Source organism: Hungatella sp. SL.1.14, from assembly GCF_024460495.1.
GTDB classification, from domain to species: Bacteria; Bacillota; Clostridia; order Lachnospirales; family Lachnospiraceae; genus Hungatella; species Hungatella hathewayi.
Map to the genome: position 1 here is coordinate 1 of NZ_JANFYJ010000021.1, position 115,343 is coordinate 115,343.

Sequence of the window (115,343 nt, forward strand, 5' to 3'; positions counted from 1 at the left end):
TCGTGTGCGGCGCAACTGATATGCGCAAGTCCATCGATGGTCTCTGCAGCATTATCCGGGATAAACTTTCTATGGACCCAGACCAGTCCTCCCTGTTCCTGTTCTGTGGGAAACGATGTGACCGGATCAAGATCCTGCTCCACGAACCAGATGGATATGTTCTCCTTTATAAAGGCTGAGCGTCACACAGGGCTGGTACCGCTGGCCACGGAAAAGTTCCGAAGCCCAGGCAATCACCTGGCGTCAGTTGAACTGGTTACTCAGCGGACTGGACATCGAGCAGCCCAAAGCAATCCGGACCAGTTAAAAAAACATCGTGAAACTGCCGAAATTTTTCGGCGGCATTTCGACTGGACGTGTGGATAACCGCTTTGTTTTTTCGCCAGATCGGGATAACCTCTGCGTGATAACTGTTTCATCGGAACTCATGGTATTTCGAGGGATCCATGGCGGTAAATATCCTGGTTTATCCAGCTTTTATCTGATATCCGGATCGTTTATCCGCCGTCATTATGACGAAAGCGCAGCCAGGACTGATTCGCTTTTTTCTTCGTTTTCTGGTAAAATACCAGTAATAAAACAAAGGAGCGGACACTCATGGCATCCGGTGCAAAGGATATCCAGTTCAGGGAACTGAAGGATACAATCTCACAATTAAATATGACGATCCGTACCCAGAATGACCTGATCATATCTTTGCAGAAGATGCTCGAAGAGCGTAATGCAAAGGACGATGAAAAAGACCGGATCATTTCAAACCTGCAGGCGCAGCTTGAATACTTCAAGCAGAAGTTATTTGGCAGTTCCAGTGAACGGCGCAGTGATCTGCCCGGCCAGTTAAGCCTTTTCTCCGGATCCGGTTCCGGGGAGGAACCATTGCCGGAGCTCATTGAGCCGGAGTTCATCGAAGTAAAGACCAGCAAACAGGAACGTAAGCCCAAAGCGGACTATGATGAGATGTTCGCAAATCTTCCAATCCACTATGAAGAAGTAAATACGTTGTCCGAAGAAGAGAAGCAGTGCCCTGAGTGCGGAGCCGGCATGATCCCGATCGGCCATGAAGAGATGCGGACAGAACTCCGTTATACCAGGGCAAAACTGGAGCGTATCGTGTACATTGCCGCCACTTATGGGTGTCTGGCCGGTAAAGACACGGAGGATCCGCGGTTCATGAAAGACGAAGGGAGCCCGGCACTTATCCCAGGCGGATATGCTTCTGCATCCCTGGTATCACATATCATGTATGAAAAAGTATGCAGATGCGCTTCCTCTGTACCGGCAGGAGAAGGGATTTGAACTTCCTGGAGTCAGTATCAACAGAACGACCATGGCGAATTGGATCATCACCTGCTCCCAGAACTATCTGAAGCCCATATATGATTACTTTCACCGGGAACTGTTAAAGAGACACTTCCTGATGGCTGATGAAACACCGATCCAGGTCCTGAAAGAACCTGTCCGGCGGCCACAGAACAAGTCTTATATCTGGCTGATGCGTTCCGGAGAGGAACGGCTCCCTCCCATTATTCTGTATCATTATACAGAAACCAGAGCCGGGGGAAATGCAGCGGACTTTCTGGATGGGATCGATGAAGGTTCCTATGTCATGGTGGATGGTTACAGTGGTTATAACCGGTTGAAGAAGATACGCCGCTGCTGTTACGCACACATACGGAGATATCTGATGGAAGCCATCCCGAGCGGCCAAGAGAAAGACTATAGTCATCCGGCAGTACAGGGAGTTCTTTACTGTAACAAGCTGTTTGAATACGAACGAAGCTATAAGGCAAAAGGACTGTCCTATGCACAGGTATACAAACGCCTCCAGAAGGATGCAAAGCCGGTTGTGGAAGGTTTCATGCGCTGGCTCGATGGGCAGCATCCAGAAAAGGGGAGCCGCATGGATCGGGCAGTAACCTATATCCAAAATCGAAAGGACACTTTGATGACTTATCTCGAAGACGGACGCTGCAGCCTGAGTAACAACGCCAGTGAGAATTCCCTCCGCCCGGTGACATTGGGCCGTAAGAACTGGCTGTTCAGTGACAGCCAGGATGGTGCAAATGCGAGTATGATAGTTTATACCATGGTAGAGATGGCAAAAGCCCACGGGCTTCACCCATACAACTATCTAAAATACCTGCTCGACAGCCGCCCTGGAACGAATACCACCGATGCAGAACTCAAAGATCTTGCGCCGTGGAGTGAGAAGGCGAGGATAGAATGTAACAAAAAATCAGAGTAAAACGCTCACTACCCTGACATCAAGTATTGATGCCAGGGCGGTCGTGTTGGGATACCTTAACACTTGGCGCTTACCTTTCTTCCTTACTTTCCGGCATTTCCTGCTCATTGCTTTACAAAGCGACTCAAAATCCACAAAATCGGCAGTAAAGGCCAGCCAATTTTTCGTCGGCTGACCTTAAATTTTTCCCATATATCACTGAAATACCTTCCTGCATCTGTGAAAGGGGCTAAAATCCACTATATCTTGTGGTTTAAACCTCTATTTTTTCTTAAAACTACAATTCTGCATCATTATCACCGACTCCACATGTCTGGAGTGTGTGATTCTGATTTACAAAAGGCGCAAAAAGGCCTTGGCGTAAACCCCATAATCCACTCCAAATAACGAATCAACCTTTCTATTTGCAGACCGGTTGATGTGATGATCCTCTACAAAATTATAACATGATTTTACAGAACTGGCGACTCCCGTTTCATTCAAGCATCGCTTTTTTAGATATGGCCTTTATAGTTTTTTCACTGCCAACAATAAAGCCCTTGAGTCAGCAAACTCAAGAGCTCTATTCTTGACAATTATTCATAGATAACTACTTCTTCCTAGCATAACTTCATCTATTCCTAGTTTTTTCGAAAATCATTAGATTGTACATATCTGATGCTACTAATTGCCTACTCAATCTATTTCTACAGTTAAAATTATTTTAGCAAAGATCTCTTTACTATTAATCAACATTGATTGTTATAAGATTGTTCTATAATAGCCATAACATCATCAATCTGGGCAAGACTTTCAAAGAATAATTCAACATCGCCATTTCCCCATCTGCCAACATCTGCTACATCTTTACACAATCCTTTAGGATCATATACTTCGCTAAACTTCATATTAATGGCCAAGCGAAGCCGTGATTTTTGAATTACAATATCTACGAAATTGGTATCCACTTTATAGGCGATATATAATTTTTTAAATTCCCTTTTTACATCTGGCGAAATATTGATGATTCTCTTATCCAGTTGCTCATACAGCATCTCTGTAAAAGGGTTCAAAAAATCATAATCATTAAGCGTGTAAATTCTTGAAACTTTTGACTCTGGTCTATATTGAATCAGAACAGCTTCTGGTAGTTCAGGATACGGCCAAATTTGTTTGCATAGTTCAATTAATAAAGCTGTACGCTCTTGAATTAATTGTTCATTCCATGTTGCTTTGTCAATGAGAAAACTATTAATTCTCAAACCACTTTCTTTAAAACCGCCCTCCATATTCAGCTTTTCAATAAAAGGTCGATCACTCATCTCTGCGTTATAAGCTGTTAATGTTAAATTACCAAGTGTATGAAGATATTTCTTTTGCACCTCTTGCCAATTAGCGCCTAAATCATCTTTCCATTCATTCGAAAGCTTGGGGTTTTGAGGCATAATGTGTTCAATGGTGTAATTGGACACGATGAGCGGCGATTTATTCTGGTAGCTTTCAATTTTTCCTAAGATGTAATTGCGTAACCGCATATTATAAATATCTTTTATGGACAAAGCATTGGAAAACTCAATGTCTGTTGGAAATGCCTTATACGATTCCATCAAGATAAGTGCAGCCTTGAAGGAATTATCGTAGTCCTCAGCTTTGATAAAATTTTTCAGCGTCGCGAAAGTCTTATTCAATGAATTTGTAGGGATACCACAAATGGCTCGCCGCAAGACATAACTGATACACAGTTCTCCAATTTCAGAGAATGACTGTAGTGATATAACAGCTTGATTATAATCAGCGTATACTTTAAGCAAGAAAGGATATACAACTTCCATCTGCAACCCTTTTATTTCATTAAAAACTTTATCCAAACAGGCCTGACCAGATTTAGCAAACGTCATATTTGTATAGCATACAGCATTATCAAAGATATCCTTACAAAACTCCGCTATGCTTGAAAAGCCACAGTTTACATGGTAAGCCTTAAATTCATCATAAATCTTATTTAGATTCGGGATTCTTCCGTTCTTATAGGTTAGATAATCACGGAAGAACTTGTCCATAGAATCGCTTTGTTTTTCATATCCAAATAGCTTTTCCATTGGATACCAGATGGTTTCATAAATATGTGCCTGTTCGTCCGGTTCAAGCCCCATTAATATATAATTGCGGATTAAATCAGACTGTGATAAATCCATCCCAGTTGAATTTAAGCTTTCAAAAATAAGCTGCGGATCATCCACCGCCCGATCCAATGTAATATTAACAATCTGTAATTTTCCAATGGCTTCATAGATGTCTTTCGGCAAGATTTCCTGCCCTTTAATCTTTTCCACAAAATAATTGCAATTGTTGACCAAACGCCTTGAAGATGTTTCATCGGTTTGAATGCCCTCAATCAGTTGGAGTAGCGTCTGCCGGTCAGATTGTGTTAAAAGCAATTTATACCGGTCATCGCCCTGTTGATAGGTATTTTTCAAACACATATCTGTAATCATTGGCGCATTAATCGTAGTATCTTCGGGATGCTCTACAGCGTAATTTCGTAGAGCAATCAGCAATAAAGTTAAAGTAGTCATACGCTGCTGCCCGTCAATAATCATAAATTTCTGCACACCTGTGGGCATCACCTGTTCCGCCACATTGACGACGGAGCCTACAAAGTGGCTGTTACGTTTTCCCTTTTGCATATTGACAATGTCTTTCCAGAGCTTCTCACAGTGAGATAATTCCCAGCTATAGGTTCTCTGGTAGACCGGAATAATAAATTGCCGGTATCCGTTGAGTATTTCAAAAATATTGCCCTTTTTTGCATCCATCTCTATGTACTCCTTGGAATTTATTGTCCATTATCAACCCATTGCTCACACTGGCGAATAATAGTGTCCATTGCATCTTCTACACCCTCCGGTGGATATTTATAGCGTTTTAAGAGACGCTTCACCATTTTACGCATTCCGGCGCGAGCGCTTTCTTTCTTCTGCCAGTCAATCGTCCGGCTTTTCCGCAGTTCTTCCGTCAGCTCACGTGTCATTTGAAGAAGTTCGTCGTTGCGGTAAAAATCCTTTACTGCTTGAGGCTTGGTGAGTGCATCATAAAATGCTAATTCCTCATCAGACAAGCCAAGGGAATTCCCCTGCGCATTCGCCCGTGCCATTTCTTCAGCCAATTTCTTTAATTCTTCAATAACTTCCTCGTTGCTAATTAACCCGTTAATATATGCATTCATAAGGCGTTGAAGCTTTTCAGAGAATTTTTCCGATTTTACCAGGTTCGTTTTGCTGTAAAGCCGCACCTGCTCACTCAGAAGTTTTTTCAATATTTCAATGGCCAAATTCTTTTGCTTCATTGCGCCGATTTCCTCAAGAAATTTTGGATCAAACAGTGAAAATTCTTCTTTGATATCGGCAAATAGATTAATAACACCTTCACTCTTTACACTTTGCTGCAGCAGATGATTGATGGTACTATTCATTTCTTTCAGTGAGATCGCATGGCCGTCGCCTTGAGATAGCCTTACAACCATAGTTCGTACCGCTTCAAAAAAAGCTGCTTCCAGTCTTTGTTCCGTCGATGTCAAACTGGCGCACAAGGAAAGGGATTGCCTTAAAAGCAAAGCCTCTTTAATAAACATCTTTTGTGTTTCTGTTTTGTCGGGGGCTATTATAAAGTTAATGGCATCCGTTAATTGGGTTGCTCGCTGCAAATCAGTTCCGCTGACAAAGGCAGAGTAATCGAAGCCATGAAAAAGCTGTTTACACACAGATAGCTTTTCCAAAAACTTGGGGAAAGCGAGATTTTTAATATCAGTATCGCCATAATTTGACTTATCACGGTTTGTATAGTCATTCATCGCCTGCTTCAAAGCGGAAGCGATGCCGACGTAATCCACTACCAAACCGCCTTCTTTATCTTGGAATACACGATTGACACGGGCAATCGCCTGCATCAAATTATGTCCGGCCATTGGCTTATAAACATACATGGTGGCAAGACTGGGGACATCAAATCCAGTCAGCCACATATCTACAACAATTGCAATCTTCATCGGATCGCTATTGTCTTTAAATTTCCTCGCCAGTTCCTCTTTGTATTTTTTATTGCCGATAATAGGACGCCACTCTTCCGGGTCTTTATTTGTCTCAGTAATAACCACCCGCACTTTTTCATTCCATGTAGGACGCAATTTTAATATTTCCTGATAGATGTGCATTGCAATTTCACGGGAATAGGCAACAATCATCGCTTTACCAGTCAATAAGTTTTCACGGTAATTCTCATAATGCTCAACAATATCGACGGCCAGAGAGTGAATAGTCTGATCCGCGCCAAGCACCGCATCCATTTTAGCAAGGTCTTTTTTGCTCTGCTCAATCGTGAAATCATCGGTGAGCTGTGCAAATTCTTCGTACTTATCATCCAACTGGCGCAGTACCTTTTCGTCCATCTTCAGTTTGATAACACGGCTTTCATAGTACACTGGACGAGTTGCCCCATCCTCTACAGCCTGTGTCATATCGTACACATCGATGTAATCCCCAAATACCTCTCGCGTGCTGCGATCTTTTGAAGCAATCGGAGTTCCCGTGAAACCGATATAGGTAGCTCCCGGCAGACTGTTTCTTATTTTACGGGCAGTGCCGATTTTAATTTCGCCTTTTTCTGTAATCTTTTCCTTAAGACCATACTGCCCACGATGGGCTTCATCTGCCATGACAATAATATTGCGCCGCTCGGATAGTGGCTCATCGGATTCCTCAAACTTTTGCATGGTAGTAAAAATGATTCCATTTGCCTGCCTGCCAGCGAGATAATCCATAAGGCCAATATCTTTTGCTGTGCTATGCTCAGTGATTTTGCGGCAGGTTGCCTGTACCGGAGTCTGGCGCAGGAAATCTTTACACTTAGAGAACTGGCTGTAGAGCTGGTCATCCAGATCGTTGCGGTCAGTGAGGACAACAAGCGTAGGGCTATTTAATTGTGCCTGCAACAAATGAGCGTAGAACACCATAGAAAGGCTTTTTCCGCTACCTTGGGTATGCCAAAACACACCACCTTTGCCGTCTGTATCAACGGCGGAGAGGGTGTGTTCCACAGCCTTTTTTACTGCGAAATATTGATGATAGCCCGCCAGTATTTTGATTTGTTCTGCTCCGTCATTGGAAAAGCAGATAAAATTTTTTAGGATGTCTACAAAACGTGCTTTGTCAAACAAGCCCTCAAAGAATGTGTCAAACTGAGCATAGCGGGTGTTTTCATAGCTTCCATCCTTGGTTTTCCACTCCATATAGCGGTTTTCTCCGCTGGTAATGGTTCCTGCCTTGCTGATCAGCTGGTCGCTCATCACACAGATCATGTTGTAGTGGAAGATGGAGGGAATTTCGTGCATGTAATTGCGTATTTGTAAGTATGCCTCTGAAGCGTCTGTTTCCTCGCGGGAAGGGGATTTTAGCTCCACCAAGACCAGAGGAAGGCCATTTACAAACAGAATAACATCGGGCCGCTTCAGGCTGTTTTCTTCAAAAGACCATTGATTAATAACATAAAAGCTGTTGCGGCTCAGGTTCTGGTGGTCGAGGATGTAACAGAGATTGCTCTGTTCCTCATCCTTTACGAAATACTTGACCGGGATTCCATTTTGCAGTAAGGAGGTAAATGCCGCGTTTTTTTGAACGATGGAATTTCCCTCAAGATTTTGCAGCTTATATAGGGCATCTGCTAGAGCATCTTGTGGAAGCGTGGGGTTGAGTCGGGAAAGGCTCGCCTTTAGCTCGTCCAGAAACAAAGGGCAGCGATAATCCCTTGTTATGTCAGGTCCGTACAGATGGGTATAGCCCATGTTTTGAAATAGTTCAATGACTGCATTTTCGTAGTTTGCTTCGGCAAACGGCATGATTTACACCTCCTGCGGGATTTGGATTTCTCCGCTCATGAGTTTGGGAAGCAGGGTGTCGCGGAGAATGGAGAGGGTTTTGTTTTGTTTTTTTAAGGTTTCCATTTGTTCAAATAATGGTTTTTGAAGATCATCATACTGCCTAATGATTGTATCTGGCGCAATAACCATAGGTATATTGTTAAGTATATCTGTGGTCATGCTTGGTACGGCAGTTCCTGCGTTCATAGAAGCCAAGTCTTTACTTTTTAAAAAGAAATAGACCATTTTAGCAGCACCTGAAACTTTCATCTTTGTATAAAACATGGTATCAACAGTCCAAAACGGAGTATTAATATAAATTACATTATTTAATGTACCCTTTCTAGGGACTAATACAGATTCACTTTCATAAAGTGCCCTATCCGCATATCTCATAATACCACCAGAACCGTAAACCGGTATCATTCCATCTGCCAACTTCTTGTGATCTTTTCCATATTTTATTTCTATTACTTCACTTAAAACACCTGCTCTCCACCCTTTGGGGATTTCTCCGAGATCACTATCTATAAACGCCCCATCTTGAAACGGTTCAAAATCCACAAACCAGCTTTTAAAAATCGCCTGTGCCTGCGCTTCAAGATTTTTGTTGATGCGGTTGTTTAGCTCAATTTTATCATCGAGACTGGATAATGTATTAGCTATAGCTTCTTGTTCTGGGAAAGATGGGAAACAAATTGGTAGTTTGCATTGTTCAGTAATACCTAAATAAGCGCGCGTACTACCTGAACCAGCCCAGCTAAAAAATAACCGTTGAAAATATTCTGTATCAAAATAGTATTTTAGAAATTTGTTATACAATCCATTTCTTACCCTATAATATGTCACTTGCGGTGTCAATATAATAGTATTAAAACTGTCATCTACAAGTGCGGTTCTCCCAATGGTGGCTTTATGTGTAAGAAGGACATCGCCAGGTCTTGCAATTCCTTTACGTAAACCAGCTGCCTGTTCAGATGTAATATATTTGCAGTTTGAATAGTCGATCCTTCCATTAATTAAGTCAGCGGCCATAACAAAAGGTACTCCGGAAGAAACATAATCAGAGGATTTGGGATGTATTGCACCATGATTTCCATCAAGCGGTCTTTCTAGCATTCCTTCATTAATAAGTTCTTGAACGGTAACTGTTTTCCACTCAGATCTCATACCCAATCGCCCCCATTTTCTCCTTAATGGTCTTTTCCAGCTCATGGCTTTGGGCGAACAGACCGGACAACTCCATCGTCAATCGCTCCATCTTTTCCTCAAACACCTCACCATCGTCCTCCTGCTCTGCAATGCCAACATAACGACCAGGGGTAAGAATATAATCTTGCTTTTTAATTTCAGACAAATCCGCAACAGCACAAAAACCTTTTTCTTCAACCAATGTTCCAGCCTCAAACGCATCATGCGTCTTGGAGATTGTAGCGATATCCTCATCCGTCAGCTCCCGCTGCTTGCGGCTGATCATTGTGCCTAAATTGCGGGCATCAATAAATAATGTTTTTCCCTTCTGCTTTTTACTTTTACTCAAAAACCAAAGACAAACGGGAATTTGTGTTGTCATAAATAATTGAGGCGGCATAGCAATAATACAGTCCACTAAATCTGCCTCAATGATGTTCTTCCGGATTTCTCCCTCGCCGCCACTTTGTGAGGAAAGAGAACCGTTTGCCAGCACTAGCCCCATCTTTCCTCCTGCATCCGACAGATGATGAATCATGTGCTGCATCCAAGCAAAGTTGGCATTCCCCGCAGGAGGAACACCATATACCCAACGACCATCGCCCTTGAGGCGGTCTGCGCCCCAATCAGATAGGTTAAAGGGCGGATTTGCCATAATATAATCTGCCCGTAGGGTAGGGTGGCAATCTTTAAAGAACGTGTCCGCGTTATACTCTCCAAGATCGGCCTCAATACCACGAATTGCAAGATTCATCATGGCCAGCTTCCATGTTGTCGGGTTAGAATCCTGGCCATAGATAGACAGATCGTTGATGTTGCCGCTGTGGTTCTCCACAAACTTTGCGCTTTGAACAAACATACCGCCGCTACCGCAACAGGGATCATACACACGACCATTAAATGGCTCCAAAACCTCAACCAATGTCTTAACCACGCATTCTGGAGTAAAGAATTCCCCGGCCAGCTTTCCTTCCTGCTCCGCAAACTTTTTAAGGCAATATTGATACACAGTCCCCAGTACATCCTTGCTGGAGCCGTCATCTGTCATTTTTAAGTTAGTGAATAAATCCACCACATCACCCAACCGTCTCTTATCCAGCTCTGGACGGGCAAAGTTTTTTGGTAAAATACCCTTGAGCCGCTTGTTCTCCCTTTCAATCGCCCGCATCGCAGTGTCAATGGCAATACCGATTTCTTCAGTATGGGCCTGTAACTTAAGGTTATTCCATCGTGCATCTGCTGGGACAAAAAAGATATTTTCGCTGGTATACTCATCCTTATCTTCCTCGAAGCCGTCCCCCTCTGCAACCAAAGCATTATACTTTTCTTCAAAGCGATCAGAGATATATTTCAGGAAAATTAGTCCCAAAACAACTTGTTTATATTCAGATGCATCAATATTGCCTCGTAAAATACAGGCAGCATCCCATATCTTCTTTTCAAACCCGTCATTAGCAGTTGTATTTTCAGCCACTTATTTTTCCTCCGAATCTTATATTTGTAAATTTATCATTGGTCTGTTTTACACCATTTTGTCCTACAGCCTGATCCGACTGTCTTAATTGTATTTTCCCGTCGCATTTCTCCTAAAACTTTTTCCACTGTAGTTGGTGAGATACCGGAGCAGGAATTAATAATATCCGTTTTTGCAAATAAGCCAATAGCGTCTGTTACAAATTTGGCATATGTAATCATTATTTTACCATTTATTATTCTATAAATCTATACATTTAATCTCATCTTTCTATTGCACCTTATCCACCATGATTTATTTTACCCCGGCCTTCTGCGCCTGGCTCATCTGATCCTTCCGTTCTATCAGATACACCTTATTTCCCTTCTTGAACCTTGCCCCTGTCTGCTTAAATCAGAAAGATACATCATATTCCACACACTGTTCCATGGAATCAAGTATCCAAGCGAAGTCGCAGATTCTTGCCAAATACTTCCGAATATCAATCTGCTCAAACATCGGCTCATGAATCACGGTCCGATGTTTGATCGGCAATATCTTAACATCAATTATTTAATAAATACACACATTTTTGATATATTTCTATTTTAAATTTTTCATCTGTAATAGCACTTGAATGTAATATTCAGAATCTATAATTTACTCCTGCCTTCTGCGCCTGACTCATCTGATCCTTCCGGTCTATCAGATACACCTTATTCCCCTTCTTGAACCTTGCCCCAGTCTGCTTAAACCAGAAAGGTACATCATATTCCACACACTGTTCCATGGAATCAAGTATCCAGGTGAAGTCACAGACTCTTGCGTCCGGCCCGGACTCTCCTCCACAGGTAACCCCTTCTATCTTCCCCGTGGCCAAATACTTCCGGATATCAATCTGCTCCAGCATCGGTTCGTGAATCACATTCCGATGTTTGATCGGCAATTCCAGAAAAACAGGAAGACGGTAGTCGGCCCTGTTCTGGTTCTCACAGGTACAGCAGATTGTCACATTCTCATATCCGCTTCCCCAGTCCCCCGGTAATTCCACCTCAAACCGGTGTATGCGTTTGGTAATAATAACAAAGTGCAGATCGCTGCGCCTGCGAATGATATCCCATGCTTCCTCACGCCATTCATCTGCCTCATCCAGAAAGAAATCAGAGGTCATGCAGGTATACACACTATCACCATCCGGCTGCAGCTTGTATTCCCCCTTGCGGTTACGTCTGATTGGCATATCAAAGCTGGAGGTACGGGTCACAATACTGCTATCCTTACCAAATTCAGCGTCCCTCCGATAAACATAACAATTTGCACAGCCCGGGCTGATTTTTTTACATCCGTGCCATGGATTCCAGATTGCCATATCACCACCTCCGGTTTCCTCCATCAAATAAGCCGGGAGCGCCTTTTCTCTTTCATCAAGCCCTTATTGTCCGTCCTCATAGACCATCAGGCATTCCCTCTCTCCGGTTTCTTTTTCTGTCATTCTCTCCCGGACTTTGAATCCCTCTGCCAGATAAAAGGCCATTGCCCCGGTGTTCTTTTCAAACACGTGCAGGGTCAGCCTCTTCTTCTTTTTCACCGCTTCAATCAGCTGATGGCCGATTCCCTGTCCCTTATGTCCTGCCGCTACAAAAATCCCGGCAATGTATTCCGCATCCATTCCGATGAATCCCAGAATTTCTCCAGCCTCCTCGTATACATATACCTCCGCATTGGGCAATACTGATTTTACGGAATCGAAATTCTTCTTCCAATACTCTGCATCTATAAATGAATGAGCTTCCAGATTTCCCTCCAGCCATATGTTCATAATCTTGTCTAAATCCCGAAATTCAAATAGTCGAATCATCTCTCTGCCTCCTTACCTCTTCACTCTATTATACCGGATTAGCCTCTATCACGCAAGCCTAAAGGAACATTTGTTCGAATTTTATGTCAGATACCTTTTCCCGGCCGAAACCCTGCCTCCTTCTTTTTTTCTCCTGCAAGAGAAAAAGGATACCGGTTTCAAACAGTATCCCCTTGGGCAGCCACCTGCTTTATTGTATCGTTGTTCTTAAATAAATCTTTTTCTTGAGTTTCTCTATATTTTCACTAATGCACTGTATCACATATACAAATTCATCATCGTCTTTCCCTGTCGGGTCCTCTACCCCCTCATCTTCTGAAGTATTTTTTTAACTTCCTCAGTTTTAAGGACCTTTCCCATCGATACCACTTTCCCATCCACTACCAAAGCAGGTGTTGTCATGACACCATAGGCTGCTATCTGTGAAAAATCAGTCACATGATCGACGGCGGTATCCATACCTAACTGTTCAAGCGCTGCCCTCGTCGCTTCTTCCAACTGATTGCATTTTGCACAGCCGGATCCCAGTATCTTAACAGAAGCTCCTTCGTTTTTAGCATTCTCAGCCTGTGCCATCGTTTCAGGCGTACAGTTTCCGCCACAGCAGCAGCCTGCCGTTTCTTCTTTCTTTTTCTTCCCAAACAAATTCATAATTCTGATCTCCTTTTATATTATATTTGACAATTGAGCACCGAATAATTGTTACCTAAGTTTTCTATATGATGAACGCCTGTATCGCATTAAAAAAATAACCCACGAGAATAATCCCGCCTGCACAAATTCCAATGAACAGGCCAAGGAGCCTCGGTTTCACTGCCTTGCGCAGCATAATGATAGAAGGCAGGCTCAACGTTGTAACCGCCATCATAAAAGAGAGAATCGTTCCCAGCTGCGCTCCCTTAAAGAGCAGCGCTTCAGCGACGGGAATGGTTCCAAAGATATCAGCATACATCGGAATACCGACCAATGTAGCCAGGATAACACCGATTGGATTATTACTTCCCAGGACAGCCTCCACCCAGCTCTCCGGAATCCAATTGTGGATCATTGCGCCAATGCCCACGCCGATCAGAATATACGGGAAGACCTTTGTAAAGGTGGCCGCAACCTGTTCTTTTGCAAAAGTCAGGCGTTCCTTTTTCGTCAGAGACGGTGATTCAATATCTACACTGCCTGCAGTCTTAATAAATTCTTCCACATAAGGTTCCATATGCATTTTTTCAATCAGCGAGCCGCCGACTACTGCAATAACAAGCCCCACAACAACATAGATAATGGCTACCCTGGTTCCAAAAATACTCATAAGAAGAATCAAACTACCAAGGTCCACCATGGGAGAGGAGATTAAAAAGGAGAATGTAACCCCCAGCGGCAATCCTGCGCTTGTAAAACCAATAAACAGCGGGATGGAGGAACAGGAACAAAATGGTGTCACAGTCCCCAGCAGCGCTGAAATAACATTAGCTCCAATTCCATGAAAACGGCCCAGAATCCGTTTACTCCGCTCAGGAGGGAAATAACTCTGGATATAGGAAATCATAAAAATCAGGAAACAAAGCAGCACCGTTATTTTTACTACATCGTAAATAAAAAATTGAACGCTGCCCCCAACGCGCCCACTTATGTCCAGTCCCAAAGAAGAAAGCATGCTTCCAATCATTTTGTTCAGCCACTTCATTCCCAGAACCTGGTCTTGTATAAACTCCCAAATGCTCATAAAAAATCCTCACTTTCATTTTTGCGGAGCACACATATCAACTTTTTTTGATGTGTTCTTGTTTTATAAACGCCATCCAATAAAGATGGCGTTTAATTTCCCTGACAAATGCATTCGCTCTTCTGCTCTGTATCTGGCGTGGTCAGCTTCTTCAGCAAATCTACTGCATAATCTCTGCCTGCCGCGCTTAACCGATAGTGGGTCCATTTTCCCTCCTGCCGGCTGGATACAATCCCAGATTCACAGAGAATTTTCATATGATAGGAAAGTCCTGACTGTGTTAAATCCAATTGTTCCAGTAATATACATGCACATTTTTCTCCACTGCGCAGTTGTTCCAGGATAGCAAGTCGTTTTTCATCACATAGCGCCTTAAATACCTTGGCATTTTTCTGATATGTTGTCTCCACGTTTTACCTCACATCAAAATTATTTGATATGATTAGTATATGCAAAAGTGTGGATTTTGTCAACACCGTTTCGTATGCTGATTGTCTTTTTCATATAAGGCTCTGGCCTTTCTGTAATGTTTTCATCAGATAGGCCATATTTCGACCAAGATTACCTGCGTTATCCAACCCTTCCTGATCTTTCAAGACATCGCCAGGCATCTGCCCGTATGCCATATTCCAATAAACCGAGCCGACCACAAACATTTCATGATTCAGGAAAAAGTGGTTCATGCTGTCAATGGCCTGCAATGCGCCGCCTCTGCGTGCCGCTGTCACGGCTGCTCCTGTCTTATGGGTGAGCAATCCGGGATTCAGATCGCATACCACAGCCGCCCTTTCCAGAAATGCCTGCATATTAGCAGAGACATTGGCGGTATAAACCGGAGAGCCCAGCAGAATCCCGTCTGCCTGCACCATTTTTTCAAAAATATTGCGGAATGTGTCCTTCTTATGCACACAGTTCTTCTTTCCTTGGCAGGCCCAGCAAGCTTTACAGGGCTCTATGATCTGACCTGCCAGCTGCACCAGTTCTGTTTCAATATCGGCTTTGTTTAGTTCCTGAAATACATGGTCAATAAGGATTGCTGTATTCCCATCTTTTCTTGCACTGCTGTTAATTGCTAAAACTTTCATGGTCATCTCCTGTTATTCATTCGCACCGTCTTCCGGGATTCCAGTTGTACTGCTTCCGGATTGAATCGCTCCGGTATGATCCGTAACTACTGTGTAAATGCGTTGTTAAAAAATGTTTCCAATTTATCAAATGGAATGATTTCCATCTGATCGTATAAATCTGTATGGGAGGCGCCAGGGATAAGCATCAGCTCTTTATTATCTCCCTGTAACAGTTTGTATGCCTCCTGGCTGTACATAAGAGAATGTGCTTCTTCCCCGTGTACAAGCAGAACCGCGCTGCGGATTTCAGGAGCATATTCAAACAGACGCATATTCATCAGAGAACCGCCGGCAGTGGCCGCCCATCCGTTATTTGCATTGACGGAACGGGGATGATAACCGCGCTCTGTCTTGTAATATGCAACATAGTCTTTCACATATTGAGGTGCCTCTTCCGGCACTTCTTCGGGAAGTCCTCCTCCCATTGTATAAGATCCGTTTTTATAGTCCTCTGTTCTTTGACGATTGTAAGCTATCCGGGCCTCATATCTGCCTTCTTCATCCACAGAATCAAAATATCCCAGCGCAGTATTTCTGCTCATATCATACATCGTCATTGCTGCCGTTGCCTTTATCCTTGTATCAAGTGCAGCTGTCTGCACCGCCATACCTCCCCAGCCGCAGATACCGATAATTCCAATTTTTTCAGGATCGACATTTTCCTGTATGGAAAGAAAATCAATAGCCGCCTGGTAATCTTCGATATTAATATCCGGAGAGTTAAAATCTCTCGGGTAGCCGGCACTTTCTCCTGTAAAAGACGGATCAAAAGCGATAGCCAGAAATCCTCTTTTTGCCAGTTCCTGTGCATAAAGTCCGGAACTCTGCTCCTTCACCGCGCCAAAAGGGCCACAGACCGCAATAGCCGGAAGCTTGCCCGTATACTCCATCGGTTCATAAAGATCCGCAGCCAGAGTAATACCGAAATGGTTAGCAAATGTTACTTTTCTATGATTTACTTCATCACTGAGCTGAAAAACCTTGTCCCATTCTTCCGTGAGTTCAATAGGTTCAATTTTTATGCTGACATCCTTCATGTTCCCGTAATTCACTGCCATCGCGTCCCCCTCCTTTACTGCCTGTCCTTCTGTTTCCGCCGTTGCTTCTGTCTGCATTGTTGCCTCTGTCTGCCTTGTTGCCTCTGGCTGTGTCTCCGGCTTCGCACCGCATGCAGTCATAGAAGCCATCATGGCTACACAACCTGTAATCGCTAACGTTTTCTTTAATAATTTTCGCATTTTTTCCTCCTGTTATTTAGCTTTATTTTATGATTGGCATTCGCCAAAATATCATTTATATATCCTCTATCCGGCAAGCCTTTATTTTCCCTTTTCCTCCTTCACTATTTTTATTGTCTCACCTTGTTAAGCTCAAGCCATGTACTTACATAGAAGACAAAGATTCACCGCCTGAGTAGCTAATTGCCAGTCCCTCGCCAATCATCGCATCTGGCGCCAGCTTTGCAATAAATGCCAGGCTCTGCCCGAATCTTCCACCGCCCTGACTACAAAACGGTATGATTGTCTCTCCATGCCTCACGCTCCGGACTTCCCATTAAAAATGTCCCGCCAGGAATCAAGACATATCCATCATTTACTTCTGTTGCCACAGAAGGTGTGGTTTCCCACGAATCGGCTGGAGATGCACGGTTTCCTGTCATCATCCAGCAAATAGTCCCTATACAAACCAGAATTGGAATTAAAAAAGCGAGATATTTTTCCGTTTTATGTTTCATTCCTTTTAACCCTTTCATTTGTTTCTGTCCATAATAACCGATTGTTATAAACAATCCCATAATAGAAAGCGTTTCTGTTAAAAATGAAGCAGCTGTCTTCGTTTCATCCCAAAATACGAAGGCCGTTTTTAAGAACAGGTAGTCTGACATGTTCTGCTGTATAAAAGCGTAAACACCAAATATAGAAATTGCAGCTGCAAGACCTCTGGCCAGCCAGGCCAATTCATCTTCTGATTCTGATTTTTCCAAAAACTTTGTTCCCAATCTAACAACCCTGCTCCAATGCACTCCCGTATGCAGTGCCATCAGAATTAGCCCCCAATGGGAAGCAAACAGGTGAAGTCTACGAGAGAGAACCATACCTCCTGAAATGGGCAGCCACTCGAATACAAATCCACTCATCACGATACCGCTGATCATAAGAATAGACATATCTGCAAAAAGGAGTAAATTAATAATGGTAATGAGGCTGCGCAGGAGCGTATAATTCCCTTTCCCGATATGTTTCAGCCAGTTTATGTTTAAGAGATGATGGAGGATTAGCACGACAGCCATTGCCGTCCCAAGCCATTCATGAAATTCCTGCCCAGTCAATATTTCTGCCATAAGAACAGGAAGCATTACAAGCAGACTCATATCCACCATCATTTTTATTTTTACCGCCGCCTTCACTGGGCCATCACATTCAGTGAAAGTCCATCAATCCAGCTCACCATTTCACCATGAGAAATATCACTGCTAAGCCGTTTCCCATCCAGCCAAATTACATCAGAGCCAGCAAGGTTGTGCAGGTTTCGTGCGCTGGATCCAATCCCGCTGCCTCCGGAAGTGCAAAATGGAACAATCGTTTTTCCACTGAAATCGTAAGCTTCCATAAAGGTATCGATGATACGCGGCGCTTCTCCCCACCAGATAGGATAGCCCAGAAAAATCGTGTCGTACTGATCCATATTCTCCAAACTGCCTGAGATTACAGGCCGAACACTTTCATCATTCTGTTCCCTGGTGCTTCGGCTGTTATTGTCACTATAGTTCAAGTCCTCCGATGAATACGGGATTTCCGGTACGATTTCATATAAATCTCCCCCTGTAACTTCGGAGATATACCCTGCCAGGGTCCTGGTTGTTCCCGTTGCGGAAAAATATGCAACCAGAATATCAGATCCGGCTTCCTCAGTTCCTGTATCATCCGTTTCTTCGCCGGCTTTCTTTGTAACAGAGGCGTTCTCACTGTCGTTCTGCAAAAGATCCGTTTGCTGTGCCGCTTTGCCGGTTTCTTGTGAAGAAGCTGGTACAGACATGCCCGTATCAGACGCACTGCCCTGGCTGCTGCAGGCGGTCGTAACAAACACCGTGGAACAAACACAGATAAACGATAATATTTTTTTCATTCTAAAGTCCTCCTCTTTGAAGTATTTGTTTGAGTATGGCTGCCGAATTTACTTATGTGTTTTTTGAATTTTGTACCGTAAATAATCCACACGGTCTAACTGTTTCTGTTTAAAATGAAGTTCATCGAGGGTCACTCCACGTTTTTTGTTTAGCATATCGAGGCGTTCTTCTTCTGTGGAATCACCTTCCAAAAGAAGACGCATATATGCCTCAACCTCGTTGTTGTCAAAGCCAATATCATGGAGGGTCATAATCATACTAAGCCTTTGTATATCCCGGTCATCATACTGCCATACCCCCATCACCCTTCTCACTTCATCACACAGGCCCCAGCTTTCATATTCCTTTAAAACTTCAATCGGAATATTGTACCGTTCACTTGCTTCATTAATTGTCATAGTCTCACCTCGCTGATTATTCATACCAAAAGGTCACACCGCAGCTTAATGCTCCCCATAGGCGTGCTTCGCACGATAATGTAAATAAATAAGGATGTCCCTTCCGGAACACCCTCATTGTAAGCCTATATTCATTCTATGTCTAATGCCTATAATTTATTGTCAGATATTACTTTTTCGTATTGTCTTGCGAATTCAATAAAACTGCTCGTGGCAGAGGAGAAAATCTGTTCTTTCTTCCATACCAGAACTGTGCTCATTTCAAGTATTGGATAAAGAGGAACAAAGCACAAATTATCGTATGTATAGTTCAGCTTAATACCAAGTACAATTCCCAAATGATTCTCCGCAAGCATTGCTTCATTGTACAACAAATTACCTGTAGCAATAATTTTCACCTGCGTATTATAATCATCAAGCCATTTACCAATACTGCTCTTTGGGAATTCGCCTGTGGCAGTGATTAGTTGTTTTCCAACTAAATCTTCCGGCTGCACCCATTCTTTTTGAGCCAAAGCGGAATCCGTGTTTACCCATACTCCCCAGCGTTCCTTTACCGGCATAGAAATAAAATCATACTTACGAATATCAATCGGTTCTGCCATCAACCCTATATCCAGAAGACCTCTCTCTACATAATCGTGAATGTTATCCGCATCCCCGCTGTAAATCTCATATTGCACATTGGGATGTTTCTCCGAGAAGGAGGCAATCATCTGCGACAGAAATCTGGTAGATTGAAATTCTCCGCTGCCAATAGCAATTTTTCCGGTGAGTTCCTCATCTCTGTGCCTTAAATCCTGCCTGGTTTTCTCAGCCAGAGCCAGCAACTCCTGTGCGCGGCGTTTCAAAATCATACCATCTTCCGTTAGTATAATATTATGATTGCTTCTGGTAAAAAGTTTTACACCGAGGTCTTCCTCTAATTGTGCAATCTGTCGCGATAAGGTAGGCTGGGTGACGTGAAGCATTTGTGCTGCCCGCGTAAAGTTTTCCTCCCTGGCCACTGCCAGAAAATAGTTTAGCACGCGAAGATCCATATAATCCCCCCTTTTTTTAGATTATACTGAAGATTTATAGTATTTTCAACATGGCTATCCATGAGTTATTAAGTTCGTAAAATAATGTATGCACCTTTATCCTTTGCTCTGCATTACTACCTTCTTCGTCTTGGAATGTTCTCTTCATATGCCATCATGACACATGCCATAAGACACCACTTGGGCAGATCTTCTTCCAGGAGTCAAATTCAATCGCAAGTTCTCTTTCTTCCTTACTTTCCGGCATTTTCTGCTCGTTGCTTTACAAAGCGACTCAAAATCCACAAAACCGGCAGTAAAGGACAGCCAATTTTTCGTCGGCTGACCTTGAATTTTTCCCATATATCACTGAAATACCTTCCTGCATCTGTGGAAGGGGCTAAAAATCGGGGCTAAAAACGGCCATTTTTTGCCCTGTTTTTTGCTCGATTTTTGCTCAAAAACCACTATATCTTGTGGTTTGAACCTCTATTTTTTCTTAAAACCACAATTCTGCATCATTATCACCGACTCCACATGCTCCGTCCCCGGAAACATATCCACCCCCCACGCCACTTTCGCCTCATACCCCATCTTCCTGAACACTCCCAAATCTCTGGCCAGCGTCTCCGGGCCACAGGATACGTACACCACTTTCTCCGGTTTTATCTTCGCAACCGACTGTATAAACTCCTCCGTACTTCCGCTCCTCGGCGGGTCCATAAAGACAACATCAACATGTTCGCCGTTATCAGCCATTTTACTCATAAATGCCCCTGCGTCATTACAATAGAACTGCGCATTCTTAATCCCGTTAATCTTAGCATTTTGGGCTGCATCCCGTACCGCATCGCGGTTTAATTCCACGCCGATGACCCGGTCCGCCTCCTGGCTCGCCACGATCCCAATCGTTCCGATACCACAGTATGCATCAATCACCGTTTCCTTCCCGGTAAGGCCGGCCAGTTCTATCGCTTTCCGATAAAGCACCTCTGTCTGTACCGGATTCACCTGATAAAACGATTTAGAAGAGATCCTGAAACGAAATCCACATAAAATATCCTCAATATAGCCTTTTCCGTACAGCACGTTCTCCCTGTCTCCAAGCACCATGCTGGTATCCCTGCCGTTAATATTCTGAACAATGGTTGTGATTTCCGGATGCTTTTCTCTCAATGCGCGGACAAAATTATTTTTGGAAGGAAATACAGGAGATGCTGTAACCAGAACGACCATGATATCACCCGTTGCAAAACCGCGTCTGATCAGCACATGGCGCAGAAGGCCGTACCCTGTATCCTCATCAAACGTTTTGATCTTAAATGATTTTAACATTCCTCTGATGGTACCAATGATCTCATCCGCCTTCTGATCCTCAATGAGACAGCTTTCAATCGGAACGACACGATGTGTATTTGCCTCATAGACGCCGGAAACAGGATTTCCTTTTTTATCATGGTCAAACACAGCATGTACCTTATTTCTGTAATGGAACGGATCCTTCATCCCGATAATTGGCTGTACCCTGCAGTACGGTTTCAGTAATTCCTCCAACTTTTTCTGCTTCAGACTCAGCTGTTTATCATATGGCATATCCAGAAGCTGACAGCCGCCGCAGCGCAAAAATACAGGACATGGCGTAGTATTTTTCCTAACCGGATGCCCCTCTTCCTTCGCGCTTATTCCACGCTTGAAAGCAGATGTACCGCTTCTTAAATCTCTGTTATTTCCTGTTTTTTGATTACTTCCCTTCTGCAGCGGCCTTTTCCCCGTCTCCGGCTTCTGCCCTGCTTTCCCGGCTGTATTGTTTCCACGCTTACCGGAAACGCCTCCTGCCGTATTTACTGCTTTATCTTCTCGTCTCTTCCCCTCTCCGTACCTTGCAGATTTATCATCACGCTTCGAACTCATCGTCTTTTCTGTCAATACTCTCGATCTTTCATTTTTCAGTCGGTTTTCAATCATTTGAGTTGACCTTCCTTTTCTTCTTTTATTTTCATTTACTATATGTTTTAAATGCACCCATTCTGCTGATTCCATCTGTCAGCCTTGTCGGAAATAATCCAGCAAATGATTACACAATCTTAAGCCCCGTTCATAACCGGTTACTCCTGTAAAAATCATTATAATACAAGACACCGCATAAAGCCATTGAAAAAAGAATTGTTCTTACCTGGTTTTCCCGTATTGATAACAGCATACCCCATTTTCCATCATACAGCCGGTCCCATTTTACCTTCTTCCGTCAACCATTTTTGCTTTCCTCTTGCAATTATTCCATTCTCTTGTATAATAACACTCATATTCCTATTACCAGTTTGACCGAATCCAAACAGAAAGAGGCATTTCATATGGCAAACACAGCAGCAGAAAGTATCACTCCCGCCCATGTTTTTCACATAGACCGGACTTTATATACCGGACGGCCCGCAGATTTCACCGGGCGTCCTGAAAAAGAGAAGGTCACTTACGATCTTTTGGATAAACTTGGTATCGCCTATCAGCGCCTGGATCATGATCCGACCGCTACAATAGAGGCATGTCACGATATCGATGCACTCCTGGAAACAGAGATCTGTAAAAATTTATTTCTGCGCAATGCCCAGAAAAACAGCTTTTATCTTCTCATGATTCCCGGCTGCAAAAAATTCCGGACGGCAGTTCTGTCAAAACAGATCGGCTCGGCCAGACTCTCTTTTGCAGAACCTGAATTTATGGAACAGTATTTAAATATCACCCCCGGTTCAGTATCAGTTCTGGGACTGATGAATGATAAAAAAAACCGCGTCCGGCTGCTGATTGACAGAGATATTCTTGAGCAGGAATTTCTTGGCTGCCATCCCTGCATCAACACCTCCAGTTTAAAAATCCGGACCTCAGACATCGTAAATATTTTTCTTCCTTATATCGGTCATTCCTATACCCTGGTGGATCTCCCCTGTGACTCTGACTAGTTTAGCATCGCCTGATTTATTCCTTCCGTCACAAAAATGGCTGCGTCTTAAACGCAGCCATCCCATTTCTTATTCATTTCCCCTGCTACCGCCACTCATTACCACTTCTCTTCTATAGTTTGCCTCTACATTTTGCTTCTATATTTTGCTTCCACAATTCGCTTTTCCCCGCTTCCCTACTCCTCATACCAGGCAATCCGATTTTTCCCCTCCTGCTTTGCCCGGTACATGGCCTGATCGGCTCTGGAAAACAGTTCCTGGTACTCTTCGCCCGGGTCCCCGGTGCTGCTGGCTATTCCGATGCTCACAGAAATCCGTAATTCGCCTTCTTTTGTAAAATCTGCGGTTCCGTTCAGAAGCCTCAATGCCTTCATTTTGGTATCTCCGCTTTCCGAATAAACTACGAACTCATCACCGCCAACTCTGCCGATCAAGTCGGAATCACGGAAGATTTCGCGCAGAAGTTCGCCTGTCTTAACCAGAATCTTATCGCCGGCCGGGTGCCCGTACTGGTCGTTCACATCCTTGAAATTATCGATATCGATCATATATAAACTGCCGCGGCTTCCCCTTTTCAAGGTCTCTTCCATCATATATTCAAAGGCCGTCTTATTATAGATACCGGTCAGGCCATCTCTGGTAGACTGAAACAGAAGCTGCTCCTCCCGCTCCTTCTGTTTGCTGATATCGTCCAGTTTTCCAATCAGGCAGACCGGCCTCTCTGTTTCCGCATACTTATCTCCAGACTCCTTTCCCCCGTCATATTCTGCCCTGATATGACAGATGCACCAGCGATAGTCTTCCGTATCCGCTTTCATGCGAAATTCAAAGCATCTGCTTTCTCCCTGCAGTGGCGGACACTTCACGTATTTCTCAAGAGCGCTTTTCAGAACAGAAGTCTCCATCTGGTTTGACGCATTGGGGGTAAACAGAATGCTTCCGTCACGGTATCTGTATTCAAACAGGACTGTATCCGTAAATTTACCAAGCCTGCGGTACAACGCTTCCCGCCTGTCTTCCTTTTGCTCGTTTTGATTATCTTGTTTGTTTTGCTTATCTTGTTCGTTTTGTTTATTTTGCTCCTTTTGTTCGTTTTGTTTCTCCATCTTCCCCTCTTCCAGCCGTTCTCCCTCTCCCCTGTCTTTTCCCCATATCAGCGGATACGAAATCACTCCCATCGCCGCCAGGGATACAATAAATACAGCCCACGCCATACGATCAGCCATCCCTTTGGACTGCATCCGTAAACTTCCAATCATACCCACCATAATAAGGATATAAACCAATATGCATAAAATGGCCCGGGTTTTCCCGGTCCCTTTATCCCTCCATTTTTTTAAATATTCTGTCATCGGACATCCTCTCGCCCTATAGGCACGCACTTTCTTTTGTCTTTCTCTTTCGTTTTTCTAACTTATATAATAACGCTTTTTATCCGTATATGCAACCAATTTTTCAGCCATTATTACGCATATAAAACGGAATGTTGGGAAAGATTATCCTTTATGATTAACCATAGAGGTGATAAGAATGAATGAACAGTTTGTCAGAAACAGAATTACAGAGCTCCGTTTAAAAAAAGATGTCTCTGAATACCAGATGAGTCTGGATCTCGGTAAAAATAAGAGTTACATTCAGGGTATTTCCTCTGGCCGATCCATGCCTTCCATGAAACAATTCTTCGAAATTTGCGATTACCTGGAAATTACTCCGCTGGAATTTTTTGATACCGAAATGGCAGAACCGCCACAGTTCCGCAGGGCTGTGGAGTTGTTGAAAGAACTGGACAATGAAGATTGGGAAGCGATTATCCCGCTTCTGATGCGGCTTCGTAAAGAAATAACCCAAAAACAAGCGGAACCATAGCAAATGTTCCCTGTCTGGAAGACGATTGAAGTCAAATCCCCAGCGTTCTCCGGCGCAGCAGTAAATCTGCGGTACCGGAAAACGCTGGGGATTTGACCCTTGCGGCAGTTTTCAAATGAACCCGCAGCGCGCCATCCGGCCCGTTTCCTGCGGATATTCTGTTTTTAAGACCTTGCCATCATCAGGGCATATGCGCATGCTCCGCCTGATATCATGAGATCGCTCTCGTATTCTCTTTCAGCCATTCGGCCTCTTCCTCAGTCAGATACGGAGAGATTTTCTCATACACTTGTCTGTGATAGTTGTTTAAGAGTTCCACGTCCCGCTCATTCATCAGCGATTGATCCAGCGCATCTAAATCGATCGGAACAAAGGTCAGAAATTCAAATTCCATGAACTGACCGTATTCATTCTTCTCCGCCTTTTTGCAGACAATCAGATTTTCCGTCCGCACGCCATGGCTGCCTTCAATATATACGCCTGGCTCGTCGGAAGTCACCATTCCTTCTTCCAGAACGCAGTTGTCCTGCCGCTCCGGCACCATGCGCCAGCGGATTCCGTTAGGACGCTCATGAACATTTAACAGGTAGCCAACCCCGTGGCCGGTTCCATGGTCAAAGTTCAGCCCTCTGCTCCAAAGCGGTTCTCTCGCCACATAATCCAGCGTAAGCCCTCTGCAGCCATATAAGAACTTCACTGCAGCCAGCCGCAGCATGCTGATGACACTCAGTGTAAAATGTTCCCGCTCTGCCTGCGTCGTCTCTCCCAGGGAAATCGTCCTCGTCACATCGGTAGTCCCCTCATAATACTGTCCGCCGGAATCTACCAGGTAGAGTCCCTTCGGTTCCAGAACCGCGTTGCTCTCCGGCGTCGCCGAATAGTGGCACATAGCCGCATTAGCCCCGTAGGCAGAGATCGTATGGAAGGATAGTCCCAGATTCCCCTCCTGCTCTGCGCGCAGCTGATCCAGATAATGTTCCGCATCGAGCTCGGTAATCGTCTGCTTTCCGATATTCTTTTTCAGCCAGAAGATAAACTTCGCCATGGCCACACCGTCTTTGATATGAGCCTTCTTCATATTTTCAATTTCAACCGGATTCTTGACCGCCTTGGCCGGAGCGGTCGGATTCATGCAGTCTACAATGGTATTCGTCTCATCTAAATTGCTGATAATCGCATAGTTGGTCTTCGCAGTCTCCAGAAGCACCTTCTGGCCCTTTAACTGGCCCACCGCATCGTAAATATCATTGTATGGCCGAATCGTAACGCCCAGTTCTTTTAAATAAGATTTTACTTCACTGTCCAGAACCGCCTCATTGATAAATAAATAGAAGCGTTCCAAGGTCACCAGTGCGTAGGAAAGGACTACCGGGTTGCAGACAACGTCATTTCCACGGATATTTAACAGCCACACAATATCGTCAAGCGTTGTGAGGACATGAACCGTAGTCTTCTCCTTCCTCATTGCTTCTCTTAAATCAGCAATCTTATCCGCAGCAGATTTGCCTGCATAATTTTCTTTCAAAATCCAGACCGGCTCTGCGGATAACTCCGGGCGGTCTTCCCAGATGAAATCCACTAAGTCTTCCTGCCAGGAAAACTTCACGTGCTTATCTTCCAGAAGTTCTTTCAGCTTCTGTCCCATCTGGCTGTTGACAACACGGCCGTCAAAACCGAGTGTTCCATTGTCAGGCATCATCTCGGTCAGATACTCTTCCTCGGTCGGTACTCCCTCCTGACCAGATTTCATAAGGATCACGCCGGTTCCCTCCAGCTGCTTTGCCGCCTGCACGAAATACCGCCCGTCTGTCCAGAGCCTCGCCTCTGTCTGCGTGATAACAGCAGTACCCGCCGACCCTGTAAAACCGGTTATAAATTTCCGGCATTTAAAATAATCCCCAACATACTCCGACTCGTGAAAATCAGAGGTAGGAATCATATAAGCGTCGATATGGCGCTCCGCCATCAGGCTTCGTAATGCTGCAATTCTCTCTTGAATCATAACCTTTCGTCTCCTTTTGCTTCATAATAATTCTCGATTGCCGCCGTAATGCCCTCGCTGTACGTCGGATGGGCCCTCATGGCAAGCATGAGCTGATCCGCTGTCAGGCCATTTGCGATAGCAGTCGCCATTTCACTGATCATATCGGTGGCCCGCGGACAGACAATCTGAGCGCCGACAATCGTTCCGGAATATTCTTCGAAAATCAGATGAATGAATCCGCTCTGTTCTCTGGTAATGATGGATTTGCCATTACCGCTCATGGAGTAGCGCCCGCAGCGCACCTTCATCTTATGGGCCTTCGCTTCTTCCACCGTAATTCCAACAGAAGCAATCTCCGGCTCAGTATAAATGCATCCAGGCACTACCGGGAGCTCCACAAACATTCCGTTAGGTACCACGGAAAGCCGTATGGTATGATGTACCCCCGCAATTTTCTCCACCACATAAGTCCCCTGGGCTGCCGCTACATGCGCCAGCATCTTGCCAGCCGTCACATCACCGATGGCATAGATCCCCGGTTCACTGGTCTGGAATTCCGAATCTGTCTTAAGGCAGCCCCCTTCCATGGCAAGGCTGACATCCTGTCCAAAGAGTCCGTCCAGATTCGGTTGTCTGCCTGCTGCCAGGAGAATCTGCCCGGAACGAATCGTCCGCACCTCTCCTCCGGCCTCGTAAACGCAGACAAGTCCCTGTTCCTCGCCGCGAATTTCCAGGACCCTGGCTTCACACTGGACAGAGATTCCCTTCCGCCTCAGTTCCCCTTCCAGTACCTCGGAGACCTCATTGTCCATGGGGCCCAGTAAGTGCTCCCGGCTCTCGATGATCGTCACATGGGAGCACAGTGCCTGGAAAATCGTCGCGAACTCCACGCCGATCACTCCGCCTCCGATAATCGTAAGGCGGTCGTAATTCCAGGTATCGGAAGCCAGCAGCCGGTCGCTCGTCAAAACCCCCGGCAGCATCGCTCCGGGAATATCCGGTATGACAGGCTTCGCCCCTGTCGCAATGATAATGTGGTCTGCCTCGTAATAGTCTTTTCCTGACGGACTGTTCACCTCCACAGTCCGCCCACGCCGGATCGTAGCCGTTCCCTCGATATAATCGATTCCGGCACTCTCGACTGCTTCCTTTACTTCCTTGCGGTACTCTTTTACAGAACGTTTCTTATAGTCCTGCATTTTCTTAAAATCAAAAGAAATGAAATCAGCCGACACTCCAAATACATCGCAGTTCTGAAATGCCGCAAACATACTGGAGGCATGAAGCAGAGCCTTCGTCGGAATACAGCCCTTATTGACGCAGGTCCCGCCCAGTTTTTCTTTCTCTGCAATCGCAGTCTTAAGCCCCAGTCCCGCCGCCTTAAGTGCAGCCGTATAACCGCCGGGACCGCCGCCTATGATAAAGAGATCATAATGTTTTGCCATGCTACTTATTTCCTTCCCTGTATAGTTTCATGAAAGCAATGCCAGGCATCCGGACCGGTTATAACCGGATCAGACCGAAATGCACACAGGCGTTTCGGATTCCATCCGCGTCCACGGCATCGGTCACGTAATCCGCCGCCTCCTTAAGTTCTTCCATCGCATTTCCCATGGCAATTCCGATTCCCGCCGTCTTCACGATATCGTAATCGTTCATACTGTCCCCAAATGCCACCGTGTCGGACAGAGGCGTCTGAAAATAGTCGCAGAGGCGGATCAGTCCCATAGCCTTGCTGGCCGTCTTCTCCACCACATCCGCGCCCCGCTTTTCCGCGAACATGTGCACATTGATCTCAGGGAACCGGTCTCCCATAGCCTTAGCGCCCCTTTCATCACCGATGTAAGCCATGGTCCTGACATCTAACTCAGGGAGCTTCCACGGATCCGCAAACCGGCGTCCGCATTCTCCCCACAGATCCGTGTCGTGGCGGTTCACCACTTCCGGATGGACGTAGTAATCATATCCGCCCACACTGGCTCCCACACTGTATGGTGTGTCCTGTGCATAGGCGAGAATCCGCTTCATCAGTTCCTTATCAAACAGATGCTCGTATATAATCGTGTCCCCCACCGTAATCTTCGTCCCATTCAAATGAATGATGGCATCCGGCCTGATCTGTTCCTTTAATACGACGCTGAAGCTGGAATCCATGTCGCGGCCGGTGGCCAGCACAATGGTGTAATTCTCCCGAAGCTTTTGAAGAGTCTCCATGGCACTGTCCGGTATCGTCCAGTCCTTATGGTCCAGCAGGGTCATATCTACATCAAAACTTACGATTGGTTTCATATTCTTTCTCACCTGTCTTTTCTGCATGAATCATATCGTCTTTACCATCATATCTTAAAATATAAAATTTTTCAACAAATATACTTTTCAAATCGCAAACTTTCTGCTATAATACCATAGTGACCAGAAACGGAGTATGGCGTAGCTTGGTAGCGCGCTCGGCTGGGGGCCGAGAGGTCGCAGGTTCAAATCCTGTTACTCCGATTCGGTAAAAGTGCCGGAATGCCTTATTTAAAAGGCTTCCGGCACTTTTTTGCTGCTGAAAAGCGAAAATCTCTCCTGTACCATTTAATCTCTGTGCTCTCCGCTGATCAGTTCATTTAAAGTACAGCCCCGGCCGCTTTCATCTTCCAGGGAATACTTCTCCTGATTTGCTCTTTTGGAAAAAAACTTAATCAGATCCTCAAGGCTGTTAAGCAGAGCGCCTTCCGTCTCACACTTATGCCAGAATACGCCGGCATGATTTACCGTAAGAAATGGCTCCTTATATAAGCTGTCACTCAGCGGCGAACGGGAAAAAGCGCTGAAGCTGTCTCTCATCAAACGCTCTGCCAGTTCATCATTTACAATCTCTCCATTCGCTTCGGCACAAAATTGATGCAGCTTATCTGTAACCATGGGAAACCATTCCTCTTCCCAGAATTTTTCAAACTCCCTGCACTCTTTTTTTCGTTTTCTGTTTACTATATAATATGTAGTTGACATTGTATTCCTCCCACATCTCACTTCCCTGCATACGACGGCACCTGGTATTCCGAGGCGAGGCGCGCCCCGGCTCGGGCCGGGTTGCTTTCCCACTCAAGTTTACCTTAAATTCAAGGCCAGTCTGACCATCCTTTCCGCTCATACACTAACTCCTGTTTTTATACGGCTCCTCATGGCCGCCTTCCTGGCTCAGCGGAAAAAGGTCCTGTTCTATCATCTCTTTAAACGCAATATAATACGCCTCAAAACATTCAAAGCACGCCGCTTCCTTCGTACAGTTAAGACATTCAAATGATTTCAGCGTTCCGTATTTCTTTTTTATAAAACAGCACAGCTGGTGGTATGCGCCTCCTAACAGCCAGGTATTGACCCGCAGCAGATCACGCAGAATTTCCTCTTTTGCCTCGATATCCGCAGACGTATAGAGGGGGACAAAAATGCTCGGATGAATATAACTGTTGGACCCGCTCTCTGCCTGGTCGATTTCCGCCATTGTCTCATCATCCGTTATTCTGCCTAATCCGTTATCCTTTGCAATATCCCTCTTGCTGACTATTGTAAAATCACCTTTAAACGCATACTTCTTATAGCGATCATCGTACCGGTTATTCTTTTTATCATGCATATACAACAGAACCGATATATAATTCTCCGCATTTATTAAATTAAACATGTCAAAAAATGCTTCCACCGAATTCCTGGTATTCCTCCTGACCGGCAGAAAACCGAAGCAATCCACATCCACATTATTTTCTCTCAGGTATTTCATATTTGCCTGAAAATTATCTTTGATTAAGTAGAAAAGCAGATAGATCTCCTCCCGCAGAACCTCCGGATAAAGCTTTGCTATCTTCGCCACAGCAAAATCCAGATAATTCATCAGGTTATATTCTTGGTAAAATACCGGATTAAAAACGTGCATGAAGACCTCCTGCTGTGGACGCTACAGTTAATTATACCATAGATATCCATTTTATTGTTACAAATCTGAATAACAGCGTATTAAATCATTTTAAACTGTAATTCTGACTTCCCGATTCTGTACTCTCAGTCTATAGTATTGGCTGTGTTCATGAAAATATAGCAACAAATTATGTAAATTATAAATCGGCAATTCCTGGATTTCTGCATATATTATACGAATAACCTTTTTGAGGTGCCGCCATGCCAGGAGGATGGTCTTATCAGTCATATCTTACTCCATACGATTCATTCATATTTTATAATGCGATCGGAAAACATAATGATTATTTCTATACGCCCATAGCCGTAGCGACACAGGTCGTCAACGGAACCAATTACAAGTTTATGACAATTGCAGAGCCGCAGACGGAGGATTTAAACCCGCAGTTCGCTGTCGTTGATATTTATCAGCCAATCAACGGTAAACCGTATCTGACCAGTATCGCCATGCTCTAGTATTTCCAGTATTTGTTACATTCCTGTTCCCGCAAATTCTCTGTGATCATCCGTATATCATCACCTCTTGCTGCACATCCTAACCAGGAGGTGATGAACATGTCCTATATTGCTCCCGCCGTCCAGGCCAAATTCGAGACGCTTTCCATCGATTTGAAAAATGAAATCCTGGAACGGAACGTGCAGATTAACACGATTTACGATCTTATCAACGTTCTGCAGGAGATCGTGAACGAAGGTCAGTAATCATGTAATCCGCACCCCGGATCCGGATCGGAACCCGATAGATCGTTATCGGTTCCGATCCGGATTTTTTCGTCCATTCTTCCGTGGTGAGCTGAGTCTCCCGCCCTGTTTCGCTCCTGACTCCTATCTCAAATTAATACAAACTGACACTAACCACTATTAGCAACGGGGCGGTTAAAATCCGCTTGACATTACATAATATGTAACGTTATAATAATGATAATATCAAACATTCCAAAACTACTCAAAAACGGCCTGCAGCAAAAGGAGGATCTTATGTCAGAACAGAACATGATTACGCTCGTTACCCGGAAACAGATGGACATCTATATGAACCCGCAGCGCCAGCGGCTTTTAAAAGCCATGGAGGTCAGCGGTGTTCCCATGACCCCCAAGCAGCTGTCCAATATATTAAAGATATCAGCCTCCTCCGTCTCTCTTCACATCAGGAAGCTGGAGGAGCTGGGACTGGTGAAGCTGGATCACACGGAAGCCATTCACGGAATCCAGGCAAAATACTATAAAAAACTCCCGGTCTCGGTATCCCTTGGCGGAAATTTAGATGATGATTTAAAGGAGGAACGTTCCTGTCTGTCGGACTATATTATGACGGAACTCTGGAATGGATTTAAAGACCGCTTAAAGCGGGCGAAAGATCAGTCAGATGTGATGACGACCGGCGATTTCACCAGCGGAGTCGTTCATTTGAGCAGAAAAGATGCGGAGGAGCTGTATCATTTGATTCTGGATTTTACCGATGCACATACAGTGCCTGGGGACGAAACGGTCCCCTGGGAATTCGGCCTGGTGGCATATCCCCACAGCCCCCTTCCGGAAGAAAAGGAGGAATGACCATGAAACGAAGCCATATTCTGTTATTTGGGGCCAATGCCTTCGGCACCGGCCTTCTCGCCCCGGTACTCTCCCTTGTACTGCTGAGCCACGGAGCCACCATGGAAAATTTATCCCTGTGCATCGGAATATTTGCCGTCATAGTCGTTGTACTGGAACTCCCCAGCGGAATTTTAGCGGATTTGATCGGCAGGAAACGGATCTTCTTGATATCTGCCTGTTTTATGATGGCAAACTATGCACTTCTTCTGTTCAGCCGCCATTTTCTCATGCTGGCCGCGGCATGTGCGATGCAGGGCATCGGCCGTGCATTCAGCTCCGGTTCCATCGAGGCGCTGGAGATCGAGACGTATCTCTGTGAGCATGAGGGCCGCAATCTGGAAAAAATCAACAGCACCATGGCCGTCATTGAAAGCGTCGGCCTTGCCTCCGGGTCCATTGCAGGCGGTATCCTGGGCTATCTGGATGTCTCCTACAGCCTTCTCTTAATCCTGGCATTCATCCTGCAGATACTCATTCTGGGTCTGGCCGCCTGGTTTGTAAAGGAACCGCCGCGGAAAAAAAGCCCGCTTTCTCCTGTCCTTCAGCTGAAGGAACAGGTTCGGGGGCTGTATCATTCTCTTCTGCACAGTCTTCCGGTCACTACCATTGTCCTGATGTCGGCTGCCTGCGGAATGCTTCTTTGCACCGTCGAAGTCTACTGGCAGCCAACGCTTCAGGCCTTCCTCCCCGGGCAGATGGGATGGATTTTTGGCGTGATCACCTGTCTGGGCTATCTTGGCGTCACCATCGGCAGCAAGGCAGCCGAAGCCGTCATGCAGTCTAAACGGACGGTCTTCACACCGGAAAAGAGCTGGCATACGTACTGGATCCTTCGTTTTCTGCTCATCCTCAACGTCGCTGTCCTGGGATTTACCCGCCGGGTCTGGCTGTTTCCGGTTCTCTTCGTCCTGGTCTATGTAGTGCTGGGCGCCGGGAATCTGATTGAAAATACCATTTTTCACGGGACCGTTGCAAGCAGCCAGCGCGCAGGCATGATGTCGCTGCTCTCCCTGTCTCTGCGCGCAGGCGGGCTTGGTACCTCCCTATTGGGAAGTCTGATTATAAGCGGCCTTTCTCTGTCATATGTCTGGCTTCTGCTTCCGCTGTTTTCAGCCCTCCTTATTGGCGTCATCATGATATTCCACCACCGGTCTGCAGCAAACTGCCGCACCGCAAAAGCTGGCTGCTGAACCTACATCACCCCGGTTTCCTCCAGCTTTCGCTCAAAGAAATCATTCATTTTCATCACCTGTTTTCGCAGTACTACGCCCACAAACAGGGATACCGGCAGATATAACAGGATCTTTCCCATATCCTCAAAATACGCGTTCCCGTAGATTCCTCCGACGCACTCCCTCATGGCGTTAATGGCGTGTGTAAACGGCAGCATCGGATTGACCATACGGAAGAAATGGGGCGTCACCTCAATGGGGAAGGTCCCGCCCGCCCCGGCCACCTGTATGACGAGCAGAACGACCGCCAGAGCCTTCCCCACATCACCGAAGGAGATAGTGAGCGTATAGATGATATTGACAAATACCACGCTTGCCGTGACTGCCGCCAATACGAATTTAGCCGGCTCCAGACACTGGATCTTCAGCAGATACAGATCTCCCAGCGCCACGATCAGCGCCTGTGCCACACCGAAGAGCATGAAGATTAAGTATCTGCCAAAGTATTTTTCACAGGGCTTACCACCATGGATGTTCTCATCCTCCAGGACGCGGCACTTCAAGACTGCCACCAGCACAAGGCCGCCCACCCATATGGCAAGAATCGTATAAAACGGAGTCATGGCCGAACCGTAGTTCTCTATGGGATAGATCTGATTTTCTTCCAGATTCACCGGCGACGAGAGAAAATTTCCCATGGTCTCCGGATCGTTTTTCATAATCTCCACAATTTTAGCGAGCCGCTCGCTCTCCTCCACTGATTCCACCTCACCGATGATGCGGTCCAGTTTTTCCTCACCGGCTGTAATCATGACTGCCGTCTGGTCCAGCGTCTGGATCAGACTGTCAAAGGAGTCTGTGGTCTGAGTCAACGTACCGTCAATCTGCGGCAGAAGCCCGTTGATCCCCACTGCATAATCCGAAGCTGCTGAGAGGCTGTCATAGAGACTGTCCAGACCAGCCGTCATGGCCGGTTTTACCTGGCTGTGGTACTGATCCGTGATCTGAGCCCCCTGATCCATCATCTCCTCAAGCGACTTCTTAATCTCCTGTCTCGCATCCGCCGGAAGCTTTCCCGTCTTTAATACCGCATCTTCCGCCGTATCAATGATATGTATCATATTTTTCTGCCGTTCGATCTGACTGCCTATCATATCAGACATCGCTCCCAAAACCTTTCCCGGCCCCGGAAGATTCTCCTTTAGGCGGTTCACCAGGTCAAAAAGCTTCTGATTCACAGTCAGCAGTTTATCTAAAATTCCGGAAGCCCTGTTTAACGCCCCTGCCGCCGCATTCGTATCGCGGTCCCACATGTCAATGGCGTCCCGGATCGATCCGTCAACCGAGTCCATCAGCCCGTCTGTTATATCCAGAACATTCCCCACGCTGTCCGTCATGGTATCCGATAAATCCTCTGAGGAACGGATTAGACGGCTGATATCCGCCCCCGTATCCTGCCCCGACTCTAAAAGCTCCCTGGAATCCGGCAGCATTGCCTGGACACTGCTCAAGAGTCCTTTTCCCGCAGTCAAAGCGGATTTTAACGCATTGACCGAGCTCCCCATCAGGACGAGATCATTTCTGGCATCCTTCATGGAAGCCACCATCTCATCCGCCAAATCTTCCTTCTTCCCTTCCACGGTATCATAGGTGACATGAAATGCCTTTCCCAGTGCTTCGGATGAGGCGCTGATCAGGGATTCGTTTACCTGCTGCTGGATGGTGCTGACGCCCTTATCCGTGATCTTCGTGGCAATGGCATTTTTCTTTTCATTCACATAGTACTGGAGCGTCGGCTTCCTGACGTTTGAAGTAAAGATACTGGCCGTCTTCTCGCTGAAATCCTCGGGAATGACGACGCAGGCATAGTAGCGCCCCGCCTTCACACCTTCCACAGCCTGCTCCTCATCCACAAACTGCCACCCGATCTGATCATTTTCATGAAGGTTGGAAATAATCATGTCTCCGATGTTCACAGTGGTATCAAGCTGCTCGATCCGCGTCCCTTTATCGAGGCTGGCGACGGCCACCCGGAGCCCCTTCGTATTGCCGTAGGGATCCCAGTTCGCCGCAATGTTGAACCAGGCATACAGCGACGGCAGTATCATGATTCCCAGCGCCACGATAACCGCCACCGGATTTTTTCCTATGTTCTTGATATCTCTGAGAAATATGGCCCAAATCTGCTTCATCCTTCCAAGCCTCCCTGTTTTGCCCTGAAATGTGTTTATGTGTTTATATTTTTAAACGTATTGGATTATAGCGGTGTGGAAATTAAAAGTCAATAGGCAGATTGGGGGATGTGTCGTACTCTGCTTTGAAGGAATTGCCAGACAGAAAGAAAAAATCTCCGCAATGCATTCCGATCTGCACTGCGGAGATTCTCAATATCTGCTTTTTATCTGCTTTTTATTTCTGTGTTATGTATCATCTTTCTTTTTAATCGTTTCGTTCTAACGCATCATCAGAAAAGGGATTCCCTGTCCGTTCATGCCCATGTTCTGATTTCCGCCGCAGTTCTGGTTACCGGAACAGCTCTGACCGAAGCCGCAGGACCCGTTGTCTCCACAGTTCTGACCAAAGCCGCAGGATCCGTTATCCCCACAGCCCTGACCAAAGCCGCAGGATCCGTTGTCTCCACAGTCCTGACCAAAGCCGCAGAACCCGTTGTCTCCACAGCCCTGACCGTAACCGCAGGACCCGTTGCCCGTATAGTTCTGGCCAAGCCCGCAGCCTAATCCGCCTCTGCCGTTAGCAGTTGCACCCAGCTGATTGAATATGCCTGCCAAATTGCCGGTCTGCCCGCTGCAGTTTGTCATATAACCACTCATGCCATTTCCGCCTCCGGTTACCTGAAAGGCCGCTGCGTGAGCCGTCATTGGTACACTTGCGATACTCATTGCAGCTGCGGCTGCCAGAACAAATAATGGATACTTCCTCATGATAAAGTCCTCCTTATGTATTACAAAATTGTTACATTTCTGTTACAAAATGTATCATAACATACTGAGGTTCCTTTATCACTAGGAGAAAATTGGCAATTTTACCACTTATTCTGCCAGCTCCAGTTCATCCATGGCAAGCTTTAACGCTCCCATAATTCCCTGATTGTCATTCAGACTTGGAAGAACGATGTAGCTGTCTAAATCCTCCAGTTCCTTCGTCTGGATATAGCCGTTTAACTGGCGCTTTACTTCTTCTCTTACTAACGGCATCATATGTTCCTGATGCATCACGCCTCCGCCGAGAATAATTCTCTGCGGTGACAGGATCACGATGTAGTCTACGATCGCCTGACCGATGTAAAAGGCCTCCATCTCCCATACTTCTTTCCTGTCTGCAAGCTCTATGCCCTTCTTACCCCAGCGCTCTTCAATAGCCGGTCCCGCAGCAAGGCCTTCCAGACAGTTTCTGTGGTACGGGCATTTTCCCGCATAGGTGTCTTCCGGATGCTTTGCCAGCAGCACGTGGCCGCCTTCCGGATGAAGCATGCCGTGAAGCAGCCTGCCGTTGGATATGATTCCTGCTCCGACTCCGGTTCCTATGGTAAAGTACACACTGTTCTCCAGCCCCTTTGTGATGCCCCAGGTAGCCTCTCCCAGTGCGGAACCATTCACATCCGTATCAAATCCAACCGGAACCCCAAGCGCCTCTTTAAATGCGCCGACGATATTATAATTGGCCCATCTAAGCTTCGGTGTCGTGGTGATATATCCGTAAGTCTCCGACTTTCTGTTTAAATCGATCGGGCCGAAGCAGCCGATCCCCAGTGCTTCGATCTCCTTATCCTTAAAATAATCAATCAGCTTCGGCATCGTAATCTCCGGTGTTTCAGTCGGAATCGAAACCCGTTCAAAAATCTCACCATGTTCATTGCCAATGGCGCAAACCATCTTTGTTCCGCCTGCCTCTAATGCTCCAAGTCTCATCTCATTACTCCTCCTGTCTATATTCTTCCTCAGTCAAAAGCCCCGCCGCAAGCAGCGAATCGTCAAATTTAAAGGTCTGCAGCGTTCTGCCGGATCTCTGTTTCCGGGTTGGAACAGATCACCGTCATCTTTCCTTCAAATCTCAATTCGCCCGCTCCTGCCGGCACGATAAAATGCTGTCCCGTCTCCAGCGGAATTCCGTTTACACAGCCCTTGCCGCTGATTACGCTGACATTGGCAAAATATCGGCTGAATTCCCTGGTAAACACGCCGTCGATCTCATACTTGTCCACAGAATAGAATGGACACGTAATAAGGTGTGTATGAACCGCGCCCGGTATCTTTTCCGTAAAGGTATCGCAGGAAGCTTCCTGAAATGGTGCCTCAATGGTCGCTATGCTCTGTTCCACATGCAGCTGTCTCGGCTTCCCGTCAGACAGCCTGTCGTAGTCGTAAACACGATATGTAATATCACTGCTCTGCTGGGTTTCGAGAATCAGAGTTCCTCCCTTGATGGCATGGACGCATCCCGGATTGATCTGGAAGAAGTCGCCCTTTTTCACCGGAACTCTGCGGATAAATGCATCCCACTGATGTCCGCGTATCATCGCCTCCATCTCTTCATGGCTTCCCGCATGGTGGCCGATGACAATCTCCGTTCCCGGGTCACAGTCCAGAATATACCAGCACTCCGTCTTCCCCAGCGATCCGTCCTCATGGATCTTCGCATACTCATCATCCGGATGCACCTGAATGCTCAAATCCGCCTTTGCGTCAATGATCTTGACGAGAAGCGGAAACTGATCTCCCGGATAATTCCCGAAAAGCTCCGGCTTCTCCTTCCACAGACTGCTGAGCAGCCGTCCGTCGTACATCCCGCCGGCAATGCGGCAGTCTCCATTCTTGTGGGCGCTCACGGCCCAGCATTCACCTGTCGTATCTCCCGGAATCTCATAGCCGAACACGTCGCGAAGCTTCGTGCCCCCCCATATTGCTTCCTTGAACACAGGCTCCATAAACAACAGTTCCATATGTTGTCCTCCTTATTATGACTCATTATACCACCCCTCAATGGTGTCTGTCATAGTACCATTTTACCCGAATAAGGAGAAAAGGGAAAGAGGAAATTTCAAATATCGTGAAGAAATTGACAAATAAGGTATGCAGGCCCCGTCAGGGTATGCATACCTTATTATGTGTGCCGCTTATTGGCATCGCCTGTTATGCTCCATAAACCTCGATCTGAGTCAGAGCCGGGAACGGGGATGGATCATCTGCCTTAATCAAATTGCTGAGTTTCAGCCAGGTGATTCCCTTTTTCTCAATTCTAAATTCATGGGGCTTTACGCTCTTTTCCATATCGACGACCTCAGTCGTACCGTCGGAAAAGGTAAATGTCGCCTTTACCCACCAGTTATCATGAGGAAAATCGGCTCTCGTAACGAGAACAATTTTATCAAAATCCACGGGGCGGCCGAACTCCAGGGTCATCTTCGCATCGTCCTGACGGTTAATCCCCCATGATTCATACGGCCATTCGCCGTGGGATTCGTTGGAAACCACGCCGTCAATGGCATTGCGTGCAGCAAATACAGCCTCTCCTCTGGTCTCCACATTCGCATATACATGAGGATAACAGCCCGGATCCCCATGCTGGTCCATCACATTCTTTGCGAGATTGCGGTAAGCCCCGGTCTCATACGCCTCTGCAGTTCTTATGGTCAGATAATGCTTTCCTCCGGTAAATGATTTCGGATTGTAGGAAACCTTCTTCTCCTCAAATGGAATCACATAAACCACTTCCGGTTTCGTAATATAGACCAGAGCCTCGTCCATGGTATCATCCACACGAACCACATAGTGGCAATTCACCGCATCCGTGGCAAAGGTTATGGTATCTCCCTGGCAGTACTCTCCCTCATAAACGAGAACAGCCCTCTCCTCGCCGCATCCGGAGCATTTTACCACGCCATTTTCATCTTTTATGGTAATCGATACGTTCGCCATCGTCTATTCCTCCTGTTCAAAGTAATCTTTATATTCTACATCGATCTGATATTTCATACGCTTCATGCTGTAGTAGAGATGTTCCTTCAGGGAACGCTCCAGGCCGGCAATATCCTTTTTTTCCAACAGTTCAAAGAGCTCCGTATGTTCCCGGATGATTCTGGTAAAATCCGTTTCCGTGACGAAATCCAGCATGCGGAACCGGGTATAGTGAAGCTGCTGCGCCTGAATCATGTCCCAGAGCTTCATCTTATCCGTGGCACGGAACCATATGGCGTGCATCTCCGCGTCCATGCGGTAGAACTGTTCCGGCTCAAAGCCCTTCTCCTGGATGAGCGCCTGCTGCTTTCTGATCATGTAGCGCACCTCTTCCATCCACAGCGGGGTCGCAATGTCCACGAAATCCCGCATAACCATAGTCTCCACCGCCACACGCATGTAGATCATCTGCTTGATATTGCTTAAGTTTAAAAGCGTTACCTGAGTGCCGGAATAGGGCACGGAAATGACGAACCCCTGCTCCTGCAGTCTCCTGACCGCTTCCCTCACAGGCGTCCTTGAAACGCCGAAACGCTCGCAGATCTCATTCTCACTGATCATCTGCCCCGGCTTCAGCTCCAGGTCCAATATCTCCCGCTTTAACGTCTCAAAAACGAGCTCCCCGCGGTTTTTATAGGCTTTCGTCTTCTCTTCCATGGCACCTCTCCGTTATCATTTCTAAAAAACATGCCATGAGCTCTGCCGAAAACAGAATCATGGCATGAATATACATTCTTTTTTTACCAGGTGCAGCACACCGGATGCTCATAGTATAGCATAACCTTTCTTTGCGGTCAATCTCCGGCTGCCACCGCTCCAGTGAATCTTACTGCGGCTGCTTGCCGATATAAGCCAGGATACCGCCGTCTACATAGAGAACATGGCCGTTGATAAAATCAGATGCATCGGAAGCTAAGAATACTGCCGGTGCAGCAAGATCTTCCGCTTCTCCCCAGCGTCCTGCCGGTGTCTTGGAAATGATAAACTGATCGAATGGATGTCTGGAGCCATCCGGCTGGGTCTCACGCAACGGTGCAGTCTGAGGAGTCGCTATGTAGCCAGGTCCAATGCCGTTGCACTGAATGTTGAACTCGCCGTATTCAGACGCAATATTCTTGGTCAGCATCTTTAAGCCGCCCTTTGCAGCCGCATATGCGGATACGGTCTCACGGCCAAGTTCAGACATCATAGAACAGATGTTGATAATCTTGCCGTGACCCTTCTTGATCATAGACGGAATAACTGCCTTGGACACAATAAACGGAGCGTTTAAATCAACGTCAATCACCTGTCTGAACTGCTCTGCGGTCATGTCACACATCGGGATACGCTTGATGATACCGGCATTGTTCACGAGAATATCAATCACGCCTACTTCACTCTCGATACGGGCTACCATCTCATTCACAGCCGCCTCATCGGTTACGTCACATACGTAGCCGTGTGCATCGATTCCCTCTTCTTTATAGGAAGCAATTCCCTTATCCACTAATTCCTGCTTGATATCGTTAAACACGATCGTTGCGCCGGCTGCCGCCATACCTTTGGCGATTGCAAAACCGATTCCGTAGGAAGCACCTGTGATCAGTGCTACTTTACCGTTCAGCGAAAACTTGTCTGTTAAGTAATCCATGTTCATGATTCGTTTCTCCTTTACTTATTTCTTTTTGGTCTGGTCAGTTATTTCGTCATCCCGGTCTGTTTTTAAAATGTATTCAAGCTTTTAAATTTGTATACAACCTCAATGACTTGTATATAGACTATCATATTGTATTCAATTATTCAATGTGCAATATGACCAAACTCTCTTCTCTTTTTTTGTCATTATTTTCTTTACCGGATCGGCCGCTGTCGGAGCACGGCTGCTTCAGCGGGGAATACTTTTCTATAATATTAATAATATAAAAAAGCTTTTATGAAACGCCTCATTCACACGTTTCATAAAAGCTTTTTATTTTTTGTTTCCGCCGGCACTGATAACGTGCCGGCAGATCTTATCTCAGGAGCAAATATCCGTTTTTACAGCTGATTAACGGCAGCCACAGCCGCAGCCGCTGTCAGCAGCCGTACCGGGAGCCGAAATCGGCATTACATTGTTATTATTGCCGGTCCAGAAGCCATCTCTGAAGCCAGTCTCATAGCCTGCATTAAAGCCTGCTGCATAGCCGCGGCGATAGTTGCTGTTTGCCCAGTCATTTCTGCAGCATCCACAGGAAGAATTGTTATTTCCGCATCCACATCCGCAGGAAGAATTACTATTTCCGCATCCGCAGCCCCAGGAACCACCGCATCCACTATTACATCCACAACTTACATTACATCTATTATTACAACAACACATATGATTGATCTCCTTTAATTTATCAGGTTTGTACTATATCATATGCGATCAGTTCCTGAATGTGCATAATGGAGAACTTTGTGCCGGAAGACAGAATCACATCCGGTACATGATCCTGTTTTTAAACTCCTGTGCTTTCCCCTCGTTCCAGTCATGAACCGGCCTGTAATAACCGGCTATCCTGCTGTAAACATCAGCGCGGCCGCCGCATTTGGGGCACACGTTCTGCCTGCCCGGCAGATATCCGCAGGACTGGCAGATAGAATAAACCGGCGACAGCGTATAATAAGGAATATCATGGCCGGTGGTTATGCTGTGCAGCAGATCACGCGCCTTTTTCCAGTCGTCAAATTCACGTTCCATATAAACGTGGAATACAGTTCCTGCCGTATAAAGCGGCTGCAGCCTGTCCTGATGCTCCAGCGCCTTTTCCAGTGTGCCGTCGTAGTCCGCAGGCAGCTTCGTGCTGTTCGTGTAATACGGCACATCCCCCTCATGGCCTGCGGTTCTGATTCCGGGATATTTTTCCTTATCCAGCATGGCAAAACGGTAGGTAGCTGACTCTGCCGGCGTCGCTTCCAGTCCGTAAAGATCTCCATATTCCAGCTGGTATCCCACAATCCGTTCCCTCATGTGATTCAGCATCGCAACGGCAAACTCCCTCGTTTTCTCCGATTCCATGCCCTCTCCCAGCCACGGTGCATTCAGGCCGGCCTCGTTCATCCCGATCACGCCGATGGACGAAAGGTGATTGCTGAAATCAGACAGATAACAGGCCGTGTAAGGATAGAGGCCATTGGTCAGCAGATTGGAAATCACTTCCCGTTTGATTCGCAGGGACCGCGCCGCCAGATCCATCATCTCATCCAGTCTCTTGTAGAATTCCGTCTCGTCCTTTGACTGATACGCAATTCTCGGTAAATTAATGGTAACCACGCCGATCGATCCCGTGTGCTCCCCAAATCCGAAAAAGCCGCCCGCTTTGCTGCGCAGCTTATGGAAATCCGGAGTGACCCCCTCATAGGAAATCCTCACGTCACCAGGTGTCAGACCACTGCGGACGTAATTTGTAAAATACGGCGTACCGTAGTGGGAAGCCAGGGAAAACAAGAGCCGGTTTCGTTCATTATCGGACCAGTCAAAATCCGGAGTCAGTCCATAGGATGGGATAGGGTACTGAAAACCCAGTCCGCTGGCGTCGCCCTCCAGCATGGTCTCCAGAAATGCCCGGTCCACCATATCCAGTTCCTTCTGGCATTCCCCATAGGTGAACTCCATCTCCTTTCCGCCCACAATGGCCTTTTGCTCCGCCATGTCCTCCGGAATCATCAAATCCAGAGAAATATGGGAAAATGGTGCCTGCGTTCCCCATCTGCTCGGCGTATTGACGCCGAAAACAAATGCCTCCATGCATTTTTTCACCCGGTCATAGGAAAGGTTGTCCGCCTTGACAAAGGGCGCCAGATACGTATCAAAAGAAGAAAATGACTGGGATGCCGCCCATTCATTCTGCATAATCCCCAGAAAATTGACCATCTGATTGCAGAGCGTAGCCAGATGCTTTGCCGGAGACGCCGTAATCTTTCCGGTGATTCCGCCGAGTCCATCCATTAAAAGCCGTTTTAACGACCAGCCGCAGCTGTAGCCGGTCAGCATGGACAGATCGTGAATATGGATATCGCCGTTTACATAGGCCTCGGCGATTTCCTTATCATAGATTTCCGTCAGCCAGTAATTGGTCGTAACCGCTCCCGAGTTGTTTAAAATCAGGCCTCCCACAGAATATGTAACTGTGGAGTTTTCCTTCACCCGCCAGTCCTCCACCTTCACGTAGTTATCCACTACATCTTTATAATCCAGCGTTGTCCTGCCGAGATTTCTGATTTTCTCCCGCTGCTTTCTATATAATATGTACGCCTTCGCCACATCCGTATAGCCGGATTCTTCCAGCACCTTCTCCACACTGTCCTGAATGTCCTCCACCGCAATCCGGTCTCCCTGCATCTTCCCCTGAAAATCAGACGTCACTCTGATTGACAACAGCTCCACAATATCTTCCGTATAAAATTTTCCCGTAGCCTTAAATGCCTTCCTTATGGCTTCGGAAATCTTTTCCAGATGAAACTCTACGATTTCTCCATCACGTTTTACTACTAAAATCATGCCTGTCCCCTCTTTCCTCACGTTTCAATTACCCTTACAAATATACCAGATTTCCCGTAAAGTCACAACATATAACAGGCTGAAATACTGTATACACAACATCTTGATCCTTTGTCCCAAATGAAATGTACACATTTTTTTCATACTTTCATCAAAATTTCTTCACATATCCCATGTATAGTAATACATGTAACAAGGAAAAACCAAACAAAACTTTTTTTCATACTCTGGCCGGCAAGAATCCCCCTCTTGCCGGCCCCTCCCTTTTTATCAGCAATTACTCTTTACATCAAAGCTGGGATTAAAAGCATAAAAATTCTTACTGTCCAGATTATCCTGGGTAATCCGCAGCGCCTCTCCAAATCTCTGGAAATGCACCACTTCCCTTTCCCTTAAGTAACGGATCGGGTCACAGACCTCCGGATCAGTCACAACGCGCAGAATATTGTCGTAGGTACTCCGGGCCTTCTGTTCTGCCGCCATATCCTCCACCAGATCGGTAATCGGATCGCCCTTCGATTGGAACTCGCAGGCATTAAACGGAATTCCGCCAGCAGCCTGCGGCCAGATTCCTGTGGTATGATCAATGTAATAAGGCCCAAAGCCAGATTCCACAATCTGCTCCGGTGTTAAGTTTCTGGTGAGCTGATGAACAATGGCAGCCACAATCTCAAGGTGTGCGAGTTCCTCTGTTCCGATATCCGTAAGAAGGCCCTTACACTCCTTGTATGGCATGGCATAACGCTGGGACAGGTAACGCATGGAGGCGCCCATTTCTCCATCTGGGCCGCCATACTGACTCATAATAAACGTCGCCAGCTTAGGATTCGGTGTTGTAATATTTACCGGATACTGTAATCTCTTTTCATATCTCCACATCAGCCGCACTCTCCTTCCCATGGCCACGGATTGTTTACCCAGGTCCAGTAATTGTCGGACCGTACTTCGTCAATCATCAGCGGGCCGCACTGAGCCTCATAGGCATCCATTGCCTGTTTCCGCAACTCTGATACATACTGGTAATAATTCAGTGCATCCTGATCATCGGGATGAGTATCCAGATAGAGAATCACATCATCCACAGCGAAGCTCGCCTCATAAACCTTGCGAAGCAGAGCGCTGCAGTTTCTATCGATATTTGCCATTATCTGCACCTCCCCATGGAAAACGGTTTATCCAGATCGGGGAAAATCGTCCCTCTGTTTATTGCTTTGTCAACAGGATAGACCTGCTGCCAGCGCTGCCACGGAACATAAGCCATAGCTACCGGAAACTGATCCATATTGCACGGGGAATTCATAAATCCCTGATTCATCGGCATTTCCGGCGGCATATTTGGCGGCATCACCGGCCCGGGGCCCATCGGCATATTCGAAGGCATTGCACCTCCGCGCCCCATCGGCATTTCCGGCTGCATATTCGGCGGCATCACCGGCCCGGGGCCCATCGGCATATTCGAAGGCATTGCACCTCCACGCCCCATCGGCATTTCCGGCTGCATATTCGGCGGCATCACCGGTCCGGGGCCCATCGGCATATTCGGCGGCATTGCCCCTACACGCCCCATCGGCATTTCCGGCCGCGCTGGCTGATCACGGCGAACAGCAGGGCCGGATCCCAGAGGAAGATCAGGGCGGATCACCGGACCAGGCCCCATTGGAACATCCTGGCGGCATTTAGCGCCCTGAGGTACTGGCTGGCAGCCAGGACATCTTTGTTTCGTATAACAATCCATAGGATGAAATACTCCTTTCAATAATGAGTTTCTAATATCAATTTATGAAAGGAAGGCTTTCTTGTGCAGGGCCAGAGCAAATTTTTCCATTTTGTTCAAATTGTGATCCATGGCAGGGGCACTCGTAGCGCCCGTCCATCCGATTGTATACAAGCCTGCAGCCCATATGAGGACACCGGGGTACCTTGGGCACCGCCCCTTTCATAAGCCCGGCGGCAGAATGACCCGCATGGGAGAGAAACGTGACGGCCGCCGCCTTTGGTCTGAAGCGCTGCGGTGTAAATACCTCCTCGTACGGCGTTTTTCTTCCCATAATCTGTGCCGCAACGATCTTCGCCGCAGCCATCGACGTCGTCATGCCCCATTTCCCAAATCCCGTTGCTACGTACCAGTCCGCAAGCACGCCTGAAAAATGGCCGATGTATGGCACACTGTCCACACTCATACAGTCCTCGGCCGACCATCTTCCGAATTCCTCCGTCCCCGGATAAAAATGTTCCTTTAACCGTCTCATCTCCTCGTAAGGATTCTTCTCCGGACATTTGCCTGTCCGATGGCTTCCATGGCCTAAAAGAAGCGTATCTCCTGCACTTCGGAAGGAGTATGAATTTTTATCAATCCCCAGATACATTCCCTCAAGCTCCTTAACCGGCCCCAGCGCCATCACGTAACTCTTTTCCTGATACAGACGCAGAAAATAGAAGCCCGGAATATTCACAAACGGATAATGACAGGCAAATACTATGTGATCCGCTCTCACCACACCTCTGTCCGTCATAATTTCATGCCCCTTCACCTCCCGGACCTTCGTCCGCTCATAGACCGTTAAATCCCCGGAGAGCGCCTCGATAAACTCCAGTGGATGAAACTGTGCCTGACCCGTAAAGCGGACTGCCCCGTGAACAGGAAATGGAAGCTCCGTCTCCCTGACAAATGTGGCAGGCAATCCGCATCGCGCAGCGCAGTCCGCTTCCCGCCTCAGAATTTCCGACTCATTGACCGAAAATAAATAAGCGTCCTTCTCCTCAAAATGACAGGCAATACGGCGTTTTTTAATTAACTTTTTATAATCCTCAATGGCCTGCTGATTCGCCATGGCATAGGAGGAGGCGTACTTCTCCCCCATGGTGTTGACCAGCTTTTCGTAAATCAGGTTATGCTGGGAGGTAATCTTCGCGGTCGTATATCCCGACTGACCGCTTCCGATCCGGTCAGCCTCCAGCACAATCACTTCTTTTCCCTGCTCTTTCAGATAACAGGCTGCCAGAATGCCAAAGAGTCCGGCTCCAATTACTGCGACTTCTGTTTTCTTATTTCCGGGAAGAGGATTTCTTCCGGGTATTTTCGTTGTCTCTGTCCAGATTGATTTCATATTTTCACCTCACGGTTATCATTCCCCAATCTCCTGTAAATTACTTCTTCCCCCGTATTTCTATTGACAAAATCGAAGCCTTTTGATATAGTTCTAAAAAGAACTGTTCATTTTAAAACTATTCATTGCAGTCCCATTTACACAGGACTGTTCATATGGAAGAAAGGGGGGAAATGATATGGTGATAAGTGATCTTTTATCCGGAGCAAAATCCTTTCATAAAATTTATAATCAAAGCATTCAGACGGCTGCCTCCAGACACGGGTTATCGCTGATGGATGGAGATGTGATTCTGTTTCTATACAATAATCCGGATTACGACACGGCAAAGGATATCTCAACCTTCCGTATGCTGGCAAAATCGGGGGTATCCGCTTCCGTGGAGTCACTGACCGGCCTGGGATACTTAGAAGGCCGTGAGGACACTGCCGACCGCAGAAAAATCCATTTGAAGCTGACAGAAGCAGCCCTTCCTGCTGCCCGGGATTTAAAGCAGACGCAGCAGGATTTCTTCGATCGGCTGAACCGCGGAATATCAGAGGAAGAGCGGCAGATTTTCACAGATCTGCTAAAACGGATGATGGATAATCTCAAACAAACAGATTAAAACAGAAACTATAGAAAAAGAAGGTCTTACCATGTTGGAAAAAATAATTGTATGTCTTTTCGCCGGCCTCGGCGCCGGTTTTGGCACAGGCTTTGCCGGAATGAGCGCGGCAGCCGTCATCAGCCCCATGCTCATCACATTTTTAGGAGTCCCTGCCTATCAGGCCATCGGCATTGCGCTGGCCAGCGACGTCCTCGCCAGCGCTGTATCGGCCTATACCTACGGGAAACACAAAAATCTCGATATCAGAAACGGACTTGTCATGATGGCCGCCGTTCTGCTTTTTACCCTGGTGGGCAGCTATATCTCCTCCCTGGTCCCCAACCATGCCATGGGAAATGCCTCCGTCTTCCTGACCATGCTCCTGGGCATTAAATTCATTGTGAGGCCGGTTCTCACGACCAAAGACGCGCAGGCGTCCAAAACCGTACGGCAAAAACTGATCCAGTCCATCGTAAGTGGCATTGTGGTCGGTTTTATCTGCGGTTTTATCGGCGCAGGCGGCGGTATGATGATGCTGCTTCTCCTGACGAGCGTGCTGGGATACGAATTAAAAACTGCCGTGGGAACCAGCGTATTCATCATGACGTTTACGGCGCTGACCGGCTCCCTCTCCCATTTCGCCATCGGAGGCATGCCGGATCTGTTCCTGCTTGTGCTCTGTATCCTGTTTACCTTCCTGTTTGCGCGTATTGCCGCCGTTTTCGCAAACAAAGCAGATCCGAAGCTTCTGAACCGGTTAACCGGAATTATTCTGTTTCTGCTTGGAGCTGTCATGCTTCTCGTAAAGTAGCTTCGATATTTACCGAATTCTTCCTTGATTTCAGGCCTGTTTTATACTACAATAAGGATAGCCGGATTCCCACAGTCAGAAGCTGGGAATCCAACCCACGCGGCAGTCCCCGGCAAACCGGGGGCATGCTGTCGCCAGATGGTCCCGTAAGTGCACCATCTGGTTCATTGCCCGCGGGAATAATTACAAATACAGGAGGCAGACCACATGAGTTGGTTTCAAAAGAAGTCAATCCCCACTCCATCACCGGCGGAATCCGAACCAGTGATCACAGAGCGGCTGGAAGAAAGCAAGCTGGAACGTGACGCATGCTACCGTCATCTGTCGGAAGTCATGGATACACCGTCAGACCGCGGAGTTGTATTAAAGGTATACATAGAGAATTTCAAACGCCTGAACCAGGTATTCGGTTACGATTACTGTGAGAATCTCTTAAGCCAGATTCTCTCCTATTTGAAGGAAAAGACCGGAAAACCTGTTTATCACTATATTGGTGTGGAATATATTATAATCCTGGACCAGTACTCACAGGGGCAGGCCTCCGATCTGGCAGAAGAGATCGCGGAACAGTTTGATCACGCCTGGAAAGTGAACGGCACTGACTGCCTCTGTTCTGTACAGATGGGCATGTGCTCCTATCCCGGCCACGCAGCGACCCCGGACGAGCTATTAAAATGTCTCGATCTGGCAGTCTTAAAAGCGGAGGAAGGCGGCCCCAACCAGGCCATCATGTTCGACAGCACGCTCCAGAAGCAGCTGCTTCGCCGCCACACCATCGCATTATATTTGAAGACCGCCATAGAAAAAGAGGAGATCGAGGTTCGTTACCGCCCGACCCTTAATATGGAGACCGGAAAGTTCAGCCGCGCAGAGTTTTATATGCGCATCTTCATCAAGGGGCTGGGGCTCATCGGAGCCAGTGAAGTTCTGCCCATCGCCGAGGACTCCGGCCAGATCCGTTCCCTCGAGTACTTTGCACTGGACAAGGTGGGCCAGTGTATCGCAAAACTCACCGAAGCCGGCAAGGAATTCGATTCCATTGCGCTTCCGATATCTTCTATCCTCTTTTTACAGGAGGATTTTCTGGACGAGGTCAGACGTGTCATCGATACCTACCAGATTCCGAAGGGCAAGCTTGCCATCGAGATCCAGGAAAGCGCCTTAACCACAGCATACTTAAACATCAACGTCATGCTTCAGGAACTGTCCGATATGGGTGTGGAGCTGGTATTAAACGAGTTCGGTTCCGGGTACTCCGGCGTAGCCACCATCCTGGAGCTTCCGGTCAACACGCTGAAGCTGGAGCGTCTGTTCGTATGGCAGCTGGAGACAAACCCGAGATCCCACTGCGTGATCGAAGGGCTGATCCACATCGCAAGAGACTTAAATTTAAACATCATTGCAGAAGGCGTGGAAACTGAAAATCAGGTCAATATCCTGACAAAGGCAGGCTGCGACTACCAGCAGGGCTTTTATTACTCCCCGACTCTGGAGCAGGACACGCTGCTTAAAGTGATCGACAACACCTTTGCCGACTCTATCCCTCTGTTAAATGAAGAGAAAGAAAAAATGTCAAAAGCATAAACCGTGATAAAATGAAAAAGCCTGCCGGCGGAAACGGTTACTTCTGTAACTGTCGTTTCCGCCGGCAGGCTTTTCACATTTCACCTTCGCCGCCGCTCCACTCAGAGTGCCTGATCTCCGTCATACTTATCCAAGCACCAGACGCGCCTTATCTCCAGTGTTCCGGCCTGTCTGCGCCGCCTGACTGCATTCCTGGGACTTATCATAGTAATAACGAATGATGTCCTTTCTGGTAATGATTCCAATAAAATTCTTCTGGTCGTCCACCACGGGAACAAAGTTCTGGTTCAGCGCCTTATCGATTAAATCTTCCATATTGGAATTGGCATATACCGGACGGTTGTCCAGTCTCCGGTCGATCGCCGCCACGGTTACACGCTCGGCCTCCTTTAAGCTTAAATTAAACTTATTCTTGATTCCCCAGAGCATATCGCCCTCCGTGATAGTACCGATGTATCGTCCGGTTCTGCTGATAATGGGTACCGCAGAGTACTTGTGATACTCCATCTTCTCAAGAGCCTGCCGCAGCGTCTCGTCCTCATAAATATATGCCACTTCGCACTTTGGTGTCAAAAAAAACAATATGTTCATAGCCGCACTCCCGTCACATTATTTTCGTATTTATTATAGCATATTACTAAACTTCACATATGAACAAATTATTATTTTTTTATAACATTTTAGTGGTCCGGAGAGACGCGCGGAGAACGCCTTCTGCCCGGCGGGCTTTTTTGTAACAGGAGTGCTTTCCCATTACAAAAAGACAGAACAGAAAACTTAAATAAGTCTTCTGCCCTGTCTTCTTTTCTTCCCCGTATGGAACAGTACGGTCCGCTCGTTTTCACTGCATGAAGTCCAGCGGATCGACGGGTTGATTCTCGTGTTCCAGCTCGAAGTATAAGTTCGCGCCTTCGATGGAATAATATTTCGTAGGTTCTGCTACATAGCCCAGCACATCGCCCTGTGCCACGTACTCATTTTCCACCACCTGCAGTTCCTTTAACTGGCCGCAGACAGCGGTATAGTCATTTCCCATGTTGAGAACGACGTAATTGCCCAGTTCTTCATTGGAACCGATCTCCTGAATTTTTGCGTTTGCAGGTGCTATAACCGGTGTGCTCACGGCGCCCTGGATGACGATGCCCGGATTACATTTATACTGATCCAGAGTCGGGAAATAGATGGTGGACTCCATGCTGTAATCCAGAATGACATTTCCTGATACCGGCCATGCCATCTTTGTTGCGTCATTAAAATTGAGGACCAGCGCTGCGGCCGCCTCTTTTTCTGTTCCGGCCTTTACCGCCGGCACTTCTGCTTCTGTCTCTGCTTTCGCTGTAGCCCTGGCGGAGTCGGCGACCTGTGTATCTGCGTCCGTATTCTGCTCCGCGTTGGAATCACCGGCAACTGCTACCTGGTTCTCCTGTGGAATCGTCTCTTCTGCAATGACGCCCTTCTGGTCCGGTACTTCAAGATATGGACTCTGACCGCCATCGTTTCCTCTTTGAATGGTAATGACTCCTGCCGCAGCTACTATAGTCAGCAGGCCTAAAACCAACAGGACAAGGAATACTTTATCCTTGAACAATTGACTCATTTTCTCTTTCACGTTTATCACCTCGGTAATATTCTTACCAAAGGAGAAAGAGTTATTCAGAAATCAGAACAATATTTTTATAAAAATAATCAAGAATCTCTTCCGCTGTTTTTCCCTCCTCCGCCATGCACTTAGCACCGTACTGGCTGAGCCCGTAACCGTGGCCGACCCCCTGGCACACCGCCCGGATTCCGCCGTCGTACTCCTCCAGAGTGTAGGACGGAGACGGCAGTCCCAGCGCATACTGGACTTCCTCTCCGGTATACACCTTCGTACCGATCTGAATCTGCCCCACATAACCGCCGTCGTCACGGACAATCATCTGAATGGACTGGGGAAGCTGGCCCGCATCCACCGGTACACTGCCGGCAATCTGGTTAATCCTTCCGGCAAACTCCTCCTTGCTCCATACCATCATGGTCAGATAGCCTTCCGCCTCCACATCGCGTTTGCTGGCCACCGCCTGCAGGTACGGATGGCTCTCATCCCCGCTTCTCGTCATTCCGGTGCTGGCACGGTGAAACAGCGGCTCGATGAGCCTGCCGTCACAGGTGATTACCCTGCCCGCTGTCGAGCGCACCGCCTCTTCCACCGCCTGAAAATACGTTACAAAGGATTCACTTCCCCACATGGCCTCCATCTGCTTCTCTTCCAGATATTCCATATGAAGCTCCGACTCCTTCACCTCGTTCTCACCGTTCATCTTCTGGTAAATAAACGTCCTGGCTATGATGGCCTGTGCCCGCAGCGCTTCCTTCCCATACTCGGCAGGCATCTGCTTTGCCACCACTCCCGGCAGATACTCTTCCACATCCATATAGGATTCCCCGTTTTTCCGGTCCAGAATCACTTTTTTTCCGCTGGTAATAAGCGGTACTTCCTTCTTTTCCTCGATTCTGCCTGTCCATGCAAGGGTTATTATATAGGGAAGCAGCAATGCCATGACGCATACCATGACTATTTTTTTTGCCACCGAAAACCTCCGCAAGTTCCTTTAAAAAATTCTATGCGGACAATTCTCATTTATGCAGAAACGTTCCTTTTCCTTCCCATTCCATGTAATCCCCACAAATACGGTGCATGGCTTCTCCAGACACCTTACAGCTTCTTCCAGCGGCTGCCCGGTCAGACAAACGTCTCTCGCACCTGCCTGGTAAAAGGCATCCATAAATGCCTTCTCCTCCACCTCAGTCAACTCCTCCGGCACGCACACCGCCACCCGCGGCTTCTTCACGGTGGCACCGGTCAGGCGCTTTACCATGGAATGATCATATCCCAAAGCCCGACGCAGATAAGAACAGAACATCCTTTCCGCCAGCATATAGGAGGCAATAATCCCTCTCCGCAGCGGATTCACGGCAGTTACAGGCGTCACAGCCTGATCGATGGCCTCTTCCGCCGCATTCCCCATGGCAATAATCAGGCCGGTATCCCTGTTTACAAGGGCCATGGAGGATTCCTCCAGCACGATCCCTCTGTCTTTCACATAAATTGTAATTCTGGCCGGTTCATACCCCGGTTTTCCAATCGTACTCTCTATCATATTCTCCCCCCTTTTACTCCCGCTGACGCGAACCGTTCAGACAGGAAGACACGTCCAGCCGGCGGCCGCCGCGAAGTATAAAATCCCGCTTCCTATGATGTTTTCTGACTCTTCCGAATCAAAAAAAGCACGGCAGGAAAACACCGCCGGGGCTCCGCCATGGCGACGGTATTTCCCGCTGCATTTTCCCACCGTACTTCTCTTTCAAGACTTATTCCCAACGGCCTTAACTGATCTCCTAAATCTCTACCTTCACCTTTTCCAGATGCCAGATATCACGGACATATTCTTCAATCGTCCGGTCTGAGGTGAATTTGCCGCTGCAGGCTACATTTAAGATAGCCGCCTTTGCCCACCACGTTTCGTTTCTGTAGGCCTGATCAATCCTCTTCTGTGCTTCCGCGTAGGATGGTAAATCCTTTAAAATAAAATACGTATCCGCGCGGTCGCTGCTCTGCGTATTCAGCAGAGAATTATAGATATCACGGAACAGTTCCGGGTCCTGAGGTGCAAAGTATCCGTTGATCAGCTGCATCAGAACACGGCGGATCTGATAGTTGTTGTTGAAGATCTCCATCGGATTATAGCCGCCTCTGTTCTCATAACCGATGACCTCGTCAGAGGACATGCCAAAGATAAAGGCGTTCTCCTCACCAACCTCTTCCACGATCTCCACGTTGGCGCCGTCCATGGTTCCCAGCGTCAGCGCACCATTTAACATAAACTTCATGTTTCCGGTGCCGGAGGCTTCCTTGCTGGCTGTGGAAATCTGCTCGCTGACATCGGCTGCCGCGAAAATGATCTCCGCGTTAGAAACCTTATAGTCCTCAATAAACACAACCTTGATCTTTCCGTCGATGGTTTTGTCGTTATTGATCACATCGGCTACCGAGTTGATCAGCTTGATGGTCAGCTTCGCCCGCTTATATCCGGCCGCCGCCTTAGCTCCGAAGATAAAGGTTCTCGGAACCATATCCATGTTTGGATTATCCTTCAGTTCATTATATAAATAGATCACATGAAGAATATTCATCAGCTGGCGCTTGTACTCGTGAAGACGCTTTACCTGAACGTCGAAGATGGAACGCGGGTCCACATCGATTCCGTTGTGTTCCTTAATGTATTTTGCCAGGCGAACCTTGTTCTGGTACTTGATGTCCATAAACTCCTGCTGGCACTTCGGATCATCCGCATAGACCGCAAGGCGGTGAATATGCGGCAGATCGGTAATCCACTCATTCCCGATCTTTCCCGTCACCCACTGAGCCAGCAGCGGATTGCCGTGAAGCAGGAAACGTCTCTGGGTAATGCCGTTCGTCTTATTGTTGAATTTCTGCGGCATCATCTCATAGAAATCGCGCAGCTCCTGTTTCTTCAAAATCTCCGTGTGCAGTCTTGCAACGCCGTTGACAGAAAATCCGCCTACGATCGCTAAGTTTGCCATGCGCACCTGTCCGTCGTAAATGATGGCCATCTTGCGGATCTTATCCTGGTTGCCCGGATACATCTGCTGAATCTGCTCTACGAAACGGCGGTTGATCTCCTCCACGATCTGATAGATTCTCGGAAGCAGCCTGGAGAACAATTCGATCGGCCATTTTTCCAGCGCCTCGGACATGATGGTGTGGTTTGTATAGGCGCAGGTCTTTGTGGTCACGGCCCATGCCTCATCCCATGTCAGATTATATTCGTCCAGAAGGATACGCATTAACTCCGGCACAGCCACAGTCGGATGGGTATCATTTAACTGGAACACGGTCTTCTCGAAGAATTTATGGATATCGTCATGCTTTTCCATATACTTCTTAACCGCCCGCTGAACGCTGGCGGAAATAAAGAAGTACTGCTGTTTTAAACGAAGCTCCTTACCGGCGTAGTGATTGTCGTTGGGATAGAGAACCTCTACAATCGTCTTTGCCAGGTTTTCCTGCTCTACAGCCTTCTGGTAGTCGCCCTTGTCAAAGGAATCCAGGCTGAAGGTATTGATCGCTTCCGCATCCCAGATTCGCAGCGTATTCACCACATTGTTGCCGTAGCCAACGATAGGCATATCATAAGGCACGGCACGGACGGACTGGTATCCCTCCTGAACGAAATGCTCTCTGCCGTTATCCCAGACCGTTCTGACGTAACCGCCGAACTTCACCTCCGTCGCATACTCCGCACGGCGGACCTCAAACGGATAACCGTTCTTTAACCAGTCATCCGGAACTTCCATCTGATAGCCGTTTTCAATCTTCTGTTTGAACATACCGTAGCGGTAGCGGATGCCGCAGCCGTAAGCCGGATAGCCCAGCGTCGCCAGGGAATCTAAAAAGCAGGCGGCAAGACGGCCGAGGCCGCCGTTGCCGAGAGCCGGATCCGGCTCCTGATCCTCGATGGCGTTTAAGTCGAAGCCCAGCTCATCCAGCACTTCCTTCACTTCCGGCAGCGCCATGATATTGATAATATTATTTCCAAGGGCACGGCCCATCAAAAACTCCATGGAGAGATAATACAGGGTTTTTACATCCTTCTTCTCATACTCCTTGTGAGTTGCAATCCACTCATCAATGATCACATCCTTAACAGCATAGGCAACCGCCTGGAACGCCTGCTCCGGAGTCGCTTCATCGATCGTCTTGCGGAATACATTTTTAACGTTGTAAATAACGCTTTTCTTAAAGGTTTCTTTATCAAATCCCATACTCATTGTGAATGACCTCCTATTGGTTCACTGTTTCAATCCGCTGAACTTTTTCTACGCCCAGCGTGACATTCTCACCATTGATGTTCCATTCCTTCGTATAGCCTGCTGCCTTACCCAGTGTGATGTCTTCTGCGAGAACCTCGCTCTTTATTACTTCGCCATGTGCTTCCAGAATACCGGCAATCTTCTCATTGCCTTCGCTGGTGATGAGAATATGATCCATCACCTCAAAACCTGCTTCCTTACGCATGGTCTGAATCTTGCTGATCAGTTCGCGGACGAAACCTTCCTCGATCAGCTCAGGTGTCAGGTTCGTGTCAAGCACAACCGTAACGGTATTATCTCCTTCCGATACGTAGCCCTCCATCTGAGCCGTATCGATCAGTAAATCTTCCTTCGTCAGAACCACCTCACTGCCGTCAAATTCGAACGTGAGAGCGCCCTTTTCATTCAGAGTATCCATGGCGGTATTTCCGTCCACCTCGGAAAGGGCTTTTCTGATGTTGTTTAACTGTTTTCCGTATTTCGGGCCGACCGTCTTTAACTGCGGCTTAAAGCTGTAGCTGGTGAAATCGCGGACATCATCTGTAAATACAACGGTCTTGACATTCAGCTCCTCCTCGATGATCTCCTGATAGAATACAGAGAGCTCATGAGGCGCTTTTACAAACATCCGGCCGATCGGCTGGCGGTTCTTGATATTCGCCGTATTTCTGGCCGCACGGCCCATCACTACGATCTTTAAGACCTCATCCATGTTGTCTTCCAGCTTCTCATCGATGCAGGATTCATCCGCCACCGGATAATCGCATAGATGGATGCTCTCCGGCGCATTCTTATCGATGTTACATACCAGGTTCTGGTAGATCTCCTCCGTCATGAACGGGATCATCGGCGCTGCCACCTTGCTGACGGTCACCAGTGCGGTATACAGGGTCATATAGGCATTGATCTTATCCTGTTCCATGCCTTTGGCCCAGAAACGCTCACGGCTTCTTCTGACGTACCAGTTGCTCATGTCATCCACAAACTCCTGAAGCGCTCTTGCCGCCTCCGGAATCTGATAATTCCCCAGATTACCGTCCACGGTCTTGATTAAGGTATTTAACTTCGACAGAAGCCATTTATCCATAACCGGAAGCTTGTCGTATTCCAGTTTGTATTTAGTTGCATCAAATTCATCAATATTTGCATAGAGAACAAAGAAAGCGTACGTATTCCATAAAGTGCCCATAAACTTGCGCTGGCCTTCCATTACGGCCTTGCCATGGAACCGGTTCGGAAGCCACGGCGCGCTGTTGATATAGAAATACCAGCGGATGGCATCGGCGCCAAACTCTTCGAGAGCCTGGAACGGATCAACCGCGTTGCCCTTGGACTTCGACATCTTCTGTCCGTTCTCATCCTGTACATGGCCCAGAACGATGACGTTCTTATACGGCGCCTTGTTAAAGATCAGGGTGGAGATAGCCAAAAGGGAATAGAACCATCCTCTCGTCTGATCCACCGCCTCGGAGATGAAGTCCGCCGGGAACTGCTGCTCAAACAGCTCCTTATTCTCAAACGGATAATGGTGCTGTGCAAACGGCATGGAACCGGAATCGAACCAGCAGTCGATTACCTCCGGAACTCTCTTCATCTGCTTTCCGCACTTCGGGCAGGTGATGGTCACCGCGTCGATATATGGCCGGTGAAGTTCTATGTCATCCGGACAGTTCGGCGACATGGACTTTAATTCCTCGATGCTTCCGATGGCATGCTGATGGCCGCACTCACACTCCCATACATTTAAAGGAGTGCCCCAGTAACGGTTCCGGCTGATGCCCCAGTCCTGAACGTTCTCCAGCCAGTCACCGAAACGGCCCTTGCCGATACTCTCAGGGATCCAGTTGATGGTATTGTTGTTGCGGATTAAGTCCTCCTTCACATCGGTCATCTTGATAAACCAGGACTCTCTCGCATAATAAATCAGGGGAGTGTCACATCTCCAGCAGTGCGGATAGCTGTGCTCGAATACCGGTGCAGAGAACAGGAGTCCCCTCTCTTCCAGATCCTTTAAAACCAGCGGATCGGCCTTCTTACAGAAGGTGCCCGCCCATTTCGTCTCCTTCGTCATCTCACCCTTGGAATCAACCAGCTGGACGAACGGCAGGTCGTATTTTCTGCCCACCTTGGAGTCGTCTTCACCGAAGGCCGGTGCGATATGAACGACGCCGGTACCGTCTGTCAGTGTTACGTATGTGTCACAGGTTACATAGTACGCCTTCTTCGCCGGATGCACGAAATCAAACAGCGGCTCATACTCCTTAAACTCCAGATCTTTGCCGGTAAAACGCTCCAGTACAGTGTATTCACTGTTCAGAACCGTATCACACAAAGCTTCCGCAAGATAGTACGTATAATCTCCGTTTTTCACCTTTACGTAGGACTCGTTCGGATTCACACAGAGCGCCACGTTGGAGGGAAGCGTCCACGGTGTTGTCGTCCATGCCAGAATGTAAGCATCCTCGCCCTTTACCTTGAATCTGGCGATGGCCGAGCGTTCTTTCACGTCCTTATATCCCTGGGCCACCTCGTGGCTGGAAAGCGGCGTTCCGCATCGCGGACAGTAAGGAACGATCTTAAATCCCTTGTAGAGAAGCCCCTTTTCCCAGATCTGCTTGAGAGCCCACCACTCGGACTCGATATAGTAATTCTCATAGGTAACGTACGGATCATCCATATCCGCCCAGAAGCCGACAGTCTTGGAGAAATCTTCCCACATGCCCTTGTACTTCCATACGCTTTCCTTACAGTGCTTGATAAACGGCTCAAGACCGTATTCCTCGATCTGCTCCTTGCCGTCCAGTCCCAGCATCTTCTCCACTTCCAGCTCAACAGGGAGTCCATGGGTATCCCAGCCGGCCTTTCGCGGCACGTCGCACCCCTTCATGGTGCGGTATCTCGGAATCATATCCTTGATCACACGGGTAAGGACATGGCCGATATGAGGTTTTCCGTTGGCGGTAGGCGGACCGTCATAAAATGTGTAGGTTTCAGCCTTTTTTCTGTTATCAATGCTCTTCTGGAAAATATCGTGATCTTCCCAGAATTTTTCAACTTCTTTTTCTCTCGCTACAAAATTCAAGTCTGTAGGAACTTTGTTATACATCTCTTTTGACCTCCTTTATGAATAGTAAAAAAAGAAGGCCCTCGTCCCGTAATCAGGACGAAGGCCGTGCTTCGCTAAACCACCTATTACAGCATACTGACATATGCGTTCCCTGTAACGTAGGATTCACGTCCTGGCTTACTGCTTACACAGCTTTCAGCCGGAGACTCCAGAGTGATATTCGTTCCCATGACTACTCTCACCAGGCTTTCACCATCCCCGGCTCGCTTTGGATTTCCCACGGTCCTACTGTCTCTTTCATCGTCTTTTTTCCTATAATATAATGGCAGGTTATGCCTTATATGTCTTCTCATTATAGGTTTTATGGGAGGAAATGTCAAGTAAAAGACGAAATTTCGGGTATCTGCCGCTTATTTTCGTCATTATGCCCCGTATCAGACCTCATCAAACTGCCCGTATCAGACCGCGAATAAGTCGTTAAGCGCCTCACTCATAGTCGGATGCGTATAAATCTGATCTCTCAATACCGTGTAGTCTGCATTCAGATCCATCGCCAGCTTCACGATATTAATCATCTCGTAGGATTCCTCACAGAACAGCATGGCGCCTAAAATCTGATTCGTCTTTGCATCAATTACCGCCTTTAAAACGCCTTTTGTTTTATTTAAGACAGCCGCCTTCGGAATCGCAGCCGCCGGCAGTCTGGCGATCTTCACGTCTAACCCTGCCTTTCTCGCTTCCTGTTCATTCATACCGACTCTTGAAAAGGATGGCTCAATAAAAACGCTGTACGGAATATGGCTTCTCCTGGCTGCCCTGGCATCATAGGCTCCGCCATGAAGACTGGACCACACGATTCGGAAATCATCCAGGGAAACGTAGGTAAACTGAAGCCCCCCGGCTGCATCTCCCATGGCCCAGATATTCGGAGCCGTCGTCCGATAAGCATCATCTACTTTCACACCGCCGCGGGCCGTAACCTCGACACCGGCCGCCTCCAGATTCAATTCCGCCGTGTTGGGTCTTCTGCCTGTAGCGACCAGAATTGCATCCGCCTCCAGATCACCCTCTTTTCCATCGGCAGAATAATGAACGTAAGACCGGTCCCCTTCTTTTCTGATGCTGGAAATGGCCGCGCCAATCACGAATTGAACGCCCTTTTCTTCCAAAACCTTCTGGATCTCCGCTGCGATATCTTCATCCTCCCTCGGAATCAGGCGGGCTTCGTTCTGAATGACCGTAACATCAGAGCCAAATCCGGAATACATGGACGAAAACTCCAGTCCGATATAGCCGCCTCCAATGATGACCAGCTTCTTCGGAAGCGTCTCCAGATCCATAAATGTCTCGCTTAAGTACACCTGGGGATTCCCTTCTATTCCCTCAATCGGTGGCACAAACGGAGTGCTTCCCGTATTGATAAAGATCTGGTCTCCTTCTACGGTAAATTCTTCTGAACCGTCTGCCGGCACTACGTTTACCTGCGTATTGGAGAGGAAACTGGCAGTTCCATTATAAATCGTCACTGTTTCCAGATGATCCAGCTTATCAAAATTCTTTTTCCGAAGCATGGATGTAACACGCCGTTTTTCTTCAATGGCTGTCCTGTATAATTCCGCCTTCTCTTCAAAAGAAATCTCTCCCTTTGACTCTGTGATCTGAGAACTTCTCACCAGAGACTTGGAAGGAATACAGCCCACATTAATGCAGGTACCTCCATACATCTTATCTGATTTCTCAATCAATGCTACGGTTTTTCCTTCTCCTGCCAGCTTTCCCGCCAGTGTTTTTCCGCCTTTGCCAAATCCTATAATCACCGCATCAAACTTTTTCATGTCAAACCTTCCTTTCCTGTCTTCTCTATTTTTATTGTTTTTCGCCGGACACGGTCTCATAGGGCCAGTCCTTAATGCCGCCTATATCAATGATATTCTTATAACCAAGGTCTAACAGCTTCTCCGCTGCGTTCTTACTTCTCACGCCGCTGCGGCAGTAAACCATAATCTTCGCATCCAAATCCGGCAGTTCCCCGGGCATCTCCTCTCCGATCTCTTCCACCGGAATATTAATCGCATCGCCAATGCGGCTCTCCGCGTACTCCTCCGGAGTTCTTACGTCCACCACGATCAGCGCTTCATCCGAATCCATAACTTCCTTTGCCTCTTCCGGCCTGTACTTTACATACTGCGAAGCCTGGGCCTCTGTTCTGCTCTCTGCCTGCTGTGCTGTCCGGGCCTCTGTTCCGTTCTCTTCCTGCTGTGCCGGCCGATTCTCTGTTCCAGTCTTTTCCTGCGGTACCTCCGTCTTCTGTGTCTCCTTACCGGCAGCACTTTTCTGACCACCCGAACACGCCGTTAATACCAGGACCGCTGCCGCGATACCCGCCGTAATCAAAAATCTCCCTGTTATCATCTCGTCTGCTCCATTCTGTAACTTTTTTTGTTTCAGTTATTATACTGTAATAATATCAGTTACAGTTTGTTCTGTCAAGTATTTTTTTCATTAATTCTCAACCTTTGCAATCGTCCACTCTCTACAGGAAGCTGAAGCCGTCCGGCTGTCTGCTTAAACCGCCTGAACACAAACCGTCTGAACACAAATAGAAACGGGTACCGACTCATTCACATGAATTTCGATACCCGTTCCTAAACTACTTCATCCATTGGACTTTACCCTCACTTTTTGTTTTGTCACTGATACTTATGTACCTGGATGCTCTATATGAAATTTTTTTCCCTTTCGCCACTCCATTACCGGGCCTCATCTATCATCTGGTTTATCTCTGCATCGTCATTTTCATTCTTCTATATGGTAGTAAGCTACATATGTGGAAACCTTTGTTCGGACGAATCATACTTTCTCGTCATATGACTCATACGATGAATTTTCCTTTGCAGTTTATAACGGAATATAGGCATATGTAAAAGATATATAGATTTTTTCCAACTACTTCATCCATGCTTTCGCATTTATTCATCATAGAAGGAATGGCTTTTCACTGTGGCTGAATGGTTTTTCCTATTGCCTGCTTCCAAAATGGAAATCAGACGAAACTTATGTTTTCGGTGGAATCTACCTCCTTTTCAGTTATATTTTTATCCTTCCCGCTTCCTGTTCCCGGGAAGATTATCTATATCTTGTATCTCTTTCTTTTGATAGCTTTATTATATAGTATCTCTCTTCATTTTGCAAGACTCTTTAGAAAAAATTAATAAATAATTTCGTAATTGTCAAATTGTATATAATTATTTCAAATATTTATATTTTTATTTCTATTAAACTTTTTGTTATGTCAATGTTCCAGAATTATTCTGATATTATAGTTTGTTATTTTTTTATCAATCACATTGCGTTTTTGTAAAGTTATGGTATAATGTCCAAAAAGGACAGAGTCCCCGGACCTTGCGGTCCCAATCGCTCCGCCCCCTACATTAATTGTTCAGAAGGAGAACACATATGAGCCAGCGCAATTTAACCTTATTAACGGATCTATACGAGTTAACCATGATGCAGGGCTATTTCAAAGAAAAGGATGCCAATGAGACGGTAATCTTCGATGCATTTTACCGCACAAATCCGGGCGGCAACGGTTATGCGATCTGTGCCGGTCTGGAGCAGGTGATCCAGTATATCAAAGATCTTCATTTTGAAGAGGACGATGTGGACTATCTACGCTCAACGGGGCTGTTCGGCGAAGACTTTCTGGAATATTTGCGCCATTTTAAATTCTCAGGCGACATCTACGCCATACCGGAAGGGACTGTCATCTTCCCGCGCGAACCGCTGGTCAAAGTAATCGCTCCCATTATGGAGGCACAGCTAATTGAGACCGCACTGTTAAATATTATCAATCATCAGAGCCTGATCGCTACAAAGACGGCGCGCGTCGTATACGCAGCAGGCGGCGACGGAGTTATGGAATTTGGCCTTCGCCGTGCTCAGGGGCCCGATGCCGGAATCTATGGCGCAAGGGCCGCCATGATCGCCGGATGCATCGGAACTTCCAATGTTCTGTGCGGCAAGATGTTCAACGTTCCGGTCAAGGGAACCCACGCTCACAGCTGGATCATGAGTTTTCCCGATGAACTGACTGCGTTCCGCACCTATGCCAGACTGTATCCATCCGCCTGTATCCTGCTGGTAGACACCTACGACACACTGAAGTCCGGCGTTCCCAATGCCATTAAGGTATTTAAGGAAATGAGGGAGGCAGGTATCCCGCTGACCTTCTACGGAATTCGTCTGGACAGCGGCGATCTGGCCTATCTGTCCAAGAAAGCAAAAAAAATGCTGGACGACGCCGGATTCCCCGACGCAGTCATCTCTGCCTCCAATGACCTGGATGAGTCTCTGATCAACAGCTTAAAGATTCAGGGTGCTGCCATCAACTCCTGGGGCGTCGGTACAAATCTGATTACCTCCAAGGACTGCCCGTCCTTCGGCGGCGTATATAAGCTTGCTGCCATCCTGGATAAGAAGAGCGGAAAATTTGTTCCGAAGATTAAGTTATCCGAAAATGCCGAGAAGATTACCAACCCGGGCAATAAGTGCATTAAGAGGATTTACAGCAGGGAAACCGGAAAAATGATTGCCGATTTAATCTGCCTGGAAGGCGAAAAGTATAATGAAAATCATTCGCTGCTGCTCTTTGATCCGATCGAGACCTGGAAAAAGACGCATCTGGCGCCCAACACCTACCATCTGCGTGATCTGATGGTTCCGGTATTTAAGAACGGAGAATGTGTCTACGATTCGCCTGCCGTCATGGACATTCAGGCGTACTGCAAAAAAGAACTGGATACACTCTGGGATGAATCCCGCCGTCTTGTGAACCCTCATGAGGTACATGTGGATCTCTCCAATGAGCTGTGGCATATGAAAAATCAGCTTCTGGACAGCTATCATTTTTCAGAATAACGAAAAAAGTTAACCTTTGTTATAGTTTCTGCGGTTGACATCGGTTATAATAGAAGTAATATGACAAAGGAGGTTGTTTTTTATGAGTATGGGGCAGGAAACCAAAATTCGCGCCAGAGACAATGATAAACTGGCTTTAAAAGTAACAAAAGGACATTTCTCATCAGACCGTTTTCACATTAACTATTACATTGACATGACCACGCTGAAGATGCGTCAGGAGGAAGCGGAACAGGTTGCCAAATCCATGGTTAAGAGATACGTAAACCGTGTCGATTTATCAGGTCTGATTGGCGTAGGAGCGGAAGAACTCAAGCATTATTCCAAAGCGTTTGCTTCCAAGACTCCAATCGATACCATCATCTGTATGGATGGCTGCGAGGTAATCGGCGCCTATGTGGCAAAGGAATTATCCGAGCTCGGCGTTACCACCACCAATATCCACAAGACTACTTACATCGTAACACCGGAATTCGATTCTGCGGGACAGATGGTCGTTCGTGACAACATCAAGCATATGCTGAAGGATAAACACGTATTAGTCGTTCTTGCTACTGCGATGTCCGGCCGTACTATTTTAAAGAGCATTCGCTGCATCGAATCCTACGGCGGCATTCTGGAAGGCATCTCCGTTATCTTTGCGGCAGTGAACGAGATCGACGGTTATCCGGTTAACTCGGTATTTGATTCTTCCGATCTTCCTGACTTCCGTCTCTCCGAGCCGGATAACTGTCCGGATTGTAAGAATGGAATCAAGCTGGATGCGATTGTCAACAGCTACGGTTATACAAAACTCGATTAGTTGAGATAAAATGAATCAGATCATAAACCCCGGGCCACGACGGAAATTTCTGTCGTGGCCCGGGGTATTTTGAGAAGGCGGCTTAATCATCAGGTTCGTCCTCGGAATCGTCATTGTCTGAGTCCCGGTCATCGGAATTGTCATCGTCTGAGGCCTTACTACCTGATTCGTCATCGTCCGGGGCCTTGTCATCGGAATCGTTATTAACCGAGACCTTGCCGTCGGAATCCTCATCGTCCGAGACCCTGCTGTCGGAATCCTCATCGTCTGAGGCCTTGCTGTCGGAATCGTCATCGTCTGAGGCCTTGTCTTCGGAATCGTCGTCTACGTTCTTACCAGGCGAATCAGCATCGTCTAAGTCATCATGATCAGCCGAATTCCTGTTGTCGGAATCGCGGTCGTCAAAGTCATCGTCAGCCGGATCCCTGTCGTCGGATTCATGATCGTCCAAATTGTTATCATCCGAATCGTTATCATCCGAATCGTCATCGTCTGAATCGTCGTCATCTATATCATCAGACGAATCTCTATCGCCGTATTTCGCTTTTCTCATTTCTTCTTTATACTCATTCCAGTCTTCCTCGTCCATCTGAAGCCATACTGGTTTTTCCTTTTCCCGCTCAAGGATTATGCGGTAAAGTTCTTCCATGGACATTCTCGACAGCGTCATTTCATCGAGATCCGGGTAAGCGGCTGTCATCATACGGATAAACTGTAATTTCCCGCTGGATATATGGTAATTCAGCGCCGTCTGATCCAACGCCCCATCTTTTTTCTTTTCCTGTGTCACGATATGGACTGTCCGTTTGCTCTCCTCCGCAGTTTTTCTAATACAAGCGCTCAGCTGGCTCTGAAGCTGGTTTACACGGGTCGGATTCTTATTTTCCACTGAAATCAGAACGGTTTTCCTGTCATCCGTCAGATACGCTTTTTCTTCCATAATCCGGTACAGATCCTTAACTGCCTCCTCAATGTTCCAGTCTTTGTACGTGTGCCCTTCTGCAGCCTGAACCGCATCTTCATTCAGAGGCACAAAGGAAAGAACTCTGTCTTTTTTATTGATCTTCAGTTCGAAGCTTGGGTTTACATCCATATCAACAATACTGTCTACCACCAAATTCTGATAAGAATATACTCCGCCGATGCCCGCTGCGAGAAAGAACAGAGCACAACCGCATACAGCTGCCATACGCCGAACCTGTACCGGACTGCACAGCCTGCAGAACCAGCCGCCTTTTAAAGGCTCTTGTCCGGTGATATCGTCCATCCGCTCCATTTTTACAACGGGTGTATCAATTATTTTTTGCAGAGAAGGCTGAGGAAGCTGGCTGACTGCCCGGTTCAGCGATTGATTGATCTGTGATGTCTCTATTTTTTTACTCATCGCCCTTACTCCTTTCCTTCCAGGTACCGTTTCAATTTCTTCAATGTCCGCTGATAGCAGGACAAGACTGTGGACAGCGGGAGCCCCAGATTCGCAGCAATCTCTCTGTGCCTGATTCCTGCTACCAGGTGAAGCAGAAGAATCTGCCGTTCCCGCTCAGTTAAAATATTCATGGCAGTCTCTAAAACCAGTCTGTCTGTCATTTCCGTTACATAGGAGTATTCCATTGTGTCATCCATCTCAAATGCTTCTTCTGACAGGAAGCGTGAGTTTCGTCGGAATAAATCCATAGCAAGATTACGGGCAATCGTAAAAAGCCATGCCATCGGTTTTCCCTGTTTCTGATACAGATGCGCGGATGCCCGAACTTTTAAATAGGTGTCCTGTACAATATCCTGGGTATCGTATGGATTTTTCACGATCGCAAGGACGTAACTGTACAGGGTACGCTCCGTAAGGGTATAGAATTCCTCAAGCGCGGACCGGTCATCCCGCCCAATCCGCACAATCAGATCTTCATCTATATTAAGCCGTTGTATGGATACCTCCGGCTCCCCTCCCGTTACCATGAAAAATATCATACTCATTTCTCCTCACCGCGCACCTGCATTTCCATTATGGGATACTGTGTCCGCGATCTTCTTATCCAGAATATTCTCGTTCTCCCTTAATCAGACTTTCTCTTTTTCATGTAATCCAAATTTAGTTATAAGCTGCCATATCAGGTTTCTGGCACTCATCGATTGATGTTCTTACCGATCATCGTGGTCATTATGATCATCATTATCGTAATGATCATCATCATCGTAACGGTCATCATCATCGTATCGATCGTCATCATCGTAATGGTCGTCATCATCGTAACGGTCATCATCATCGTAATGGTCATCATCATTGTTACGATCGTCGTCATCGTTACGATCGCCATCATCGTATCGGTCGTCATCATCGTTACGATCGTCATCATCGTATCGGTCATCATCATCGTTACGATCGTCATCATCGTATCGGTCATCATCATCACCATATTTCCCGTCCGCAGCCGCCTCACTCTCTGCCATTCGATCCAGCTCATCTTCCAGCATTTCAAGCCTGTCGCTGCGGTACCAGTCATTGGCGTGATCCAGCTTATCTTCCAGGGAATCGAGGGAAATCCCCTCATCCCTCGCGTAAGCTGCAAGATCACTGATCCGCATATCAGCCAGCTGGCTGGCCGTTACACTGTCATCCTTTGCCAAAATCTTTTCGATCAGAGCCATGCGGCCTGCTGATATGTGATGCTCCTCTGCCAGCTTCTTTAATTCTTTCGTCAAACTGACGTGCTGATCCAGAACCCGCCCCTCGATCTGGCATTCCTCCAGATAGCCGGCAAGGTGACGGTTCACATTTTTAACCGTAGTCTCCGAGGCGGAACCGGATTTTACGGTCAACAGGATATCATTTTTATCCTTGTTGGTAAAATACCCCGCCTGATCCAGCAGATCAACCACATCTTCCAGGACGCGGTCGAGATTCCTGTCCTCCATGTGGTATCCCTGCAGCAGCTCTTTTCCGTCTTCGTTTGTACCCTTCAGAGAAACAACCTGATTCAGCCTGTTTGCTTTGATCTCGATGCTGGGGTTAATATCAAATGCCAGATACTGGCTCGGTCCTCCCAGATAAAGCCCCAGTCCCCCTAATGTTACCACTGCCGCTGCCGCCATGGCCGCCATAAAATTTTTCTTCATATCTTTTGCTCCTTTCATGTAGAATTGTTTTTTTCCTTTTCATCCTTACAACGGAGCAGAATGTAATTTTATCGCAGCCATATCTCATTTTTTACCATATATTTTGTATTTCATATTCTTCCCATTGCTCCGGCTGCGGTGTGATCAGATTTTTCGCTTCATAAAGCCCGCACTGCACCATGTGCTCCCTGACAACTTCCAGCACATGACAGTAGCAAAGTGAAAGCTGGCGGGCATACGCCTGTTTCTCTCCTTTCATCAGGCAGTCCAAAGCAATTCGGCATCTTTGATTCAGCTCATTGGAACGAGTGGAGCCATCACTGTAAAAACTATAGTAATAGCCCCAGTGGAGAAGTCCGCCCACCTCCTGCAAAATCACCTGAAACGGCTTTAACGGAAGGTGCTCCTTCATGGCGTCCGTAATAAGATCCAGCGGAACCGCCCCGGGCTGTTCCATTTTATCCAGCAGCTCCTCCGCCTCCCTTTTTATCAATTCGGCGGTAAGCATGGCAGCAGGCCAGACAGCCGCAGCCATAAACTGAAGGCCGCTCAAATACAACAGCGTATCGTTTTTTAATACCCGGTTCTTCATACACTGTGCAGTCGCATCGTCATTAAACAGAGTTACCTGTGTCCCCTTGACATTGTATGTGTGACAGAAACCACATTTGTTCAGCATGGCGACCGCTTTTCTGATCGTCGACACAGAGACCTTATACTCATCGGCCAGCGCGGCTTCGGATGGTAAAAACGTTCCATCCCGGTAAATCCCCACTCCAATCTTATCAATCAAATCACGGGTAATCTGCATGTAGTAATGGTTTCGCCCGATCTCCGGGCTCCAGCTGTAACAGCAGTCTGTTTCTTCCACCGGAAATGGAACCATAGCGTCCAGTTCTTCCAGAAACTGCTTTACGTCATCCGCAATCGCTCGATACATGGTTTCAAAACAACGCCGCATCTCCTTCAGATCGCCGCTATTGGCTGCCTCCAGCATCCACATTGGATCTTTATAAGCCATGGCGGAAGCAGAAAATGCCGGTGACTCCCGGAACTCCAGGAAAAATGGAACCCGCGCGCAGATTTCAAGACTCGTAAATATATCCCGAAACAACAGGTTGCCCGAGGCATCCAACAGACTATGAAGCGCCATCGATGAAGCCTTCCACCGGAGGTCAATTCCTTTTTTGCTGTTTCGTTTTAAATGCTGAAAACTAAGCCTCACCTTTTCTCCGCCGCAGGAAGCGATGGAGCAGGCAAAAAGCCTCGGCATAATCAGTTCCATCGTCTTATAGACTTCCAGAATTGCAGTTCTCCGCTCCAGTACCGATCTCAAAACATCTTCCTTCTGTATCTCATCAACCGGCCGATAGGCTACTCTGGAGGTCCGCCTCTCCTCGGTATGGATCAGCCCCTCCCTTTTTAATGCCGCCAGTACCTCCCTTACCGTCCGGATTCCCACGTGGTAATTCTCGCTGAGCTGACTCATAGAAGGCATCGGATCGCCATATTTTAAGTATCCTGTCATAATCTGTTCTCTGAGATTTCTATATAAATATTCAAACAGAGTCCTCTTCTCTTCCATAACCTTTCCCTCTCAAACGATGTCCCTCTTAGCCTCTTTTCTTCTTCCCGGCTTCCTGCATCATGATAAAACCGACTTCATTATACCACATTTTCTCACGCGTACTATGTGCTGATGTACACAAAAATCATATTGATTTCTCAAACAGGGTAACTTAAAATAAAATAAATGATAAGGATTATCATGATGTATTAAAACGGAGACAATATAGATGAAAATACGAAACCGGAAAAAAACTGATTTTTACAATCCCTTTTTTAGAAAAGGTCTGCAAATCAGCCTCCTCTCTGCAGGGATTCTCCTGGTTTTTATAATCTTAATCAGGAACGCGGCAGATTTGCGTATGGCCCTCAATAAAAGCACGCAGAAATATCTGGATGATGTAACCGTACAGACCGCCCGTGATATCCATGATGCGCTGGTCAATAAAATGACGAGTCTGGCCTCCATATCCGATACGGCTTCCCGTCTGGATGAGATGTGTTCGGAGGATGAAGCGGCAGATTTATTACACAGAAAAGCAGAAATACTGGAGTTTGATCCGCTGATTCTTCTGCACAGAGATGGTACCATGATTTCCTCCGAAGGTGATTTTTCGCCTCCCTGGATTACTTCCACGGATCTCTTTCAACTTGACGGTGTCCTCGCCTCTTTTGAAGGTGAGGTAACCGCTGACTACATAGGGGGCAAAAGTATATTTTATTCAGCTCCCGTATCCCGGGAAGGCCAGATCAATGAAGTCCTCATCGGTGTGAGAAGCAAGGAAAATATGCAGGCCATGATTTCCTCCAAAAATTTCGATGGTAAAATGCTCAGCTGCATCACCGACAGCAACGGCCAGGTGGTAATCTCCCCCACAGACTTGAAACCATTTCTCCGGCTGGACAATATTTTCAGGGAGAATAAAGACAGGAATGTCGTAGAAGATATTCACCAAATGCAGGAAAACATGAGAAATAACCGCAGCGGCATCTTAAAATTTACGGCAGTTACAAAAGAGGAGCTGATCCTGTCCTACAATTCCCTCGGTGTCAATGACTGGTTTCTGTTGACCCTCATCCCCGCGGACTTCCTGTCCAGCGGCGCGGAGCGCTATATTATGCAGTCATTTGTCATCATTGGACTGACCGTCCTGCTCTTTTCCCTGTTCCTGTTTTCCGTGTACCGCTTCTATCATATACACAGGAAACAGCTGGAACGCCTGGCCTTTGTGGACCCGCTTACCGGAGGGCCCAACCACGCTGCCTTTCAGCTAAAATACACGGAATTGGCTGACACAATGGTACCCAATACGTATTCAATCCTGCTGATGAATGTCAATGGCTTCAAGCTGATAAACGAACGCCTGGGTATTCAGGCCGGCAGCCAAATTCTGGCCTATATATACCGGGTCCTGAATCACCGGCTCCGGTCTGAGGATAATGAATTTGCCGCCCGGGTGGAATCGGACCACTTCTTCCTGTGTCTGAAGGAACATGATCCTGCCAGGATCCAGAAGCGCCTGGACGGGATTATCAGGGAGATAAATGACTTTCACCATACGGACCTGACTGCCTTCCGCCTGGAGTTCCGGCTGGGTGCCTGCATCGTGGATGACCCAGGTCTGGAAATCGCACGGCTTCAGGACCGCGCCAGACTGGCATGCCAGAGCCAGACAGCCGGCCACCGGGAGAAATGCGCATTTTACGACAACAGCCTGACCGAACGCATCATGCTGGAACAGGAATTAAACGATTTATTTGAAACTTCCATTGAAAATCACGATTTTAAGGTATACTTTCAGCCAAAGGTTCTGCTGGAGAGTAACCGGGCGGAAGGCGCTGAAGCTCTGGTCCGCTGGATTCATCCGGAAAAAGGGGTCATCTTTCCCTCGGATTTCATCCCCTTATTCGAGATGAATGGGAAAATATGCCGGTTAGATTTCTATGTGTTTACACAGGTCTGTCAAACACTGCATAACTGGATCGCCACCGGGAAAAATCCGGTTCCCGTCTCCGTCAATTTATCACGCCGCCATTTTCTGGACCAGAATTTTCTGAAAAAATTTGCAGATATTGCAGCAGAATATGAAATACCACCGGGTATGATCGAATTTGAGCTGACGGAATCCATCTTCTTTGACAACCGGCAGATTGACGTCGTAAAAGAAATGATTCATCAGATGCATCAGCTGGGATTTTTATGTTCTCTGGATGATTTCGGATCGGGCTTCTCTTCCCTGGGACTTCTTAAGGAATTCGATGTGGATACGATCAAGCTGGACCGTTCCTTCTTCGTCAATATGGAGGGCGAAAAGGCAAAAGATGTGATTGCATGTCTGATTGAACTGTCTAAAAAATTAAGGGTCCATACGGTGGCAGAGGGAATTGAGACCAGTGAAATGGTCGACTACCTTCGTACGATCAAATGCGATATGGTGCAGGGTTATATTTTCTCCAAACCGATTCCGGTTTCTGAATTTGAAGCGCGTTACTTATGAAGTGCGCTCTGTTCATAATCTGGTCATAATATTTTTACATCCCGGTCAAAGTATCTTCATATTTACCGGATATACTTATACCATAAGAGAAAGATGCTTATGCCTTACATCAGATAAAATTTTTTTCATAATCGCCGGTATTCTTACACAAGGATACCGGCTCCTCCCTTTTATGGGCTTTTTTATTTTACATCTGTTTTCGGACGACTCTGTATTCGTCCGCATACTGGTAATGGGCGCATCCGCCGCTGTCCCCTCTTAAAAATCGTATCATCTCATCTTCATCCAAATCCATATCACATACGTAACACTCGTAATCCTCATCATAGGTATAATACATGCAGCTTTCACAGTTCATTCCTGACATTCTTTGCGCCTTCCTTTCCCGGTTTCCTTTTTATTCCTTCCATTTTACGTTTATTGATTTGATTGACTTACCGGTATCTGTCTTCACGAATTTTTGCAGCCATTTTATCACAGTACCGTCCAGGAGCCACGCAGCCGCAAAAGACAGGACCGCAGTCAGAAGTGTTGTACACACAATACGCGGAACGTAAAAATGCCTCACCATGGTCTGGTCGACGATCGGCTCGGCGGCAGCCTTCAGGATCAGGTAGTGAGCCAGATAGGCCGAGTAGCTGTGACGGCTCAGCCAGGTAATGACCGTTCTGGCAGCCTTAAATCTTAGATTCCCCCAGCACTCAAACAGCAGGAATACTGCCGCCGACATGGCAATCATGGTAGGCGCCAAATCGTGAATCCCCGGTACAAAGCCCGGTGTAAACCTTTTTTGAAGCAGCGTCAGGACAAGTCCCAGAATTCCCGCAAAGGCGAACCATTTGAAGTCCTTCCGCTGAAACAGCCTCTTTAACGCATATCCCAGGACATAGTATATCAGCCACCCCTGAAATACCATATAAGTAAGAATCTGATCCAGCCCGATGCCCAGTCCGCCGGCGTAGTTGGTAAGTGTCTGAACGCCAAGAATGAGCAGTATAAAACAGGTCAGTTCCTGATCATTCATCGCCTTCATCATGCGGGCCAGAAACGGCGTACAGAGGTAGAGTGCGATGATCACATACATAAACCACATATGGTCTGCCATAGGTACTGTACCGCTTAGAAAGTCGCGGAGAAACTCCAGCGGATACTCCCACCAGGACAGGACTTCCAGGCTGCGGCTGACATCATACAGATAGTAAAGGACCGAAAAAAAGAGAAACGGGATCACGATAACCTTAACCCGCTTTTTATAAAACTGCATGATATCTCCGGTCGCCGAATCCAGAAGAAACATACCGCTGAGCATAAAATAAATTCCGACAAAGCTAAGCAGCAGCGGCTGCATCACTGCGGCGAACCACCACTGTTTATCATTCACGGAAACGGCTGGTATGGCGTGAACCATCATGATCGCTATTACTGCCACAGCCCTTAGAAAATCGTACTTTATCTCGCGTTCTTTCAATCTGATTCCTCCATTTCAAGATCAGGTGCTCCCGGCGCAGACAGCGTGTGCTGTATTCACAGTGATCTGCGCAGTGCAGTATCAGTATACCATAAACCGGAAAATCGTGAAAGACCTCATCAGATTGTTTCGGGTCTCCCCGGTTTGTTTCAGTCACTGTTCATGCGAAGAAGGGCCAGGCCGTCAACCGGCTCAGCCCTCCTTCCTGCGGATGCATGTTCCCGTTCAGGTTTATGCGTCTGCTTCCAGCATTTCATAAAGCCTGGTCCGCAGCCTCTCAACGCGGCGTATGGCTTCCTTCACGTTATCTGATGCCTCTCTGATCTTTGTCTGGACCATCCAGTCTATGATCAGTCCATCAAAGAAATAGTCGGCAAAATTTAAAAATTCTCCGATATCAATTTTAAAATCTCCCGGTATCTCAAGATCCATCAGTTCTCTGCGCAGGCTTCTTAGGCTTCGCCTGGATTCCTCCAGAGCCAGCCTTGCATCGTCGATCCTGGAGTGCTTGATCCAGGTGGTAAACATCCCGCCCCCAAGCATATCCCAGATTCCCCAGCTGCCTGCGCTCGACAGCGCGGTTTCGGCCTGTCTTAAATTCATGAGCACACGGTTTGCGGCGGCAATCGCCTCTTCTGCTTCCTGTTTTCTTCTCTCTTCTTCCATACTGATTCTCCTTCCTGTCTGACAACAACAAAAGTTTCCGTGCGTGGCCGGAACTTCCTGTATGAAAAAAGAAAAGACTCTTACCGTGGTAGTTCCTGCCACAATAAAAGTCTTGCACATTTCATTTTATACGGGTGTTTATGAAAACACCAAGAAGACGATTTAAAATCCATCAAAAGATGGTTCGCTACTCCCTTTTATTGGAAAATAATATATCATATTTTTACATTCCTGTCAACTAATTCAGCCGTCTTTCAGCACCATCACTTTCTCTCCGTGGACATCGGTCTCTCCGTTAAACCGGAATCCGAATTTCTCATAGAGGTGGATTGCTCCCTGGTTTTCCTCGACTACGCTTAGGTAAATTTTCTTTCTGTGGTATTCGTTTCTCAGCTTTTCAATCATCATCGGGAGCACGACATGGCCGTATCCGTGTCCCTGATAATCCCGGTCGATCAGGAACCGGTCCAGCCAGACCCGCCCAAACGGAAGATACTGCCAGAAATAGCCGTACATGGAGAAGCCTATCAGCTGATCTCCGTCGTAGATCCCTACCGGACGCCAGCATGTTTCTTCCGACGCTTCCTTTAAGCATTGTTCGGGACTTTCCACAAATCCCTTCTGTGTTTCGTGAATTTTGAGAGCCAGTACCGCCTCGCGGTTCTTATCATTTACCGGCTCAACATGGATATACATGATTCCCCTTCTTTCTTTATTTTGGCTTTGCCTTTTTTATCATAAACCATCGGGTTACCCAATAGTCAATAGATTTTACCTCTTTTTCTGCTTTCTGCATCTACCAGCTGCGGACACCCTGTATATGCAGGAAACGGGATTTCACGTACAGATAAGAGTCAAGAGGGCGCATATATGCATCAAAGCTGTGCGCCGCTACAAAGATGCGCTCTCCCGTGACCGCGACGATGACCGGGCTGTGGTAAAAGCCGCTGGCATTGCCCAGCTGTACAAGATCTCCCGGCGAAACTCCGGCCTGATCAGTTTCAACTGCATAGGGACCAACCGATTTGTTATTGACCAGGAAGTTATAGAGATACTGCACCCCCGTCCAGCTTGGCGTCCGGTCCGTACTGCTGTTATAATACCAGCCCATCACCGGTGTGTAGTTCATGATTCCGCTTCCTGCATAGATGCACTGAGACGCAAAATTCGTGCAGTCTCCTCCAAAATTTTCAAAGTCCAGATACCGTGGATTTCTGCCCATGGCCCACTTTTTTGCATATTCCACTGCTGCTTCCCGCCGATAGCCTGTTTCCTTCATATCATATTCCATTCGATTTCGTTCTTTATCCTATAATATGAAGTGGAATGCAAAAAGAAGCACAGGAGACAGAATCATCTGCCCCTGTGCTTCTCCTTCCGTTTCTGCTGTTTCAATTCAAACCTGGCCTCCTTTTCCGCCTCCTTCTGCAGGCGGGTCCGGACTTTCCGTTCTTCCTTCAGCTGCTCGCGCTGCAGGCTTAAGGCCTGCTGAGACTTTGTTCCGATACCGGAGACTGCCGTCTGCATCCTGGCCTCCCGCTGCCTGCGCTTCGGGTTGGTGTGTTCTTTTTTTACTTCAGCTTTCACGGCCGGACTGAACCGCAGCCCATCATAATTTTTCAGAAGCCATTCGTATACCTCGTAGTCCTTCGGCTCTGCACCGAAGGTAATCCTGCATACCTCCATCGTTCCGTCCGAAATGCGCTCCACGATTCCGATCCAGAACGGGTCCTCGAAAAACACTAAAAAGGTCAGCGATACTTTGTCCATAATGATATCCTCCTTACATGATTCATAACAGACAAAGAATGGACGACCTAAGGAGGAAGGTTACTGACAGCGTTTTCACAAATATTGTCCGCTGCGCCCGGACTACCTACCGGAGCTGTGTTTTTATCTTTGCTTTTTATTGTACTTTTTTATCTTACCATATTAGTCTGCATTTTTCCAGACAATGATGATAAAGTCAGTCTGGAATACCGGATATATATCATAAAAGATGCAGCCGCCGCACCGAGGTAGCACATGGTTACCCCAAGACCGGAAACCGTCACACCAATTCCTGCCATACAGGCGGCAGCCGTGCACAGGAGCAGCAGCGCATGAACCGTAGGAGCAAGCCTCATTTTTGCATTTATATCTGAATAATTCATATCCGTCACTTTTTCTTTGGCTGTACAAAACTGGACCGTTCCTATCACTTCAAAAAGGAGGGAGGCGGCCGAGAGCATTCCGAAGAATTCTACGTATCTGTCGTAATTTAAAGCCAAATTCCGGGTTGATCCCGCCAGAAACAGCATCAGACTGACCGCGCAGGCATTTCCAATTGTCCTTTTTTCCCGTTTCCGCCGGACAGCATCTTCCCCCCACTGATACCATGGGCCGATATACTCATACCGGATCCGAAAGCCCCGCCTGTTGCTGCAGGGCACCTCCACCGGTTCGTAATTTTCCTCAAAACTCTCTCTCAGACTTTTCATCCCAGCGCCTCGATTTCCTTCACTTTATTGCATGCCACAAAATGGCCCGGGGTCACTTCCTGCAGACAGCAGTTCTGCTTACAGCTCTCATCCGCATAGATGCATCTGGTGGCAAAACGGCAGCCGGGGCCCGGATTGATCGGTGATTTAATCTCACCCTTTAGCAGAATCCGTTCCTTTTTTGCATGGATATCCACCGTCGGAATCGCGGACAGCAGCGCTTTTGTGTACGGGTGTACCGGATGGCAAAAGAGCTCGCTTTTATCACATTTCTCTACGATCTGTCCAAGATACATCACGCAAATCTGATTGGATATATGCTTTACGACTGACATGTCGTGGGTAATAAATAAGTAGGTAAGTCCCATCTGATCCTGCAGATCCATCAGCAGATTCAGAATCTGAGCCTGGATTGACACATCCAGAGCGGAAACCGGTTCGTCGCATACGATGAATTTGGGATTCAGCGCGAGTGCTCTCGCAATCCCCACGCGCTGCCGCCGTCCGCCGTCCAGCTCATGAGGGTAACACATTCTCAATCGTTTTTCGATGCCGGCCGTCTTCATCAGCTCACTGGTTCTGTCCTTTAAATCTGACTCGCTCATGGTCCCCAGCAGCTTCATCGGCTCTTTAATGATATCCTGCACCGTCTGTCTGGGATCCAGAGAGGAAAAGGGGTCCTGAAAAATCATCTGTACATCTCTGCGGTAATTCTGCAGTTCCTTTTTATTCAGCTTTGTGACATCCCTTCCCTTATAAATAATTCTGCCATCCGTGCTCTCATTCAGATGAATCAGCGTCCTGCCAAGGGTGGATTTTCCACAGCCGGACTCTCCCACCAGGCCAACGGTCTCCCCTTCCTCCAGGCTGAAGGTAACGTCATCAACCGCGTGAACCATGCCGGCTGCGCTCTTAAAATGTTTCTTTAAATTCTGAATTTCCAACAATGCTGCCATTCTCTAATCCCCCGATCTTCCTGTTTTCCAGCAGCGGGAATAATGCCCGGGCGCTACTTCCCTCATCTCATTGTCAAACTGATCACATCTGTGGCATTTATGGGGACACCGCTCCGCAAAGTCACACCCCTTCCGTGCGGAAGACGGATCCGGCGGCAGTCCCTCGATCGGTGATAGTCTGTCCACATCCTTTTTTAAATCCGGCAGGGCTGCAAACAGCCCCTGCGTATAGGGATGCGTGGGATGATCGAAAATATCTTCTTTGCTCCCGCTCTCAATAATCCGTCCTGCATAGATCACGCTGACCTTGTCGCACACATCCGCCACGACTCCCAGATCATGGGTGATTAATACCATCGCCGTTCCCATCTCATCCCGCAGTGCTTTAATCAAATCCAGAACCTGAGCCTGAATCGTTACATCGAGAGCCGTCGTCGGCTCATCCGCCAGCAGAAGCTTCGGAGAACACGCCAGCGCCAGCGCTATGACAACACGCTGTTTCATTCCGCCGGAGAACTGATGCGGATACTCTCCCGCCCGGTCTGCACCGATTCCAACCAGTTCAAGCATCTCAACAGCCCTTTTATTCGCCTCAGATTTTGTACAGCCATGCTGCTGTCTGTATCCCTCCGCGATCTGGGAAAGCACAGTTTTTACCGGGTTTAAAGCCGTCATGGGATCCTGAAAGATCATGGATATCTGACTTCCGCGCAGGCTGTGAAGCTCGGTGTCGGTCATTTTCAAAATATCCCGTCCGTTATAAAAGATCTCCCCTTCTATCCGCTCCACGGAATGCTCCGGAAGAATCCGGAGAACAGATTTTGCAATGGTAGTCTTTCCGGCTCCGGTTTCTCCTACCAGTCCAAGCGTCTCCCCCTCCTTTAAATCAAAGGATACATCATTAACGGCGTAAATCACGGAGTTTCCCGAATGGTATTCCACGGTCAGATTACGTATGGAAAAGAATGCCGTTTCTTTTTTATGTTCACTCATCCTGTCCACCTCATCAATCTTTAAAATTCGGATCCAGCGCATCCCGGAACGCGTCGCCCAGCAGATTAAAGCTCAGCACGGTGATCACGATAAAAATCCCGGGAATAATTACCATATGCGGGTAATCACGGATATAACTTCTTGATGCCGCCAGCATTGCTCCCCACTCCGGCTTCGGAGGCTGAACACCAAGGCCAAGGAAGCTTAAGGAGGAGGAGGCCAGTCCGTTCCGGCTGATACTCATGGCGATTTCCACGATAATCGGGGAAACCGCATTGGGGATAATATGGGATGCAATTACCTTCCATGTTGGACAGTTGATTGTGGCCGCCGCCTCAATATATTCCATGGTACGAATCCGTAAGATATTGGCACGCATCAGTCTGGCAAAGCCGGGAATTCCGGTGATTCCCAGAGCCAGGATACATTTATCCACGCCAGTACCGAATACCGCACAGAACGCCATCGCCAGCACCAGGGTCGGAAATGCCTGAAACACATCGAGAAAACGCATCAGACAGGAATCAATAACACCTCCGAAATATCCGGCCGCCGCTCCCATCACGATACCAATCACCGCAGACAGCACCGTAGAGATGACGCCGATGACCAGTGTATATCTTGCTCCGTACAGGACGCGCGACAACAAATCACGGCCCAGCTCATCACAGCCAAATAAATGTTCCAGAGACGGCAGCGAATATGCGTGAAGCATATCCAGTTCCGAATAGCTGTATTTGCACAGGAACGGAGACAGCAGAGACAGCACAATGATTGCCGCCAGCATCACCATACCGGCTACCGCACCTTTATTGTGGCAGATGTTGAGCCATATGTATTTTGCAGAGCCCGGTTTAATGCTCTCATCAATATGATGGCGGTGCCTCTTTTTCCTTTCGTGTCTGCGGTCCCCATCCGATTTATGATGGTCTCTCTTTAATTCTTCAGCCATTTTCTTTCACCTTCCTTCTGCCTGAGGATACGTACTGTGCCTTGATCCGCGGATCTGCAAACGCGTACAGCAAATCAGTCAGCAGCATAATCAGGGCAAATGTGAATGCTATGAACACGATTCCGCCGGTCGAAGCCGTATAGTCGCGGTTATTAATACAATTTACGAGATACTGTCCGATTCCGGGTATTGAGAAAATCACTTCAATGATCGTGGCACCGCCCAGCATGGAGCCAAACCGCATTCCGACCACAGTCAGAATCGGAATCAGCGCATTGGGAAGGGCATGGCCGTAGATAACCTTTCTCTCCGGAAGGCCCTTGGAACGGGCCGTAGTCACATAATCAGAGCGGATAACCTCCAGCATGCTTGCCCTCACCTGCCGGGTGAATCCGGCCAGGCCTCCCAGGGAATTGGCTATCGTCGGCAGAATAAAGTATTTAAATGAAGTACAGCCGGAAGACGGCAGCCAGCCCAGTTTCAGAGAAAACAGCAGCACCAGAAGAAGCGCGGTCCAGAAGCTGGGCATGCAGTCGAACAACAGCGTAATAAACAGAGAGATTTTATCGCCTATGGAATTAGCCTTTACTGCCGTGTAAATACCGAGCGGCAGGCCGATCACAACTGTCAGCACAATACTGTAAATTGCAATTTTGAAGGTATGTGGAAACCGCCTCATCAGCTCCCATTTAATCTCGGTACCGTCAATCAGAGATTTTCCAAAATCAAAATGCAGAAAAATATTTTTCAGATACTCGCCCAGGCGCACCATAAAAGGCCTGTTTAATCCCAGTGCGGCCCGTTTCATCTCAATTTCGGCAGGAGTATGAGTACCAGCGCCAAGCGCAAGCTGAGCAGGGTCACCGGGAACAAAATTCATCAGCGTAAACATGATGATTCCTACTGCTATCAAAGTTGGTATCATGATCAGCAGCCGTTTTAACACATACTTTGACATGGATCAGCCTCCGTTCCATTCTTTATTTTGCAACCGGAACGTATTGCTCCGTAAAGGTCATCGCATTCAGTACCGGATTCAGCTTTTCGAGACAGATATCGGTCAGGCCTTCTGTCGTTACGATGCTTCTCGTCTCTGTATACAGGCCCACCATATAGCAGTTCTCAATCACGTAATCATGGAACGCATTCATATTCTCTTCGCTCCGTTCTGCATTGGCCGCCTTCAAAAGTTCCTGAAGCTTATCGTCCTTTGTGAAGCCCTGGGTTCCGTACTCATAGTTATCTTCGCTGAACAGGATATTCCAGAATGACGTTGTAAAATCAGACACGGACTGAGACAGCTCAGACATGTCCCACATCGTCGGATCGCTGTCATACGTCTGCCTTAAAGCGCGGTCGTAAGCGTCAATCACCAGCTTAATTCCAGCCTGTTCGAGCATTGCCTGCAGTGCCTGATAAGGTCCCTGCGGCGCCTGTGAGGATACCATTAAATGAATCTCAAGCTGGCCCGGCTCATAGCCTGCCGCTTTTAAGTATTCTGCCGATTTTTCCAGGTTCATTCCAAAGTAATCCTGATTATCCCACTCCTGCACGTAATCCGGTCCCAGATTCGGAGCAACATCATGGCTTATGGTTCCCGCACTGCTTCCGCTGCCCTGAAGCACCATCGCGGCGTCAAACGCGTAGGCGATCGCCTTGCGGACATTCACATCCGCACAGGGAGAATTCTCACTCGTATTGAAAATCAGATACTGGGACATGGCGTTGTTATACTTCGTCACGTTGAATGCGTCATTTCCTTCGAAACGTCCGACATCGGAAGCGGAAACCTCAGCCATGTCAACTTCTTTGTTTTCCAGCGCGATGCTTCTCGAGGAGGCCTCGGCGATACAGCGGAGAATAATCTTATTAACATTCTGCAGCTCCGCATCCGCTCTGTCCTCTTTCTTCCAGTAGTCGCCGCGAGCCTCCATTGTCACGGAGGAGCCAGTCTGCATGTCGGTTACGGTGTAAGCGCCTGTAGTCGCAGGAGATAAGTTGATATCATTCTCGGAGGCCCCTTCATACCAGGTCCGGCTTGCTATGGAACAGGAGGTAAGAACCTTCTCGATCGCGCCGTCCATGGTATTTTTCAGTTTTATCTGAAGCGTATAGTCGCCGGTCGCTTCTGATCCAGCGTAATAAGTGCCGATATCCGTCACGTAGCCAAGTTCTGCCAGTTTATTATAGCTGTACACCACGTCTTCTGCCTTGATGGGATTGCCCTGGCTGTCTGTGATATTATCCCAGATCTCAATGTCATAAGTCGCATCATCCGTTTTTGTCACAGATTTTGCCGCCACAAGCTGGACTCCGTCATCCAGCATGGCTCCGATAAAAGGTCTGTACGCCAGATGCGCCCACAGAATGTTTTCCGTCCAGTCACGCACGGCGCTGGCTCCGCCCCACGGTCCAATCGTAAACGAATCATCGTCAACCGCCACGGTTACAGACTCTGCCGCCTCTTCCATGACGGTTGTTTCTGTTTTTTCATTGCCGCTCTGTATGTTTTCTTCTGCAGCTTTCTCCGTAGCTTCCGCCGATTGTGCAGCCGGCGCCGTTGTCTGACTGGTACCGGAAGAACCACCGCATCCTGCAAGCAGTGCCGCGGTCATCATAGATGCCGTAAATAGCGCTAAAACTCTTTTCGTTTTCATGTAACTCCCTCCAAATTTTTTTTATTTTTGATGGCTTTATTATATAAAATGACGAACACTCAATCAATTCGACTTCTTTCTGCTTTTTTTCCAATTTGGAAAATGCAAGATTACTTTGACTGAGTGAACAGCCACTCCTTAACACCCGGAAGATCGTATCCCAGACGCCACGTCATCCGATGGCTTCCGTTCAGCGGATTGCCCTCCAGATCCATGCTTCCGGTCCCTGATTGAATCTTACAGTAATAAATATCTGCATTTTCAGAAAGCAGCTTATCCATCTCCGCTTCAAGAACCTGCGGCTCTGCGATCCCTTCGATCTCCCCTCTTGCCACGGCTGCCCCCTCACGCTCCCAGAGGCTGACCGTCTCATCCATCAAAAGTCCCGTCTCCAGGCTGTCATCCTCTGAATTCAGGATCAGAATATGGCTGTCCTTCAGTCCCTTCAGGCTCTCCGGCTCCCATTTTCCGGCCACACAGTACGCTCCGGCAAAGAGATCCGGCTCTTTGGACATCATGATCAGAGAACACATGCAGCCCATGGACTGACCCGTCGTATAAATTCTGTCCTTATCAACCGGATACTGATCCGCCAGTGAGCGAACGAGATTCATGGTTCCTTCCACATAGTTGTCGTAATATTCCCAGTAATCGTTGATAAATTTATCGTCATAAATCATCGTCACCACAAAGCACGGATGCTCCGCCTGCCATTCCTCTTCCGCCCATACGGTGCCTCCATTCCCCTGGGCCAGAACCTTCTCCCAATCGGAGCTTACCGATCCCGCGTCAGGCATAAAGAGGAGTAACGGATACGTCTCCCCGGAATCCTCATAGCCCTCCGGTTTAAAAATATTGTAGTGAAGAACCGTCTTCCATTCCGGGTCTGTATAAAAATGGTTGTCTTCGAATCGGTCGCGGACCGGATATAGTTTAGAATCATTCCCCATGATTCCCTCATTGGCAGGAGTCGAGTATTCCTGGCTGCCGGCCGGATACACCTCTCCATCTGTGCTCTTCACATCCTTTATCTGGACGACGGTCGCGGTGTCAATCACCTCATCGTGTTCCATGCGCCCGTCCGACGCGTACTTATCGTCCAGAAGAGGGCTCTGGATCTCCAGCTCGAGTATCACATAATTTCCAGGTACACTCGCCTCCGCCGGAGCGGCCTCACTGTTGGTCCGCACCGCCGTGACCGTACGGTTCTTCACCTCATAGCTGTCTGTGGAAAGACTGTCCGCATCAATCGCTTTTTCATACTGTAAGGCCACATGCGTCACTTTCTGGCCGTCGCCAAAGCTTTTGTTAATCGTAATTACCTTCGAGATTCCGCCTGACTGCGCTTTCTCTGCCGCTTTCTCTGTCGTTTTTCCCTCTGTTTCAGTTTCCGTCGTTTCCTGTTCTGCATCAGGAACCGCCCCCTCTGTCTTCACCGTACCGCTGTTTTCCGTCCCCGAGCCATTCTGCGGCGCACCGGCCCCACATGCGGTCACCAGAACCGCAGAAGACAGCAGCAAAGCAGCCATACTGCTTTTTTTCATCATATTCTTCTCCTTTCACACCCTGTATTTGGTATCAGACCCAAATCTGATACCAAATATATACCATTAGAGAGCTTCCCGGATCAATTCGCTTCACGGCCGGGTTCTTTCCAGAATGGAAAATATCGGATATGACAGGATTTGAACTTCACCGCAAATTATGGTATACTGTCATCGTATAACTACGATAAATATTTCTTATGGGGGAGGAAATATATGGAAATAAGCGTACTGGAAGAATTCGTTTCTCTGGTCGAAACATGCAGCTTTCAGGAAACCGCTGCAATTATGAACCTGTCTCAGTCTTCACTGACCAAGCACATTCACAAACTGGAGGAGGAACTGAATTTATCTCTGTTTGACCGTTCTACCAGAAACGTCAAGCTGAATGAATACAGCCATGCCTTTTATCCGTATGCCAAACAGATCGTACAGCTTCAGCATGAGGCCATCGCTACACTTGGAGATTTGACAGACAAGGATAAGGACCATTTTTCAATCGCCTACGCGCCGGTGCTGGGACAGTACGGTCTGGTAGATACCATCGCTGATTTCTCGAGAAAGTATCCTGAACACAATCTGAATATCATTGAAAGTTATCAGCCCATGTCTCTTTTGAAGTCCAAGAAGTGTGATTTTGCCTTCGTCTCTGAAAATGACGTGCAGGATGAGAGTTTTAACAAGATGATCTATAAGACGGACCATTTAGCCGCGGTTTTTCCCTGCGGTCATCCGCTTGCCGATAAAGAGAGTGTAACCTTAGAGCAGCTGTACGGAGAAAAATTCATTCTCCACTCCAACTCTGTGGGAAGCACCCACGAAGAAACCCAGAAATTTCTGAATTTATGTGATTCAAAAAACTTTATCCCGAATGTGATTGCCCACTCGGAGTTCACCTCAACCATGGTGCGCTACGTCAGCAACGGGCGGGGTGTTGCGATCTTAAACCGGCTGCACATCCCGGCTGAGATTCCCAATATCTCCATCGTGGATATCTATCCAACGATCCGTTCCTACATCTACTTGCTCTACCAGAGAAAGGTCCGATCGGCATCCGCCGCGGATTTTCTGCATTATATGATTGAACAGATAAGCCAGTAAAAAGGAGGCCGCTGTACCGGCCTCCTTTCTGTTATTCTCCATTCCAAAACCGTCCTGGTGCTGATAACCAGGCGTCTGCAAAATCATGCAGAGTCTTCATCGTATCGCCAAACTGCCCTTCATACGCCTCACAGTCCTTCGCCGGAGTGAATCTGTGAGTCGCGCCCTCTACAAACGCGATCGTCTTGTCTTTGCTCGTAGCCATCTGGTAAATCGTCTCGGACGCTAAGTATTCCCATCCGCCTGTCATCCCCATGACAAGAAGGGGGACTCTTATCCCCACGACATTGCCCGGAGTGCAGTTATAGGTGGAATCCCATTCAATCCCCCACACGTGGTCCTCATCGTAACCGAATTCTTTTTCTGTCCTTACCGCATAGGAGGTTAAGTACGTCTTCACCGAAAGGAAACGGGCTCCCTCCCAGAATGAATCGGTATAGGAACGCGGATTTTCCGGTCGGCGCACGCTGTACACTATCTCCTTCGTCGCCGTTCCATCTCCGTGCAGCAGAAGGTGCGGCTCTCTCGTATGGGACATGAGCCGGATATCCTGCGCGTACAGTTTATTATTGAAGAAGCCCTGCGCGGCTCCCGGTATAATTAACGGCTCGTCGTCGCAGTAGTTTCCCTGGCCGTTCTGCAGCAGAAGAAGGCGGTTTAAGGCATAATCAAGAATACAGCTGTTTCTCGCGCTCTGAGCCCGCTGAAACTGATCAATAAATTCCCTGTCGTAATGGGCTCCGTCGGGCTGGAACCCGTTCTGGGGGTTAAACAGATTCAGTTCCTCATTGATCAGCCGTCCGCTGTTCTCTGATTCCACCGCAGGATCTAAGCTGAACAGCTGCATCGCGGCATTTCCCCAGTTGGAATCCAGAAGCATGAGGCCATCGGCAGGCGGAAGTTCGCTGTTGTCCGGATAGGGAACGATCTTTTCCTGTCCCTGGAATACCTCCGCTCCGTTTTCCGCAATATTCTGATAAGCCGTCATCAGGGTTCCGCCTCCGCTGTGCCCCATAAGAACCACCTTTTCGACATCTGGCAGACTGCGCAGGTAAAGAACTGCAGCCTTGACACACTGCATCTTTTCCACCTGGCTGAAGATGATCCCTTCTTTATTCGCCGGGTTGGCACATAAAACCGTATATCCGCGCTCTGCCAGTTCTGCGCCGGTTGGAAATGTCAGATAATCCTCATCTGAATGCATGACCAGGACGCTGATGCCCTGTTTGGGGCTGCCCTCTTTTGGTTCATACAGCACTCCCGGAACCCGTTTGGCAAGATATACGAAGGTCGTTTTTATCTCTCCCATACCAATCTCCTTCTCTGGCAATGATTAATCCGCATCCATCGGAAGGTCTTTGTACGCCTCATACAGATCCGGCAAAACCTGATACAAATGCGCTCTTTCGATGGTATTATGCGTCAGCACGTTCTTAAGATACGTCTCATCCACCGGAGTCTCCTCATCACGGAGAATCCTGCCGTCCTTCGCATAATATCCTATCCATTCGCAGTTAATGCTCTCCCTTCCGCCAAGGGGGCATGGACGGCTGAACCGGAGGACGAGGTGGTGGCCGGGACCTTCAAATTCTTCCCAGCAGGCCTCTGCCCGGCAGTCTGCCGCCAGAAGCTCCTGATACCGCTCCTCTGACAGGCCATACTCTATCAAATCAATGGAGTGGGATACGGCGGGTATTCCCTTTGACGGGTCGCCTCCCGCGCCAAGGTCCAGAGTTTCCACGGACCATACGCCGTCTCTGTCATTTTCACCGTTTACAAACTTATGATCCCAGTGATCCAGTGGATTCCATATTTTGTATCTCAAATTGCCTTCCCCGGGTACCATGCTTTTCGAATACCGGTTATACCATGTCCCGTACCATCTCCTCCATTTTCCCTGCCAGGTGACCGGCGATACAGAATATTCAATATAGAAACCGGAGCCATCCGGCATCATGGTATAGCCATACACGATATCGCGGTATCCGTGAATCTGCAGAAGATCCAGCCAGTTCTCCGCCGGAATCGCATCCTTCACCTCCATGGGACCCGCGTCTAAAATCTGCTGCAGAAGCGGACTCGGGGGGCAAAGGGGATAACCGGTAATAAAGCGCGCGGCAGGCATCCTCTTTTCTGCCGGACTCAGCTCCGGCAATCGGTAATCGCTCATAACACTTCCTCCTTATCCCATGATTGCTCCGCCGTTGACATCAATGACCGCTCCTGTAATGAATGACGCTTCCTCACTCGCCAGAAAATTAACCGCGCCGGCGATGTCCTCCGGAACTCCCAGCCTGCCTAACGGTGTTCTCGCAAGGAGTTCCGCCTTAAGCTCCTCCGGCAGTATATCTTCTTCCGGAACATCCTGCTCAATATGGCCGGTCAGAACACAGTTCACCGTAATTCCTTTCGGTCCCAGTTCTTTTGCCATCTCCTGGGTCAGGCCGATCATTCCGCTGCGCGATGCTGCAAACGAAGGATTGGGATACCAGCCTCCGTTCTTCTCACAGGTGGTCATATTGATGACTCTCGGAGCCCTGCTCTTCAATAAATAAGGAAGCGCCAGCTTTGTATTGAAAAATGCGGCCTCAAGCACTTCCATGGAATGGCGCCATATGGCTTTATCCGTCTCCTCCATATTATGACGGTCGTGGCCGCCGGACCCGTTTACCACCACGTCAATGCTTCCAAAACGCTCATAGATCCACCGGAGCACATCCTCCTGGGTGGTATCTTCCTTATAAAGTTCCGGATCACAGGCAATATTCTCCGCAAGCCTGGCCTGAGGATTCTGCGCAAAGCCGATGACCTGATCCCGGTATTTCGGATCCATTTTTGCAACAGCTCCCTGGGCTTTTCCGTGGAAGGAGCTCATAAAAGCAACGTTCATACCGTATTCAAGAGCCATACGCACGATTGCCAGCCCATTGTTTCCGGCCCCTCCTGTGATTATCATTGTTCTGTTTTTTAATGTCAGCATAGTTTATTCTCCTGTTCTGTTTATTTTCCTCTCTCTGCTTCCAGCTTCACCGCGTTCCCCAGCACCGTCTTTTTATCAAGCGGATAGAGGAAGATCACGGCCAGCGCCATGGCAAAGAACCCGATCATGGGAGCCAGGCATGTGATGTCATAGATCCGGTCCGTCACCACCGCGTCAAATGCGGTATCCGGCGTATAGCCGATGAGACTCAGCAGAATCCCGGTAACACCGGAGGAACACGCCTGCCCTGCTTTTCTGGCGAAGCTGTAAATACCGTAGATCGTTCCATCCCCCCGTTCTCCCGTCCGCACCTCGGTATCATCAATGATATCCGATACCATTGCCCAGCCGATCAGGCCAAATACCGCAAGCCCCACAGTTGCCACCGCATAAAAGAAAATCCAGACATATACATTTTCAGTATGTACAAAGTAAGCAACTGCAAGAATTCCAGATGCCAGGAAGCAGCCTGCGGCAGTTATCTCCTTCTTTCCGAATCTGACTGCCAGCTTCACAATAAACGCAGCCATTATCAGCGTAATAACAGTACCCACGACGCCGCTCTGAGACTGCGCGACTGTATTTGCAAAATAGTTTGGATAGATATATGAGGCCATACCCTGAAGCCCTGTATTGGCAACCTCCCGTATCAGGACCACGAGCACGATTCCAGGCAGACACCGGTTATGTGCCAGACTGCGGAGCAGTTTTCCCGCGTCGAATTTCTCCGTTGTCTGCCCCAGCTTCACCCGCTCTGTCGTCAGACTGTAGCACAGAATATAACAGATCAGTGCGCCAACCGAGCAGAACAGCGCCGCCGTCGTCATCTTTGCCCCGGACAGCGCCCGGTGGCCGGCTTCATCGGTATAATAGACTGCAAGGGGCAGAACCACGCTGGATACCGTCATGGCGAGAGTTCCTCCCACCGAACGGAAATTGGACAGCTGCGTGCGCTCCACGGGATCACTGGTGATGGCGGAAGCCAGAGAGCCGTAAGGAATTACAATCCCGGTGTAACAGATGCTGCACCACAGCAGATAGGTAACAAACATCCAGACCACCTTAAACGCCATCCCCATATTCTGAAACCAGCTCGCATACATCAGAAGGCTGGAGAAAGCCACCGGACCGCTCATTCTCCTGATCCATGGCCGGAACTTGCCGTCCCGCCTCACCGGAGAACGGTCCACCAACTGTCCCATCGTGATATCGGTTACCGCGTCTAAAAGCCGCGCGATCATCATCATAATTCCCACAATATAACCGGACACCCCCATGACGTCCGTATAAAATTTCAACAGGAATGCGGATGACAGCACAAACGTAAAGTCATTTCCAAAATCCCCAAACAGATAGCCTATCTTATCTCTCATTCCGAATCCAGTCTGCTGTGCCCCCTGCTTCCCCATAATCTTTTGTTCCCCTTATATTTTAATCGGCATCTGCAGGCTGGTCATGATACTCCGCGTACAGATCCGGAAGAAATGTGTAGAGATGTTCCCACTCCACCAGGGTGTGGATCACTACTTTTTTTAAATATTCTTCGCTGCATTTCGTACTGGGATCTCTGACCAGCTTTCCGTTCACCGGTCTCCATCCGATCCATTCCCGGCTTCTAGTCTCGATGCCGCCCAAAGGACACGGACGCGAATAGCTTAAACACAGATGCGTTCCCGGCTCGTCAAAGGTCTCATAAGAACCTTTTCCCGTCAGCTGGCAGCCCGCGTCCTTTAATTCCTTCATCTTCTCATCTGTCAGACCAAAATCCTCCAAATCAAACTGGTGGCGTATGGTATCGTACATGCGGTCACCCCCGCCCAGATCCAGACTCTCCGTGGTATGGATTCCATCGGAGCCATCCTGCCAGTTTACATAGTAATGGTCAAAATGATCCGCATAATTCCAGATCTTATATCTTAAATTTCCATGGCCGGGCACCATACTCTTTGATTTTAGATTTCTCCAGTTCCGGTACCACCGCTCCATCTCTCCACTGATATGCGGCGGCCGCACCCGGTAAGTGGCCACGTATCCGGAGCCATCGGGAAACATACAGTATCCCAGTTCAATCTTATCATACCCGTACGGCTTCAAAAGGTCCATGAAATTCTCCGGCAAAATAGCGTCTTCCGGATTCATCGGATTTAACTGATTGATAATCTGCATCTCCACCGGCGTCGGAGCATGCAGCGGATAATTATAAAAGTATTTCGCCAGCGGCATCTTTTCTTCCTCCGGGAATAATTTCTGGCGGATGTTAATCACACTTTCGTCTTCTGTCTCAAAAACCTCTTTGTCAACCTCAATAAACATATTGTGCCTCCTTCTTATCTGCTGATTTTATTATAAAGTAGATCATTGCTTCCAATCAATTCCGTTTTCTCTCCCGATTCTTTCCAAACAAGAAATTTCAGGGCTGTTTTTCTTCCTGTTCCCGAATAAGCTTAAGCGCTTTGAGTCCAAGAGGAACAATGACAATCACACTCAGCAAATCGGCAATCGCCTGCGTGGCTGCGACACCGTTGATTCCCAGGAAAACAGGAGCAATAAACAGTACCGGGAAGAAGCAGTAGCCCTGTCTCGCCAGATTCATAATCAGAGCATATTTGGCATGCCCAATACCGGCATAGAACATATTGACGAGTGAGCCGAGAGAATGAAATACCAGCACACAGCACTGAAGCCGTATACAGAGCATTCCCAATCGCAGCACCTCGGAATCCGCCTGGCTGTTGAACACATGAACGATGGGATTCGCAAACACGAAGATTACCGCACCGATTCCAACCGCTCCAAGCACAGCGACGGCACAGCTGAATACGTAGCTTTCCCGGACACGTTTCCACGCTTTCGCTCCCCAGTTAAATCCTACAACCGGCTGATATCCCTGTCCGAATCCCAGTATAATGGCAAACGGGAAATCCATGACCCGGTTTGCAACAGACAGTGCCGCCAGAGCCGCAGTGGAATAGCTTCCCGCTACCCGGTTGATTGAAACTGCTGCCACGACGCTGAGTGCGGAGCGGAAGAACGAGCTGGAGCCGATGGCGAGCACCTCTTTTACGTCATCCATCAGGAATTTGATTCGTTTGACAGAAATACTCACAACACTGGTCTTTCTGATATACGGATACAGGAGAATACAAAAGCTGATGAATTTGGAAAGGGCCGTGGCCATGGAAGCTCCCGCGACGCCAAGTCCAAAATGATAGATGAACAGCGGATCCAGAAAACAGTTTAAAATTCCGCCGAATCCGATGCCGATCATGGAAAATGTGGCGCTCCCCTCACTTCTTAAGCACATATTCAGGATGAAACTGCCTATCATAAACGGCGCTGCATACAACACGTAATTTGCGTACTGGATTGAATACTGGGCGCATTCCTTTGTGGCTCCCAGCCAGAATACCAGGTCTCCGATCACCATTTTTCCAATAAACATGAAGATAATTCCGAGGCCGAGGCCGCTGAAAAATGACGTGGAAAGTACCTTATCAGCATGCTCATCGTCCTTTGCTCCGAGGAGTCTCGCTATGTAACTGCAGGCTCCGGCCCCGATTAATGAGCCAATTAAAGTAATCATCCTCTCTAAGGAGCTGTTCACCCCCACTGCCGCTGTGGCATTCGTCCCCAGCGTACTTACAAAATACGTATCCACCAGATTGTAGATCGTGGTAATCAGCTGCGCCATGATGGTGGGCACAGCCATTCGTGGAATCAGCGTGCGGATATTTTCCGTCAGCATCATCTGTTTCTTTTGCGTTTTCGCATCTGCTGCCATTGCAAATCACCTGTCTTTCTCTTTATTTGATTTCTATTTTTTTATAACATCCAGTGACGGTTCAATCAATTCAGATTGACGGGACGTTTTTTCCAAAAGAGAAAAAGTGGACCATAAGTATCTGTGACAAAATACAGCGCTGAAACGGGAACAGGGGCAGCAAAAGAGCTGGTGTTTTGACTTTCGTCTCACACCAGCTCTAAATGGTTTAAGTACTGTTCTTCTTATCCTAACGTCATAAACGCATACCTCACCACAAATACAACAGAAATCATAAAGGTTAATGCCCGTACTTCCCGTCTTTTCCCTGTCATAATATTCATCAGGCAATAGGTAATCAGTCCAAACGCAACACCATTGGCAATGGAATATGTAAATGGCATAAATACGATGGTACAGAATGCAGGCAGCGCATTGCTCATGTCGCTGAAGTCCACATCCCGGATGTTTCCAAGCATTAAAATACCGACAAAAATCAGCGCAGGCGCGGTTGCCGCTGCCGGAACAATGCTGACAATCGGTGCAAAGAGGATGGCTCCCAGAAACATGACCGCGGTTACAAGGCTTGTAAGTCCCGTTCTGCCGCCTTCTGCAATACCTGCGCTGGATTCCACCACGGTGGTAACCGTCGATGTCCCTACCATCGCACCGGCCAGTGTTGAAACCGCATCTGACATCAATGCCTGTTTCATCCGGATTACCTCGCCGTTTTTATCAATCATCCCGGACTGCCTGGCGGCTCCGAGAAGCGTTCCAATCGAATCAAACATATTGACCAGAGAAAAGCTGATAACCAGCATGGTTACCGTAAACAGCGTTTCCACAAAATTTGTTCCGGCAAACAGACCCGCAAAATCCATTTTCAGAAAGGAAACTTCTGCAAAATCCCTGAATTTCACACCGAGATTCATATCGAGATTCGACAGCTGTGTGATTCCAAGGGGAATGCCTATGAGGGTTGCCGCTACAATTCCAAGCAGAATCGATCCCTTCACTCTTCTGGCATGAAGAATTCCCATGATAATCAGGCCAATCAAAGCCACCAGAGCGCCGTTAATTAAAACCATATCTGCGCCGCTTCTCCATTTGGAGAAATCCACCAGGCTTACAAGTGTAGCCGGATTGGATATAATAATTCCGGCATTCTTCAGTCCGATGATTGTGATAAACAGGCCGATCCCAGGTGTAATGGCAGTCTTGACTGCATCCGGGATTGATCTGATAATGGCCTCTCTCAGGCCGATTGCTGTGATTACAATGAAAAATATACCGGATATAAATACGATAACGAGCGCCTGTCCATAGGTATATCCCATTCCCAGCACAACCGTGTATGCAAAGAATGCGTTTAATCCCATCCCCGGCGCCTGCGCAAAAGGAACCCTGGCATATAACGCGCAAAGTGCCGTACCGATAAACGCTCCGATACAGGTGCCGATAAATACACCATTTGCAATCTTACCTGCCATGGCAGGGTCTCCCATAATAACATATGGATCAGATAAAATCTGGGGGTTCAGAATAAGAATATAGGCTATCGTTATGAAAGTTGTGATTCCTGCAAGTATTTCCGTTTTAACGCTTGAATGACTCTGTGAAATCCCAAAAAACCTGTCTGCGACTCCTGTTTTACGTTCCAATAGTATGTCCTCCATCTTCCTTTAATAAACTGATCAGACTGTCTGCGCTGCTATCCTGTAGTCTATGCTTTCAAGGTTTTCTATTGTCACTCCTTTCCACCAACCAGCGTTTGATTACCAAAAAAAGAGTCAACTACATAAACTATGTAGTCAACTCTTTACGGTAGTTGGTAGAAACTCTGAGCCAATTCTCAGGATATACATAATGAATAGCACCAATATTAAATCACAAAAATAATTATATATGCTAAAAGTTTTTTAGTCTATTCGCCATTTTATCAATAATTCAATTATTTTTTGTGCATTATGTATATATTCTTCTTTTTTACGATCGGTATCATCATAATATTGATCAGGACTTCCTACGGTTATCTCTGCCCACATTCACTGCATGTCCGGTCGTGGAGAGAGATTATTCCGCCGCAGACCGCACATGTATACCGCTTCTGCTCTTCTTCCAGAAACCGGTCTATTCCGTTTTCCTTCATATACAGCGACTGTCCAATGAGACTTGCTCCATAGCGTTTTCGATAGCTTCTGTCCAGATCCCGGATCCTTCTGCACGGGAAATCACAGCATTCATAGCAGTAGGATATGCCTCCTTCTCCTGGTTTCAGACTTCTGAACGATTCTGCGGTAAAATTACTTTCCCTCAAATAGATTACGGCGGGAATCTAATATACGATCATGCGATCCATATATCCACATTCCGCGGCATTCTTTAATTCAGCAGCAAAATCCTTCCGGTCACAGGACAGATAGGAATAGAGGGCTCTGTCGCCTTCCGGCCCGCCTGTCAGCCGTTCCAGCTGATGGCTGATGGCCTCCTCAAGCTTTTGCCGGTCACAGTTCTTCACACAGATGCAAAACCGCTCCATATCGTCTGCTGTCACAGCATTCTCTGAAAGCTTTTTCCCCATCATCATGTGAACCACCAGATTCCGCAGGATGACAGAAGCCACGTTCAGAATCAGCTCCTCATAATCCCCGTGAAAATGTTCCAAGACCGCCTTTCCGTACGGTTCCGGCAGCCTGCCCAGAAATCTCTGTTCCAGAAGAACACAGGATAAATAAAAATAGACAGCGTCAATCCCGCTTCGTTTTCCGACTGGCCTCAGAATCGGATAATCCAACGTGAGCAGATGATCCTGGGGCCGGAATCTGGCATCATAGCGGACAAAAAATTCCGGCATCCCCCTGATGATCGTATCCTCGTAGCAACGGTTTCCAAAGGAACGGAAATTCGCAATGATCTGTTCGTAAACCTTTTTAGCCCTGGCTGTCTTCTCCAGAACCACCTCATATCCCTGCTGGTAAAGCAGCCACAACTCTGTGTCTAGAGCCGCGGCAACACTGTTTTTCCCCGTCTTAAGCGCTTCAGCTTCTGCTTCCCGAAGGCAGTAAAGCACCGCTTCCATCAGCTGTCTGGCCGTCTCATAGGTGACCGAGGTACTGGAAAAACCGGTATACTTTTCCGTCAGTTTTCCGACAACAGGCAGCAGTTCTTCCATCGTATAGTCCATGTCCGCCTCCTAACTGAGCAGGTCAAAAAGCGTCTCCAGAAAGAGATCCCGGTCCCACCGTGCTTCTTCCGAGAACTTCCCGTATTCTCCGCTGCCGCCATCCTCCACATAATCCCGGTATCCGGCGCGGACTGCTCTTGCAAAACGCTCCAGACACGTTTCTTCCAGATAGGCGACTGAACCGCAGCAGACTCCGTCAAACTGTTCTTTCATAAATGCCAAAAGTTCCTCATCCGTTAAGTTGTCCTCTGATTCATTCTTGTAGAGATAAAAGACTTCCTGCAGCTCTGCAATCACATCGGCATAATTTTCCTGCTGCAGATATGGTGAATCGCAGAATGTCTCAATGATCTCCGGCAGGATCCCCTTCCCGAATTCGACCCGCATCTGCGTCCTTAAGGAATCACGCCTGCAGGCCATCAGTTTCCCTGCGTCCTCCTCCGTAAGCATCAGTCCGAAGGCCTCTGTCTTTTCATTGCAGGCAAGCACTCTTTCCAGCTCCTGCTTCCGTTGTACCGTTTCCATCAGCTCATACCATTTCTCCTGCATCTCATTACCTCCCGTATTTGGTAAGTACTGATTCTACGCCTTTCACTCTTCCATTACAAGTCTTGAAAAAAAGTGATTTTTATGGTATGATATAGATGTGGAAAAAGTGATTATTCCACTTTTTTTCTGTATTTTTCAAAGCTCTTCTCTGATAAAATCTCATTCGTCACAAATTTCCCATCATAGAATACGGCATACGTTGTAAACGGACTCGGCGACTGCCTGGCGTCTTCCCGCGTTTCTAGCTTCACTGCTTTGATTTGTATTCCCTGGTTTCCGGCGTATTCCGTGAGAATCGGAACGTACTTGGCCGTGTGGGGACATTGGGCCGTATAGTACAGGACCCAACCCTTTTCATCAATCTCGCCGGTCTTTGCACATTCTAAAAAGCGCGGCAGGGCTGTCCCCTCTCCAAACGGAAGTGCCAGAAGTTCATAGTATGGCGCGGCGGTATCGGCTTCTACAAATCCCTTATGTTTCAAATAGGCCCCATCGGACAGAAACGGCATCTTCTTTTTGGAAGAGAGTGCGACAAGGCCCTTCTTTCCCTTCACCCTGGCTTCTGCGATGCAGTGCTCCAAAAGCTGGCTGCTGTAGCCCTGCCCTTTAAACTGCCCGGATACCCACAGGCAATCGATGTAATAGTATCCATCCGCATCGATGGGCGCCCAGGCATACTCCGCCGGAAGGTACTCAATAAATACCTTTCCCCGCACATCCAGCTTTTCAAACACAAGCCCCTCTTTCATCCGTTCCTTCAGCCATGCCTTCTTGGAGGCCACGCACGTCTCCCCCTTTTTATCCGATATGGCACAGCAGATATGTTCTTCCTCAATATTATCCAAAGTAACTCTTTTGAAATCCACACTCATAACTTCCCCTCCACTACTCCTTCAAGCCGATATAGACATGAATCTCCGCATCTCTTCCTTCTATCCCGTGATACTCTTCAAAGTCGGCCCGGAATGCCCGCTTCAAATCCAGACTCCACAGTTCTGTCCAGAACTGAACCAGGGCCTGCTGTACGTCGCCCTTTACCACGAACTTCGCATATCGTCCCGCCGGGATCGTACAGAGACTTAAGTGTTCCGGGATTCCGGCAGTATCTGTCACCTCACAGGCCGCAGTCATGTCATAATCGCCGTTCTCATCACTCTCGTAATTGGAATAAATCCCCAGGACCCAGCCTCTCCTGTCTGCAGGGATACTGTCATAAATCCCCCCGGCATAAAAGCGTTCCCATAGCCCGCCTATCACGCTTCCCATGTCCGGAGCGTGGTTATTCGTTCTTGCAGTGATTCCTGCCGCCTTCTTCTCAGGCAGTGTCACGATTTCGTAATCCATCCGGTTGTCCTCTTTTCCACCACTCCTGTGGTCTTTTCCTTAACAATCCCAGAATACCACTTTAATCACGACAACTGTATGTCATCATTACCGGTAAATGCGGCAAATATTTTCTGCCATCGCAGCAAATTCCTCCCGAAGTTCTTCCGGTTCCACCAGTTCTACACGATCTCCCATACTGAGCAGCCAGCTAAAAACGCTTCCCCGGTCGGAAAAGCAGGAATGGAATACCAGCTTTCCATCTTCCCGCTCCTGAAAGCTCTCCAGTCCGCTTTCTTCAATCAGCCGCCACTTCATATCCGCTTCACAGACTGCTGTGACAGAAATCCGCGGCGGGAATGCCTTGTCAGGCGACATATCATACGCCGGAACCTTCCGCTCCGCAAAATGTTCAGCCAGCGCTTTCAGTTCCAGCATACGGTTTAATTTGAACAGCCGGTAATCCTCACGTTCCGTACAGTATCCCCACACATACCAGGAGGACCACTGGAAGACCAGCAGATACGGCTCCAGCTTCCTTCGGCTCTCCCCGGAAGGCCCGAAATACGCAAAGCTGATGTATTCCCTGGCGTCGATCGCCGCCTGAATCAGTTCAATCTTCGGTGCAAGGCATGATTTATACCACGAGGATAAATCAATCAGAATATGGCTGTTCGAGGTCAGAATGGACGAATTTCCCATAGCCAGCTTGTCCATAAGCTGCTGGTACTTGTTCGTGCCGGAAACGCTGTCCAGGCTTCGGAGGCCGGTCAGAATAGACTGCATCTCCGACGAAGTCAGTACGGTCCTGTCGATCCGGTACCCTTCCATAATGGAAATCCCCCCATTGGGGCCCTGCGTCGTTACAAGAGGAATGCCCGCTTTGCAGATGTCTTCGATATCCCGGTTGATGGTTCTCCGGGATACCTCAAACTTCTCGGCCAGATAGGGTGCAGTCACCTTTTCCTGCTGCAAAAGGATAGACAGGATTCCGATTAATCGGTCGATTTTCATAAACACCTCCTGTTATTCATGACAGTTCTTTCCACAAGTGCTCACTCACCCAGTGCCGCCTTTAAGTCCTGAAAATACTGTTCCTGCTGTTTTTTCAAAAAGCCTGGGACAAAGGGTTTCATAAACCACTTCTTCACGTCCACCCGCTCTGTAAAATCCGCCTCGCAGCCCTTTTCCGTCTGGCGGAACACGCCCGCCCAGGTGCCTGTCATATTACCATTCTCCATGGTAAACTCATACCGGTGCGGCGGCTCAAACCGGGTAATCACAAAGGTGGTCGGATATCCCTCCTTCGTGTACTCCACAAACTTCCTTCCAGGCTCCAGTATATCAATTTTCTGCAGATCACTGCGCCAGCTGTAATCGTTTAAATCCGTCACTACGTCCCATATCTGCTCGATCCTGCTCTTCAGGATTACCTTTTTATTCGATTCTGTCATACCGTTCTCCTTCGCTCTTCCTGGCTGCTGTTTTTCTTCATTATAGCGGACATACAGGACATCTGTATGTCATGATTAAGAAAAAAATACTGCCGTCGATTCAGCCCGTTCCTGTCGTTCCATCACTTCCTCCATCATTGAAAATGAAATCAGACGTCACTGCCTACTATTATACATGACGGCGGCAATTCTGTTAATCTCATTTTCCGGCGGAGGTCTGGACTTATCCATGAACAGATCGTTTTATGAAGTACTTGATCGATCCGGGTAACCACAGTATTTACAATTCTTCACAAAAGGAGTAAGCTTGGATTGCCAGGAGGTGGTTTACATGAACGAAAAAGCAAAAAAATACGTAACGATGTTTCGCCAGGTCAAGATAGCGTCCGCTGCGACTGTGGACGCCGGGGGCCATCCGCAGAGCCGAATCATCAACATCATGATTGCCAATGACGACGGTATGTACATTGTAACCTCGAAAGGAAAGCCTTTTTATAAACAGCTGACAGCTACCGGTGAGATCGCGCTGAGCGCCATGTGTCCGGATTGCCAGTCGCTCAAATTTACCGGACGTCTGCGCCTTGCAGATAAAAAATGGGTGGATGAGGTATTTCTCCAGAACCCGGGCATGAATGAGGTTTATCCAGGAAACAGCCGCTATATACTCGACGCATTTCTGATTTATGAAGGCAGCGGGGAATGGTTTGACCTGCTTAACTACCCCATCAGCCGGGAAAGTTTTTCCTATGGCGGGGCAAAGGAGGAAGTGAGCGGCTTTTTTATCACCGATGACTGTATCGGCTGCGGACAGTGTACGGAGGCATGTCCGCAAAAATGCATTGCGCCGGGAGTTCCCTGTCGTATTGACGGAAGTCATTGTCTGCGGTGTGGATTGTGTCAGGAGGTATGTCCTGTGGGGGCAGTTGCTGAAAGAAAGCGATGATTTGATCAAATAATAACAGGAGAGAATATAGAGGCCGGCCACCTCTATATTCTCTCTTTGTTTTCTCATCCCCTATGTCGTCGTTATCACTCTGTCCCAGTCCGCGATTCCATCGGCCTGCACCAGCCAGTTCAGCGCATAATGCCACTCGTAGATAATATCACCGCTCAGCATCGGGAGTTCCCTGTGATGGATCCTCGCATCGACACAGGCCCAGTCATACCGCAGTACAAGATCCTGCATGTCGAGAATCTCATCCCGGCTGCGAAGAACCGATGCTTCCATCAGACTGTCAAAGGTATGGTTCCACATGATTGCACCGAGCTCAGAGGCATCGCAGATTTCTGTCGGTTCCTTCAGTTCAATCATGGACAGTGCCCACAAAAGTACCGAACAACACTCGTACCGCCAGCCAAACCGGTTATGAAGCGCCGGATCCTTATCCGGATTTTCAAGATAGTCCCGTTCTTCCGTTGACAGCCATTCCGAAATCTGATAGTTCTTCTCCAGCTGAGCGATCTCTTCCGCTGCTGTTTCTGCGCAGTTTTCAAACTGTCCGCTGGTATATATTTCAGATTGGACACAAGCGGCAAAAGTACAGGCAAGGCGATGAACGACCACTTCCTTGTCCGGAATTATACATTCTGCTTCAAACACCGACGCCTTCAAATGCTCAAGATAGGGAATCCCCTTCTCCTTTAAAATGGCAATGGAACGCATTTTCCGTTCTCTGTCGGCCTCCTTTTCTTTCTCCTCCCGATCCAGAATCGTGGTGCTTGCCTGGGGATAAAACTCCTCAAAATCACTCTTTCCGTCAATCGACAGCAGCAGACGGCCATCCCCTTTGACTGGACTTCTGTTTCCTCTGCATCGGTGACCAGATGAAACTGAACTCCGGTGCCATCCTTAAATTGAATGTGAAATTCATCTTCATCCGTATAAAGAATCTTGTCCATCACTTCAGAAAACAGGCGGCAGGCAAGATCCGGCACCGTTTTCACGTCTTTTCTGCAGGCATACAGGGTCAGAACTGCTTCCTGCATCTTTGGCTCTTCCTTTTTCGGCTGAGCTTTCTTTCCAAACAGTTTCATGGTGTTATCCTTTCTGACTACTAATTCCAATATACTGCGGCTCCCATATCCCCGTGTCCTGTAACAGTCACGGTGTTTCGGCAGCCGCCTGCTTCTGGTCTTCATCCCTTGATCCGATTTGCAAAGAGTAAACGTACAGGCCGGAAGGGAAATCGTCAAAATGAAGAATGTCCGTTCTGTGAAATCCGCATTTCTCCATCACTTTTCTCGACCCGTGATTTTCTTCCACCACATAAGCGTTCAGACTCCTGATTCCCTGTTCCTGCGCAAATGTCTTCAATAATTCCACTGCGGCAGTATTGTACCCTTGATTCCAGAATCTCTGAAAACTGAACAGCGAAACCGAATACTCCAGGCAGTTCTCCTCATCGTGTTTCATGGCGGCTACTCCTACCGGTTCCCCACTGTCCGTCAGCCGTATCAAAAAGCCGTAGTTTCCCTTTTCCGTATAATTCCGGATGAGTTCTTCCGCCTCCTCCGGCACCTTGTGAGTCCCAAAACGCATATATTTTACGATTTCCGGATCAGAAGTCAGGGAAAAAACGGTATCCCTGTCTTCTGCTCTCAATTGATCCAGCCAGATTTTATTTTTCAAAGTCTGTCAAACCTCCTGTTTTCCTTTTCTATCGCTATTTTACCATAAAAAAGGAGAATTGGAATCCTATTCACCTTTTATTCTTTCTGATCCGGAGCTGTTGCCCTTTGCGGTTCCCCTTCGGGCTTAGGCTCCCCTTCGGGCTTTTGTCCTCCCGGACGCTGTCCTTCTCCCGGTTTTCTTTCCCCGCCACCGCCGTCAGCACCTCGCTTTCCCGGCATGGCATCACCTGTGCCGGACCGCGTACCGGACTGGGTAATCCTCCCTGATACAGTGATCTCCATGGATTCTTCTCCCGCAGTCATCTGATACGTCTCCCCTTCTTTCAGATCCGGGGAGCTTACGATCAGGGAAGAGTACTCCTTAGCCGGATTTCCCGTAAGTTCCACCGTTCCGTCTCCGCTTGTAAGCTTCCACTCTGTCCCGGCTGTTTTTGTACTGGTGAAATACACCACAATCACATTTTGTGCAGAGTCTTCGGAAAACGACTGAACCATCCCCGAACTTCCCGTTCCCATAAAGATACCTCCGGTGATCGTTCCGGTTCCATCGTAATCCAGCGTTCCGTTTCCATTGTCTGTCGGTCCCTCTGCGATTACAGTTCCCCCTTCCATATAGAAATCACCGTTGGAATCGATACCGTCGCCTGATGCACTGATCTTTATCTCTCCTCCTGTAATTTTGATATAAGCACCTTCTACCGCTCCAAAAGCACCGCCGGCACCATCCGTTTTTTCTCCTCTCATGCCGCCCGGCCGGCCTTCCCTTCCAAACTCCAGATTACCGGAACCGTCATTTCCGCCCGCTGCATTCAATCCGTCGTCTTCCGACGTAAGATCGATGATACCTCCGTTGATATCAACCATCAGTCCTTCGATTCCTTCATAACTCTCTATGATCGTAATGGTTCCATCGTCGATTACCACCCGGTTATCCGCGTGAATACCATCATCTCCCGTGGCAATTGTAAAAGTCCCTCCGGTAATGTTCACGTCACCATTGGAATGGATTGCGTCATCCTCCGAATCAATGTCGATGGTTCCTCCTGATATCTCCAGACGCGTCACCGCCTTAATTCCCTTGGCTCCTGCTGTGATGGAAAAGGTTCCATCGGAAATTTCTACATAGCCCTTGTCCTCCTCCTCGTCATTACTGGCCTGGATTCCGTCTTCACCTGCTTTTAAGGTGAACGTGCCGCCTTCTATTTTCACAGAATCTTTTCCCTTCACGGCATCCTGAACTGCGTCAATCACGTACGTTCCCGACTTCACAGTCAGATGATCCTTACTTCGTATTCCGCATCCGTAATTTCCGGTGACAGTCAGCATGCCGCTGCCCTCCAGAATGATATCATCCTTGCTGAATACAGCCGCATCCGGTTCATCCGCCCCTTCTTCCTCATACTGGTATTCGGTTCCGTCGGATATGACATTGTCGGTTCCCTCTTCTGTAATAATCGTGATGCTTCCGCTTTTGATCCCATAGACAGCGGACGAACTGGTATTGGATATTGTAAACCCATCGAGAATCAGGCTGACCTCATCCTCTTTGCCTGCATTCACTGCAATCTGGCCGTCGGTAAGTTCCCCGCTGAGCCGGTACGTTCCCGCTGCCGTAATTGTCACGACACGCTGGTCCACCGCGGCTCCCGTTCCTGTCACTGTGACGGAATCTCCATTTCCGATTATCACGGTTTCCGTACTGCCGGTGCTCCCATTTTCTTCTGCCACAATGGAACCGGAGGTCTGACCTTCATTTTGGCTCTGGCAGCCTGTCATAATTATAGTTCCTGCCACCGCCAGAAACAGACCGTGTCTTAAAATTCGCTTCATTCTATCTCTCCTTTTTTACAATTCCTCTCTGTTCTCCGCGATCCTGCCGCATACTATTGTCAGATTTCCATTTCTGCACCGAATGTCATCGAGCATCGTCTTCTCTTCTTCTTCCTTTTTTAATTCGATCCGGTAGCACAGCTCATAAAGACTCCCCATATTAGTCGTACGAACCTTCATAAGCTCTGCGCTCTTTGTGTATTTTTCAAATAAATCATCAAAAATCCCAGCATAATCCAGATTTTCCGGTATGGTTACCTTCAGCTCCTTCTGTGAAAATGACTGGCTGCCAAAGGGAAGTTCGGTCAAAATCAGGATTGCTGCTCCGATTATAAGAAGCAGAAGAACCGCAATCCCCAGATATCCCATACCGGTCGCCAGGCCGATTGCCATGGCCAGAAATACGCTTCCGATCTCCCTGGCGTTGCCCGGCGCAGACCGGAAACGCACCAGCCCAAATGCGCCCATCACAGCAACACCTGTACCAAGATTACCGTTTACCAGCATAATCACCGCCTGCACCACCGCAGGCAGGATCGCTAACGTCATCACAAAATTTTTTGAACTCGTATTTTTATATGTATGGAGAAATGCCAGCACAATTCCAATTCCCAGTGATGTTAATGTGCAAAGGATCAGCTGCGGCAGTGTAATTCCGGAGCTGACTGTTTCTGTCAAAATAGTGTTAAGCACAGTCACGCCCTCCTTCTCTATCTCTTCCACAGCGTCCCAGCCTCTCCGCGTTCACCAGATACTCCCTGTAGTAACGTCCATACTTTGAAAATGATACGGGATAGATACCAAGCTCCGAAAATCCGCGGCTCATCCAGACCGGCATCGCTCCCGGTATTTTCACTTCCATCAGAACCCTGCCCTCCTCAAGCAGTGAAGTCCCATAGGTTCCGGCCTGTAAATCCAATCCTTCGGTTCTGCAGCGTATGTTCCGGTCAAAGGTTACCCGCAGCTCTTGGTCCGCTTTGCAGGAACACGCCACACGGTCATAAGCCACGTACGCCGCCGGTTTCAAATGATACCGTTGTTTCATATACTGTATTTCCCGAAATATCTGATTTTCCAGCTCCGGAAGAATTCCGTCATTCAAATATCGGACAGCTGATGCAAGTTCCATTGGAACTCGCCTTTTATATACCACACCGCTGTATTTCTTCTTCATTTCCAGAAATACCATACTCTTCTCGTTAACCTGCCCATAGGCACGCAGTCGAAGCTTCTCTTTGTATTCAGGCCCATCCAGGGAAGTTCTGATCAGTTCAAAATCCTTAGTGTCAAAGTAAATATTGGAAATGGTATGTACTCCATATGCATCGGCCTCCATCCGATCCTCAAGCACCCGCTTCAGACCGAGATACTGTTCTTCTGTCAGCAGATATTTCTTTTCATAACGTTTAAAAATTTCCTGCGCCATATCGGTTCCGCCTCCTTTTCTCTGTGTAAATGTCAGAAATAAATTACAAATATACTCTAGCATGAAAAGCTGAAAGAAAGCTGAAAGGCCGGATGGGATTTGGTGATTTTTCTGTGAACTAATTGTGTGGGAGGATCAGGATGTAAAAATGGGATCCGCACAACTCCCGGTTGTTCGGATCCCATTTTCGTTTTTTCTTATTCCCGGTTCACTCCCCTGATTATCCCAGGGCCATACCTGGCCAGCGCAGTCGTAATATATGGATCTCCCAAAGCGTCCCGATGCAGATATGCAAATCTCCACAATTTCCTGTACAGATCGTAAATAACTGTCTCGTATTGCTGTTCCTCTATCACATTTTTCATACAGTCCGGATCTTTCCTCAGATCATACAGTTCATCGTAATCAAATCCATTAAAAACAAGATGGTATTCGTCAGTAAAAATACTCCGCTGGATCCCATAACACTCGTTTCCATCGCTCTGTGTGTAAGTTTCCTCGCGCCAGTTTTCCGGAATACGTCCTTCCAGAAACGGTTTTAGGGAATATCCAGAAAATCTCTGCCTTCCTGCTGTAACGTCCGCCTTCAGGATACCTGCCAGATCTAAAAATGTAGGCGCATAGTCCAAAAGCGATACTCTGTGGCCAATTACAGCACCCTCCGCCTTTATTCCGCCGTACCCCATAACAGAGCAGATGTGATACGCTTCCTTAAAGCAGGGAAGACCTTTCGTCCATAATCCATGGGCACCGGCATAATCTCCATGATCTGAAACATACAAAACCACTGTATTTTCCAGAAGATTTCTCCGCCCCAGCACATCCAGAAGTCTGCCAAACAATGCGTCCTCATAAGAGCAGAAAGCCAGGTAATGCTTCAGAGAACGTTTCTGTTCAGTCTCATCAAGCTGATCGAACCGCTCCCTCGTCCTTCTGTAGAGATTCGGTTTGTCAAGCATCCGGTCAGTCCACGACACCGGCAGTTCCATCGATTCATCCGGATAGAGATCCAGATACTCTTCCGGAACAAAGTATGGATCGTGAGGCCCCAGTGTACCGACATACATACAGAAAGGCTCATCTTCGCTTACCTTTTCCAGCCAGTCCTCTGCACAGGAGACTACGTCACCATCACCAAAAGGATTTTCTTTTACACCATACTGGGTATATGGAGGAAATCCGACTCTGGAAATCTCACCGTCACCACGTCCCCTTACCTCTGTAATATAGTCATCCTCCAAAAGCCAGTCCCAGTCTCCCATGAAGGGGGTTTTCTTCCACTGCTTATACCGTCCCTCCTGCGGCGGATAGATCCACGGACCAAACCCACGGTCTCCCGGACCTTCTTCTGCACTGACATGCCATTTTCCGCTGAAATACATCTGATATCCCGCTTCTTTTAAATCTTCTGAAAAGAGCCTGATGCCTTCATTTAAGCCATGGGAAAATGCATCTGCCAGATCAATATTATTCCATATACCGTGTTCCGAGGGATACAATCCGGAAAAGAAACTGGCGCGGCTGGGACAGCAGTGGGGAGAGGGGCAATACGCCTCCTGAAACGTCACTCCATGGCGCTTCAGCCGTTCCAGATTCGGCATATAAGCCGGACCTCCGCTCTGCTGGGTCGTTCCCAGCTGCTGGTCTGTCATAAATATTAGAAAATTACTTTTTCTCGTTTCCTGATCCACTTCTACTGCTTTCCCATCCTTTCCCGTATTCCCTTTACCGTTTCCTTGTATTGATCGATTCCCAGTTTATTCAGCTGTTCTAAATAAGTATCCCATTCTGTTTCGATCCCGCCTTCTGTCAGCCATTTCACCTGCATTTTATTGACATAATCATCGATATCCTTTGCCGTAGTGGTAAAGTATTTGCTCTCTTCCTTATTTGGCAGCAGGAAAAGGGAGGACTGCCCGGCATACGGAGCGTAATGCTCTTTGGCAATCTGCAGCTTATTGATATCTTCATCCATTACCTGCACAAGTTTCCCCCAATCCTCCGAAGCAATCTTACAGGGAACGTGTACAGGAGCATTCTTGTATCGGAACTCGCTATAAGACATCCCTTCCGGGGTAGGAATATAATCCAGCATTCCGCTGTCCGTCTTCTCCAGAGTCGTACCGATCGGCCCTAAAAACAGCTGTGCCGAAATCTCCGGTTCAAAATGGGCATCCAGCCATTTCATAACAGCCTCTTCTTTTCCCTTTGCCGACGCAGTCAGAACAAACTGGGTTCCATTGACATTCCCGTTGCTGTTGGCGCTGTTCTGCCAGATTCTCTTTCCTGTCGGACCTTCTAACGGCTCCACAATTACATAATCTTCTTTGTATTTTTCAGGAACGACAAATGTGGAATCGTACGCCATAAAAGAACCTACAATTTCGGGATCATTATTTCCCTTGGCATTCATCACTGACGTATCCGGTGTAGTAAATCCTTCGGAATCCCATAATCCCTCTTCCACAAACTTATGGTAATACTGGATTGCTTCCTTGTACTCTTCCTGTTCCGCTGTATAGATAATCTCGCCATTCTCATCTTCAATGAAATGGGAACCCACGGTTAAGACCGGGTCCACATATCCAAAGGAACCGAACAGCTGATGATAGCTGTACGCAGTATCCGGTACGGAAGAATTGTAATGGAAGACAAATGGAATCTCATCTCCCTTATCTCCATTGCCATTCATATCATTTTCTTTGAATGCCTTTAACGCTTCATAATACTCATCGACAGTCTTCGGAACCGGAAGTCCCAGCTGATCCAGCCACTTCTTATTGATGTAGAGCAGACCGGAGGTATACATGACTTCTCTCTCCACTGCACGCCCAATGCTGTAGATTTTCCCATCGTCCGGGTTAATACAGATATTCTTATATTCCGGCATTTCCTCAAATACTTTTTTGAGATTCGGACAGTACTCCTCAATATAATCCGTCAAATCCAGAAACATTCCCTGAGGAGCATATTTTGTCACATCATTGACATTGACGGCATTCATATAAAAGACATCCGGAAGATCTCCACTGGATAAGATCAGATTCTTTTTGTCTTCCCATGTCGCCGCCGAATAAACCTGCCATTCCACTTCTACGCCGGTCTTTTCCTCCAGAATCTTATAGATCTCCATGTCATTCGGATCTCCATGCCACTCATTTTTAATAAATGTTACCTTGATTTTCTCTTTTCCTTTTTCCTCTGCAACGGCCTGACTGCTGTCCTGGCCCTTGGGCTGTGCTGTCCCTCCGCATGCCACACATCCCGCTGCTACTGCAGCGGCTGTACACAGTACTGCTAAACTCCTTTTTTTCATTCTGCTTCTCCTTTCATTTATCGCCCTTTTCCGGGCACACTCATCCCTTTACAGCCCCCAGCATTACACCTTTCACAAAATGCTTCTGAACAAAGGGATAAAATACCAGCATTGGAATACTGGATACAACTACGCAGCCATATTTCAGTAAGTCTACCAGCTGCTGCATATCTGCCACAGTAGACGCATCCGCCGAAGCCAGTGAATTCTGGCTGTCGATCAGGATGGTCCGGAGCACCAGCTGCAGTGGAAAACGGCTTTCTGAACTCAAATAGATCATAGGTTCAAAATAGGAATTCCACTGTTTTGCCGCATAAAAAAGCACCATAACCGCAATCAGCGATTTTGACAGAGGCAGCGCCACACGGAAAAAGAATCCCACGTATCCGCATCCGTCTAAAAACGCTGCTTCCTTCAGTTCTTCCGGAATACTTCCCATAAAGTAAGATCTGGCAATAATCATGTTGTAAGTACTGATCAGCGTCGGAAGTACGATCGACCATATGCTGTCCAGCATTCCCATCTGCTTTACTACAAAATACAGCGGAATGATGCCTCCGTAGAAATACATGGTAAAGACCATTATTTTCATGAACACGCCGCCTAATGGAAACTCCTTCCTGGAAAGCGCATAGGCGAGCGGAACGGTAAACACAACATTTAACAGGGTTCCGACAAACGTATAGAGGAGGCCGTTGCCAAACCCGGTCCATATCGATTGATCCGCAAATATCTTTCTGTAACCATCCAGCGTAACATCTGCCGGCAGAAACAAAACCCGCCCCTGATAAACAGCCCGCGGACTGCTGATGGAGGCAATCAGACTGAAATACAAGGGGTATAATGCAATGATCAAAATAACTGCCAGCAGCACTGTCGTTACAAGTTCGAATACTCTGTCCTTTTTTCCCGCTTTCATTCACATATCCCCCATTCTACCATAAAGATGTATCGCTGAACCGTTTACTGAACCTGTTAACGGAAATCAGAATCACAAAATTCACTACCGACTGCATCATCTCAACCGCAGACGCGTAGCTGAAGTCACCATCCACCAGTCCACGCTTGTAGGTATACGTCGATATGACCTCCGATACTCCCAGGTTCATGGAATTCTGCATCAAATATGATTTTTCAAAACCGATTGTTAATAGCTGTCCCGCTGTCAGAATCAGCATGGTAATAATCGTCGGCATGATCCCCGGCAGATCGATATGCCAGATTCGCTGTAATCTTCCGGCACCATCGACAATTGCCGATTCGTGTAAATCAGGGGATACCGATGCCAGTGCCGCGATGTAGACAATCGCAGACCACCCGCACGTCTGCCAGATTCCCGATAAGACGTAGATCATGACATACATTCCGGGTTTCCCCATGAAATGGATGGGATCTCCCCCAAAGAAACGAATCACCGCATTCACCACACCGCTGTATGGAGAGAGCATGGTATACATCATACCGACCAGAACAACAACAGAGATAAAGTATGGCGCGTATGTAGCGGTCTGAACCAGTTTTTTAAATCCTTTATTCCTGACCTGATTCAGCAAAACAGCCAGTATAATTGGAAACGGAAATCCAAGTATTAAGTTTGTTACATTGATCAGCAGTGTATTTTTAAGTATCAGGAAGAAATCCGGAGACCGGAAAAATCTCTCAAAGTTTTGCATTCCCACCCATGGGCTTTTCGTAAATCCCAAAAACGGAGAGTAATCCCGGAACGCAATCTGTGACCCGTAAATGGGCCAGTATTTAAATAAAACGTAATACACCAGTCCGGGGACCACAAACAGATACAGTGTTTTCGTTGCCCGGAAATTTTTCATGAATCTTCGCTTTTTCTCAGCCCTGTTTATCTTGTTGCTTATCCTGTTTTTCACAATTCTTTTTCCTTTCTGCTCTGTGAACCTGCCCTGTGAACTTGTTCATGTGCTAATTATACTTACTCCAGCCATGCAGAAAACTTTGTATTTTTTACCAGTTACTACAAATTTTTAATCTTTCATTGTCAGACATTTTTTCGGATGGTATCATTTGTATATATTCAATTTCGAATATTTTTGATCAGGAGGCACCGCAATTGGAAAAATACCCAAAACTGGTTCATTACTTTAAATCGCATTTTAATGCCCGGCTCGTTCTGCTCTTACTAATTAATGGGATTGTTCCTGTTCTGCTCATCAGTCTCACAACGTATCCATTCTGGTTCCGTACCATGCGTTCAAAGGAACTCACCTTTACATACAGCAGGATCTCAACCATCAATCAGGCCCTGGATTCCCTGACAACGGACATTGAACAGAATATTACACATATTTTTTCCAATGAAAATATCCGCAGTTATCTAAAGGATAATTACGATGAAGTCACGGTCGAGGGACATAAAAAGCATATGCTGATTGAGAATTTTCTTAAGTCCATTTCAAATTACGGTGAAGTTGCCTGCTCGTATACACTCATCGACCGCTATGACCGTATTTACACCAATGGTTCCAATGTCAACCGTCTGCAGAACTTCGACGGTCCTCTCTGTGAGAACATTAAACAGGCCTCTCCCGGTACTTACTGTACAGAACGGAATCTATACAGTACTGACAGTCAGAAAGCCCTTACCTACGGCCGCGTCCTGAAGGAGGAGGACGAAATACTTGCCGTTATCCTCGTGGATATCAGCCCGGAGCTCCTTCATTCGATTTTAGGCGATTATGACGGAGAAAATTATCAGGTATTCATTGCAAACCCAAATAACGAGCTGATTTATACCAATGCCATCCACTCTCTGAGCAAACCCGAGATTATGGAACATCTCCTCTCTGCCCAGGGAACAACTGTGACCCTGGAAAGAGAACCTTATGAGATGGCACATGCCAGCTCTCTCTTATCGAATTACCACACTTATGTGCTGGTTCCGCATACATATATTTATAAAGATTCCGGAAACATCAGAATTTTGTTTGTTATTATCCTGATTCTTGTTTTCCTGCAGACCCTTACATGTTCCAGAATCATCTCGAAATCACTTTCCAGAAAGATTCTTCTGATTAAAAATGAACTGCTCCGCTTTATTACAACAATGGAGAAAAGTGTCTTTCATCATAAAAACAACGACGAGCTGAAGGAAATATCAGACGGTATCGTGTATTTGGAAAATGAAATCGACAAGATGCTGGAGGAAATTCAGTCAAACGCAGAAAAACAGCGCCGGCTTGAACTGCAGACGCTGCAACAGCAGCTGAATCCACACATGATTTATAATGCACTGAATACGATTACACAGCTTGCAAGCCTTCAGGGCGTGAAAAATATTGAGGAAGTCTCTCTCGCATTCACCAGAATGTTAAAGCTCGTATCCAAGAACACAGAAAACTTCGTTACACTGCGTCAGGAAATCGGCTTTATCAAGGACTATATTTCCATAAAAAAATATAATAATTTTCAGGATATTACACTTCAGTGTGATGTTGCCGATCCCCTGCTGGAACTGCCTGTTTTAAAGCTTCTTCTGCAGCCCTTTATTGAGAACTGCATAAAGCATGGTTTCAGCAATTTCGAAAAGGATGGTATAATCTTTCTCTATGCGTATCTGGAGGAAGAACAGCTCCATATCATCATTGAAGACAACGGCTCCGGAATCAGAAAAGATCAGATTGACCAGATCCTTTCTCTGTCCTGTCAGACAGAGGAAACTTATTCCAACATCGGTATCCGGACGTGTATCGAACGCCTCCGTCTCCAGTACGGAAGCCGCTTTACGTTTTCCATTGCCAGCGATGGACAGACCTTCACACGCATTTTATTAAGCTATCCTGTAAAGGAGGACTCACATGCTTCAGACACTTCTTGTCGATGATGACATACTTTCGTTAAATAAACTTCAGACATTTCTGGCAGACCTCGGCTTCATCCATGTCTGCGGACAGCTGCTGGACGGGACCAGTGCCATCGAATTCTTAAAGCTTCATGGTAATTCTGTAGACATTATAATTCTGGATATGGAAATGCCGGGAGCCAGTGGATTAGAGGTAGCCGGATATATCCGGAAACATCAGCTTCCAATTACGATACTGGTCATCAGCAATTACGATAATTTTGAGTATGTAAAACCAATTCTCCAGGCCGGAGCCTATGATTACCTCCTAAAACATGAGTTGTCCCGGTCTCTGCTTGAAACAAAATTGTCAGAAATACAGCACCATATCGATAAACAGCAGCTTCATCAGAGACACTGGAACCAGATGTGTCAGCTGTCAAAACAGCAGTATCTTCGGAATCTGGTCTTGAATTATGAAATCCCGGAGGAGAGCCGCCATTTTTTTGCTTCCGATCCTTTGCTAAATGGCAGACGGCACGTTGCAGCATGTCTGCAAATCACCAATTTCTCCAGTATCTATCAGAGTATTCCGGATGAACGCCATCAAAAGGTGGTAAATACTGTTCTCCACTTTTGCGATACTTTTTTTACTTCGCTTCAAAGGGGAATTATCACTCATATCAATTACGGAGAATTTCTGGTTTTATTGTCCTTTCCTGATCTCACCAGTGAAGCAGCCATTCTTCAGACTGCGGCTCAGGATATCAGCCTTTTAAAAAACAACCTGCGGCGTTATCTTTCCATCCATACCTTTGCAGAAACCATGCCAGTCTTCGATACGGTGGAGCATTTACGGCCATACTACCTGAAAATTCACCACCGGCTTCAGGTAAAGCCGTTTAACAGCGATTCTGACCTATCAGAAGAAAAAGAAGAAAATTCTCCCCTGCTGCTCTCCCTGCAGGAAGAAAATGAGTTGTCGGAATCCCTTCTTCATCTGAATGAAAAACGTGTGACAGAAATTGTCACCCATATTTTTGAATCTGTACAGCAGACACACGTTTCTCTTCTGGAACTTCAGCGTCTTGTACTCCGTCTGACCGAAATCATGCAGCTGGCGCTGCGGACGGCCACACCGGACCATGAGGCTATCGCGGTGCAGCCGCCGGCCATCCATAATATCCTGGATATTGACGCATTAAAAAAACAGTTTCTCCTCTATTACCATCAGGGTCTGGAACAGCTTATTTCCACCTCCGTCTTTCAATATCCGCCATTAATACAGAAAGCATTGATTTACATCCGCCAAAATTACCATCTTGATATCTCCCTGTCAGATATCAGCCGGCACTGTGGGGTGTCTGAGGTCTACTTTTCCAGAGTCTTCAAAGATGCTATGGGGCTTCCCTTTACGAAATATCTAAACACTTACAGAGTCAGAATCGCCTCGCATCTGCTCCTTCAGTCCAACGATTCCCTGAAAAAAATAGCAGAAAAATCAGGATTTCAAAGTTATAATTATTTTTTGACTGTTTTTAAAAATTATATGGGCGTTACACCGGTGCAATATCGGGAGAAAACAATGGACACTCCCGCAGACTAAAACATAAGATGCTGCCAAAGGAACGATAATCCGTTTGTCTGATTACGTCTGTTTTGCGGCATCTTATACGTCTGTACCGGAAACAGATTGAATCTCTTTACAATAGGCAAATTCGATCTCTTCATAAAAAAGATGACAGCCGTCCCCATTAGAGTTATAATACTTCTTTAAAGGAGATGACTTCATTCATGAAAACCAAAACAAAATCCATATTGGCAGCTCTCCGCTCCAAATTTATGGCGGCCCTGCCAATTATTCTTTTTTTCCTTTTTTTATTTTACTCTACAATTCTTTTATTCGGCATTTCTTATTCAATCCTCGTATCGGTGGTTACAATCCTGTTTAAGGTAAATTATCGGAAATCTTTCACAGTCAGGCAGCTGATGGTTCTGGTGGGCACACAGTTTTTGATGGCTCTTCTCAGCTTTTTTGCATCCTTAAGCCTTCCTCTCTGTATACTTCTCAATCTGATTGTTCCATTTCTGCTGGTCTTTCTTCAGACCTCGCAGTTTAATCAGCTGGGATATTTTGCAAATGCCATGTGCTTTGTCTTTCTCCAGCTGCGGCCTGTTGGCCGGGAGGGGCTGGCTCTGCAGATGGCGGCTCTGGCTTATGGCCTGGCCGTTTTGACCATTGTCCTGTTCTTCTGTTCCTTACGGAATAAAAAGAATGATCATTTTGCCCCTGCAAAAAAGGGACTTCTGCTTCTGGCGGACGCGCTTCGTGCTCAAATAGAGCCGAAGGCCCATGCCACAGAACAGGGAAAACCGTCTGACAGTCCTGCCTCCGGACAGGCGGAACCCATTTTTCCGATCCTGCAGGAGCTTTACGGAGAAGCATACAAAAGCCGGGGGCTCACCTATGTCGTGAGCCCCCGGGGGAAAATCCAATATATGTTTGCACTGCTGTTTCAGCGGGCAGTGTATTTTCTGACGAACCCATACCAGGCCTCCATGCTCTCAGATCCGAACCGGCATGACCTGTTGGAACGCCTGGCCCGGTATATGGAGACTGCCGGAACCGATGGATTTGAGCAGGAGGAACTGGTTCGAACAGGCAGCGAGCTTCTGGCCGAGGTTGAGGAGTGCGATGAAATTCCCTGTATATTCATTCAGAATTTTCTCCGCCTCTTCCTGCTGATTCTGGATAATATTTGGCAGGATGGCGGAAAACAGAGTTCTCACGGTTGGAAGCTTCCCAGCTATCGCCGCCCGCTTAAGAAACTGTTTGGCCAGATAAAGGCTGATACATTTGAGACTCGTTTCGCGCTTCGCCTCAGCGCAGTTCTGACGATTGGCTTCGCTTACAGCATGATCAGCCAGGCAAACCACGGCTACTGGCTTGTGCTGAATGCCTTCCTGCTGCTCCGTCCTATGTATGAGGAAAGTGCCACCCGGATAAAAACCCGTTTTATCGGAACACTGGCAGGCTGCCTGATCCTGCAGCTTCTTCTCCCGCTGTTTCATGGAACAGGCTGGCATTTTTTGCTGGCAACCTTTATGGCGGTGGGACTCTATATGGAGACGGCCGGAACCTGGCAGCAGGCCCTGTTCTCCACCTGCTTTGCCCTGACTCTTACCACACTGGCACTCCCACAGATGCTGGCCGCTGAACTCCGTATCCTTTATGTTGTCTCTGCGATGGTACTGGTACTTCTCGTAAACCGTTTTGTATTTCCTACACATCAGAAAGGACAGTTCCGCTATAACCTGTATCAGCTGTTTCACATACACCACGTTTACCTTCGACTGTTGGAGAGCAGCCTGGCCGCCCCTCTGGATTATGGTGTCATCTGCGATGTTCAGATCCATTACCATCTGATTCACGACCAGATTATCCAGTATCTGAAAAAAGCCGGAAGCGAGGATTCGGCCTTTATCAAAAAACTTCTCTGGATTTCCTGGCACATGATATCCGAGGCAGAACAAATGCTTTTCTTGATTAACAACAGAAAGACCCGTACGGTTAATTCCGCACAGATGGAAGATTATCTGGCCTTTACCGCCTGTATTTTAAGCGAAATCCAGGAAATGCTTCATATGAAAGCCGACAGGAACCGTACCGTAACTCCGGAGATTCTCTATAAACGGACGATGGAAGGAGAACCCCGGTTATCGATGCTGATGGAGCAGTATTCGAAACAGCTGTCTGAGATGTATCGTTGTGTCTGCGGCCATAAAAACTGATTTACCACTCTAGCTTCAAACATGCTTCTGGTTTAATCCATACAAAAAACTGAAACTGCTGAATATACGCTGTTTGAAAAGCTGAATACCATCGCGAAGGCCGGGATCTACAGGAATAAATATGTGTTTATTATAGATTGAGAAAATTGAAGGAATGCCGCGCGTAAGCAGAGCATTCCTTCAATCGTCAAATGATATTTCATGCTGCCACTACAAAAGCAACTGTATAATCTCCTTCTGTAGTAATTGAGACCAGCAATTGTTGTACCTTCGCTTTCTCCATAATCTCTTTCATTTCCTCTGACAAATAAATATAAGGACTTCCATCAGAACGATTGAACGTTTCAACGATTCTGAAATCGAAAGCCTTCTCTGTCAGCAGTCCTGCAAGTGCCTTGAATACAGCTTCTTTAACCGCATATCTGGAGGCAAGAAACTCTGACCGGTCACAGGCCCGATCCGCCTCTTCCACCTCAGCTTTACTAAAAGTTCTTCGCACAAACGCATTGCG

104 protein-coding genes, 1 tRNA gene, 2 pseudogenes and 1 riboswitch (1 of these 108 running past the window's edge) are annotated in these 115,343 nt (G+C 47.4%); of the genes and pseudogenes, 21 read left to right on the forward strand and 86 right to left on the reverse strand.

Annotated features, from left to right (window positions below; genetic code table 11):
• Nucleotides 1-2 precede the first annotated feature (2 nt).
• The 3 genes and pseudogenes from tnpB (NE473_RS33190) to tnpC all read left to right on the forward strand — a co-directional run bounded on the left by tnpB (NE473_RS33190) (nt 3) and on the right by tnpC (nt 2,245).
• Nucleotides 3-179: an IS66 family insertion sequence element accessory protein TnpB gene (gene tnpB / locus NE473_RS33190; RefSeq protein ID WP_502802836.1), complete on the forward strand. Its 177-nt coding sequence runs from the start codon at nt 3-5 to the stop codon at nt 177-179.
• On the forward strand, nt 176-307 hold the full coding sequence (tnpB, locus tag NE473_RS33195; protein WP_081035071.1) for an IS66 family insertion sequence element accessory protein TnpB: 132 nt from the start codon (nt 176-178) through the stop codon (nt 305-307). Before tnpB (NE473_RS33190) ends, tnpB (NE473_RS33195) begins: the two co-directional genes overlap by 4 nt.
• A gap of 290 nt (nt 308-597) precedes the next feature.
• Nucleotides 598-2,245, forward strand: a pseudogene (tnpC, locus tag NE473_RS20790) (IS66 family transposase).
• 728 nt (nt 2,246-2,973) lie between these two features.
• On the opposite strand, the gene NE473_RS20795 reads toward tnpC, so the two are convergent.
• From NE473_RS20795 to rlmD, 17 genes and pseudogenes are all read right to left on the reverse strand, one after another.
• Nucleotides 2,974-5,040 carry a DUF262 and DUF1524 domain-containing protein gene (locus NE473_RS20795; RefSeq protein ID WP_055652478.1) on the reverse strand — a complete coding sequence of 689 codons (2,067 nt, stop codon included), beginning with the start codon at nt 5,038-5,040 and terminating at the stop codon, nt 2,974-2,976.
• A 20-nt stretch (nt 5,041-5,060) separates the two neighbouring features.
• On the reverse strand, nt 5,061-8,114 hold the full coding sequence (locus NE473_RS20800; protein WP_055652479.1) for a type I restriction endonuclease subunit R: 3,054 nt from the start codon (nt 8,112-8,114) through the stop codon (nt 5,061-5,063).
• Nucleotides 8,115-8,117: 3 nt separating this feature from the next.
• The gene (locus tag NE473_RS20805; protein ID WP_155560703.1) at nt 8,118-9,305 is read right to left on the reverse strand and encodes a restriction endonuclease subunit S; all 1,188 of its coding nucleotides are present in this window, start codon (nt 9,303-9,305) and stop codon (nt 8,118-8,120) included.
• Nucleotides 9,295-10,800 carry a class I SAM-dependent DNA methyltransferase gene (locus NE473_RS20810; RefSeq protein ID WP_055649179.1) on the reverse strand — a complete coding sequence of 502 codons (1,506 nt, stop codon included), beginning with the start codon at nt 10,798-10,800 and terminating at the stop codon, nt 9,295-9,297. Before NE473_RS20810 ends, NE473_RS20805 begins: the two co-directional genes overlap by 11 nt.
• Nucleotides 10,801-11,094: 294 nt before the next feature.
• Nucleotides 11,095-11,334, reverse strand: a pseudogene (locus NE473_RS33200) (DUF5131 family protein); the annotation flags it as partial.
• Between the two features lie 91 nt (nt 11,335-11,425).
• The gene (locus tag NE473_RS20820; RefSeq protein ID WP_055649178.1) at nt 11,426-12,148 is read right to left on the reverse strand and encodes a DUF5131 family protein; all 723 of its coding nucleotides are present in this window, start codon (nt 12,146-12,148) and stop codon (nt 11,426-11,428) included.
• A gap of 63 nt (nt 12,149-12,211) precedes the next feature.
• Nucleotides 12,212-12,637: a GNAT family N-acetyltransferase gene (locus tag NE473_RS20825; protein ID WP_055649177.1), complete on the reverse strand. Its 426-nt coding sequence runs from the start codon at nt 12,635-12,637 to the stop codon at nt 12,212-12,214.
• Nucleotides 12,638-12,937: 300 nt separating this feature from the next.
• Entirely contained in the window at nt 12,938-13,288 is a 351-nt protein-coding gene (locus NE473_RS20830; RefSeq protein ID WP_006776888.1) for a thioredoxin family protein, read from the reverse strand.
• Nucleotides 13,289-13,352: 64 nt separating this feature from the next.
• The gene (locus NE473_RS20835; RefSeq protein WP_055649176.1) at nt 13,353-14,354 is read right to left on the reverse strand and encodes a permease; all 1,002 of its coding nucleotides are present in this window, start codon (nt 14,352-14,354) and stop codon (nt 13,353-13,355) included.
• Between the two features lie 92 nt (nt 14,355-14,446).
• Nucleotides 14,447-14,764 carry an ArsR/SmtB family transcription factor gene (locus NE473_RS20840; protein WP_006775889.1) on the reverse strand — a complete coding sequence of 106 codons (318 nt, stop codon included), beginning with the start codon at nt 14,762-14,764 and terminating at the stop codon, nt 14,447-14,449.
• Between the two features lie 90 nt (nt 14,765-14,854).
• Nucleotides 14,855-15,439 carry a flavodoxin family protein gene (locus NE473_RS20845; RefSeq protein WP_039892751.1) on the reverse strand — a complete coding sequence of 195 codons (585 nt, stop codon included), beginning with the start codon at nt 15,437-15,439 and terminating at the stop codon, nt 14,855-14,857.
• An 86-nt stretch (nt 15,440-15,525) separates the two neighbouring features.
• Nucleotides 15,526-16,719 carry an alpha/beta hydrolase gene (locus tag NE473_RS20850; RefSeq protein WP_081034802.1) on the reverse strand — a complete coding sequence of 398 codons (1,194 nt, stop codon included), beginning with the start codon at nt 16,717-16,719 and terminating at the stop codon, nt 15,526-15,528.
• Nucleotides 16,720-16,985: 266 nt separating this feature from the next.
• Entirely contained in the window at nt 16,986-17,888 is a 903-nt protein-coding gene (locus NE473_RS20855; RefSeq protein WP_155521560.1) for a DUF4405 domain-containing protein, read from the reverse strand.
• On the reverse strand, nt 17,885-18,607 hold the full coding sequence (locus NE473_RS20860; RefSeq protein WP_070102749.1) for a flavodoxin: 723 nt from the start codon (nt 18,605-18,607) through the stop codon (nt 17,885-17,887). Before NE473_RS20860 ends, NE473_RS20855 begins: the two co-directional genes overlap by 4 nt.
• Nucleotides 18,608-18,655: 48 nt before the next feature.
• On the reverse strand, nt 18,656-19,006 hold the full coding sequence (locus tag NE473_RS20865; RefSeq protein WP_039892747.1) for a MerR family transcriptional regulator: 351 nt from the start codon (nt 19,004-19,006) through the stop codon (nt 18,656-18,658).
• A gap of 149 nt (nt 19,007-19,155) precedes the next feature.
• A complete protein-coding gene (locus tag NE473_RS20870; protein WP_055649174.1) occupies nt 19,156-20,046 on the reverse strand; it encodes a LysR family transcriptional regulator in 891 nt (296 codons plus the stop codon).
• A gap of 468 nt (nt 20,047-20,514) precedes the next feature.
• Nucleotides 20,515-21,990 carry a 23S rRNA (uracil(1939)-C(5))-methyltransferase RlmD gene (gene rlmD, locus NE473_RS20875; RefSeq protein WP_242866064.1) on the reverse strand — a complete coding sequence of 492 codons (1,476 nt, stop codon included), beginning with the start codon at nt 21,988-21,990 and terminating at the stop codon, nt 20,515-20,517.
• A 386-nt stretch (nt 21,991-22,376) separates the two neighbouring features.
• On the opposite strand from rlmD, the gene NE473_RS20880 reads away from it, so the two are divergent.
• Nucleotides 22,377-22,979 (forward strand): prolyl-tRNA synthetase associated domain-containing protein, encoded by a 603-nt coding sequence (locus NE473_RS20880; RefSeq protein ID WP_055649172.1) that lies wholly within the window; start codon nt 22,377-22,379, stop codon nt 22,977-22,979.
• Nucleotides 22,980-23,155: 176 nt separating this feature from the next.
• Here the strand turns inward: NE473_RS20880 and NE473_RS20885 are convergent, their stop codons facing one another.
• The gene (locus tag NE473_RS20885; protein ID WP_256265377.1) at nt 23,156-24,238 is read right to left on the reverse strand and encodes a GGDEF domain-containing protein; all 1,083 of its coding nucleotides are present in this window, start codon (nt 24,236-24,238) and stop codon (nt 23,156-23,158) included.
• 271 nt (nt 24,239-24,509) lie between these two features.
• On the opposite strand from NE473_RS20885, the gene NE473_RS20890 reads away from it, so the two are divergent.
• The gene (locus NE473_RS20890; RefSeq protein ID WP_006775877.1) at nt 24,510-24,845 is read left to right on the forward strand and encodes a helix-turn-helix transcriptional regulator; all 336 of its coding nucleotides are present in this window, start codon (nt 24,510-24,512) and stop codon (nt 24,843-24,845) included.
• A gap of 211 nt (nt 24,846-25,056) precedes the next feature.
• Here the strand turns inward: NE473_RS20890 and NE473_RS20895 are convergent, their stop codons facing one another.
• The 3 genes from NE473_RS20895 to NE473_RS20905 are packed head-to-tail and all read right to left on the reverse strand — an operon-like array spanning nt 25,057 to nt 29,145.
• Nucleotides 25,057-26,847, reverse strand: a complete 1,791-nt coding sequence (locus NE473_RS20895; protein ID WP_055649171.1) for an aminopeptidase P family protein — start codon at nt 26,845-26,847, stop codon at nt 25,057-25,059.
• The gene (gene lpdA / locus NE473_RS20900; protein WP_055649170.1) at nt 26,844-28,274 is read right to left on the reverse strand and encodes a dihydrolipoyl dehydrogenase; all 1,431 of its coding nucleotides are present in this window, start codon (nt 28,272-28,274) and stop codon (nt 26,844-26,846) included. Before lpdA ends, NE473_RS20895 begins: the two co-directional genes overlap by 4 nt.
• A gap of 58 nt (nt 28,275-28,332) precedes the next feature.
• Nucleotides 28,333-29,145, reverse strand: a complete 813-nt coding sequence (locus NE473_RS20905; RefSeq protein WP_081034801.1) for an HAD hydrolase family protein — start codon at nt 29,143-29,145, stop codon at nt 28,333-28,335.
• 103 nt (nt 29,146-29,248) lie between these two features.
• Between NE473_RS20905 and NE473_RS20910 the strand changes: the two genes are divergently transcribed.
• A tRNA-Pro gene (locus NE473_RS20910) sits at nt 29,249-29,322 on the forward strand.
• An 84-nt stretch (nt 29,323-29,406) separates the two neighbouring features.
• On the opposite strand, the gene NE473_RS20915 is transcribed toward NE473_RS20910, so the two are convergent.
• Both NE473_RS20915 and NE473_RS20920 read right to left on the reverse strand, forming a co-directional pair.
• Nucleotides 29,407-29,823, reverse strand: a complete 417-nt coding sequence (locus NE473_RS20915) for a hypothetical protein (protein WP_055649169.1) — start codon at nt 29,821-29,823, stop codon at nt 29,407-29,409.
• Nucleotides 29,824-29,968: 145 nt separating this feature from the next.
• Entirely contained in the window at nt 29,969-30,745 is a 777-nt protein-coding gene (locus tag NE473_RS20920; RefSeq protein ID WP_055649168.1) for a hypothetical protein, read from the reverse strand.
• Between the two features lie 242 nt (nt 30,746-30,987).
• Here NE473_RS20920 and NE473_RS20925 point away from each other — a divergent pair, with 242 nt between their 5' ends.
• From NE473_RS20925 to NE473_RS20940, 4 genes are all read left to right on the forward strand, one after another.
• Nucleotides 30,988-31,242: a hypothetical protein gene (locus tag NE473_RS20925; protein ID WP_006777114.1), complete on the forward strand. Its 255-nt coding sequence runs from the start codon at nt 30,988-30,990 to the stop codon at nt 31,240-31,242.
• Between the two features lie 99 nt (nt 31,243-31,341).
• Nucleotides 31,342-31,488 (forward strand): hypothetical protein, encoded by a 147-nt coding sequence (locus tag NE473_RS20930; RefSeq protein WP_022031632.1) that lies wholly within the window; start codon nt 31,342-31,344, stop codon nt 31,486-31,488.
• Between the two features lie 276 nt (nt 31,489-31,764).
• Nucleotides 31,765-32,340, forward strand: coding sequence for a winged helix-turn-helix domain-containing protein (locus tag NE473_RS20935; protein ID WP_022031631.1), 576 nt, complete (start codon nt 31,765-31,767; stop codon nt 32,338-32,340).
• A 2-nt stretch (nt 32,341-32,342) separates the two neighbouring features.
• Nucleotides 32,343-33,572, forward strand: coding sequence for an MFS transporter (locus NE473_RS20940; protein WP_242866062.1), 1,230 nt, complete (start codon nt 32,343-32,345; stop codon nt 33,570-33,572).
• Between the two features lie 2 nt (nt 33,573-33,574).
• On the opposite strand, the gene NE473_RS20945 is transcribed toward NE473_RS20940, so the two are convergent.
• The 13 genes from NE473_RS20945 to NE473_RS21005 form a co-directional block, all read right to left on the reverse strand.
• Nucleotides 33,575-35,746 carry a YhgE/Pip domain-containing protein gene (locus NE473_RS20945; RefSeq protein ID WP_055649165.1) on the reverse strand — a complete coding sequence of 724 codons (2,172 nt, stop codon included), beginning with the start codon at nt 35,744-35,746 and terminating at the stop codon, nt 33,575-33,577.
• Nucleotides 35,747-36,007: 261 nt separating this feature from the next.
• Nucleotides 36,008-36,496, reverse strand: coding sequence for a hypothetical protein (locus tag NE473_RS20950; protein WP_022031628.1), 489 nt, complete (start codon nt 36,494-36,496; stop codon nt 36,008-36,010).
• Between the two features lie 108 nt (nt 36,497-36,604).
• A complete protein-coding gene (locus NE473_RS20955) occupies nt 36,605-37,483 on the reverse strand; it encodes an ROK family protein (RefSeq protein ID WP_055649164.1) in 879 nt (292 codons plus the stop codon).
• A 68-nt stretch (nt 37,484-37,551) separates the two neighbouring features.
• Entirely contained in the window at nt 37,552-38,514 is a 963-nt protein-coding gene (locus NE473_RS20960) for a type I phosphomannose isomerase catalytic subunit (RefSeq protein ID WP_055649163.1), read from the reverse strand.
• 190 nt (nt 38,515-38,704) lie between these two features.
• On the reverse strand, nt 38,705-39,490 hold the full coding sequence (locus NE473_RS20965; protein WP_055649162.1) for a hypothetical protein: 786 nt from the start codon (nt 39,488-39,490) through the stop codon (nt 38,705-38,707).
• Between the two features lie 3 nt (nt 39,491-39,493).
• Nucleotides 39,494-40,186 (reverse strand): GntR family transcriptional regulator, encoded by a 693-nt coding sequence (locus NE473_RS20970; RefSeq protein WP_022031625.1) that lies wholly within the window; start codon nt 40,184-40,186, stop codon nt 39,494-39,496.
• A gap of 169 nt (nt 40,187-40,355) precedes the next feature.
• Nucleotides 40,356-41,162 (reverse strand): gluconate 5-dehydrogenase, encoded by an 807-nt coding sequence (locus tag NE473_RS20975; protein ID WP_039893506.1) that lies wholly within the window; start codon nt 41,160-41,162, stop codon nt 40,356-40,358.
• Nucleotides 41,163-41,558: 396 nt separating this feature from the next.
• On the reverse strand, nt 41,559-41,870 hold the full coding sequence (locus NE473_RS20980) for a hypothetical protein (RefSeq protein WP_081034800.1): 312 nt from the start codon (nt 41,868-41,870) through the stop codon (nt 41,559-41,561).
• A 96-nt stretch (nt 41,871-41,966) separates the two neighbouring features.
• A complete protein-coding gene (locus NE473_RS20985) occupies nt 41,967-44,033 on the reverse strand; it encodes a ribonucleoside triphosphate reductase (RefSeq protein ID WP_055649160.1) in 2,067 nt (688 codons plus the stop codon).
• Between the two features lie 270 nt (nt 44,034-44,303).
• Complete coding sequence (locus NE473_RS20990) at nt 44,304-44,912, reverse strand: manganese catalase family protein (RefSeq protein WP_055649159.1); 609 nt, start codon at nt 44,910-44,912, stop codon at nt 44,304-44,306.
• Nucleotides 44,912-45,178 (reverse strand): spore coat protein CotJB, encoded by a 267-nt coding sequence (locus NE473_RS20995; protein WP_006772854.1) that lies wholly within the window; start codon nt 45,176-45,178, stop codon nt 44,912-44,914. The genes NE473_RS20990 and NE473_RS20995 overlap by 1 nt, the downstream gene beginning before the upstream one ends.
• Nucleotides 45,178-45,768: a spore coat associated protein CotJA gene (locus tag NE473_RS21000; RefSeq protein WP_242866061.1), complete on the reverse strand. Its 591-nt coding sequence runs from the start codon at nt 45,766-45,768 to the stop codon at nt 45,178-45,180. Before NE473_RS21000 ends, NE473_RS20995 begins: the two co-directional genes overlap by 1 nt.
• A 37-nt stretch (nt 45,769-45,805) precedes the next feature.
• Nucleotides 45,806-47,140: an FAD-dependent oxidoreductase gene (locus NE473_RS21005; protein WP_055649158.1), complete on the reverse strand. Its 1,335-nt coding sequence runs from the start codon at nt 47,138-47,140 to the stop codon at nt 45,806-45,808.
• Between the two features lie 178 nt (nt 47,141-47,318).
• Here NE473_RS21005 and NE473_RS21010 point away from each other — a divergent pair, with 178 nt between their 5' ends.
• The 3 genes from NE473_RS21010 (at nt 47,319) to NE473_RS21020 (ending at nt 50,124) form a co-directional block, all read left to right on the forward strand.
• Nucleotides 47,319-47,747, forward strand: coding sequence for a MarR family winged helix-turn-helix transcriptional regulator (locus tag NE473_RS21010; RefSeq protein ID WP_055649157.1), 429 nt, complete (start codon nt 47,319-47,321; stop codon nt 47,745-47,747).
• Between the two features lie 31 nt (nt 47,748-47,778).
• On the forward strand, nt 47,779-48,540 hold the full coding sequence (locus NE473_RS21015; protein ID WP_022031619.1) for a sulfite exporter TauE/SafE family protein: 762 nt from the start codon (nt 47,779-47,781) through the stop codon (nt 48,538-48,540).
• 207 nt (nt 48,541-48,747) lie between these two features.
• Nucleotides 48,748-50,124, forward strand: a complete 1,377-nt coding sequence (locus tag NE473_RS21020) for a GGDEF domain-containing phosphodiesterase (protein ID WP_006772860.1) — start codon at nt 48,748-48,750, stop codon at nt 50,122-50,124.
• 126 nt (nt 50,125-50,250) lie between these two features.
• On the opposite strand, the gene NE473_RS21025 is transcribed toward NE473_RS21020, so the two are convergent.
• The 9 genes from NE473_RS21025 to NE473_RS21065 all read right to left on the reverse strand — a co-directional run bounded on the left by NE473_RS21025 (nt 50,251) and on the right by NE473_RS21065 (nt 61,477).
• On the reverse strand, nt 50,251-50,715 hold the full coding sequence (locus tag NE473_RS21025; RefSeq protein WP_055649156.1) for a CBS domain-containing protein: 465 nt from the start codon (nt 50,713-50,715) through the stop codon (nt 50,251-50,253).
• 250 nt (nt 50,716-50,965) lie between these two features.
• Entirely contained in the window at nt 50,966-51,733 is a 768-nt protein-coding gene (locus NE473_RS21030) for a M23 family metallopeptidase (RefSeq protein WP_022031552.1), read from the reverse strand.
• A gap of 40 nt (nt 51,734-51,773) precedes the next feature.
• The gene (locus tag NE473_RS21035) at nt 51,774-52,694 is read right to left on the reverse strand and encodes a SpoIID/LytB domain-containing protein (protein WP_039891369.1); all 921 of its coding nucleotides are present in this window, start codon (nt 52,692-52,694) and stop codon (nt 51,774-51,776) included.
• Between the two features lie 21 nt (nt 52,695-52,715).
• A complete protein-coding gene (locus NE473_RS21040; protein WP_055649155.1) occupies nt 52,716-53,264 on the reverse strand; it encodes a rod shape-determining protein in 549 nt (182 codons plus the stop codon).
• Nucleotides 53,265-53,502: 238 nt separating this feature from the next.
• Nucleotides 53,503-55,956, reverse strand: a complete 2,454-nt coding sequence (locus NE473_RS21045; protein ID WP_055649154.1) for a glycogen/starch/alpha-glucan phosphorylase — start codon at nt 55,954-55,956, stop codon at nt 53,503-53,505.
• A gap of 13 nt (nt 55,957-55,969) precedes the next feature.
• Complete coding sequence (gene ileS / locus NE473_RS21050) at nt 55,970-59,104, reverse strand: isoleucine--tRNA ligase (protein ID WP_055649153.1); 3,135 nt, start codon at nt 59,102-59,104, stop codon at nt 55,970-55,972.
• 86 nt (nt 59,105-59,190) lie between these two features.
• On the reverse strand, nt 59,191-59,346 hold the full coding sequence (locus NE473_RS21055) for a hypothetical protein (protein WP_154658109.1): 156 nt from the start codon (nt 59,344-59,346) through the stop codon (nt 59,191-59,193).
• A gap of 177 nt (nt 59,347-59,523) precedes the next feature.
• Nucleotides 59,524-60,900 (reverse strand): FAD-dependent oxidoreductase, encoded by a 1,377-nt coding sequence (locus NE473_RS21060; RefSeq protein ID WP_055649152.1) that lies wholly within the window; start codon nt 60,898-60,900, stop codon nt 59,524-59,526.
• 31 nt (nt 60,901-60,931) lie between these two features.
• Nucleotides 60,932-61,477 carry a rhodanese-like domain-containing protein gene (locus tag NE473_RS21065; protein ID WP_055649151.1) on the reverse strand — a complete coding sequence of 182 codons (546 nt, stop codon included), beginning with the start codon at nt 61,475-61,477 and terminating at the stop codon, nt 60,932-60,934.
• A gap of 1,044 nt (nt 61,478-62,521) precedes the next feature.
• On the opposite strand from NE473_RS21065, the gene NE473_RS21070 reads away from it, so the two are divergent.
• Entirely contained in the window at nt 62,522-63,982 is a 1,461-nt protein-coding gene (locus NE473_RS21070) for a nicotinate phosphoribosyltransferase (RefSeq protein WP_006772875.1), read from the forward strand.
• An 82-nt stretch (nt 63,983-64,064) separates the two neighbouring features.
• Nucleotides 64,065-64,784, forward strand: coding sequence for a type I phosphoribosyltransferase (locus NE473_RS21075; protein ID WP_006772877.1), 720 nt, complete (start codon nt 64,065-64,067; stop codon nt 64,782-64,784).
• A gap of 82 nt (nt 64,785-64,866) precedes the next feature.
• On the opposite strand, the gene NE473_RS21080 is transcribed toward NE473_RS21075, so the two are convergent.
• The 4 genes from NE473_RS21080 to NE473_RS21095 form a co-directional block, all read right to left on the reverse strand.
• A complete protein-coding gene (locus NE473_RS21080; RefSeq protein ID WP_155560706.1) occupies nt 64,867-66,168 on the reverse strand; it encodes an anti-sigma-I factor RsgI family protein in 1,302 nt (433 codons plus the stop codon).
• 5 nt (nt 66,169-66,173) lie between these two features.
• Nucleotides 66,174-66,749 carry an RNA polymerase sigma factor gene (locus NE473_RS21085; RefSeq protein WP_022031544.1) on the reverse strand — a complete coding sequence of 192 codons (576 nt, stop codon included), beginning with the start codon at nt 66,747-66,749 and terminating at the stop codon, nt 66,174-66,176.
• Between the two features lie 171 nt (nt 66,750-66,920).
• Nucleotides 66,921-67,895 (reverse strand): anti-sigma-I factor RsgI family protein, encoded by a 975-nt coding sequence (locus NE473_RS21090; protein WP_242866060.1) that lies wholly within the window; start codon nt 67,893-67,895, stop codon nt 66,921-66,923.
• Nucleotides 67,896-67,986: 91 nt separating this feature from the next.
• Nucleotides 67,987-69,480: a GntR family transcriptional regulator gene (locus tag NE473_RS21095; protein WP_055649146.1), complete on the reverse strand. Its 1,494-nt coding sequence runs from the start codon at nt 69,478-69,480 to the stop codon at nt 67,987-67,989.
• A 211-nt stretch (nt 69,481-69,691) separates the two neighbouring features.
• Here NE473_RS21095 and NE473_RS21100 point away from each other — a divergent pair, with 211 nt between their 5' ends.
• On the forward strand, nt 69,692-71,959 hold the full coding sequence (locus NE473_RS21100; protein WP_055649145.1) for a bifunctional diguanylate cyclase/phosphodiesterase: 2,268 nt from the start codon (nt 69,692-69,694) through the stop codon (nt 71,957-71,959).
• Nucleotides 71,960-72,146: 187 nt separating this feature from the next.
• Here NE473_RS21100 and NE473_RS21105 read toward each other — a convergent pair whose 3' ends face one another.
• The 13 genes from NE473_RS21105 to NE473_RS21165 all read right to left on the reverse strand — a co-directional run bounded on the left by NE473_RS21105 (nt 72,147) and on the right by NE473_RS21165 (nt 83,678).
• Nucleotides 72,147-72,326, reverse strand: a complete 180-nt coding sequence (locus NE473_RS21105; RefSeq protein ID WP_022030167.1) for a DUF6472 family protein — start codon at nt 72,324-72,326, stop codon at nt 72,147-72,149.
• A 30-nt stretch (nt 72,327-72,356) separates the two neighbouring features.
• Nucleotides 72,357-73,427: an acyltransferase gene (locus NE473_RS21110; protein WP_055649144.1), complete on the reverse strand. Its 1,071-nt coding sequence runs from the start codon at nt 73,425-73,427 to the stop codon at nt 72,357-72,359.
• A gap of 231 nt (nt 73,428-73,658) precedes the next feature.
• On the reverse strand, nt 73,659-74,093 hold the full coding sequence (locus tag NE473_RS21115; RefSeq protein ID WP_006772885.1) for a hypothetical protein: 435 nt from the start codon (nt 74,091-74,093) through the stop codon (nt 73,659-73,661).
• A gap of 243 nt (nt 74,094-74,336) precedes the next feature.
• On the reverse strand, nt 74,337-74,789 hold the full coding sequence (locus NE473_RS21120; RefSeq protein ID WP_055649143.1) for a GNAT family N-acetyltransferase: 453 nt from the start codon (nt 74,787-74,789) through the stop codon (nt 74,337-74,339).
• 100 nt (nt 74,790-74,889) lie between these two features.
• Nucleotides 74,890-75,372 (reverse strand): amidase domain-containing protein, encoded by a 483-nt coding sequence (locus tag NE473_RS21125; protein WP_022030164.1) that lies wholly within the window; start codon nt 75,370-75,372, stop codon nt 74,890-74,892.
• A gap of 74 nt (nt 75,373-75,446) precedes the next feature.
• A complete protein-coding gene (locus NE473_RS21130; RefSeq protein ID WP_006772890.1) occupies nt 75,447-75,863 on the reverse strand; it encodes a YjdF family protein in 417 nt (138 codons plus the stop codon).
• A gap of 149 nt (nt 75,864-76,012) precedes the next feature.
• Nucleotides 76,013-76,573, reverse strand: coding sequence for a hypothetical protein (locus NE473_RS21135; protein WP_055649141.1), 561 nt, complete (start codon nt 76,571-76,573; stop codon nt 76,013-76,015).
• Complete coding sequence (locus NE473_RS21140; protein WP_022030162.1) at nt 76,570-77,529, reverse strand: ABC transporter ATP-binding protein; 960 nt, start codon at nt 77,527-77,529, stop codon at nt 76,570-76,572. The genes NE473_RS21135 and NE473_RS21140 overlap by 4 nt, the downstream gene beginning before the upstream one ends.
• A 3-nt stretch (nt 77,530-77,532) precedes the next feature.
• Nucleotides 77,533-78,522 carry an ABC transporter ATP-binding protein gene (locus NE473_RS21145; protein WP_055649231.1) on the reverse strand — a complete coding sequence of 330 codons (990 nt, stop codon included), beginning with the start codon at nt 78,520-78,522 and terminating at the stop codon, nt 77,533-77,535.
• 13 nt (nt 78,523-78,535) lie between these two features.
• A complete protein-coding gene (locus NE473_RS21150) occupies nt 78,536-79,474 on the reverse strand; it encodes an ABC transporter permease (RefSeq protein ID WP_006772894.1) in 939 nt (312 codons plus the stop codon).
• On the reverse strand, nt 79,467-80,432 hold the full coding sequence (locus tag NE473_RS21155; RefSeq protein WP_006772895.1) for an ABC transporter permease: 966 nt from the start codon (nt 80,430-80,432) through the stop codon (nt 79,467-79,469). Before NE473_RS21155 ends, NE473_RS21150 begins: the two co-directional genes overlap by 8 nt.
• Nucleotides 80,433-80,454: 22 nt before the next feature.
• Nucleotides 80,455-82,131 carry an ABC transporter substrate-binding protein gene (locus NE473_RS21160; protein WP_055649140.1) on the reverse strand — a complete coding sequence of 559 codons (1,677 nt, stop codon included), beginning with the start codon at nt 82,129-82,131 and terminating at the stop codon, nt 80,455-80,457.
• 110 nt (nt 82,132-82,241) lie between these two features.
• Nucleotides 82,242-83,678, reverse strand: a complete 1,437-nt coding sequence (locus tag NE473_RS21165) for a prolyl oligopeptidase family serine peptidase (protein ID WP_055649139.1) — start codon at nt 83,676-83,678, stop codon at nt 82,242-82,244.
• A 213-nt stretch (nt 83,679-83,891) separates the two neighbouring features.
• On the opposite strand from NE473_RS21165, the gene NE473_RS21170 reads away from it, so the two are divergent.
• Complete coding sequence (locus NE473_RS21170) at nt 83,892-84,776, forward strand: LysR family transcriptional regulator (protein ID WP_006775740.1); 885 nt, start codon at nt 83,892-83,894, stop codon at nt 84,774-84,776.
• 31 nt (nt 84,777-84,807) lie between these two features.
• On the opposite strand, the gene NE473_RS21175 is transcribed toward NE473_RS21170, so the two are convergent.
• The 13 genes from NE473_RS21175 to NE473_RS21235 all read right to left on the reverse strand — a co-directional run bounded on the left by NE473_RS21175 (nt 84,808) and on the right by NE473_RS21235 (nt 98,026).
• The gene (locus NE473_RS21175; RefSeq protein WP_055649138.1) at nt 84,808-86,085 is read right to left on the reverse strand and encodes an alpha/beta hydrolase family protein; all 1,278 of its coding nucleotides are present in this window, start codon (nt 86,083-86,085) and stop codon (nt 84,808-84,810) included.
• 24 nt (nt 86,086-86,109) lie between these two features.
• The gene (locus NE473_RS21180; protein ID WP_055649137.1) at nt 86,110-86,946 is read right to left on the reverse strand and encodes a DAPG hydrolase family protein; all 837 of its coding nucleotides are present in this window, start codon (nt 86,944-86,946) and stop codon (nt 86,110-86,112) included.
• A gap of 12 nt (nt 86,947-86,958) precedes the next feature.
• The gene (locus tag NE473_RS21185; protein ID WP_055649136.1) at nt 86,959-87,756 is read right to left on the reverse strand and encodes an SDR family NAD(P)-dependent oxidoreductase; all 798 of its coding nucleotides are present in this window, start codon (nt 87,754-87,756) and stop codon (nt 86,959-86,961) included.
• Nucleotides 87,757-87,776: 20 nt separating this feature from the next.
• Nucleotides 87,777-89,165, reverse strand: a complete 1,389-nt coding sequence (locus NE473_RS21190) for an MFS transporter (RefSeq protein WP_055649135.1) — start codon at nt 89,163-89,165, stop codon at nt 87,777-87,779.
• 22 nt (nt 89,166-89,187) lie between these two features.
• Nucleotides 89,188-90,069, reverse strand: a complete 882-nt coding sequence (locus tag NE473_RS21195; protein ID WP_055649134.1) for a DAPG hydrolase family protein — start codon at nt 90,067-90,069, stop codon at nt 89,188-89,190.
• Between the two features lie 97 nt (nt 90,070-90,166).
• Nucleotides 90,167-91,537 carry an MATE family efflux transporter gene (locus tag NE473_RS21200; protein ID WP_055649133.1) on the reverse strand — a complete coding sequence of 457 codons (1,371 nt, stop codon included), beginning with the start codon at nt 91,535-91,537 and terminating at the stop codon, nt 90,167-90,169.
• 224 nt (nt 91,538-91,761) lie between these two features.
• Nucleotides 91,762-93,192 carry an NCS2 family permease gene (locus NE473_RS21205; RefSeq protein ID WP_006775750.1) on the reverse strand — a complete coding sequence of 477 codons (1,431 nt, stop codon included), beginning with the start codon at nt 93,190-93,192 and terminating at the stop codon, nt 91,762-91,764.
• Between the two features lie 112 nt (nt 93,193-93,304).
• A riboswitch (purine riboswitch) is annotated at nt 93,305-93,401 on the reverse strand.
• Nucleotides 93,402-93,851: 450 nt separating this feature from the next.
• Entirely contained in the window at nt 93,852-94,700 is an 849-nt protein-coding gene (locus NE473_RS21210; RefSeq protein WP_055649132.1) for a DUF6179 domain-containing protein, read from the reverse strand.
• A gap of 9 nt (nt 94,701-94,709) precedes the next feature.
• Nucleotides 94,710-95,249 carry a DUF6323 family protein gene (locus NE473_RS21215; RefSeq protein ID WP_055649131.1) on the reverse strand — a complete coding sequence of 180 codons (540 nt, stop codon included), beginning with the start codon at nt 95,247-95,249 and terminating at the stop codon, nt 94,710-94,712.
• 110 nt (nt 95,250-95,359) lie between these two features.
• Nucleotides 95,360-96,121 (reverse strand): GNAT family N-acetyltransferase, encoded by a 762-nt coding sequence (locus NE473_RS21220; protein ID WP_172682234.1) that lies wholly within the window; start codon nt 96,119-96,121, stop codon nt 95,360-95,362.
• A gap of 13 nt (nt 96,122-96,134) precedes the next feature.
• Nucleotides 96,135-96,593: a GyrI-like domain-containing protein gene (locus NE473_RS21225; protein ID WP_055649130.1), complete on the reverse strand. Its 459-nt coding sequence runs from the start codon at nt 96,591-96,593 to the stop codon at nt 96,135-96,137.
• A gap of 87 nt (nt 96,594-96,680) precedes the next feature.
• A complete protein-coding gene (locus tag NE473_RS21230; protein WP_006775188.1) occupies nt 96,681-97,586 on the reverse strand; it encodes a helix-turn-helix transcriptional regulator in 906 nt (301 codons plus the stop codon).
• 41 nt (nt 97,587-97,627) lie between these two features.
• Complete coding sequence (locus NE473_RS21235) at nt 97,628-98,026, reverse strand: SRPBCC family protein (RefSeq protein WP_055649129.1); 399 nt, start codon at nt 98,024-98,026, stop codon at nt 97,628-97,630.
• Nucleotides 98,027-98,357: 331 nt separating this feature from the next.
• Between NE473_RS21235 and NE473_RS21240 the strand changes: the two genes are divergently transcribed.
• Nucleotides 98,358-98,969 (forward strand): 4Fe-4S binding protein, encoded by a 612-nt coding sequence (locus NE473_RS21240; protein ID WP_055649128.1) that lies wholly within the window; start codon nt 98,358-98,360, stop codon nt 98,967-98,969.
• 72 nt (nt 98,970-99,041) lie between these two features.
• Here NE473_RS21240 and NE473_RS21245 read toward each other — a convergent pair whose 3' ends face one another.
• The 10 genes from NE473_RS21245 to NE473_RS21290 form a co-directional block, all read right to left on the reverse strand.
• Nucleotides 99,042-99,689, reverse strand: a complete 648-nt coding sequence (locus NE473_RS21245; protein ID WP_242866058.1) for a DUF4272 domain-containing protein — start codon at nt 99,687-99,689, stop codon at nt 99,042-99,044.
• On the reverse strand, nt 99,668-100,090 hold the full coding sequence (locus NE473_RS21250; RefSeq protein WP_242866057.1) for a hypothetical protein: 423 nt from the start codon (nt 100,088-100,090) through the stop codon (nt 99,668-99,670). The genes NE473_RS21245 and NE473_RS21250 overlap by 22 nt, the downstream gene beginning before the upstream one ends.
• Nucleotides 100,091-100,127: 37 nt before the next feature.
• Nucleotides 100,128-100,655: a GNAT family N-acetyltransferase gene (locus NE473_RS21255; RefSeq protein ID WP_055649127.1), complete on the reverse strand. Its 528-nt coding sequence runs from the start codon at nt 100,653-100,655 to the stop codon at nt 100,128-100,130.
• Between the two features lie 77 nt (nt 100,656-100,732).
• Complete coding sequence (locus tag NE473_RS21260) at nt 100,733-102,487, reverse strand: carbohydrate-binding domain-containing protein (protein ID WP_055649126.1); 1,755 nt, start codon at nt 102,485-102,487, stop codon at nt 100,733-100,735.
• 15 nt (nt 102,488-102,502) lie between these two features.
• On the reverse strand, nt 102,503-103,180 hold the full coding sequence (locus NE473_RS21265) for a DUF4956 domain-containing protein (protein WP_055649125.1): 678 nt from the start codon (nt 103,178-103,180) through the stop codon (nt 102,503-102,505).
• Nucleotides 103,173-103,913 (reverse strand): polyphosphate polymerase domain-containing protein, encoded by a 741-nt coding sequence (locus NE473_RS21270; RefSeq protein ID WP_055649124.1) that lies wholly within the window; start codon nt 103,911-103,913, stop codon nt 103,173-103,175. The genes NE473_RS21265 and NE473_RS21270 overlap by 8 nt, the downstream gene beginning before the upstream one ends.
• Before the next feature lie 197 nt (nt 103,914-104,110).
• Nucleotides 104,111-105,604: a sulfatase family protein gene (locus NE473_RS21275; protein ID WP_155560707.1), complete on the reverse strand. Its 1,494-nt coding sequence runs from the start codon at nt 105,602-105,604 to the stop codon at nt 104,111-104,113.
• Nucleotides 105,605-105,606: 2 nt separating this feature from the next.
• On the reverse strand, nt 105,607-107,229 hold the full coding sequence (locus tag NE473_RS21280; RefSeq protein ID WP_055649122.1) for an extracellular solute-binding protein: 1,623 nt from the start codon (nt 107,227-107,229) through the stop codon (nt 105,607-105,609).
• Between the two features lie 40 nt (nt 107,230-107,269).
• The gene (locus NE473_RS21285) at nt 107,270-108,148 is read right to left on the reverse strand and encodes a carbohydrate ABC transporter permease (protein WP_006775178.1); all 879 of its coding nucleotides are present in this window, start codon (nt 108,146-108,148) and stop codon (nt 107,270-107,272) included.
• Nucleotides 108,149-108,164: 16 nt separating this feature from the next.
• Entirely contained in the window at nt 108,165-109,112 is a 948-nt protein-coding gene (locus NE473_RS21290) for an ABC transporter permease (RefSeq protein ID WP_006775177.1), read from the reverse strand.
• A gap of 200 nt (nt 109,113-109,312) precedes the next feature.
• Between NE473_RS21290 and NE473_RS21295 the strand changes: the two genes are divergently transcribed.
• From NE473_RS21295 to NE473_RS21305, 3 genes are all read left to right on the forward strand, one after another.
• On the forward strand, nt 109,313-111,082 hold the full coding sequence (locus NE473_RS21295) for a cache domain-containing sensor histidine kinase (protein ID WP_256265380.1): 1,770 nt from the start codon (nt 109,313-109,315) through the stop codon (nt 111,080-111,082).
• Complete coding sequence (locus NE473_RS21300; protein ID WP_055649120.1) at nt 111,057-112,646, forward strand: response regulator; 1,590 nt, start codon at nt 111,057-111,059, stop codon at nt 112,644-112,646. The genes NE473_RS21295 and NE473_RS21300 overlap by 26 nt, the downstream gene beginning before the upstream one ends.
• A 188-nt stretch (nt 112,647-112,834) precedes the next feature.
• A complete protein-coding gene (locus NE473_RS21305) occupies nt 112,835-114,832 on the forward strand; it encodes an FUSC family protein (protein ID WP_256265381.1) in 1,998 nt (665 codons plus the stop codon).
• A 199-nt stretch (nt 114,833-115,031) separates the two neighbouring features.
• Here NE473_RS21305 and acpS read toward each other — a convergent pair whose 3' ends face one another.
• Nucleotides 115,032-115,343 carry the 3' portion of a holo-ACP synthase gene (gene acpS / locus NE473_RS21310; protein ID WP_055649118.1) on the reverse strand. The gene runs 66 nt beyond the window's last position, so 312 of the gene's 378 nt are visible here — the last part of the coding sequence; the start codon falls outside the window, past its right edge; the stop codon is at nt 115,032-115,034.

Coding starts and splice junctions, on each gene's coding strand:
- NE473_RS20795 (WP_055652478.1), bottom strand. CDS start 5,040: ATGGATGCAAAAAAGGGCAATATTTTTGAAATACTCAACGGATACCGG.
- NE473_RS20800 (WP_055652479.1), bottom strand. CDS start 8,114: ATGCCGTTTGCCGAAGCAAACTACGAAAATGCAGTCATTGAACTATTT.
- NE473_RS20805 (WP_155560703.1), bottom strand. CDS start 9,305: ATGAGATCTGAGTGGAAAACAGTTACCGTTCAAGAACTTATTAATGAA.
- NE473_RS20820 (WP_055649178.1), bottom strand. CDS start 12,148: ATGGCAATCTGGAATCCATGGCACGGATGTAAAAAAATCAGCCCGGGC.
- NE473_RS20825 (WP_055649177.1), bottom strand. CDS start 12,637: ATGATTCGACTATTTGAATTTCGGGATTTAGACAAGATTATGAACATA.
- NE473_RS20830 (WP_006776888.1), bottom strand. CDS start 13,288: ATGAATTTGTTTGGGAAGAAAAAGAAAGAAGAAACGGCAGGCTGCTGC.
- NE473_RS20835 (WP_055649176.1), bottom strand. CDS start 14,354: ATGAGCATTTGGGAGTTTATACAAGACCAGGTTCTGGGAATGAAGTGG.
- NE473_RS20845 (WP_039892751.1), bottom strand. CDS start 15,439: ATGAAAGTTTTAGCAATTAACAGCAGTGCAAGAAAAGATGGGAATACA.
- NE473_RS20850 (WP_081034802.1), bottom strand. CDS start 16,719: ATGCGAAAATTATTAAAGAAAACGTTAGCGATTACAGGTTGTGTAGCC.
- NE473_RS20860 (WP_070102749.1), bottom strand. CDS start 18,607: ATGAAAAAAATATTATCGTTTATCTGTGTTTGTTCCACGGTGTTTGTT.
- NE473_RS20865 (WP_039892747.1), bottom strand. CDS start 19,006: ATGACAATTAATGAAGCAAGTGAACGGTACAATATTCCGATTGAAGTT.
- NE473_RS20870 (WP_055649174.1), bottom strand. CDS start 20,046: ATGGATCTTCGCGTGCTAAACTATTTTCTGGCAGTGGCCAGGGAGGAA.
- rlmD (WP_242866064.1), bottom strand. CDS start 21,990: ATGATTGAAAACCGACTGAAAAATGAAAGATCGAGAGTATTGACAGAA.
- NE473_RS20880 (WP_055649172.1), top strand. CDS start 22,377: ATGGCAAACACAGCAGCAGAAAGTATCACTCCCGCCCATGTTTTTCAC.
- NE473_RS20885 (WP_256265377.1), bottom strand. CDS start 24,238: ATGATTGGAAGTTTACGGATGCAGTCCAAAGGGATGGCTGATCGTATG.
- NE473_RS20890 (WP_006775877.1), top strand. CDS start 24,510: ATGAATGAACAGTTTGTCAGAAACAGAATTACAGAGCTCCGTTTAAAA.
- NE473_RS20895 (WP_055649171.1), bottom strand. CDS start 26,847: ATGATTCAAGAGAGAATTGCAGCATTACGAAGCCTGATGGCGGAGCGC.
- lpdA (WP_055649170.1), bottom strand. CDS start 28,274: ATGGCAAAACATTATGATCTCTTTATCATAGGCGGCGGTCCCGGCGGT.
- NE473_RS20905 (WP_081034801.1), bottom strand. CDS start 29,145: ATGCAGAAAAGACAGGTGAGAAAGAATATGAAACCAATCGTAAGTTTT.
- NE473_RS20915 (WP_055649169.1), bottom strand. CDS start 29,823: ATGTCAACTACATATTATATAGTAAACAGAAAACGAAAAAAAGAGTGC.
- NE473_RS20920 (WP_055649168.1), bottom strand. CDS start 30,745: ATGCACGTTTTTAATCCGGTATTTTACCAAGAATATAACCTGATGAAT.
- NE473_RS20925 (WP_006777114.1), top strand. CDS start 30,988: ATGCCAGGAGGATGGTCTTATCAGTCATATCTTACTCCATACGATTCA.
- NE473_RS20930 (WP_022031632.1), top strand. CDS start 31,342: ATGTCCTATATTGCTCCCGCCGTCCAGGCCAAATTCGAGACGCTTTCC.
- NE473_RS20935 (WP_022031631.1), top strand. CDS start 31,765: ATGTCAGAACAGAACATGATTACGCTCGTTACCCGGAAACAGATGGAC.
- NE473_RS20940 (WP_242866062.1), top strand. CDS start 32,343: ATGAAACGAAGCCATATTCTGTTATTTGGGGCCAATGCCTTCGGCACC.
- NE473_RS20945 (WP_055649165.1), bottom strand. CDS start 35,746: ATGAAGCAGATTTGGGCCATATTTCTCAGAGATATCAAGAACATAGGA.
- NE473_RS20950 (WP_022031628.1), bottom strand. CDS start 36,496: ATGAGGAAGTATCCATTATTTGTTCTGGCAGCCGCAGCTGCAATGAGT.
- NE473_RS20955 (WP_055649164.1), bottom strand. CDS start 37,483: ATGAGACTTGGAGCATTAGAGGCAGGCGGAACAAAGATGGTTTGCGCC.
- NE473_RS20960 (WP_055649163.1), bottom strand. CDS start 38,514: ATGGAACTGTTGTTTATGGAGCCTGTGTTCAAGGAAGCAATATGGGGG.
- NE473_RS20965 (WP_055649162.1), bottom strand. CDS start 39,490: ATGGCGAACGTATCGATTACCATAAAAGATGAAAATGGCGTGGTAAAA.
- NE473_RS20970 (WP_022031625.1), bottom strand. CDS start 40,186: ATGGAAGAGAAGACGAAAGCCTATAAAAACCGCGGGGAGCTCGTTTTT.
- NE473_RS20975 (WP_039893506.1), bottom strand. CDS start 41,162: ATGGATTACTTAACAGACAAGTTTTCGCTGAACGGTAAAGTAGCACTG.
- NE473_RS20980 (WP_081034800.1), bottom strand. CDS start 41,870: ATGTGTTGTTGTAATAATAGATGTAATGTAAGTTGTGGATGTAATAGT.
- NE473_RS20985 (WP_055649160.1), bottom strand. CDS start 44,033: ATGATTTTAGTAGTAAAACGTGATGGAGAAATCGTAGAGTTTCATCTG.
- NE473_RS20990 (WP_055649159.1), bottom strand. CDS start 44,912: ATGTGGAGATATGAAAAGAGATTACAGTATCCGGTAAATATTACAACA.
- NE473_RS20995 (WP_006772854.1), bottom strand. CDS start 45,178: ATGGCAAATATCGATAGAAACTGCAGCGCTCTGCTTCGCAAGGTTTAT.
- NE473_RS21000 (WP_242866061.1), bottom strand. CDS start 45,768: ATGGATTGTTATACGAAACAAAGATGTCCTGGCTGCCAGCCAGTACCT.
- NE473_RS21005 (WP_055649158.1), bottom strand. CDS start 47,140: ATGAAATCAATCTGGACAGAGACAACGAAAATACCCGGAAGAAATCCT.
- NE473_RS21010 (WP_055649157.1), top strand. CDS start 47,319: ATGGTGATAAGTGATCTTTTATCCGGAGCAAAATCCTTTCATAAAATT.
- NE473_RS21015 (WP_022031619.1), top strand. CDS start 47,779: ATGTTGGAAAAAATAATTGTATGTCTTTTCGCCGGCCTCGGCGCCGGT.
- NE473_RS21020 (WP_006772860.1), top strand. CDS start 48,748: ATGAGTTGGTTTCAAAAGAAGTCAATCCCCACTCCATCACCGGCGGAA.
- NE473_RS21025 (WP_055649156.1), bottom strand. CDS start 50,715: ATGAACATATTGTTTTTTTTGACACCAAAGTGCGAAGTGGCATATATT.
- NE473_RS21040 (WP_055649155.1), bottom strand. CDS start 53,264: ATGATAGAGAGTACGATTGGAAAACCGGGGTATGAACCGGCCAGAATT.
- NE473_RS21045 (WP_055649154.1), bottom strand. CDS start 55,956: ATGAGTATGGGATTTGATAAAGAAACCTTTAAGAAAAGCGTTATTTAC.
- ileS (WP_055649153.1), bottom strand. CDS start 59,104: ATGTATAACAAAGTTCCTACAGACTTGAATTTTGTAGCGAGAGAAAAA.
- NE473_RS21060 (WP_055649152.1), bottom strand. CDS start 60,900: ATGAAAAAGTTTGATGCGGTGATTATAGGATTTGGCAAAGGCGGAAAA.
- NE473_RS21065 (WP_055649151.1), bottom strand. CDS start 61,477: ATGATAACAGGGAGATTTTTGATTACGGCGGGTATCGCGGCAGCGGTC.
- NE473_RS21070 (WP_006772875.1), top strand. CDS start 62,522: ATGAGCCAGCGCAATTTAACCTTATTAACGGATCTATACGAGTTAACC.
- NE473_RS21075 (WP_006772877.1), top strand. CDS start 64,065: ATGAGTATGGGGCAGGAAACCAAAATTCGCGCCAGAGACAATGATAAA.
- NE473_RS21080 (WP_155560706.1), bottom strand. CDS start 66,168: ATGAGTAAAAAAATAGAGACATCACAGATCAATCAATCGCTGAACCGG.
- NE473_RS21085 (WP_022031544.1), bottom strand. CDS start 66,749: ATGATATTTTTCATGGTAACGGGAGGGGAGCCGGAGGTATCCATACAA.
- NE473_RS21090 (WP_242866060.1), bottom strand. CDS start 67,895: ATGAAGAAAAATTTTATGGCGGCCATGGCGGCAGCGGCAGTGGTAACA.
- NE473_RS21095 (WP_055649146.1), bottom strand. CDS start 69,480: ATGGAAGAGAAGAGGACTCTGTTTGAATATTTATATAGAAATCTCAGA.
- NE473_RS21100 (WP_055649145.1), top strand. CDS start 69,692: ATGAAAATACGAAACCGGAAAAAAACTGATTTTTACAATCCCTTTTTT.
- NE473_RS21105 (WP_022030167.1), bottom strand. CDS start 72,326: ATGTCAGGAATGAACTGTGAAAGCTGCATGTATTATACCTATGATGAG.
- NE473_RS21115 (WP_006772885.1), bottom strand. CDS start 74,093: ATGGAAGAAGAGAGAAGAAAACAGGAAGCAGAAGAGGCGATTGCCGCC.
- NE473_RS21120 (WP_055649143.1), bottom strand. CDS start 74,789: ATGTATATCCATGTTGAGCCGGTAAATGATAAGAACCGCGAGGCGGTA.
- NE473_RS21125 (WP_022030164.1), bottom strand. CDS start 75,372: ATGAAGGAAACAGGCTATCGGCGGGAAGCAGCAGTGGAATATGCAAAA.
- NE473_RS21130 (WP_006772890.1), bottom strand. CDS start 75,863: ATGGACAAAGTATCGCTGACCTTTTTAGTGTTTTTCGAGGACCCGTTC.
- NE473_RS21135 (WP_055649141.1), bottom strand. CDS start 76,573: ATGAAAAGTCTGAGAGAGAGTTTTGAGGAAAATTACGAACCGGTGGAG.
- NE473_RS21140 (WP_022030162.1), bottom strand. CDS start 77,529: ATGGCAGCATTGTTGGAAATTCAGAATTTAAAGAAACATTTTAAGAGC.
- NE473_RS21145 (WP_055649231.1), bottom strand. CDS start 78,522: ATGAGTGAACATAAAAAAGAAACGGCATTCTTTTCCATACGTAATCTG.
- NE473_RS21150 (WP_006772894.1), bottom strand. CDS start 79,474: ATGGCTGAAGAATTAAAGAGAGACCATCATAAATCGGATGGGGACCGC.
- NE473_RS21155 (WP_006772895.1), bottom strand. CDS start 80,432: ATGTCAAAGTATGTGTTAAAACGGCTGCTGATCATGATACCAACTTTG.
- NE473_RS21160 (WP_055649140.1), bottom strand. CDS start 82,131: ATGAAAACGAAAAGAGTTTTAGCGCTATTTACGGCATCTATGATGACC.
- NE473_RS21165 (WP_055649139.1), bottom strand. CDS start 83,678: ATGATGAAAAAAAGCAGTATGGCTGCTTTGCTGCTGTCTTCTGCGGTT.
- NE473_RS21170 (WP_006775740.1), top strand. CDS start 83,892: ATGGAAATAAGCGTACTGGAAGAATTCGTTTCTCTGGTCGAAACATGC.
- NE473_RS21175 (WP_055649138.1), bottom strand. CDS start 86,085: ATGGGAGAGATAAAAACGACCTTCGTATATCTTGCCAAACGGGTTCCG.
- NE473_RS21180 (WP_055649137.1), bottom strand. CDS start 86,946: ATGAGCGATTACCGATTGCCGGAGCTGAGTCCGGCAGAAAAGAGGATG.
- NE473_RS21185 (WP_055649136.1), bottom strand. CDS start 87,756: ATGCTGACATTAAAAAACAGAACAATGATAATCACAGGAGGGGCCGGA.
- NE473_RS21190 (WP_055649135.1), bottom strand. CDS start 89,165: ATGGGGAAGCAGGGGGCACAGCAGACTGGATTCGGAATGAGAGATAAG.
- NE473_RS21195 (WP_055649134.1), bottom strand. CDS start 90,069: ATGTTTATTGAGGTTGACAAAGAGGTTTTTGAGACAGAAGACGAAAGT.
- NE473_RS21200 (WP_055649133.1), bottom strand. CDS start 91,537: ATGGCAGCAGATGCGAAAACGCAAAAGAAACAGATGATGCTGACGGAA.
- NE473_RS21205 (WP_006775750.1), bottom strand. CDS start 93,192: ATGGAGGACATACTATTGGAACGTAAAACAGGAGTCGCAGACAGGTTT.
- NE473_RS21210 (WP_055649132.1), bottom strand. CDS start 94,700: ATGGACTATACGATGGAAGAACTGCTGCCTGTTGTCGGAAAACTGACG.
- NE473_RS21215 (WP_055649131.1), bottom strand. CDS start 95,249: ATGCAGGAGAAATGGTATGAGCTGATGGAAACGGTACAACGGAAGCAG.
- NE473_RS21220 (WP_172682234.1), bottom strand. CDS start 96,121: ATGAGTGTGGATTTCAAAAGAGTTACTTTGGATAATATTGAGGAAGAA.
- NE473_RS21225 (WP_055649130.1), bottom strand. CDS start 96,593: ATGGATTACGAAATCGTGACACTGCCTGAGAAGAAGGCGGCAGGAATC.
- NE473_RS21230 (WP_006775188.1), bottom strand. CDS start 97,586: ATGAAAATCGACCGATTAATCGGAATCCTGTCTATCCTTTTGCAGCAG.
- NE473_RS21235 (WP_055649129.1), bottom strand. CDS start 98,026: ATGACAGAATCGAATAAAAAGGTAATCCTGAAGAGCAGGATCGAGCAG.
- NE473_RS21240 (WP_055649128.1), top strand. CDS start 98,358: ATGAACGAAAAAGCAAAAAAATACGTAACGATGTTTCGCCAGGTCAAG.
- NE473_RS21245 (WP_242866058.1), bottom strand. CDS start 99,689: ATGCGTTCCATTGCCATTTTAAAGGAGAAGGGGATTCCCTATCTTGAG.
- NE473_RS21260 (WP_055649126.1), bottom strand. CDS start 102,487: ATGAAGCGAATTTTAAGACACGGTCTGTTTCTGGCGGTGGCAGGAACT.
- NE473_RS21270 (WP_055649124.1), bottom strand. CDS start 103,913: ATGGCGCAGGAAATTTTTAAACGTTATGAAAAGAAATATCTGCTGACA.
- NE473_RS21280 (WP_055649122.1), bottom strand. CDS start 107,229: ATGAAAAAAAGGAGTTTAGCAGTACTGTGTACAGCCGCTGCAGTAGCA.
- NE473_RS21285 (WP_006775178.1), bottom strand. CDS start 108,148: ATGAAAGCGGGAAAAAAGGACAGAGTATTCGAACTTGTAACGACAGTG.
- NE473_RS21300 (WP_055649120.1), top strand. CDS start 111,057: ATGCTTCAGACACTTCTTGTCGATGATGACATACTTTCGTTAAATAAA.
- NE473_RS21305 (WP_256265381.1), top strand. CDS start 112,835: ATGAAAACCAAAACAAAATCCATATTGGCAGCTCTCCGCTCCAAATTT.